Raw genomic sequence first — 115,343 nt, 5'->3', positions numbered from 1 at the left:
TGTGATTAAAGAAGCAATCCTCAAAGGGAAGGCAAAAGATAAAAATGGAAATATAACAGCTCAATCTCTACGAAGTTATGTATTAGATGAAGTAGAACGCCTAACAGACGGACAACAAACTCCTATGGTGACGCGGGACATCGCAGGGCGGGACTTCGTTATCTTCGGAAAGTAAACGAGCTCCCTTTATGAAAAACATTAGGAAATTTATTATTCTAATCATTTTTGGATCCTTCCCTTCCTATTGTGCTTTACAGGATCGGAATGAAACCACCGGACAGGAGTATTCGGTTTCGGGTGACTCAAATTTCATTCAAAGTTTTAGGGTAATGATCTTACCACCGACAAAACCAGAAAGGAGAGGAAAAAACGGCATTCTTACCGCCGAATCTAGATACGATGGTTTTGTAGCAGAGCTAAAATCCGCTTTAATTAGCTCGGGTAAAGTGACCGTTATTGATCGGGAAAAGACAGACCGAGCTTTAGAGGAAATTGCATTTGCAAAAACAGGTCTTGTTGACAGTAGCACTGCTCCAAAAATTGGAAGAATCACGGGAGCAGAAAAGATGGTATCCCCTATTTTTCACAATCAGATTTTCTCAATCAGTTTGACGGATATAGAAACAACAAAAGTAGAATTCAGCAAATCAATTCCTTTAGATCAATATAAATTTTTGATTCAGGATTTTACAAAGTTTCTTGAACATAAATTATTACTAACTAATATGAGTAAACTATCGAATCCAAATCCTGTGATTCGAGCCAGTCTAAAATCCTCAAAAAAGTCCTACAAAAACAACGATCCAATCCATTTCGAAATCTCAGTTTCCGAGGATACTTTCGTATATCTACTGCTAATTCAAAATGATGGTGAAATCTTCACCCTGTTCCCAAACGAAGATCAGCCGAATAATTATTTAAAGGGGGGGGAATCCATAGTGATTCCAAATCTGAAGGCCGGCTTCGTTCTAACTGCAGGAGAACCTTTCGGCGTCGATGTAGTGAAGTTGATTGCATCGAAAGAAAAAATGAATCTCTTTTTAGCAAAACGAGTCGAGGGATCTCCTTTTGGGCAGATCACTGAAAGTGGTGACCGTATAACACGGGGAATCAAAAAATTCACGACTGGGGTAAAAACCTCTGATTGGAGTAGTGCAGAAATTTCAATCGAAACTGGCCCATAATAACAAATAAGACCTGCTGTTAACGCTATGCCTTATTCATGGGCAATACGTACCAAGTGACATATCTGCCTTAAAATTTTCCGAATAAATATCAATAATTTATAGATATTTCTTTCCAACTCACAACTGTTTTAGCAAAATCGTCATTTAAAGAGATCTTTTCTGATGCGAAGATTTTATATTATCTGTTTCATTTATATATTTTATATATTTGGAGTTAGTGCTCAGACTATAGATTCACAAATATACAATAACCAGTTCAAAATCATGATCCGTCATGGTTTCTCTAGAACATGGCTCAAAAAACCATGGACTTTGCAAGATGCCAAGCCTTTTAACTCTGATACACTCAACGGTTTTCAAGTTGAAACCTTATCTAAGACTCTCATTTCAAAATTCTATATCGAAGAAGAAAAAACAGATGATTATACTATTCAAATTCAAATACAGCAGCAATTAATATCAAATTTCTATCAACCAGCTATTCAAATTAATCAAATTGGAGAAGGCTGGGAATTTTTTATATTCAATGAAAAAATTGCAGAGCAAAAGCGATATATACGGAAAAGGTCAACGAATATAATCTTACCTCTAAATAAAGCAATTACATTCGATGAAAAAATGATACTAGTAAACATTCATTTATACGGAGAAAAAACATCCCCCAATCTCGACATAAAATTAGGAGCTACCAATTTTGTCTTTGAGTATTCTAATCAGATTACACGCAACAATGACGCAATGATACCTTTTTCGTCAGGTATTTTTTTTGTTCTTGGGGTATATTTAATTATAATATTTTACCGTATTCGAAAATTCAAAACTGTGCTCTTTTTTGGGATTTTTCAAATTGCGTATTCAATCTTCTTTTTTACTCTAAGTGACTATGCACAAAATGAATTCATCTTCAAGGAAACTATTCCGAAGATCAGAATCATCATTTTGTATCTTTCATTCTTATCCATCATTTACTTTCACGACTATTATCTCATAAATAAACTATCTTGGATTACCAAATTCAATTCTGTTGTTGTATTTTTATCCTGTCTTCTCGTAATAATAGATTATGAAAAATTTCAAAACCTTGATCAAGTATTAGTGGTCTGGGAAACCCCACAATTATTTTTTTATTTTTATCTAATACTAAAAATAATTAAAAGTGATATAATAAAAAAAAAGAGAACCTATCAGAAATTCAACTTGCTGGATAAATTTCGCCTTGTAACACAGAATCGGGCCAGCACTTTATTTATACTTTTGTTAGCTCTAGCATTTTCAATTTATTTAGAAACTATTTTCGAATGGTATTTCAAAATACAAACCCCTATCGTACCGCTCACTTCCATTACTTACTCTATTTTCATGGCGAGTTTTATAATACGAAAATTAGAAAAAGCAAGCGTTCAAAATACTTTCCTCAAGGTAGCATTAATGCATGAAAAATTCAGCTACCAATTGGAAAAAGAAATATTTATTGAAAAAGAACGGCTGAAAACTTTTACAGATATTCATGATGAAACAAGTGCTGATTTGACTTTTTTAAGACTCAGAATAGAATCACTAACAGAAAAAGGAGATATGGATGACTCAAACGCTGAAACCTTAATCAAAGCAATAAAAAGAATTGCCGATGGAATCAGAGAGAAACTAAACTATTTTTACGATACAAAAGCACTTAAAGAAAATCTAATAGACGGATTACACTTACTACTTCTTCGAAAGTATGAGCCCAATGCAAAAACGACGCGAATCAACAAAATTTCATCGGCATATAACAGTCAGAATTTTGTCTTTCAGCACATAGAAACACTCAGCAAAATAATTAGGGAAATTGCAAACAATGATATTAAATATGGCATTGGAGTTTCTCATTGGAACTTGATTAGACAACCAGACAAAATCCAAATAGAAATTATTTCTCAAACCCGTTATCGAAATAATGAAATGCATATAGGCTTTGGGGAGGAAAATATCAGAACTGCCCTATTTGAAATTAATTTAAAGTTGGAAAACAAAAGTAGTGATGACCTTTTTCACTGGGTTTTGACAATCCCACACCAGAATTATCAGAGTTTAAATCCTCAATAAAAATTGTGTTGCCAAATGACTACATATCTTTTATTAGTCAAATGGCTACACAATGGATTTACGAAGAGATGTATTTCAGGCAATTGCAGATCCCACAAGGCGGGCCATCCTCCTCCTTGTGGCTACCCAGTCGATGACAGCAGGAGCCATTGCCTCGAAGTTTGACACCAAAAGGCCGACCGTTTCCAAACACTTACAGATCCTCACCGAATGTGAACTCTTAAAAAAAGAACCTAATGGTCGTGAAATTTATTACCACCTAAACCCAAACAAAATGAAAGAAATTGCAAACTTCATTGAACCCTTTCAAAAACTTTGGGATGATCGGTTTAATAAACTCGAAGCTGTAATGAAAACTTATAAGGCCAAAGGATAAAGACTTATGGAATTAAAAACAAAAATCCATGCCGAAGACGGGAAACAAGAGTTAACCATTGAGCGAGAATTTGACTTACCAGTTTCTTTAGTTTTCAAAGCACACACAGAACCAGAACTTATCGAACAGTGGATGGGAAATAAAGTTTTGAAATTGGAACCGAAAAATCATGGCAGTTGGATCTTTGAGACGAGAAATCCAGAAGGTATCGTTCTATTTCGTGCCAACGGAGTGTTTCTGAATATCATTGAAAATGAAAAATTCACAAGAACCTTTGAAATGGAGAACACCGGATTTGCGGTCCAACTTGAGTTCTTTGAATTTCAAAAGATATCAGAAAACCAATCAAAACTTAAAATGCATATCATTTATAAGTCGACAGAACAAAGAGATCAGATTTTAAAGATGCCTTTTCGTCAAGGGATCAATATGGCCCACAACAAACTCGAAGAAGTGTTACAGAACTAGGTTTGATTCAAATGTGACAATCTTATTATATTAACAAAGGCCAAAACTAATGTTAACAGTTTGCCTATCACAAATCAGGAAATAGGAATTATATTTTAATTTAGGAGAAATACAATGTCAGAAAAAACGAAGAAAATAGTTTATTGGTTTTTTACCCTTTGGTTGTCACTTGGGATGGTATCCACTGCAATTGTGCAACTGATGAAACTTCCTGAAGAAGTAGAAAAGATCAACCAATTGGGTTATCCTACTTATTTTCTTACCCTTCTTGGAATTTGGAAGTTACTCGGTGTAGTGGCGGTCCTCATACCTAAATTTGTATTATTAAAAGAATGGGCTTATGCTGGATTTTTCTTTGCAATGTCTGGAGCTGCCATTTCGCATATCGCTTGCGGTCATCCATTCGGCGAAATTTTTCCATCCGTTCTGCTATTGGCACTCACTGTAATTTCTTGGCACTTACGCCCGGCGAATAGAAGAGTTTAGACAAAAAAGTCGTTATCACCATTCATTTCCGAAAGGAAATCCTTTGTCCAATTTTGGTAAAAATGAAGTTGGACAAAGGAAAAATTAAATGGTCTTTGTATCTCTGAATCTAAAATCAAATTTCAATTATATATTTGAATGATTTTGTTTGTATTCCTTATACCAGTGATAACACCCGTAAAAGGCAATGAGGAGAAATACAATATATTCTAAAGTTACAAAAGGGATTTCTTTTAAGGAATAGATGGCAATACAAACTACATCGACAAACACCCACAAAAACCAGGATTCTAACTTTCTTTGAGCTAACAAAAAATTGGCGATGATACTTGCCACAGTGGTAAAGGCATCCCAGTATAAAAACACTGGTGGTTTCTCAAAAATTTTAGGTATCCAAAGAGGCAACCGACTGGTGATCTCACCAAGAACGTAGGTTCCCAAAATGATAGAAACTAGAAGTAAAATATTTTTAGTTTTTCCTAGTGACTGGATTTTTATATAAGCACCGGTTCTTTTTCTCCAAACCGACCAACCATAGATACTGGATCCAAAAAAATATATTTGTAACAACATATCCGAATACAATTGGATTTGAAAAAATAAAAAGAAAAAACAGATAGAGTTGAAAATCCCAAGAGGCCAAGTGAGGATATGATTTCTGGAAGCTAAATACACACAAACAAGCCCAGAACTGGTTCCAAGAAATTCGATTAGACTGAGAGGATAACCAAAGACAGAGAAAAGCGGAAACTCAATAGAAAAATAGAAAAAAATATCTGTCATCTGCAAAGGTTATTTTTAGTAACCATTTTCTTCAAATCCAAATAATCTAATTTGGCTTAACGTTCCTTCGGTTTTTGGAATATCGCTGCAATAAAATGGACCAATCGAGTTTGATTTTCGTAAGAGGCCGTGGCCTTGATAAGCACCAAGGTTTGGACTAAAAATGCAGTCTTCCAATGACTCACACAAACCATTTTCATTCCCTTTGGCATCTCCGATGATTTCCCTTGCATTCCTAAGATGGTATATCCCACAAACATTGGATCCAAGATAGTGGGAACCTCTAACTAAATTTTGGCAGTTTTCTTCCGAGTTAGCAGTTCCCCCCACTATATGTAAAAGTGGACGAGCCGGATCTGGACAAGCATGAGTATTTTTAAAATGAGTATCAGATGATTTTAATGACCAATCAAAAATACGACAATTGTTAGAACATAATCCCCTAGTGGAATCTGAAAAAACATTGGGTGGATCGTAATTTGTAAAAGAACGATAGACATTTTGAAACTTCAGATAACTTCCTAACTTTAAATAAGTAGGGACAAGGCCAAAATTATCATTGGGATTAACTTTATCATCTTCGAAGATAAACCCGACAAAACTATTATCATAAGGAGTAAAATCAAAAAAATTATAATCTGATTTTCCCGCCGGGTATCCAGTAGTTGTGAAACCAACATTTGTTCCACTGGAAATACTGCAGGTCTGTCCGCTAGAGAAATGCAAATTCCCTGTTAAGTAATGATTGTTAACTGAGGTAGTCTCCATTGCAAAATTCGAAACTCTAAAAATTCCGGTGTTCTCCATAACCAAACCAAAATCAGAACTAGACGAACTATTAAATCGAATCCCGGAATCCAAATTAAGAAAAATCTGATTAGAAGCCGTAAGGCCAGATAACTTTGCAGGTGAAGTTTCGTACGCAACGAAACCAGCAATAGTAGAGCTATTTGCCACTATCATATCTTTAAAAACAATGCCTCCGACATTAGAAGTGGTAGCATTGACAATTAACCCTTCATCTGTGGAAGAATATAGAACAGCGTCAACAAAACTATGATTCAAAACATGGCTATTGGTTCCCCCGGACTGAATCAGGATAACTCCACCATCTACATCACCAAACATCAAAGAAGAGAAAGTATTGTTCTGCAATGAAATCCCACCTGTCATTCCAGTAGAGTCTAAACTGACTGGATTCCCACTATTTTGGACTGAAACCTTGATGGATTGATACAATCCTTGTGAACCTTGAACTCCTAAAATGGTCCCACCAACCGCTGCAATCAAATTGGATACCCACATAAAGTGATTGGCCTCCGTGGTTGAAACAAGCGGGCTCAGCACTGAAGCAGATGCGAACTCACCTTCTAAAAACTGAAAATCCCCGCCAAACCTGAAGAAAGGTGCCGAATTTGCTAAGCTTAAACTTGTATTCGACTTATATAAGATGCCAGTGCGCGCTGAGGGAATATCTGCAGAACCTAAAGAAGCCGAAGATTGGTCTAACAAATAAAGAGTTCCTGGACTATTCAATGTTCCACCGGCAACAGGATAAGAGAGAATCGGATTTGTCCAAGTAGATGAAAAATTTGTTTTCCCTACAACTTGGTTGGTATGAAAGACAGAAACAGACAATGGACTAAATTTGTAACTTCCACTTTCTGAAACCACTAGATCACCAAGATATTTCCCAGATTTAATAGAGGTGGCGACAAAGACTAATCCTCCTCCAGTTTTTTCAAAACAAGTAAACTGCAAAGTACCAGTATTATCTTCTGCAAAATACCCATCACAAGAACTGGAGTTAAAAATTCCTCCAGATGCTTCTACCGACAACATAAGACCTGCGGGCAAACAAGCACTATATCCACCTAACTCAGATCCTGTGCAACTGGTGTTGGAAGCAGTAATAGCCGATGTCCCATCATTTTTTATATAATCTAATAACTGGGTGCGGCCTTCATAGAGAGGTTTCACAGGAGAAAGTTGCAAATCCACATTGATTCCGCAATGGGGAGATCTTAAGTTTGAAGCGATTTTAAAAAGTAATGTATCTAAAAAAACATTAGATTGTGTATCACAAACATTCCCAAATTTATTTGGAGCACACTGAATCACACCGAATAAAAAACAAAAGGCTGTTACTCGGATGAACCACCACATTCACCAAAAAAACAACGATTGGAAATAAATTGCAAAACCTTTTTGACTACTAAATTCTAAAGAAATCTTCCTTAAACCCCTTCTCCCCCAACCATTTACTTTGTAAAAGGTTGTACCCTACAATTTCAAAATCACGGGAGATCCACTTTTTGTATTTTTTTTTGGATCTGGAAAATGCATAAGGATCATGAAATGCCATTTCTTCTTTCATTACCGCATAGTCTTCGTTTGTTGGGACAGTGAAGTATAAATAATTACAATACTTTGCCATTTTCTCCAAAACACCAGGAATCATAGAATCTGGGAGGTATTGGATCACAGAGTTACAAATACCCAACTCTACAGGTTCTTTTTCTAATTTGGGTAACTTAAAAGTTTCTAAAGATTCATTATAAATATGGAATTTATCAGAACGTTTGACCCAATCTTTTTTCTTTAGGTCTTCATAGGCTTCTTTGGACGCATCGACGGCATAGACTTTTACAGGAGAAAAAGTTTTTACCATCTCACGAAGTAAAATGGCTTTTCCAAATCCGAAGTCAGCAATTTTATACACCGGGATCTCCATCAATTGAAAGAGTGCTTTTAAATATTCGGCATGTTGTTTTGCATTATAAGATCCATCTACGTCTAAGCCGTTGCCGTAAATATCGGTCCAATACACATCATCGAACTTCTTGCCGTTTTTACCAAAACCAAAGTTCTTTTTGTTTAGGAAACCTTTCACTAAAATTGAACCCCTAAACTTTGTAATTCTTTAATCATTTCTTTGATGTATTTTGGTTCTTTAGTTAGTTGTTCAACTTCTTTTTCATAAGCTAAAGTCACCATGACATTATCCTTTTTCACTCGAGTTAAATAAGCCGTCAGAGTTTCTTTGGTGATCTTTTTTTCTGGGAAATCTGCCATTAGAGGATGAGAAAAGAATCTTTGTCGGATCGAATCTTCTAATTCTCTAATTTTTGATTTGATGATTCCCACAAATCGTTTGATCGAAGTGTCATGAAAAGATACATCAGTTTGTTGGTTTGGCAACAATTCATCAACTTGCATTTTGATTTCTAAAATTTCCGCGATATTCATATTGTCTCTCGCACCAGAAAGTTTTGTCATCAGTTTTGATTTACGTTCTCGTAAAATTGAGTCCTGTTCTTTGTCTGGATGGATGAGTTTGGCTAAATTTTTAAATAAGGTATTGATATCCGTACTTAAAAGACGTTCCGATTCTAGGATCTTTTTTTCTTTTTCCATTTGTGCTTTGGATTTTTTGCTACTAGACTTGGACCGAGAACCTTTAAAGTAATCAGATCTATATTCTTCATATTTTTCTCGGAACTCTCTATACTTTTCTTCGTGCGAAGATCTTTCTTCCTCAGAATCAAACTGAGTGCGGTTCAAATCGTCTAAATCAATTTCGAATCCAAACTTTTGTTTGATTTTGGATTCCATTTGGATTTTAGACCTAAGTCGATCCATCCGTTCCAATTTGGTTTCCAACTGATCTCGAAACTGACTATAAAAACTTGGATCTTCCAAAATTGAATCCGTACATATATCTAAAAGGTAACGGCGAAGGAATTCTCTTTGCATTTTACCAAAGGAAAGTTTTTCTTCAAGAAGGATCGAACACATAACTTCAAAACGTTTGCGTTCCAATTTTTTTTGTTTTTCTATTTCAGGTAGAACCTCTTTCAAATAGGTTTCGTTTACCATTTGGAACAAAGGTTCGATTTCTTTGGAATGATCTAATACTTCTTTATGTTTACGAAGCGCATCATTAAACTCTTTTTGGGCTTTGGTCTGGTTAGAACTGACTCCTGTCCAAACTAAAGTTTCCTCTGCATTTACAGTAGTGAGTTTAGATTTTTGTTTAGGCATAGGGAGAAGATCCGCCAGAGGGAAGAATCCATCTGACGGACTTTGGTTATTTAAATTATGCTCTCATTAAGTTGAGGGCAGCACCAGCTTTAAACCATTCGATTTGTTGTGCATTATAAGTATGGTTTACTTGGATTTCATCCTTTTTGCCATCCTTATGGTTAAGTGCAAGTGTGAGAGGTTTCCCTTCTGCAAAACTAGTTAGACCAATGATATCAATCACATCATCTTCTTGGATTTTTTCATAGTCATCTTTGTTTGCAAAAGTAAGAGCTAACATCCCTTGTTTTTTCAAGTTGGTCTCATGAATACGAGCAAAAGACTTCACAAGGACTGCTCTGACACCCAAATGTCTTGGCTCCATAGCAGCATGTTCTCTGGAAGAACCTTCTCCGTAGTTCTCATCTCCCACCACAATGGATCCAATCCCTTGTGCTTTGTATGCTCTTTGGGTTTGTGGAACCGGTTCGTAGTTTCCAGTCAGTTGATTTTTTACTTCATTGATTTTTCCATTGAAGTTGTTTGTAGCACCAATGAGTAAGTTGTTGGAAATATTATCCAAGTGACCACGGAACTTAAGCCAAGGACCTGCCATAGAAATATGATCTGTTGTACATTTTCCTTTGGCTTTGAGAAGAAGTTTGAGACCTTTCAAATCTGTTCCTTCCCAGGCTTTAAACGGAGCTAAGAGTTGGAGTCTTGTGGATGCCGGATCGACAATCACTTGAACACCAGATCCATCTGCCGCAGGAGCGATAAAACCCGCATCCTCTACCGCAAAACCTTTGCTAGGTAATTCTTCGCCTGTAGGAGGATCCAATTTTACTTGTTCCCCTTTTTCATTGGTTAGGGTATCTGTCAGTGGATTGAATCCCAAATCTCCCGCGATGGCAAGAGCTGTTGTGATTTCTGGAGAAGCCACAAACGCATAGGTGTTTGGGTTTCCATCTTGTCTTGCTTGGAAGTTACGGTTAAATGAGTGAACAATTGTGTTCTTTTCTTTTTTGTCCGCACCCACACGAGACCACATTCCAATACAAGGACCACAAGCATTCGAAAATACTTTTGCACCAATGGTATGGAAGGAATCGATAAATCCATCTCTTTGGATGGTGTAACGAACCAGTTCTGAACCAGGAGTGATGGTAAACTCAGCCTTAGTCTTTAGTCCTTTGGCAGCCACTTGTTTGGCAAGAGAAGCTGCTCTGGAAATGTCTTCATAGGAAGAGTTAGTGCAAGATCCGATTAGACCCACTTCTACTTTGAGTGGCCAACCATTCTTTGCTGCTTCTTCTTTCATTTTAGAAATGGGAGTGGCAAGGTCTGGAGTGAAAGGACCATTCACATAAGGTTCTAAAGTGTTGAGGTCAATTTCGATCACTTGGTCGAAAAATTTTGATGGATCTGCATACACTTCTGGATCTGCTGTGAGATGAGCCTTGTATTTATTTGCAAGGTCGGCCACATCACTTCTGTTAGTGGACCTTAAATATCTTTCCATTGATTCATCATAACCGAAAGTAGAAGTGGTCGCACCAATCTCTGCTCCCATGTTACAAATTGTACCTTTTCCAGTACAAGAAAGAGCTTCCGCACCTGGACCGAAGTATTCTACGATGGCACCAGTTCCCCCTTTCACAGTTAAGATCCCTGCTACTTTTAAAATTACGTCTTTAGCGGAAGTCCAACCATTTAGTTTTCCTGTGAGTTTGACTCCAATAGCTTTGGGCCATTTGAGTTCCCAAGGAAGGCCAGCCATCACATCACAAGCATCAGCACCGCCCACACCAATCGCAACCATTCCCAAACCACCAGCGTTCACGGTATGAGAATCGGTTCCAATCATCATCCCACCAGGGAAGGCGTAGTTTTCTAAAACCACTTGGTGAATGATACCAGCACCTGGTTTCCAAAAACCAATTCCATATTTATTAGAAACGGAGGATAAAAAATCATAAACTTCTTTGTTTTCTTTAACAGCAATCCCAAGATCCACACCGGATTCGTCTTTTGCCGTGATTAAGTGGTCACAGTGAACGGTGGATGGAACCGCTACTTTTTTACGACCAGCTTGCATAAATTGGAGAAGCGCCATCTGCGCTGTTGCATCTTGCATTGCCACTCGGTCGGGAGCAAAGTCTACATAGTCTGCACCTCGACCAAAACTTTTGGAAGGATTTCCATCCCAAAGGTGATTGTATAAAATCTTCTCTGTGAGTGTGAGGGGTCGACCCACTACCTTCCTGGCTTGTGCGATGGCCGCTTCCATTTTGGAATAACGTGCCGCAATCATTTCTATATCAAATGCCATCTGAACCTCTTATACCTATCAGACCGCAGGAAAAAAGGGAATCAATCGAAAATTAAACTACTAGTATTAAAATCAGTAAAATTGGGTCCTTTGTAAGTCTTTAGTGAGAACGAGTATCTTTTAACCGTCAATTCGGACATAAACTTCATCTGCTTTGAGGATCAATCCAGACTTGATTTCGATGAGCCGAGTGTTGACAAAAACTCCATCTTGGTATGGTGTTACAATTCCTGTGATGATGACATCTAATTTCAGAACATCGCCTATTTTCCGCAAGGTGGCGGTGTCAGTCGTAGTGTCGAGTCCAAGACCTGCTTCTTTTAAAACTTTTTGGTTGGCCAGCCGGTCTAATATTTGAAACCGATCTTTTTTTACAAGTTCAGTGGTCAGTTTTTCCGCAAGGATTTCACCATAAGGACTTTTTTTGCCTTCATGGTCTAAAAACGTCAGAACCACAAGCCTTTGAGGTTTGAAATAAAAACCACTTTCAGAAAGAGAGATTGCCAATTGTTCTAAAGGTGGAACCGGAGTTTTTTTGGGCTGAACCACCACCTCCCTCTCTTCTCCCACGTAACAAGCGCTAACGCTAAATAAAAAAACAAATAAAATGAAGATTCTAAAAGGCAAGTTCCATTCCGAGTGAGGTAACTTGTTCATAAAACGATTTTCCATTAAAGCCATTCCCATACATAAATCCACCGGGAACCCCTATTAGCATACCGTCTTTATAAAATTGATTCTGGAAATTCAAAAAAAAAGTAGTTTTTAAGCGACCAGGTGGTTTGCCCCGAAAGGAGGCAGAAAATGTTTCTGGGGATCGGCCGTTTTGGTCTTTCACCTGCAACAAGGGATCGTTAAAAACATTAAAAATTTGGTTCCCCACATAAAGTGAATAGTTCTTTGAGGGACCAAGAAAGAGAACCAAACCAAGAGAAGCAATGTCCTGAGCAGGAACAAAACCGGTTTGTCCCCCATTGGCAGCGCTGGGCTTTGTATTTACGTAATTGTATTTTACGTTTACTTGAACCTTATCACTGCCAAAAAAAAAAGAAAACTTACCTCCATCGGCGCCATAAGCCACAGCAGGGTTTTCTGTTTTTACATTATAAACAGAAGTTTGCACTTTGAGAAATTTTGTTGGAGAAAAACTGTCTTGGTATTCGTAAAGCTGTTTAGGATCAACTAACAAACGTCTATTTGTGTCCATTTGGCGAAAAATCAAAGTTGCCGAAGGATGGACAGGAGCATTTAGAATTGGTTGCGATAAGGAGGGTTCTCCTGTAAGTTTAGCATCCCAAATAAAACTAGATTGAGGAGAACGATCAAAATCAAACCTAGATCCAAAACTATTGGAAGGATTCCATTTTGCAGAATTTGATTTTTCTGTTTTGGAACTACCAAATATTCCCAATGAAAGAGACTTTAGAGTATTTGTATATTCTGAAGTTTTAGAATCATTCTCTCTTAGCTTTAATTTAATTGGATTTGGATACACATACTCTTCACCTAACTCAAGCGCGTTAGACGGCTCCAATTCTCTCACGGCGGGTTCTTTCACAGGAGCAAAATAAACCACCCCAAGTAAACCTAAACCTGAGAATAAAGAAATAAAAACCGAAGATTTCGGGGAATACATAAAGAAACTGTAGAAACATATTTCCTAAATTCAAAAGAATGTAAATCTATTTTTAAAATAGGAACATTGAGTCTCCATAAGAATAAAAACGAAACCCGTTCTCCAATGCATACTGATAAGAACTCATCACCAGTCGAGTGTTGGCAAAGGCACTCACGAGAAGGAGAAGGCTAGACTTAGGAAGATGAAAGTTAGTGATTAAGCCTTGTGCTGATTCAATCCTGTCACCTGGCGACAAAAAGATGTCAGTTTGACCCACTCCCTCCTTATATGTCTTCAATTGAGAATCAAACACAGATTCTAAAACCCGAAGACTGGTAGTTCCAACAGCAATAATCCTTCTGCCTTCTGTTCTCGCTTCGTTTAACTTTGTTGCGGTGGAACCGGGAACTAAGTAGTTCTCCTTATGTAGCGTTTTTGTCTGCCATTGTTCGGCGGTGAGAGGACGAAATGTCCCATAACCAATTTGGAGCTCCACTGGAAAAAATTCAGCACCCTTCTTTCGTATTTCTTCCTTTAAGGTTTCCGTAAAATGAAGTCCTGCAGTAGGAGCTGCTACGGATCCCGAACGGTTGGCAAAAATCGTTTGGTATCTCGTTTTATCTTCCTCGGTAACATTTCGTTTTAAATAAGGTGGGATGGGGATGTTTCCAAAAATTTCAAAATCAGAATCAGAAATAGACCTATTAGAAGATAAAATAGAAAGTTCCTCACGAGCTCCTTGGTAAGAGAATTCAAATTCTGGATATCCTACTGGGAACAACTTACCATCTAACTTCAATTTGGCCCTATTTTTTAGGATACATAACCAAGTTTTGCCTAGTTTATCTTCTGGTTCTAAAAAAATGGATTCATGAATGCGGCCTGATTCTACCTGCAAGTACACACGCCTGTACGAAACTTTTGTTTCGTTATAAACAAATACATCACCAGGTTTGATTAGCGCGGTAATGTCCCGAAAAAGAGGAGCTTCCCAAAATTTTGACTGGATTCTATCCACCAAAAGGAGCCGCGACTGGTCCCGACTCTCTAAAGGAAACTTGGCAATCTGTTCCTCGGGTAGGTGAAAATCGTATTCCTGTAAAAAATCCATCTTTGTATAGCCTTGGGAAAACCTTGTCAATTAACCAGAAATATTGGGAATGGTAGGAGAACTATGTGGAAATTTTTAGAAAATTTAGAGAAATCAGGGAAATGGATCTTAACAGCACTCATTTTGATTCTTTTGGCCCTTTCGATCTCTAGATCCAAACAAAAATCAGATTTTTTGGATTATTATCACGCGGCAGAGCGCTGGGAAACAGGAGATAATCTTTACCGGTTCGATGTGGCCCTTGAACTCCAAACAAAAATCAAAACAGTAGAAGACCTTTTCCTACCAGAAAACCTTCACTTACTCACGGCCCTACAAAACGAAACCGCAACGTATATCTACCCTCCATTATTTTCTTTTTTACTCATTCCTTTCACTTACCTTTCTGAAAACAACGCAGCATTAATCTTTGAGTTATTTAGCCTTATCTCCTTAATTGTGATTCTTTATTTGATTTTCCAAAACAAAGAAATCACTAGTGTTAGATCTCGGTTTCCATACTTAATTCTAATAGGAAGTTTATTATTCAATTTCCGTTTTTTAGAAAGCCATATCCAAAACAACCAAGTGGGATTACTTCTGATCTTACTTGTATTGATTTCACTCACAGTCAGATCTCATTTTCTAGGTGGGCTTCTTCTGGCACTGGCAGTAAGCATCAAAATCACACCCTTGGTATTTTTATTTGTTTTTGTTTATGAGAAACAATACAAACGAATCTTTTGGTTTCTTATCTGGATGATACTGTGGAATTCCCTACCCCTTCTTTACAACGGGAACTATACCATTCAAATGACTAACGAATGGCTTACAGAAATTTTAGGAAAAGCATTTAGTAACCCACTTCTTAGGTCTTGGAAAAATAACCAATCATTGAGTTCTACCTTAGCAAAGTATTTTGTCTCTGGTGCTGATATGATCAACCAACCCAACTATGGAATGCCGTTCATCAATCTTTCTCTCACTAGTTTGAAGATCTTCCAACTTTTCTTTATGATTTTATTTGGAATTCCTTTGTTACTCCTTTGGAAAAAGGAAAATAAAAAATGGGAGATTATATCCTTACTTTTTTTAGTTTCCGCTCTCTTTAGTGGGATTAGTTGGATCCATAGTTTTATTATTTGTTTGATTCCTGTTTATTTTATCCTAAATCGTATCGTGGATTTGGAGAATCATAGCAAGGAACTATATATTTTATTTTTTCTATTAAGTTTACCACTTCTCGCCCATAGAACCTTTGTCGGATCAAAAGTCGAATCCGCACTTTCTATGTTTTCTATTCTATTTTATACAACGAGTCTGTTATATTTCTATATTGTAAGGTATGCATTACGTGAAACAGAAAATCGGAATTGATGCACGACCACTCGCCTATGGAATGACGGGGAATTCTCGTTACTTGGCAGAAGTCCTAAGGGTCATTCTACCAAAACATAAGGATAAAGAATTTTTTCTCTATTCCAATAAACAAATTCATCCTGTATTCCAAGATTTATTTGGACCCAATACAAAAGTGGTTCTGGAACCAAAAAATATTCCTGGGCCAATTTATTTAAATTTTATTCTGCCAAAACGATTAAAACAGGATGGGGTCGAAGTTTTTTGGGGCACCATACAGATGTTACCTTTCAAAAAACTCCCTATTCCTAGTTATGTGAATTATCACGACTTAAATTTTGTTTCAGCCCCAGAGACCATGGCAAAATGGAATTACCTACAACACAAACTTTTGTCTCCGATCACGATGAAGAATGCTGATAAAATCTTTTGTTTGTCTAAAAACACAAAGATTGAGATTATCAAATTTAATCCAAAATATGAAGACAAATGTCTTGTTGTTTACCCAGGGGTTTCCAAACAGAAAACGACCAAACAAAAAACAAACTTTCCAAAAGATTTTTTTCTTACCGTGGGAACTTTAGAACCCAGAAAAAATATAAACCGCCTAGTGGATGCTTTTTTAGAATTCAAAAAAAATCATCCCAAAGATAAACATTCTCTACTCATCATGGGCCGAAAAGGATGGGGAGAAGAAGGTGAGTTTTTGTATCAAAAACTAAAGGATTCTAAAATCCAAAATTTAGGAATTCAATTCATTGAAAAACCAGATGATTCCACTTTGGCAGAAGCATTTAAACAATGTAAGGCGTTCTTTTTCCCCTCCCTCCACGAGGGGTTTGGACTCCCACTACTAGAAGCAATGTTAGAAGACAAACGTTGTGTCGCCTCTGATATTCCTGTATTTAAAGAAATTTTATCTGACAAATGTGATTTATATGTTCCACCCAAAGATACAAAGGATTGGACTCGCAGTTTTGAATTGATGTCTGGACCCATAAAAAAAAGATCTCCCAAATTTCCAACCAAACAATGGACATGGGAAGAAACAGCTAGAAAAATAGAAGAGGTACTCTTTCAATGAAACATATTACTCAATGGATCTCTAAATGGAAAGAATTTCGAAGTAAAAGGGAAGCGACTTACTTCGGAACAACATTATACGACGAACTAACCATCAATCCGATTCCATCTTTACTACTGATACTCGGGACAGTTCTTTTTTTCGTCTATAGTTTACCTTATGCTTTTTATTTAGGTAAGTTCTTTTATTGGTTTGTTGGTGTACTCGAAATTACTAAAGTTTTAAAAATCCCTTTTTTAGACGAATTGAGATACTATCATTATCTTTCTGCATTTGTTTATTTCTACATTGCCGCATCTCTACTCATTGACATTAGCCGCCTTTTAAATAAATGGAATACGCGAACTGTCTTTGTTAAAAACGAAATTTGGCAAATTCAAAAGTTCGGACTTGGAAAAAAACTAAACAAGTTTGATTTAAACACGGAAGGTTTACAACTCGGATTTGAACATGGGGGACTCATTGATTATTTGGGATGGAATCGTCTTGTATGGGAGAAAGATGGGAAAACTACTTTTGCCACTCCTTACTTCTTTCCTTACAAAAAGAATAAAATAATAATCAATCGTATCTTAAAACGTTAGAGTGGAACCTGATTTTTGAAAAAGTTATTCATTCTACTCTTTTTACTTTTCCTATTTTTATTCCATCTAAGATACCTCTCACGAGCTTTCGACTGGGATTCCTGTGTTTACGCACTCAATATCCAAAAAGACAGAATTGAATCCGCTTTTTTTAATCCACACCACCTCGGTTTTGAATCCTCTGGATTACTCTATTGGAAGATGATTCGTTCTATATACCCAACAACGGACATTATGTTTTTCCTGAGATTAAGGATTTTAAGTTTTTCCTTATTTTTTTTAGGACTTTTTATTTGGGTCTACTATAAACTGTATAAAGATATCTTTCTTGCAGTAGTTCTTGCACTCGTCATTCAAGTGAGCCAAGCATTTTGGTTTTACAGTTTGCACAATGACACACCGCTCATTCATTCCTGTCTGATGGCAATTTTGTTTTTGTTAACGATTTATTATTTAAGGTTAGGACTTCTAGGGAAACATCTCGTTCTTTTGTGGATCATCCAACTTTTTAGTATTTATTTCCACCAATCCAATGTGATTCATTTTGGGATGGTTCCCATGGCAGTATTCCTATCCCCTAACAGAAGTATGGGGAAAAAACTTAGGATTATCTTTTTCTATTTAACCTGTCTCGGTGTCGCCACAATCCTCTCTTACTTATTTGTGGGGTTTTTCATTCTGAAAAGAGGACTCGGGCCTTTAGATGAAAAACATTTTTCCTTTTGGATGTTTTTGTATGCTGCCATCAATCGTTGGGGGACAAGCCTTGGGGAAGAAAAAAACTATGTATTGTACTTCTATCGAGGGATAGGAGATGCATTCTTAGTATTCCAGAACGTCATTCCTAAATTCCGAGTGAACCTTTTTGACTTCCAAAATCCAAAACACCTTCCCTACAATTTGAATCTTTTATTCTGGATTTTTAGTTTGAGTCTGGGAATTTTGAATTTCCGTACTATGTGGGCCCGATACAAACAAGAACTATTAGTGATGCTGTTTTGGCTCATCCCCTCGATTGGATTTTATACATGGTGGGAAGGTTATTTTTTTGAATTTTGGGTGGGGACCACCATTGGTTTATGGATTTTAAATTCTTATTCGTTACAGTCTTTATCCATTCCTATGTTACCAAAATTCTCTAGAGCCATACTCCATACAATTTACCTGGTTTTATTTCTTTTTTACTTCAGTACAAATTTTACATTTTCAACTCTTCCGAGATCCATTGGACCTAAGTTTGGATATACCGAAGGAATCCAGGGACCTGTTGAAAAGTTGGCCGAAGAATCAATTTACCGCTAGGAACAAAATAAATGTTATTTAACTCTTTTGAATTTTTAGTTTTTTTCTTTTTTACGATCATCGTAGGAAATGTCCTAAAGAATCGTTGGCAAAAACTTTTTTTCCTACTTACTAGTTATTATTTTTACATGGCCTGGCAACCATCATCGATTTCCTGTTCGGCGATGGCTACAGACGGATTCAAATTCTATACAGACAGACTCTATTGTGATTTCAAAATTAATCCTTATGTATTTATTCTCATATTTTCAACCATCATCGATTATTTTGCAGCAACGTTAATTGAAAAGAAAAAGGATGGTGACAGTGTCAGAGGATGGTTACTTGTTCTTTCACTCGTTGTGAATATTGGAACTTTAGGATTCTTTAAATACACAGACTTTCTACTTGGATTTATCAATGACATCCACCTATTAGGTTCTTACCAATTCGCAAAACAAAACATCATCCTTCCAGTCGGAATTTCTTTTTATACATTTCAATCGATGAGTTATACCATTGATGTATACAATCGCAAAATTGAAGCACGAAAATCTTTTTTGGATTTTGCATTGTATGTAGCTTTTTTTCCTCAACTGGTTGCGGGTCCGATTGTTCGTGCAGAAACATTCTTTCGAGATTTAGATTTTCGCCTCAGTGTTTACAAAGAACATATCGATGCAGCTTTTGCTTTGATTTTGATTGGTTTTACAAGAAAAATTGTTTTCGCTGACAATCTTGCACGAGTTGTCGATTCTACATTTGCCAATTACCAAAACTTAAATTCTATCGAAATTTGGACGGGAGCTCTAGCCTTCGGATGGCAAATCTATTTTGATTTTGCCGGATACACAGACATTGCCATTGGCGTTGCACGACTCTTCGGATTTCAATTCAATCCGAACTTCAATTTCCCAATGTCTTGCAGAAACATTGCGGATCATTGGTCTAGATGGCACATATCTTTTTCCACCTGGATTAGAGATTATATCTATATTCCACTCGGTGGATCACGAGTGAGCGTCATCATGTACATTCGTAACATTATGATCACTTGGCTTTTTGCAGGTTTATGGCATGGAGCCGCTTACCACTATGTAGGTTGGGGAGTTTGGCAAGGAACTATGTTACTTTCTCACAAGTTCTACGGAGATACCAAACTAGCCAAGTTTCTAAATAGCAAAGGTGGATTTACTTACGATCTTTTTGCTCGTATCTTCACCATGTTCTGTTTGGCTTTTGGGTTTATCATGTTCCGGGCAGAGACAATGGAAAAAGCAGTTCCGATGATGAAAGCATTAGTTTTCTTAAATGATTCAGGAGCACCGTTAGATCGTTGGTCAAACTACAGATTTGGGATTCTACTTGTGATTTGTTTCACGGCAAGTTACATTTTCTCAAAAAGACAAATCCCTACCCTTCTTACTGGGAGTTGGATCAAATATACTGTTTTTGTTATCGTGAATGTATTGTTATTATTACTTTTTGGAGTCACCGAAAGTCAGAACTTCCTCTACTTTCAATTTTAAATATGAATTTATTAAAAGAAACAATCTCGTTTTTCACGGATAAGAAGGTAGTTGTTGCGATTCTGTTTTTACTAACATTCGAGATCCTCCTACAACTTGGTTTCTATAAACCTTATTTGAAAAAGAATTCTTATGCTTCGAATATCAATCGGGTGACAGAGCATGTTGTATCAAAACGAGATGTATTAGATCCAGACATTCTGATTGTAGGGACCTCTGTAGCTTTTGAGGGGATTAGTGTTCGAATTCTGAATGAAAAATTAGAAAAATCGGGATGGAAAACACAATCCATAGCAGTTCGTGGTTCAGAACTCATCGTCCAACATCGGATTTTGGAAGAATACTTAAAAGAATTTCCTAATGTAAAAATCATCTTACATGTGATGGAACCTGGTATGCCTTGGGTTGATCGGAAAAATATTGTAGAACCTACCATGGCAATGTTGTCCGAACTTGGGAATTTTAAAGCCATTTCCTCAGCTCATGAGTTCGAATACGACTTAGATATTTCAAGTTACCTTTTTCTAACCTTCAAATCCGTTGCTTACAGAAAAGACCTTTCTGATTTTGTAATCAATTTTAACGAAAGGCTAAAATCGATCTTAAGAACCAACAAAAATCCAAACACGAACCCTTGGGATTATGAAAATGATCACCCAGAATCAATCGAAGAATATCAGCTAACAAGCGTCGATGATTGCCTAAAACGATTGGCTCTAGATTTACCTATAGAAATTCCTAAAGCATCCAATCCTGATCATAGGAGAATGTTATTTGAAACTTGTGGTGTTGCGAGCGTAGTTCCTCAAGAGTCTCATGCTACCGAAGAAACCAAACGTTATTTCCGAAGATTAGAAAAAATGTATAACTTTATTGGTAACAAAAACATCCATATCATTAATGTTTTTGCGCCTTATTCCGACGTGATCAGAAAGGTAAACAATGAAGGCCGAATGAAAGTTTGGTATGATGGTTTGACCGAATCCTTGGCTTCTCACCAAACTTTAGATTCAATGGATCTTCAAGATTCTTTAGGAGCAACCAACGGAAAATACTGTTTTGATTTAATTCATTTAAATGAAGCCGGTATGAAAGAGTTTACAAATGTTCTTGCAAAAGACTTGGAGAAAAAACTTGGGAAACGATGAAGTCACTCTAAACCAATTACAATCCGAAGTAGATGATTGGATTCAAACCATCGGTGTTAGATATTTTTCCGAGCTTACAAACTTAGCAATTCTAATGGAAGAAGTGGGTGAACTTTCTAGACTTATGGCAAGAAAATTTGGAGACCAATCCTTTAAGTCAGGTGAATCTGCAGATAAAATTCCAGGTGAGATTGGTGACATTTTGTTTGTCCTTACTTGTTTAGCCAATCAAATGGGAATCTCGCTGCAAGATGCCATCCAAACAACCATCAAAAAAAACACTAAACGCGATTTAACCAGACACAAAAACAATCCTAAACTTTGAAACCTGAGTCTACAGGTATACCGGCTTCCCTCCTGATGGCATTCCAATAGGCAGATAAATGTGCTGGGTGTGAGTTCATATCTGAAATACAATAATCAAATTTTGATCGAAAAACTGGATTTGTCTCCAATACCGATTCATATTTTGCATAATCTAAATGCATTTCTTTAAAAAATTGTTTTTGTCCTTCATAATCATAATCTTCACGAAAAAACATATAGGCATGTGCTAAATCATGAAGGAGATGTTCAAAGGCATCTCTCTTATTTTCCACAAGAGTTCCTTCGATGGCATGTTCCCAACTAATAGTGGAATACCGAAATCCAAGGCTTTGAGATTCTAACATCTCCAAAGAACTTGGGTTGTAGTCAATCAGTCGGATGTCCCACTCACCAATATGCCATTTCCATAGTGCATATCGTACTGTGTCAGGCATCCCGTAGAACCGAACCACTTCGAGAAATTCTTTAGATTGGTTACGATTTGGTAATGGTTTCCCCATTCTAAGAAAGGGATGTTTTCTTACTCTTCGTTCCAAGTACAACAATACAAGTTGAAACGTAAGTTGGCTATCTGAGATCAAACCTCTTTCCCAATCTGATTTTAAAGAAATTAAATTAGGAAGAATGAAGTTAACTTCCACTTTTAAATCTGACTCTGAGATACAAATTTTTTTAAAGGAACCGTAAATACGGCCATTGTCATGAGGCATATAAGTTAATGAGAGAGTCCATAGTATTCTGTTTCATAATGAAACAGCCCACCCACCACTCCACCAAGAAAAAACAAAGTACCATCCGAAAATTTAACACCGCTATGCCTTGCGACACTATACTTTGACAAACCCATATCAAAGAAGCTATTACTCTTTGCATAATCCAGTTTTTCTATGGTTCTACTTGGTTCGCTGGTATCGTAACGATAGGCTCCACCATGAAAAAGGATTCCACCATCAGGTAACTCCGAGGCAACGCTCCATTCGCGTTTATACTTCGAATTCGCAATGGTAAAAATTTGATTTCGGGAGACGTCAAATAACATAGTTGAATTATTCAAATTAGACAATTGTGCCCCATAAATTAAAACATTACCATCCACCAATGTTTTACATTTTAACGCACCAACAGGGACAGGTAAAGTAGGACCCCAGGAGAATGTTTGTGTATTTGGATTATAAAACTCTGTTGTATCTTTTGGTGCGAAGATCCCGTCAGTCCCGCCTATGACAAATACTCGTCCATCATTGAGTAATACCGAACATGAAAATGACCTTGGAGTCATCATCCGATTTGTAACTTCAGTAAAAATACCTGTAGCCGGATCATAAATCTCAGCAGTGTTCAAGGTAGTGAAAGCAACAGGAGTAACAGGGGCATAATCTCGAACCCCACCTAATACAATTACCTTCCCATCCTGAAGTTTGACTATATTATGTAAATGCCTTGGTCCGTTTAAATTTCCTGTAGGAGTAAGTGTCGCAGTTTCAGAATCAAAAATATAACTAGATGTTAAGGCGTATGCCGATGGGGGCAAAATTCCTCCAGTGATAAGGATATTTTTTCCATCCAACATCACTCCACGTTCCCCACGAGCAATGGTAGGCAAACTAGGATTTGTTAATTCAAAGTTAGATGCTCCTCTTCTTAAAATCTCTGCACTAGAACTAGATCCATAAATTGCAATCACATCTCCATGATCATTTTGAAAAGCTTCAAATTCTTGTCGGCCCTGGTTTAATTTTGGTCCAGGGACAAGCCCAATAAACTGAACCGTCACCGAATTAGAAACTACATTGGAAGCGTCATCTTTAGAGTTAAAAAAATGTAAAGTTAGAGATCCAGGCCCATTAGATGAAAAGTTTGTTTCAAAATACACTCGATATGCAGTATCACTTACCTTTTGTACTGATCGTAGGACTACCGAAGACGCTAACGTTCCACTTAAAATCGGGGGACCGAAGTTTGCCATCGGTTCAGAAGTTGTAAAATCCCAATACCTAGAAGAAAAGAAAGTATAATCAGTAATGGGGATATAACCATCAAGAGTTACTGTTGGGATTTGAGTATCGATGATGATTGGAATTTTATCCTCTAGTAAAGGTTCTCCCGCATAAGACACAACACCTGAGAGAGTTAGCTCATAACGTCCATCGCTTGTTAATGGATCAAACGAAACCAAAAGTTGGTTTGAGTCAATAATACTAAATTGAACATTTGAAAATATAGTTTGATTGGCTTCTCCCAAATACTCAGTATCTAAATTTGCTAATTCCTTATTACATTGTAACAAGATCTGGTTTACACTCCCGAATGCTTTTCCATTTGTATCTGCATTACAATGAAATAAACTAGCATTAAAAAAAGTATTTAGGAGCGACCCTTGTATTGATCTTTGATCAAATGGATTTCTATATTCAGAAGGGAACATACATCCAATAAAAACAAAAAACAAAAGAGAAAAACATCTATTCAAAGCTGTATTCCTCCGTGTTTCCAAGAATATCACCAATCCTGCCACCAAGAATCATTCCACCGCCAGAAGAAGAATAACGGATTTCGCATCCCTCCCAACGAGCATTTAAAGAACGGCTTGTCATATAGAAACGATTGTTTGATTCAGACCAGGATTCTGTGTCTTGTATGGAATCAAAGGTGGATCCATTTACGGTTCGGTATTCCAATCCACCCGCAATCATTAACTGATCTTTTCCATAAGGGAAAACAAAGGAAGAACCCCATTCCCTTCCAAAAAGCAAATTTTTGTGATCTCTGATTGTATCTGTCGATGGATTATAAATTTGCGATCTGAGAACTGGTTGGCTAGTATCAAACCGAGAATTCAAACCACCAAAAATTAAAATTTCTCCATTACTAAGCTCATGAACAAAATGATTGAATCTTTTGTGAAGTTTTGCTGTAGAACTTGTGAGAGTTTTCGTACTGATATCATAAACTTCTATAGAATCCAAGGCATAGGCATTAAAATCATTTGCAAGTGGTCCTATCGCATCGGAACGTTCTCCACCGAAAATAATCACCTTACCAGAAGAATGCGATAAAATCTGTGTTTGTTTGCCTCTGGAGTCACTCAAATTTCCTATTGTTTCTACAGTCATCGTGGCTGGATTGTTTGTAACGTGGATCAACTCCACCCTTGCCACTGATTGGAAAGGTTTAAAAGGACTTAATCCCCCCACAACCAGAACATCACCATTCGGAAGGACCGTCATTTTATGTAACTGACGAGGCATAGAAAGAGATGGACCCTCAGTCCAAATATTAGTTACAGGATCATACACTTCAGTAGAAGCCAAACCGTCATTTGATGGATTCCCTACTTTGCCGCCAAATCCACCAGAAACGAGAAGTCTGCCGTCATTTAACCTGACAATATCGAACTCTTGTCTGCGATACACCATATCAGGGCCTTGGACAAACTGTTTTGTAACTGAGTTATAAAATTCACTATGACTTAAAGTTCCATTCCCATTAATCAAAACATCTTTTTTGGCCCTTCCGCCCATGACGTACCTTCGTCCGTCATGTAACTCAATCCCAACACAAGACCTTCTTGCCACGTTGAGATTAGGCCCACTTTTAAAAGCAAAAACATTTAAGGGAACCATGGTAATCCCTTGGGAATTCGAGGCTTTATCTTTGATATTCGAAAACGAAATCGTTAGTATACCGCCATTCGCATTTGGATTCCCAGCGAATAACAGACGTATATTGCGCGAAGATAAGATGACATCCGAAACAACCAAACTGTTTTTGGCAGTACCAGACAGTGTAATTTGAGATAGTTTGCCATCCCATACAATGTCTTCATTAGAAACAATATCCAAAAATCCCGATTTTAATTCCGAGATATCGATTCCATTTCCTGTTCGAACTTCCAAAACAGGTGGTTGGGCATCAATTTCGAACTCAAAATTCTCTGGATTGACGAGTAATGATTCGTTTAGGTAATAGTCTTTAAGATTAATGCTAAACTTACCACTCATCACGGATGGTTTCATTCTAACTTCATATAAAAAACGACTTCTAGGAATGACCTGTGCAATCGGACTGATTCCCGCACCAGAAATCGGTAATCTAAGTCCTTCTGCCCTTACCGTAAAATCGTGGTTTGTTGATACATATATAGTCCCTCCTGGTTGGACACGATTGCTGGAAAATTCCATAGTAACCACAGGCTCTGTATTCAGAAGGAGTAATCCTAGACTAGTAGGTGAGTTTGGATCAAATAGATTACTACCAGGTGTTATCTTACACGATATAAAAAATAAAAACAGAGTGATGAATCTAATCTTTTCCATACAACTCTACTCTTTTATCATTTAATGCAGAATCGCCAAAAATAACGATTCCTCGATTCGTCTGGATAGCGGAATGTTCTGAACGAGCATCCATCATTGTATCTACAACAAAATTTTTCTTTTCGATATGATCGTATAATTCTAGAATTGCGGACTTATAATTAGTATCAACACCACCCGTATAAAGGATTTGAGAACTAGAATAAGGAATGATAGAACTACTGTTTTTGATCCGAGTCGTAAATCCATGTGTTTTGGTGGTCCAGGTAGTTTCGTTCCAAGATTCAATGCTCCTCGAACCGACAGGAACCGCTCCCCCCATCAAACCGCCGAGAACCAACCTGTCACCACCAGGAACAGAAATCACAGTGACATTAGACCTTGCAGTCGGCATTGGATCTCCAATTGAATCCATTGTCTGGGTATTCAAGTCCAATCGTTGAATCGCGTTTATATAAACTGCAAAAGGATCTGTTCGATCTTTTCCTCCAAAAAAAAATACTTTTTCTGTCTTACCATCGTACTCCGTAAAATGGAAAATCGTATTCATTGGAAAATTTGCTGAAGAATTCAAGATAGTTGTAGTTCCCGTTTGAACAGAAACTAATTCATGTTCGTCCGTTATGGCTGTATGATCATTCCCAACCTGAAACTGACCACCTGACACAAGTAAGTTTCCATTACTTAAACATACCATGGTATGCCCAAAACGTCTTTTTTGTAAGGAAACGGGAAGTTCAACTACTGTCTGGTCATTTGTTTGAATCTGATAAATTCGATTACTGATTTGAGAGTTTGCTGTGACAGAACCTGCAATCGTTTTGCCACCTGATAAGTATACAACCCCGTTTGCGGTAGAACAGATTGCAATTCCCATCAAACTTTGATTTAGCGGAGGTAATAAAGAGGAAATCCCAGTTTCAGGGTCGAAAATTTCTACTGTGGAAACCGTATTCCCTAAAATAGAAACTCCTCCTGCAAGCAGGATCCGCCCATCAGGTAAAGATTTGGTAGTAATTTGACCTTTTGGTTCGGATATTGATCCAATATAACGTGGATAAGGAAATTTAAACTCTAATTGTTTCCCTGAAAACGAATATTGACCAAAGAATTCGGGCCTTCGGATAGAGAGGGTAATCGGCTCCCTCCATTCAGAACGAGAGGAAACAGAAAATAAAACACGAATTTTTGATTCAGAAAGTGGAAACACATCTCTGAGTACCAAATCATCCTTATAATTATCAGAAATACGGAAATCTGACTTTGTAAAATGTGATGCAACAGGTTCACTAAAACTCAAATCTAAAATTTCAGTTTTTACAAAGGATGGATAGTCGTTCGTTTCGTATCTAGAAGTGATCTGGATCTCGTTTTGAAAGACGAGTGATGACAAAACAGCAACAGAACCACCAGCCAGAGTTGTAGGATCAAAAGGGTTTTTTGATTGGTCGGGGATCGTACACTGAACGAGTAATAAAGTTATGAATAAACTAAAATTGCATCGCATAACCTAATTTCCCAACTCTATCCATTCCCATATAACCTTGGTTTTCCCAATGAAAATCGAGCCAAACACCCGACTTTTCCTTAGGATTGGGTCCTAACAAATAAAAATCAAACACATTTGCTGACCAGAGGAATAGAAGTGCCGTTAAGGCTTGAGAGAGATTGGTACGAGATGTCTCCATTCGTTGTCTGTGAGGTTCAATCAAATAATAGTTGATCGCAACAGTTTCGAAAACACGAGAATTGGGAGGGATGCCTACTGCTGATTCGTACGCAGCCTTATCTTGCCTATAGGCATTGTACTGATAACCTGCGTAAAGGACACCCAAGGTAAAAATAGACATAAACACTTTCCCCTTTTCTTCCTGGCCGCGTGCATACTGTCCCCAACCAGGGAAAAGTAAGGAACGAAAGGCATAAGTGGGATTGTAAGGATTAAAGAGAGGCGCATCGGCAAGGGAAGTCTCAGGATTCACTGCATAGGTGAGAACTGTATCCTCGGATTTCTCCGCATATTCTTTGGTATATGGTTTTTGTAATTTCTGATTGGTTTTGGACCATTCCTTCAAGGAAGAAATTACATAATTGGACAACTCTGAATAGGAGACCTCTCCATTATAATTGGAATCAGCTCGGCCTTCTAATCCATAAATCAGGAACCTAGTAAAAACTCCGTATCCAGACTTTGGATCTTCATAACTAGAATACCCAACTTTAGTGGAATAGAATACAGAAACGATTTCAGAATCTCGAAAATTAGAACCATCCAAATACTTTCGACCCTCTTCCCCTTTCCCATCTTCTGGGTTTCGGCAAGCGTCAATAAAGAACACAACCCGTTTCAATTTATACTTTCTTGTCATTTCCAGAAGTTGTTCTACAGCAATCCCTGTTTCAAAAGGTTTTAGAGGGTTTGCATCTTCTGGGAGTAAATACACTCGATCGTTGTAATCGACCACCCCATGTCCGGAAAAATAAAATACCAATAAATCTTCAGGATGGGTTTCTTCTAATAAATTCTCAAAGTGCGATAGAATATTGTATTTTGTCGGAGTTGAATTGACAGACCCTTCTTGTATCAGCGTTTGGATCCGATTATAAGATCCATAACTGAATAAAATTTTTGTCATTCCCAGTGCGTCACTTTTTGCCGTTTTTAGGTCACCTAGGGACAACTCTTTGTATTCGCTTACCCCAACAACAAACCCAAATCGTTTGGGAGTGGGATCGGCATTTAAAACCGTCGGTATAGTCAAAAATAAGAATATTAGGATTTTTAAGTTCATTAATGATTTCTATTCAGAAGCAAGCTCTGCAGCCTGTTTTTCCAAACTTAAAGTATTCTCACCTACTTTTCTAGCATTAATCACTACTTCTCTATTGATTTCATCCATTTTTTGAACTACAGCGACCATCTGGTCTTTGTCTTGGTTTAACAATTTTGATTCTTGGTCCAGTTCCTTAGAAATCGATTCAATTAAATCTAGGGACTCAAGTACTTCATTATTAATATTCTTTTGAGAATTGATTTTGTTTGTTGCTGTTTTGATCACTGCACTCAAAAGCTCATACTTCGACTGGAGCGCTTCTGTCTGTTTGAGAGAAACAGAAGCGAGTTCTGTTCCTTCTTGAATGAATTTATTAGAAGTCGTAATGATTTTTTTAATTTTTGTGGCATTTTCATTCGAATTTTCTGCTAGTTTTGCGACTTCTTGAGCAACAACTGCAAATCCCCTTCCATGTTCACCAGCCCTTGCCGCTTCAATAGAAGCATTGAGTGCAAGTAAATTGGTTCTGTCGGCAATTTCTGCCATAATATCATTCACTTCACTGACTTCTTTTTGAGATTCATTGACCGATCTAAGTCTTTCTTCCAGATTTTGAACCGTCTCAGAAAGAACATTACTTCTATCCTGGAAATCACTCATATTTGTATTTAATTCCTCAACAACAGATCCAATTTCAGAAATACTCAGTTTCAACGTATCCGATTTATGATTTAATAAACTAATCTGATTGTGTTGTTTTCCTATATTATCCACAGAAGTTTGGATACTTTCTGAAAATGATGAAACAAACTCTGTTAGTTCATGAATGGATTTGTCTTGGGATTCAATTTGTAAGTTGAAGTCGGTTGTGATTTCACGAATTGATTTCAATGTTTTGACAAGTTCCGAACCGACTCTTACCAAATCACGATTTAAATTGTCCGAGTTAGTTCTTTCGGACTCCGCCAGTTTTTGCCTTTCTTCCGACTCGTTTTTGATTGTATTTAATAAATTAAGGACCGCAGAAGTTAGATACCCAAAACAAATTAAAAATAAAATTTTAAACACTTCATTTGAAATACCGACCGTACCTTTCTGGCTTTGTAACCCTTCGGCTTCTTTGAACTCAACTCCTTGCCCATAACCTATGGCCAAGATAAGGATCAAACAAAATGCGGAATAGTAAGTAATCATGAGCAAAGTTCGTTTTGAAAATAAAAACGCTGAGTAAACTACATAGAAATAATATAATACATAAAGTGTAGGTGACTTGATTAAATCAGCAGCAACACCACTACCTCCAAGAAGACCAGAAGCTGTCACAGCAAAGAGTACGGTAATGTCCATGATAATCAAAAACTTTGGAAAGAACGCACTTAACTTTTCCTTTTTGAATAAATAGGCCTGAAGCCCCCCATACAAAAACATACACGTAATCCCCACCAAATAACTCATGGTTTGCAAAGTGGTGGAGGTTTTGTAGGATCCGAGAGTCGCTATGATATAAAATCCCGCGAGAAGAAACCTGACTCGGTTCACATACACAGGGCCAAGTTCTACCCAATTTTTCTTTGTCTTTACTACTTCCAAACTAGTTCCAATCGACATAGAATGATCATCGGGAAAGGGAAAACCAATGGAAAGTGATTTTCTTTTTTCCCTCCTGAAAACAAAACTTGGTTGACTTATTATAGTTTGATATTAAACTATTCAATATGGAAACATTAAAACCCAACAGCAATTCCGTAGAAAAAAAACTCCACCCGGCTTCCGAACGTGGGCATGTCAATTTCGGATGGTTGGACAGTCACCACTCCTTTAGCTTTGGCCACTGGTACCATCCCGAAAAAACTAACTTCGGCGCTCTTCGTGTCCTAAACGATGATATCGTTGAACCAAGCATGGGATTTGGTACGCACCCTCACCAAAATATGGAGATTGTATCCATTCCCCTTTTTGGTGAATTGGCACATAAAGATAGTACAGGTACGAATGGAATCATTCGCACTGGAGATGTACAAATTATGTCCGCAGGTTCGGGAATCCTTCACTCGGAATTCAATCATAGCAAAGAGAAGAAAGTCAATTTTTTGCAAATTTGGATCCTCCCTAAAGTGGCAGGCATCGAACCAAGATATGCACAAAAAACATTTTCAGAAGCGGGTCGAGTGAACCGTTTTCAAACTGTTGTTTCTCCGATTGATGAAGAGGCCGTTTGGATCAACCAAGATGCATACTTTTCTCTCGCGACCTTGGATCCAGGAAAGGATCTTTCCTATTCCGTCCATGCACCGGGCCAAGGGATTTTTACTTTTCTGATCAGTGGAAAATTAAAAGTCGAAGATACCATCTTGGAACGAAGAGATGCCGTCGGGCATTGGGGAAAAGAGGAATATAAATTTCATGCAGAAGTGAAATCAGAACTCCTCGTGATTGAAGTTCCTATGAAATAGAAGTTTCGCGTTAGGGGAACCTATTTTGGTTTCCCTTTTCGGTTTGACATGGAATGAAAGTTGTTAGTAATACAGTGAACAAAGTCACATATAGCTGACTCTTGTACTGAAAAAAATGAAACCCTATCTAAACCAAATATTTTGCGTCTGCTCCATTTTAATATTTCAGGATTGTTCATATTTCCAACCTATTCTGGCAAAAATCGGCATTCGAGAAAATCCAACTGGAATTTATACTTCAGGCACTATTGCCAATTCGAATATCTATCTACGCTTTTACAAAGATGGTTTAGTTCTATCAAAAATAACTGACGAGACGATTGACAATACTTCAACCAATCTATCGTTACAAAATACATCAGATCCGCAACTAGCTTTTGGTGAGTATAAAGTCTCAGGAACAACTATTCAATTTTCCACAAAGGACGTTGATGGAGAGTATCATTTCAAAGGAAACATATTAAACAAAGATTTAATTGAACTCGATGTAGTGCATTGGCAATTTAATTTACCTCCACAAATTATGTTCTCAAAAGGAAATAAATTATTAGACCCAAATGAGTTAAGTTACCCAGAGAAAAGTATTCCAAATATGAATGAAAATTTAATGTTTTTCAAAGGGAAAAGACTGCTGAAAATGAGAGCTTGCACAGCTTGCCATGCAATTGAATCAAGTGAAAAAATTGTAGGGCCTTCATTACAGGGAATCTATAACAAGGTTCGGAATTTAACAAACGGGAAAAAAATACTTGCAGACGAAACCTATTTACGTAACTCCATTCTCAATCCAAATTTAGAGATAGTAGAAGGCTATCCGCCTGCAATGCCTTCCTTTGAAGGTTCATTTACTGATGATGAATTGTCTCAGATAATTCTTACTTTGAAGAAGTTATAAAGCCATTATATTAAACAGGAATATTCAATCCTTAAACTATTAGATTTTTTCCTTTTAAATTTACTAAATATCCCCTAAAACGTATGACCAATGTCCAAATAAAACAATTGGTCTTCTCTGGAGTAAGCATAGTCGAGTAGAATCACAGTTGCTTGGTCCCAAATCAGACGTAATCCAATCCCACGCGCATGTTTATAATTCAAAGTGTTCACATCTCGAAGTTTATCCCAAACACGACCTACATCATAAAAGGGAACAATACTCAATTGAAAGAACTGATCCCAAAAGGAAAAACTTCCTACCCGGTAACGTAATTCAATATTATAAAACCCAATGACTGGTCCAAAAAAACGTTCTTGCCTATATCCTCTCAGTGTATTCTGTCCTCCAAGAGCACCAAACGGACCATCGATGGAAAAAAGATATCGGTATTCAAAAAACGGAACCTCACCCTCAATTTTTGTGAGTGCGACCCGCTGTGCGATCACAAACTCTTCAAAAAGTTTTGGGAAGGGTTGATAAAAGTTTTTTGCTTGGGCGAAATGCCTTATATAATTAAAATCAGAACCGATAGTTCTTTCTGATTTGTTGATATTGTATTCAATGAGCCAACCACGATCTGGATCTGGTTCATAATCTCTTGTATCATAAGCAATCCCCGCACGAACATAATTTAGGTTCCCACCATGGATTCCGATGATCTTTCCTGCATTGGCATCTTCTGTAATTTTAGAACTGCCTTCGATTGCCGGGACTCGCACTCCTGTCAAAGGCTCTCTACCCTCTGTCGAAGTTCCGTCATACCGCCTCACTGCATTTTTCGAGAACTCGACTCCCGCCCAAACTCTGAAAACTTGGAAAATGGTTTTATCTGCAGCAAATTGCCCATAAGTAGTTTCAAATTGGTAGTCATGGTAATGTTGGTTCGAACTAAACTCTTTCCCTGGCCCACGATTCCGTGTATAAGAGTTGGCATTTTCAAAATCTGAATAGGTGGCATTTCTAGTGATACGACTGCCATCTACATTTCTATCTTTGAAATAAAGTGGCTCTAAACTCTCCGTTCCCACACCAAAATACTGATTATAAAAACTAGCATCGTGACCCACGTAAGCTCTAAGTCTATACGCGGTATCAGCAAAATAAGGAGCATCCCATGCTAAATAATTATTTTGAGTTCCGCGATTGGTTCGGTAAACTCCCACATTGAATAAATGTTCGTACGGAGTGTATTTAAAAGAAGAGTCTGCTTTCGTTCCATTATAAAAAATGTTGGTAAGCACTCCAAGACCAGATCCATTGACGGCATCGTTCCCAAACAAAGGAAGGCCGGTAGCATACCAACCTTCTTTTTTAGTGGCTAGTTCCTTTTCATCTAATTTTTTAAATTCACCGAGCCATTCTGGTACATCCGATTTTCTCTCTTGAGCAACCAGGGAAACTGATGGCCATGTTGATACAATTACCAACAAAGAAATCAGATTCCGAAAGAACATTAGAGTTACTTTACTTCACGAACTTGGATGGTTTCGACTCGTTCTTCACCAGCAATGATATCAGAAAGGATGACTACCTTTTCCCCCATCTGCAAATATCCATTATTTACTAGAGTTTGGATGGCGAGTTTGATTGTTTTTTCTGGATCCGAAGAAAAATCAACCCGGTAAGGGATCACTCCTCTTGTCAGCCAAAGTTTCCGCCTAACAGACGTCATATTTGTAAATGCATGAACAATTGGATATTTCGGATGGAACGATGCCAGATTATTGGCAGTGATTCCCCGCCGAGTGATGGCAATGATGGCATGTGCTTGCATAGAATCTGCTAAATTTGCAGCAGAACGAGCCATCTCTTCTTTTTGGTCTTTTGGTTTTCTTTGTGCCGCAAGACCTAAGTTAATCGATAACTCCATACGACGTGCAATTTTATCCAACATCTCCACACAACGCACAGGATATTTTCCCATCGCCGTTTCACCGGACAACATAATGGCATCTGCCTCTTCATACACAGCATTGGCTACGTCAGTTACTTCTGCTCTTGTAGGGGATGGGTTTTGGATCATAGATTCCAATAAGTGGGTAGCGACAATGACACGTTTCCCTTCTTCTTGGCAACGTTTGATGATTCGTCTTTGGACAATGGGAAGTTCTTCGATTTCGATTTCCACTCCCAAATCCCCACGAGCCACCATAATCCCATCAGATTCACGAATGATGGCATCTAAATTCTTTAAACCTTCTTGGTCTTCAATCTTGGCAATGATCTGTGCATGATGGTTCTTTTCATCAATGATGCCTCGAAGTTGTTTTACATCTTCTTGGGACCGAACAAAAGACAAAGCTACAAAATCAATATCCTCTTCTAATCCAAAAAGTATGTCTTTTAGGTCTTTCGGAGTGATCGAAGGTAAGTTGACCCGAATTCCAGGTAAATTGATATGTTTTCTAGATCCGAGTTTCCCGCCGTCTAATACGGTACAGACGAGCTCGTTTTCACGAATCTCTTGTACAGCTAAATTAATCAGCCCGTTGTCAACGGTAACTTTATCACCTACTTTTAAATCTTTTACGATATCACGATAGTTTACAAAAACACTCTGAGCTTCTGCTTCCATTCCTGGAATGATATGAAAAGTGAATGTTTCTCCCACTTTTAAGTGAAGATCATTTTGGACATCCCCAGTTCGAATTTCTGGTCCTTGTGTATCCAAAAGGATAGAAATAGGATGTTTATGTAATTCATCTTTATTGAGTGATTTGATGATACGAATGATCTTTCTATGAAACTCATGGTCCCCATGACTCATGTTGATCCTTGCGATGTTCATTCCAGCAAAAGCCAAACTTCGGATCATTTCTTTGGAAGCAGTCGCAGGACCGATGGTGCAAACGATTTTTGTTTTTCTAGCTCTTAATTGTTCTATAGCAGGCATAATTTAAGGTTTTAACCGAGGTAAGATTCTATTCAGAAAGTCTAATTGCGATTCAGCAATGTCGAATTTCTCTTGGTTTGGAAATTTTTCGCTTCTTTGGCGGTCACTCTCAGCTGACACTTTATCTAAAAGTTTTTTGCCATGTCGTTTTAGATAACCTGTAGAGACAAGAATCGGCCATGGAAATTTTTCCCTTTGGTTTCGGATCGGAAAACTATAGATTTCTTTTCCTCCGAATTTTTTTAGGAAAAAAATCAAATTCTCTTCAGTGAACTTTCCATTTAATTTGGAAAGAACATACTCACGGTCTGGATATACTCCAAACTCCCAAGCTTCATCTAAAATACGGATAATGGACTCAATGGATTCTTTCCATTTTTTCTCTTCTTCTGGGCTACCTTGTTTGACTGGTTCGGAGTCTTCTTCCCCACCATTAAATCCAGCAGTTGAGGATGTTGCCTGTTGTGATTGCTTGGATTTTTTATCAGCATCCTTTTCTGCTTCCTCTCGTTCTTTGAGACGTGCCTTAACCAAACGATCTCTCTCTTGAGAGATTTTTTTAGCTTTTTGACTCGCCAAATCCTTGTTTAACTGTTGCTGCAAACGAGCCTTAATCGGAGGGATTTCAAATTTATGGACAGTCATACTACCCATAATCATTCGCCAAATTCTAGTAAAAAACGGCAGGAACTGGAAAAGACTTTGTGCTTCGATTTCTTCCAACAACCGTTTAGGACTCTCATCATTCATATGAAGGGTCACGTTCATTTGATTCAAAACACGAATCTCTAAATCAGAATGTTTGATTTGAAAAGTTCGTTTTGCAGATTCAATCGCCTGCGGGATACAAGATTTATGAAGGATAAATTCATTATAAATTTTGTTATCCGCATACTCTGTATATAAAAGTTCAGGTTGCGATAAAAGGGAGGCACGAAACTCATCCGTTAAAGGTTCCCCACTGACACGAAGTAAATTGACTTCCACAATGCGGCCGGCCTCAGCAAGAAAGGCCATAAGATCATCGATTTGTTGTTTGCGTTTTTGTTTTTCTTCTCTTTCTTTATCTTTTTCGATAATCTCATTTAAAACCAAACACTCTTCGATGAGCGTCTTTTGATCCCCGTAAGAATCATTCATATATCCTTTAATTTCAGTTAGAAGATTACGAGGAGAACTCCAAGAATCCTCCGTGACCTCTCCCATAACTCCTAAATTTTTTAGAGCAGGATAAATCGTATTTTTTGTATAATCAATATAACCGTCATAACGATCTGCAATTTCGTTTGGTTTATTATACAGGAAAACACTTTTGTTGGCAGGTCTTGATGCAGAATCATTCCGAAAGAAAAACAAAATTTTATCATCCACCAATTGTTTCAAAATTGGTTTTAAGTGAATGATGATGGTTGCATCCTTTTGCACCTTGGTTTTGTCATAAGGACATTGGAATAAATTCCCAATTTCAGTGGACGCGTAAGTATCAAATAGCCTGTTGGAATCCACCGCGGCTTTGATGACTTTACGCATTTTTTCTTTACCAACATACTTTCTTTTTTCACCAAACCATCCCTTGATGGCCGCAGTAGAAAGTTCGTTTAAACCCAATGCATAACGGAATGCCGTTCCCCCATCAGAGGTAGTGGGTCTTGCAAAAACAGTATTGTGTTTGATAAATGTCTTTGGATTTTCTGGATCACCAGGTTCGTTCGGATGAAACTCTAAGACATTCATCTTTCTGATGATGGCTGGATTTTGTTTATAACTAAGATCGATCACATAATTTTCTGTACGATCACGATCAATGGAACTATCACGTTCAATTTGTTCTACATTGGGAAGGACTTTGTTCTGTAAAAACTTATCTGTCCATTCGAAAATCACAAGTAGTACTTTATAGATCCCTTTGTAGGAAAAGTCCCCCCGTGAATCCATAGCCTGTACCTTTTGAAGGCAGGCTGTGTAATCCATTACTTTTAATTCAGGGAGGTTGGGATCTAACATTTACCGAGTAAGTTCCTTAGTTAAAAAATCCTTTTTTGTACAATAACTCTGCATTCAAAATGGCAGCACCGGCCGCACCTCGAATCGTGTTATGCGAAAGTACTACCCATTTCCAATCCAAAATTGGATCTTCCCGTAGCCTTCCAACAACGGTAGTCATTCCTCTCCCTGTCTCTAAATCAAGACGTGGTTGAGGCCTATCATTTTCTTCGCGGTAGAGAATAGCCGGGTTTGGTGCACACGGCAATCCCAATTTCTGCGGTTCTCCTTGAAAATCGGCCCAAACCTTAAGAATGTCTTCTTTTTTTGGTTTTTTATCGAAAGAAACAGAAACACAAACCGTATGCCCGTCAAAAACGGGAACTCGATTGCAATGTGCAGAAATTTTGAAGTCTGCCGATTGGATGACTCCATCTTTCACAGTTCCCAAACATTTTTGTGGTTCGATTTCTGCTTTGTCTTCTTCCCCACCAATATAAGGAACCACATTCCCAAGAATGTCCATAGTGGGAACTCCAGGGTATCCTGCTCCCGAAATGGCCTGCATAGAAAATAACATCACAGACTTAAGTCCAAACGCATCCATGAGAGGTTTGAGTGAAATCGTCACACCCATAATTGTACAGTTGGAGTTGGTAATGATTTTTCCTTTCGTCTTTTGGAATTGCAAAACATCCAAATGATTTGCATTCACTTCCGCAGAGAGGATAGGAACATTCGGATCCATTCTATGGTTCTTCGAATTGGAAAGAACCATCACTCCCGCTTCTGCATAAGCAGTTTCTACTTCTCCAGCAATGGAGGCATCAAGACCACTAAACACGAGTTGCACGCCCTTCGTGACTTCTGGATTTGGTAACGTAATGATAATATCTTTCGCGTATGCAGGGATATCGGATGAAATCTTCCAACGAGATTTCATAACCTCACCATAAGTTTGGCCGGCACTTTTTTCTGAAGCTGCCAAATGAGTCACCGTGAAATAAGGGTGATTCTCCAAAAGTTGAATGAATCTTTGACCGACGGAACCTGTTGCTCCCAGGACTCCAACTTTGATTTTTTCCATAAAATTCCTTATCTAATGTAAGGATTGAAAAACATCCTATTTCGGAAAGAGATTTCCAATTCTTTTGGCATAAATCGGATTCATTTGTTCCATTCCCACATATGTGAAGTGGTGGAAGTCAGAAAAACCCTGCATGGGTAAAGTTCGGTGGATGTCCCAATAATGTACAGACCCGCCTGCCAAAGACTCCAGATAGGCCAAATGATCCTGATACCATTTCGAACCTTCATACCAATCTAGTGAGATGGGATTTTCAGGATTATTGATGAGTAAAAAACGAACATTTCTTTCACGGAAGTGATCTGCGATTTTTTTAAGATACCGAAAGTGAAAATAAGGCCGAAAGCTTTCCTCTCGGATCCTTTCTTTTGCCAATTTTAGGGCAACAAGATATCCGATGCCCGGCCTCTTTTCCAAGCCATCGAGCAATCGGTATTGAAAATACTTTCGGTATTCCTCGTCTTTCATTCCTATGTAGCGAAAGTCTTCAGTCCTAGGTTCCCTTTCGTATTGGATTTCAGACTTAGCTTCTTCTAGTCCAAAAGTTTGCTCCAAACGAACACCCATAGGGTCATAATGATAATCTAAATACGCACCTGTCGCCTGGTTGGCAAACCACACTCGCTCTAAGTTTACAGTGACTAACTTTTTAGAATCAAAGAAATTAGAATCTAAATACAGACGAACCCAACCTTCTTTTTCTAGTAAAATTTCTTGGTTGTGGGTTCCGTTCGAAATTTGCATCCGACAGGGTTTCCCTGCCAAAAGAAAGGAGGTAACCTCGACCCAAAAACCTTTGTTTTTGATTTTTTCTGTGGGATAAAAACTAAACTTTTGACCCGTCCAACCAAGGCCGTTGATTCCTTCTGGAATGAGAGCCCCGGCGTATGCATGATAGCTAGTATTTCGACCAAACCTATGTTGGATCAAATTCTGCAAATTTTGCTGATAGATATCTTTGTATCGATAAAAAGAAAACCCCGAAGAAAGAACATATTTAGACCAGGTTTCCCAGTCCATAGAAGACCCAACCTCGAGTAGGGTTTCCCAAGGGAATACCCATAAAGACTGCGGAGCTTCTCCAAAAGTAAGTGCATCTTTGACAACAACAGATTCATCGACAGAATCATTTCTACCCTCAGGAAAGATAACGTACGTTCGGTGAAGACGATAATCTATAAAATTAACCGGATAAACCACCAAATCCGGCTCCAACGGATCTAACCAACCCAGGAGTAGATACACATATAGCGGACTATTCCCTGCGTATGCTAAATAAAAAACATCTACATCCAAATCAAAATCTATGAGCAAAGATTCTTTTAATTTCCTTGCATCGATCGAATAGTAAGCAACAGAACTTCCTACGATGATGATTCTCTTTTTTGTTTTAGGAAGTTTTCGAATTCTCTCATATTCATATAAAAAATTAAAAAAATGGTTCGTGTTCCAAGGAGACTCGTTTGGTAACAAAAACTGAAGTTTTTTAAAAAAGAAAAAATCAATCGCAAATAAGGAAAAAAGGAAGAACGATACGAACAATAACCTTTGTTTCATACTACCCCCTAAAAAACAAAATACACAAAAGGTTTGCTATCGGCCGAAAACAAAACAATCAAAATAAGGAAAACCGAAGCAAAAATAGAAAAAACCAGCGTTTTCCCTAAGGAAATTTGCCATTTTTGAAAAGCACCTAACAATTGCTTATTGTCATCAAAATAATACTTACCCAAAATATGCCCGATAAAAATAAAAAAAACGCAGTAAAGAAAACTCATTTCTAGGGTGTACGGGAGAGAAAAACCCTCTTTTTTTGTGAAAAGACCCTGTAGGTAGCACAGAGAACTCCCGAAATCTGAACTTCGAAAGAAAATCCAAAGCAAACTTACCAAAAGAAAAGTTCCTAAAATTCGAATCGGTCGCATCCAACCAGAACTCCATAACTGCCAGCGACCAGAACCCCATCTTTCAAAAATCAATAACAACCCATGGCAACTCCCCCAAATGACAAAATTCCAAGAAGCGCCATGCCATAAGCCACCAATGGCCATCACGAGAAATAAATTCCGATATGTAAAAAGTTCTCCGATCCGATTTCCACCAAGAGAGATATAAAGATATTTTTTAAGCCACCCAGAAAGAGAAATATGCCAACGAGTCCAAAATTCGGAAAACCCAGCAGATAGATAAGGCATCTTAAAATTTTCCGGCAAGCGGAACCCGAAGAGAAGTGCCGCCCCCTGGGCAATATCTGTGTAACCCGAAAAATCACAATAAATCTGGAAGGAATAGGAAAACATTCCCACCCATAGGGCTTTGGAAGAAATCTCACTTATGTGAGAAAAAACAAAGTCAGAAGTCTCTGCCAAATGATCCGCGAGCACCATCTTTTTAAATAATCCGAGGAGGATGAGAAAAACCGCAAAAACAATTGGAATTCTGAGAAAGGGGAGAGGCCTACGAATCTGAGGTAAAAAGGATTTTGCCGTAACGATGGGACCGGCCACTAGTTGCGGGAAAAAAGAAAGAAAGAGAAGGTAGGAAAAAAAACTCTTTTCAGGAGCCAATTCTCTCCGGTAGACATCAACCAAATAAGAAATGGATTGGAAAGTGTAAAAAGAAATTCCTACAGGAAGGAGCCAATGGGTCCAGAATTCTGGATTGTTAGAGAGAGGAGTTCCTAAAATATATGCCCAATTTTCATCAATAAATTGCCCATATTTAAAAAAAATCAAAATTCCGAGACTATTAATGAGAGAAACCCCCAAAATAAGCCTGCGAAAAGGCAGGGATTTGGCAAAACCAAGAACCCGGGCCAAAGAAAAATCAACAAAACCCACCCAGAAGAGTAGGAGAAAGTAGAACGGGTGCCAAAAAGAGTAAAAAATAACACTAATAACAATCAAATAAATGACCAATATTAATCTATAATATGAATAATCAACATTATCTTTTAGCTTAAATTTATGTAAAAAGTATCGCAAGCAATACCATAGGGCTAAGGAAGCGAGAAGGAATACCGCAAAGACAGCAGAATTAAAAAGCATATTTCTGATTAATAATAATCAATTAGACATTATACTTGCACTTTACCCCACAATTAGGGCAGGTGCAAGTCACTTCAGCCTTTACCCTTCTTCCTTGGGCGCCTTCCACCTTCCCAACTGCTACAAAATCAAACACTATCCCTTCTGGGACGAAGTGCCCGGAGCCATATTTGGCCGTTCCTTCAATTAAATTAGAACATGCGTGGCATTTCACCCTGAGTCGTATCGTTTCAGCCATATAAAAAAGAACGGTCGGTTGAAAACAAAAGCCTGGCAACCACTATTCAAACTCCTGCCAATTTTACATACGCATGCATTTTCGATACACATGACATTTTGGCACGATTTTAATGTAGTTTGACCAGCTTTCCCCTTGGGACCCGATCCCCTCGAGGGTGAGGGTGGGCCTCGGATCTTGCAAAAAGTAAGATAAGTTCCACTAAATGCCCGGATCTGGGCTACTCCTTGCGGTACATCATTAATGAAAATCGCTGATTTCCTTGAAAATTCTTCCTGTGCTAACTACAGGCCGAAACATCGATTTTCCCCTTATTTTTAAACAAAAACCTTGGAGGACTGCAGATCAAGCAGATAGGTTCTCCTTGCTTGATCTGCCCAATTCCCGCCATCCAATGGCACACGAAAATTCCCAAGCTTCTATGCCCTTCCTGGAGCCCTGCGCAAAAATCAAATCCCTTTTCCTTTGGAGGAACTGCAGGTAGTGCCGAATCCCGGGCAAAGAGGACAATTGCCCATACCTAGACTGCCGAAAGAGGAACATGCCGGTAATTGGCTGCCCAAGCATGAACAGTGGGTGCCGTAACCCAAACAGCGAATCTTTCCCTAACAATGGTTTGGTGACCAGAATTGGCCATATAGAAGTCTCCCGAGCCATCTCCAATAAATGCCTAAATTTGATCAGTTTTTTTGACTTTTAGATGGTTCTAGCGGATTTAGCCTGCGATACGAATGAAAGACGCAGTAAATGCTTAAAAATGGGCAGTCTATGCTGATTTCTGCTTATGTCTCGCACAAGGAGAAAAGTATGATTTCCCCCTGTGCGCAGCACAGGAAGGTCTCAAAGCTAGGAAACTTTGTTGGTTTTAAGCCTTTTTCGTTGAAGATTTAGGGGAAGACTTCCCCTTCTTTACAGGAGTTGTGGATTTGGATGTTCCACTCTTTGATTTGGAGCTAGCTGACTTCTTTGCAGATGGTTTGGAGCCAGAAGCACGATCTGCGGAAGACCTGTCCTCTTCTCCAGCGAGAAGGTCGCTGGGAACACGGCCATTTCGTTTGACCATGTAGATGAAGTGTCGGACATACTGTGTGTATGGCTCAGGGATGGTTTTAGGATCGAAATTCTTTGGATCCTGGAGGAGCTGGTTGACAACGGCCAGAGGGAGGTCGTCCTTACTGGTCGCCATAAGAATTTCCAATCGTTTGCAGATCTCTGAGTCATTGACTTCAGTAGAGAGTTTTCGCATGGCGTTAAGAAATTTTTGGAAGGCAACTCGCTTCGGCTGAGACATATCCCCAGAAAACTAAAAAGTCCTGGGTTGGCAATCGATTTTACGCAGGAATACCCAAGGGCTCCCTCAAAAACAAAATCAATTTTGTTATCTCTCTCTTGGTCAGTCTCAGAGAAAAATTTAGATCTAGAGGAAGGAAATTTCTCAACTCCCGCCTTAACAAAAAGAATAGAGGACTGGGAATCCGAAAGATCAGAAGATTTGAGAAAACCTCCCGATTGAGTTTCCCCCACCGAGGATTCGTTCACGGCAAGTTCTGTTGCTTCCGAAACCACCACCTCAAAAACCAATCCGTCCTTAAGTTCAATGGGCGTGAGAAGTTCATCGTTTGGAATGATAACAGGGAGATCCGCTTCGTCTGCGAATAGGCCCGAAACAGGAAAAATAAAAAAAATCGAAACCAGGGCCAGAAGGGTCCCTTTTTGCAACTTTTGTGCCAGATTTTTTATTTTTCCAGAGAAAATCATAGGATTATCCTCAGTTTTCAACGAAATCAGGCAAAAATAAAGCTTTTTTTAGGCAATTTTGATTATTTTTTTAGGATCTGGGAGCGGACGCGAAGCTTCCATTCCCAGAGAACAATTTCATGTTCTAGGTCTTGTGCGGTCTCTTGTTCCTTTGCTAGGAGAGCATAGATCATATTTGAGATTTCTTTTGAAAATCCCGAGTCCAATTCTTTCTCAAAATCCTCTACACGGAATTCCAAAATTAAAACTGCTAATCGGAAAGCTTCGTTCATAGCAATGAGCTGATTTTTCACCACATCCAATTCTGGCTTTTTCAATTCGTTTTTGATCATCACATCCAAAAAGGTTCGGATGAACATTACATCATCGGAAGAGAGATGGAAATCGAGAAGAAGCTGTTTTACCTTATCAAGCTCCATGGCTCGGAGATGGATCCTTGCCAAGAAAACCGGGTTTTCGCTGTAGGTATTTAGGTTCTGGTTTTTGGCAACATCCGTGGCCCGAACCTTGTCATAATCGACGACTCCCTTATCCTTGGATTCGTCTGTTTTTGGAGACTGGGATTCAGCAGAAGTATTGATCCTTTTTTTGATCACAAGGATATTCATACTCGGGTATCTGATTTTGAAAGAAACCATATCGGACCGAGGGATTTCTTCATCCACGACCAAAAACTGAGCCTGCTCCCCTCTCTCCCAAGCTGCCATCAGCTCTTCTTTATTTTTATAATGATAGATGACTACAGGCAGAACGTCACTGAGACTCCCTGTTCCCAGATAGATGGTTTTGATTTCGTTAGAAAAACCATGTTGGTAAGGAATGACCAATTTCCCGGCTTTGACATTGACGAAAGATAACTCCCCCAAGTGGAAATGGGAAACGTCAAAATCATCCCCAAAAAACCCGACACGAGGGACATTGACAACGATGGAATTGTTCCTCGCACCCTTCGGCACCTCAGGTCCAGAATCAGTAAAAACAACGTAAGTCAGCTTGGAGAGTCGGACTTTGACAAGAAACCCTGCCGGGGTTTTCCGTTCCTCGTATACAGTATCATCCATTTTTACATTAAACCAAGCTGTTTCATTTTATATTGGAGAGATCCTCTCGAAATGCCCAAGGCCTTTGCCATCCGAATTTGGTTGCCCGAAAAGATCCGCATGGCCAGGAGAATCTTCTGCCTTTCTAAGGCCTCTGTTCCACGCCGCAAGTCTAAATCTTCGGCGTCGGGAATCTCTAAATCCATCTTGGATTTTCCTGGTTCTAAATCTGCTGGTTCGACCCGACTGGTTCGGCAGGTCAAAATCCCCGTAAGAATTGCATTCCGTAAATCGGCAAAATTTTCCGCATACGGCCGGGAAACCAATTCTTGCAAACTTTGATCCGCGAGCTGTAAGCCGGATCGGTTTTGTGAACCAGACAACTCTTCAAATATAACCTGAACTAAAGACTGCAATTTTACTTTCGAAAGAAACCTGAGCGATGGTAGTACCAACGAATTTTTTCGGAGAAATCTTTCAAACTCTGGTAATATTTCTTGGTTTGTTTCTTCGGATCCGAGTAAAAAAAGTGATCCAGAATATCCCGACTTGGACCACCAATCGGAGAGGATTTGCTGTTGCCCCAGATTCAAAGTTTGGATTCCCGCAAGAACCAAACTCCCCTGTTCTAACTCAGCCCCCCAAGCAGAGAGCGCTTTTTCCAATTTCCCAAAATGTTCAGGCAAAGACTCCACAACAAGGAAAGGAGCTCCAGGAAATTGGGACTGGTGGATCCACTTCGCCAGAGTTTTTTTGCCGGACCCTGGCGGGCCAAGAATCGTTAGAATTTTTTGCTTCACAAATTCTTGTTGGGCTAGATCTAAATTGGGAATTTCTTTACGATAAAGAGAATGAGAATTTTCATCCCTAGAGGCTTCCGGAACGTTCAAACCAGTTCTAGTTCTTCCCCATGCGTTTCCAATTTTTTCTGCAAAAAGTGAAAGAAAAATTCCTGCAGGAATGGTGAGACTTTCCTCCAATTCTACCAGAAGAAACCCAACCGCTCCCCGCCCGGAGGAGATCCGAATGGCGGCGGCATTTGTTTTTTTCCCAAATAATTCAAACTCTGCCCCCGTAAAAAACACAGGTTCTGGAGAGTGCATCAGCTCTTCCCAGTGCAAAGATCCGCGGTTTAAAAAAGAATAATAGAACCCATCTTCTCCATACCCGAAGCTAGCAGACTCATAAAAGGAATCTTCTCCCTCTGCTTTCAAAACTACCACGCCAGCAGAGAATCCTAACTCCGTACATAACCCTTCCCATAAAACAGGAAGGACAGAATCCATCCAATCCTTGCCATTTTTTTCAGAGGCAAGCAGGGAAATGGCTTGAGAAGGCATGCTATGAAACTGTTTAAATTTAATCACTTTGTCAAGTACGTACCTATTTGAATGTCGGATGTCCGACGCAAACAGAGGAGATAGTTTTTGCTAATTTTCTGTATGTCGGATGTCCGACAATGAGGAGAGAAATGGCAGAAAAATCCTTTTTTTGCTCCTTTCTAAAAATACAATTGATCCCAAATTTTCGGCGAGAAAGCATACCATTTGGGAAGGGAAAAAGAGAGAGATGATCACCATTGCAGTTGCAAACCAAAAAGGCGGAGAAGGAAAGACCACTACTTCTTTGAATCTTGCCATGGGGCTCGCCCGTCGAAATCACAAGACCCTGCTCATTGATATGGACCCTCAGGCAAATTCTACAGGAATTTTTCTGAACCCTGAAACTGTTGAAAAAGATTTAGCTCATCTCTTCCAAAACGCAACTAGTCTCAAAGAAATCATTGCACCGGCGTATAACGAACATTTGTGGGTAGCGCCATCTAGCATGCGTTTGGCGGAAATGGAAACAGTTTCCGTAAATTCCGTAGAGGCACCGTACATTTTAAGAGACTCGCTTTCTGGAATCAAAGATTTTGAGTTTGTCATCATTGACTGTCCCCCTTCTCTTTCTATCTTTACCGTAAACAGTCTTGTGGCCGCAAATTACGTACTCATCCCTCTCCAGGCTGAAAAATTTTCCATGGATGGAATCATGGGCCTCCAGCAGACCATCTCTTCGATTAAAAAAAGAATCAACCCTGACTTGGAAATCCTAGGAGCTCTCATCACCCAACTCAAACCGCAGACCTTACTCACCAAAACCATTCTGCCGGTTTTGACCAAATACTTCCGTATCTTCGAACATACGATTTCTGATGGGGTGGCCATTGGAGAAAGCCACTTAGCAAAAAAATCCGTATTTGATTACAATCGCTCTTCCAGACAGTCCCAAGAATACGAAGGGTTTATTGAGGAGGTTCTCCATGAGCTTAAAAAGTAAACGCCTCGGAACTCTCGCCGATATCTACCAAGCAGAAAATTTGGATGGGACGATCCGAACCATTCGGATGGAGAAAATCCAACCCTCGGAATACCAACCGAGACAAGAAAGGAAAAAAGGAATCGAGGAATTGGCCCAAACCCTTAAGGCAGATGGGTTATTGCAACCCATCATTGTTTCCAAAGGAGAAAGGGAAGGTAGTTATAAAATCATCGCGGGAGAGCGGAGATACCATGCCGCGAAGTCCCTCGGTTGGTCCGAAATAGAATGTAAAATTCTAAATCGCCCTGACAAAGAAATTTATAAATTAGCAGTCATCGAAAACCTACAAAGAGAAAACCTATCCCCTTATGAGGAAGTGGATGCCCTTCTCTTCCTAAAAAATTCCCACAACTATACAGACCAGGAACTGGGGGACCTTTTTGGAAAAAGCCGAAGTTATATGACAGAGGTTCTTTCCATCACATCGATGTCAAAAGCAGACCTCGAGAAATGCAAAAAAAATGAAATCTACAATAAGAACCTTCTCGTACAAGCAGCCCAAGCCGCAAAAAAAGGAAGTTTGGATGAATTTCTAACCCTCTTTCACAAAGGGGCATTAAAAACCGTTAGAGACGCCAAAGACTTTAACAAACAAACGAAATCAGGGGAATCGAATTCCCATAAAACCCAATCCCTCTCAGGATACAAAATCCGAAGAACGGGAACAGGAATCCAAATCCTTTCAGACGATGAAATCCTTCTGGGTGATATCTATAAATTCATCCGCAAAGAATTAGTGAAAAAATACGGGGATTCGGCATAACCCAATCAGGTACTAAGCAGTCAAGTACTAAGGAAAAAAATTTTCAGTACTTCTTAGGAAATTTGCTGTACGAACTTGACATCTGCCGGAATCCGACAATAATGTGACATAATAAAAGCAATTTGAGTTTGAGCAAACGTTTCTTAAAGAACTAAGAGACGTGGGGTCTGTAGTATCCCGAACCCGAAAGATAAAAAAATTCCCCTGGGATTCCAGGGGGTCGGGGTTTCCCGAAGGAATGTTGTTGGATGAGACATAATTAACATTATGTCAGATAATGTCAACTCCTTCGTAAAATTTGCTTAAATTTGGTTTAATTTTTGCAGAAAAGCGGAGGAGCTTTTGTGAGCGACCAGCGCCATCCCTATATCCGACTGATGACCGACATCATAGATTCTGGTGTTTGGGCAGAGCTTTCTCATGCCGCCAAAACCCTCTACCCGGTCCTACTCAAATTCAGCGATTACAATTTCAAACCAGTCTGGCCAAATACAGAGACATTGATGAGGCTTACGGGTTTCAAAACGAAAAAGTCCATTGTATCTGCAAAAAAAGAACTCACTCAAGCAGGACTACTCTACCAAGTTCCAGGGAGCGGTAGAACTTCGACAAGATACCATTTTTCCTTCCATTATGAGGGGTCCAGAATTACCCCTCTGGGGGATACAAACCTACCCCTCAGGGATTCCGAGATGGGTGCCTCTGGGGGATCAAAACCATCGGTTCAGGGGGGTGCGGATGGAACCCCTAACCATATTAATATAACTATATCCAATACAAACAATGTACCGGCACCGCCGGCCACTTTGGAAATGGGCAAGGAAAAGGAAGAGAAAAAAGCCTTCGAAAACTTAGTCGAAACTTTCGGGCCTGAAATTGCTTTGGAAGCTTACAAAAGAGCAGTATCTTTGCACATGGAATCAAACCCAACTTATTTGCAATCTCTATGTAGAGAGATCATTTCTTCACAAAGGCAGGAAGTGATTAAAAATGAGCAAAAATCCACTTCCGAGGATGTGTTTTCCCATCCGGCCTCTTGGTCTGGTTTTTTATCCTGGGCAAGTAAAGAACTGACACAGTCCTCTTGGAACCAATTGGAAAGAGTGCAAGTGCAAACCGACGGAAATGTGATCATCGTCAATTCCACTCTCCAAGGGCATTTGCGCCAAATTGTGCAGATGTATTTTACGGAAAAAGTAAAACCAAGCGTCCTTGTCGTTTTTTCAGAGAAAGAAGAAGGATCTCGCCTCAGTGAAATTCGATAGACTGGATAGAAAAACGGTATTTTTTGGAAGGAATTAGCATCAAAAAGCGCAATGAAAGATCATTTAATCCGCACAAGCCACCCCTACTCTCTGCCCATCAAATCCGTTTCCACTTCAGGAACTTACGAAGTCAAAAACGAAGAATTTTTATCCTTTTTTGAAGAAAAAGAACAATCTTCTCTTTCTTCCATCATCTTTAAGTTTGATGACGTTGTGTATTTTAATGGAATCGAACTTTTACCAGGCAAAGATGGTTTAGATTTTTTTCCTGATTCATTTCGATTTGAGTTATCTCACGATGGGAAGTATTGGGAGCCTATTTTACAGGAATCTTCTTTTCGAAAGTCTTTTAAAACGTCCGCAAAGTGGTTATTTTCTCTTACTAGCGCCCGTTATGTGAAGTTTGTCTCGAAGATTTCTAGAAAAGCAAGTAATGGAAAAAATAGGATCAGTTTTGGACAACTTAAGATACTCATCACTGGAATCCAATCCATTCAGGCAAGTTCCGAATTAGATCGATTGTTTGTAAAAGAAAACCTTTTTGATACAAGGCCAGACTATGGGTGGTCTTCTAAGAAAAAAGAAGAACCAGAAGAGGAATATGTAATTCTAGATATGGGTTCTGTGAACCGCATTGAAGAAATGCGTATGCTCACTAAAAATGATCCTATTACCAATTTCCCGGAGAGATTTGTTACTTATTATAGCGAAGATGATTTAACTTGGCACCAATTACATGAAGAAAATTTCTTTCTCTCCGAACCAGGGACCTGGTATAAGTGGAGATTTTCTCCTGTAAATTTAAGATTCTTAAAACTTGTTTTTTTCCAAGAGAAACAACCAAATAAAAAAGATTATATCACCGAAGTCATAGAACTCGAGTTATACTCAAGTCCAGACAAAAAAGATTACGGTGGGCCAGCAAGAGAGCCCCTCCCCTATGCTTCTGTCCTTCGTTCTGGGATCATCCGATTGGCTGTGGATGGAGAAGTAAAAGAAGGTGTTGTGGTCCAAGCAAATGACAGAAGACTTCGAGATGCCACGACCGAATACCGAGGGATTGTTGAACTAGCGTCGGATGGGGAAGAAAAACCTGGAGTTGCTGTCCAAGGAAATGATAAACGCCTAAAAATCGCCACCGAACTTACTCATGGTCTGGTTCGGCTGTCAAGAAGTGGGGAAGCACGTCCAGGTCTTGTCGTTCAATCTGATGATGAACGTTTGCGAAGTGCCTCTACGGATCATCCTGGGATCGTGGAGCTTGCGTTAGATGGCGAAACTCGCCCTGGAGTTGCCGTCCAAGGAAATGATTCTCGTTTGCGAGTTGCTACCAAAAAATCAATTGGTCTCGTACAACTTGCCGATTCTGGTGAGGTTGCCATTGATAAAGTTGTTACTGGCGATGACCCTAGACTTAGAGATGCTACAAACACTGCGAAAGGGATTGTGCAACTAGCTCCTAATGGGGGAGAAGAGTCAAATACCGTCGTGCAAGGAAATGATAAACGTCTAAAACATGCGAGTACTGAATTACATGGAATTGTACAACTCGCTCATTCTGGTGAAGCGAAACCAGGTGCTGTTGTCCAAGGAAATGACAAACGATTGGCGAAGGCTGGGTTTGAAGATGCTGGAATTGTTTTACTTGCAAATCATGGAGAAGCGATCCCCGGTAAGGTTGTGCTTTCTGATGACCCAAGGTTGTCGGACAAACGAGATCCAAAGCCGCATACTCATGCTTATGCGGAAAAAGAACATGATTTTAATTCCCACACAGGTCTTCTAAAGATCACTGGCGAAGCTGAAGGTTCCGCTAAAGGATTTGTCCCTCCACAGGCAAAAGATGCGATTATTTATGGAAAAAATACCAAACCGGGGACTGGTGTTTCCGGTGTTTCGAATGGAATTGGTGTTTCTGGGTTTGGAAATTCTATTGGGATCTATGGAATCTCTAAAGGAAAGGATTCAAAACAATCTGCTGGAATCTTAGGTGCCGGAACTACGGCACCAGGGGGACGGTTCCTCTCCCAATCTGATTTTGCCCTTGTAGTGGATGGAAAAGGAATCCCGGAATTGGAACTATCTGGTTCAGGCAAAGCCATCTATGCGAATGGAGAATCCTTGTTTGAAGGGAATCTTCGCATTACAAAAGAAGGTGGCGAAGAATGTATTGCACGTTATTTCCGATTGGATGGAAAAGACGTTGTGACTGCAGGGGATTTACTTGTGGCAACGGAAGAACCAGGAGTTCTTGGAAGATCGAAACACCCCTACTCTACGAATGTGATAGGAGTCTGTGTTTCTAATGCACATGTGGTTTTTGGAAAACAAGAAAAAGCAGTAGAATACGTACTTGTGGCTTTACTCGGAATTGCAAAGATCCATGTGGATGCAACCCAGGTCCCGATTTATCCTGGAGATCTTTTAGTGTCGGGACTTTCTTCTGGTCATGCAGTCAAAGCGGATCCTTCCAAATTGAAACCAGGAATGCTTGTTGCAAAAGCAGTGGAGGCTTGTAAACGGGACAAAGGAAATATCCTTTGTATGTTAACTTTCTCCTAAGAACAAGGGAAGTGAGGTGGGTTTTTGAATGAAACCTGCCTGTACCGCGCGTTTGAGTAGATATTCCACTGCTCCGTGTCCTTCTTCTCCCAGATTTTTCGTAAAATCATTCACATACAAATTGATATGAGATTTGATCACCGCATCATCTTTGTTTTGTGAATTGGTTCGGATGTAATCCATCATTTCTTTTGGTTCCAAATAGGCTGATCTTAAACTTTCTTTTAGATTGGCTTGGAACTTAAGTGCTTCCTCGCGAGGGATGTCCCGACGTATGGCAATCGCACCTAAGGGGATTGGGTATCCTGTGGAACTCTCCCACCATTCTCCAAGATCTATAACTTTTTCCATTCCCCTTGCTTCATAGGTAAATCTTTCTTCGTGGATGATCACTCCAAGACTCTCTTCTTCGCTAATTACTTTGGGAATGATTTCATCATAACGAAGTGGAGTTGGTTTGTGTTTTCCATCTGTGTATAAGGAAAGTAAGAGGTTTGCTGTAGTCAAAAGTCCAGGGATGTATAAGTTTTTGTAATTGGTGAGGTTTGTGTTTGAGTTCTTTTTTCTGACAACAATGGGTCCACAACCTCTTCCCAATGCAGAACCGGTCTCTAATAGAATGTATTTTTCGATAATGTGAAAATAAGCTGCAAACGAAAGTTTTGTAACAGGAAATTTCCCTTGGAAAGCAAATTCGTTTAGGTTTTCTACATCATAGAGTTCTTCTTTTACAGGGTAATTTGTGTTTCGAATTAGATGGTAAAAAAGAAAAGTATCGTTTGGGCATGGTGAATAAGCAAGAGATATCATTGGTTTAAGAAAAACTCCTTTGTTTGTGTGATCCAGAGAATACGAACAATTAAAAATACAAATAGGGTGATAGAAATTCCAAGGAACAAACGTAAAAAAAGTTTTTCCCGTGCTTTCTCTAACAATAAGGAGAAAGGTAAAATCAAAGTGAACATTCTACTTAAGTTGTCGAAGGACCGCCAATATCCTTGTTCTGCAATCAGAATCACAAACAAACTGCCAAAGATGGGAACGAGTAAGTAAATATCGGTAGAGAATGATTTTTTTAGTGATTGGATGCTTGTGATGGTAAGTGCCACAAAGGAAACAAAAAACAAAATTTTGGGTAGTTCTTTGAGTTTGAACTGAAAAGAGTCTCCTTCCTTAAAACTTTTAAAAAAACCAAATAATGGAAGGTCTGTCATATCTCGAAAGCCAAGAGGATTGGTTCCTAGATGGTTTGGTGGATAAAGTAGTCCATACCCTACGAGGCAAATGAATGCAAACGCAGGAAATGAATATAGGAATACATTTCTCCATTCTTTATCTTTTAGATTTTTGAGAAGGATCGGTGCAAGAAATAATACACCCAACTCGCGAGTGATTACCATCAGGAAAAAAAAGAAAACAGCAAGTAGGTCTTTTTTATTTTGATAAAAATAAAAAGCAATGATCCCAAAGCTAACAAAGAGTGAATCTGCAACTAAAAGTAAATTTGAGTTTAAAGAGAAGGGAGAGAATAAATAAAAAACAATCATCCATTTGTTTTTTTCGGGGAGAAGAGAATACAAACAAAATACAGATAGAAAAAATAGTATAAAAAGAAAACAAAGAGTGATCTCTGGATAATACGAAAAACCAATGAGTTTGGAAATAACACCAGCGAATAAAGAAAGGCCGATTCTGTGGAATCGAAAATGATAAGAGTCTACAATTAGACCCCAATCACCAGAGGCGAACAGATCTTTTGCGAGAAAATAAAAAAACTGCCCGTCGTAACCTCCCGATTTATAAATCACAAAATTGGGATCGACTAAATCTGGATTGATTTCGTAAAAACCTTCCCAGATTCCTATTAAAGCAGAAAGGGAATGGTCATAGGGCGTTATCTTGAAATAAGTGAGCCCCCCTACTCCTAAAGCGAAAAAAAACATCAGAACCCAAAGATGGCGTAGCTTCACTCTTCCATTTTGCAAAATTTAACAGATTCGGAAAGGAATTTCTCTGGAATTTTACGAAGATTCTGACAGTTTGTATCCAAAGTTGGGGCAAATGAAAGAAGTTCTCGTTACAATCCAAAGTGTTTATCAGTATTTAGAAAAACTTGGCCCCAAAAAATCCTTCCAGATTTTAAAAAACCTTGGGTATGAAAAGTTACTTTCTCTGACGGGAAAAGTTCCAAAAGAAAGGCTCATTGTTCTCACACATAAATTAAGTGAAGATACGGTTGTAGAACTCGTAAAACAAATTCCTGAGAAGATCCTTGTGGAGATGATTAAAGAAAACGAGGACGATGATCTAGTTTATTTTATCCATTCTCTTCCAATGACTGATCTTGCTCTTGTGTCTCGGAGCATCCCTCCTCACGATGTGGGCCTTTTGGCAAAAACTTTAGGAAAAGAAACGAGTGTAGAGATTCTGAAAACTTTGGGAATCGAGAAATCGATTGCGCTTCTCAAAGAAATTCCGATGAAAGATTTTCTTTGGTTGGTAGGGGAAATGAATGTTGGATCTGTGATCCAACTTGTCAGTGAACTTTCTGTCGCGGATTGCAAAAAATGGATCAAACAACGTGGATTGGAAGAGTTGCCGGTTCTCATTAAATTTTTTGGTGTGACAGGTGCACTATCTATTTTTCGAAAACTTGGGATGAACCAAGCGCTAGAAATGATGCGTCTACTCGGAACTCGTGAGATGTTGGAATTATCCCTTCTGTTATCTAAAATGCCGTTAGAGGAGAAAAATATACCTAGCCTAAATTTATTAAAACCAAATAGTTTGGCTTCCAAAACTAAACCAAAAGCGGTTCCTAAGAAAAAACAGATCCCAAAAAAGAAAAAAACTTCTAAACGTTAATATTCACTTTTGGAAAGTAAATGGTGAATTTACTCCCCAATCCCATTTTACTTTCTACGAAGATCTCGCCGGACATTTTGTCCACTAAAGACTTAACAATTGATAACCCAAGTCCCGTACCACCAATTTTTTTATTATCAGAGGAAGGGATTCGGAAGAATCGATCGAAAATTTGGTTTTTGTAATTTGGGTCGATCCCAAGACCTGTGTCTTCAACAGTGATTTCGATTTTGCCATTAGTTTCGCGGATAGAGATCCCGATTTTTCCTTTGGCAGTATATTTGAGGGCGTTTACATAAAGATTTGTGATGATCTGCGAGAATTCAAATTTGATTCCACGTAAGAAAAAACCTTTTTTGAGTGCTAAGTTCCATTCGATCGGTTTTCCTTTTGCTAGATGTGAATTCATGTGAATGACATCTTCAATGACAGGAACTGGATCAAAAATTTCAATCACCTCTGCCTCTTTGTCTTTTTCTCTAGAAGTTGTTAGTTTTAATAAGTTCTCGATTAAGAAACTCAGTCTTTTTGCGTTTTTATCAATGACTTCTAACATATTTTTATGTTCTGTGTTGAAGGGCAAAGAGGTATCTGATTTAAAAAATTCTAAGTAACCCCGAATATTTGTCATTGGGCTTCTGAGTTCATGACTTACGTTTGAGATAAACTCATGTTGTAAACGTTCTTGTTCCTTCTTTTCTGAGTTAGGACGGAATTGAACTTGGTATCTTTTTTTGGGTGAAAGTAAAATGGATGTAAAACTGATATCCACTTCTAATTTACTTCCATCTTTCAAAAGAATTTCGGAATCGGGAAGGGATAACATGGTGTCTGAGGATAAATCGGATCCGAATCGGAGTTGGTTTGATACTTGGTTGCCTAAAATGATATCTTCAATGTTCATTTTAGTGATATCTCCGCGCGTGTACCCGGTTAAAGATCGAAATTGATTGTTTGCCTCGAGAATACTTCCTGTGTCTGCATCAACGAGAGCGATTGCTTCTCGAGAAAATTCGAATAAATACCTATATTTTTCTTCTGAATATTGTAGATCGACTGCGGATCTATCTAATTTGATTTCTAAAATTGAAATTAAGTTTTCTAATTCAGTGATCTCTTCTCTTTGTAATTCTAGTTTTGCATTAAAAGAATCTAACATTGAGTTGACGAGAACTTTGACCCGGTTGTCTAACTGTAGGGTCTCGTCTGAGTTTAGGCGAGAGTTATAATTTCCTTGAAGGATATCCAAAACCACAGAATTGACATCGACGATTAGGTGCCTTACTGCATTAAGTTTTCTGTAGTTGATTTGTGATGGCGCGTGGAGTTTTGATTCGGCAGGTTCTTGGAAGCTGTTTAGTTTTCGCACATCGAATACTTTTTTAGGCGCCAGGGCTGACAGTATTTCCTCAAAATCAAGTGCGGATTTGACTGCTTCTGGTTGCATCACTCGTCTGATCAGTCGAAAGTATACGTCTTTTAAAAGAGGGAAAAGTGTGGTGGCATCTCCACTGTAAGAAAATACTCCCTTTTGGATGAGTGGATGTGCGTTTAAAAGGTTTTTTGTCTCCCCTACTCTTAGATGAGGATAAAAATGTGAGAGTTGTAAGTCTTCCCAAAGGTTACCGGTATTTTGGTTTGTATTTTGTAAAAAGTCGATAGCCTTTTTTACGGCCAAAAGAACAGCTGAAACTTCTCTTCCTGTTTTTAGGATTGCATCACCACTAAACGCAAGTAAGGTGGAAGGATAAAAAGACTTAGCTTCTAAAATTGGTAGTTCGAGTGTACCTGCAAAGTCTTGGAAGTTACGAAGAAAAGGGCTTGAAAACGGATCAGAGACTAATCCCAAACAAGACGGTTTTAAAAATTCTTTTTCCTCTAAAAATCCCGGGGTATCGGTATAACGAACCTTAACAGGATTTTTGGGAGCATATTCTTCGAGGAATTTTTCGGCAAATAGTCTTTCTACAGAATATTGGTGAGGGACAGGTAAGATGTAAGCTTTGTTCCTTGTGAGATCCTCTGGTTTGAATTGGAATCTCGAATAAAAAGAAAGAGGTGAGTGATAAAGATAAATCCCTTTATAAATTCGTTTTAATTTTGATTTTTTTAAGAAGCTATCTTGCAGGTAAGCTATTGTGGGGACTTCCCCTGCCTCTACTCGACCGGCGTCTAGTAATGACATAATTGCTTTATGGTGGGTGTTAACGTGAAGGGTGACTTTTACTCCGAACTCTTCAAAATAACCTTTTTTATAGGCGACTACAACTGGTAAGGAACTCAGTCGACTTGTTATACAAATCTGGATCACAGAGCAACAATCCCAGAAATAGGGATCGTTGCCAAATCTTTCTAGATGGTTTTACCTCTAAGGAGAAAAAATCTCTTGGAGAAATTCTGTTATTCTTTTGGTATACTCCGACACTTCTTTTTCGTCCATCACTTTGGCCGAGAGTAAAGAAAGATCATAAATTACCCTTGCTAATTTTTTCCCTTTTTCTGGGTTAACTCCTTCAAACGCTTGTAAGGCGGATTTAACCAAAGGTGACTTGGAATTTACCATAAGAGTGTGTGACTTTAAAATGTTTTTTGTGTCTTCGCGATTTAACATTGAGTTCATCTCGGACATTCTTCTCATAAATTCAGGTAGAAGGATCACTCCCGGAACTTCTAAAGATTTTAAGGCTTCGACCTTCACCTCTACTCCTTCGGTTGGCAATGAGACCTGAAATAGCTTTTGGATTCTGTCTGATTCTGTTTGGTTCTCCTCGTTAACCAAGTTATCCTTAGCTTCTTTATCAAGAACTTGATCGGCAATTTCTGAATCCACTCTTTGAAATTTCCAATCAGGATTTCTCATTTCTAGATGTTGGATGAGGTGAGAATCAATTTTGGAATCAACAAGAATTGCTTCCAGGCCTTGTGATTTGAGAAGTTCCATATAAACCGAACCCATCTCAGTTTCGTTTGCGTAAAAGATTTTGTTTTGATTTTTTTCCTTATTTTTTTCCCAATACTCGGAAGTGGTTGAATAACCTCCTTCGGAATTTTTAAAGATCAGGTGGTCTTTCATTGCATCATAGAATTTTTCATCAGTGAGCACACCATACTTTACGAATAAGGATATATCGTTCCAATTTTCTTCGTATTTGGCCCTATTCTTTTTAAAATCATCAATGAGGCGATCCGCAACTTTTTTGATGATATGGTTTGAAATCTTTTTTACTAGCGGGTCATTTTGAAGATAAGATCTCGAAACGTTGAGGGGAAGATCCGGGATGTCTATGGTACCTTTTAGGATCGTTAAGAATTGTGGAATGAGTTCGCTTGCGTTATCACTCACAAAAACATGATTACAAAATAGTTTGATCCCATTTTTTGAGGCTTCGAGTTCGTGAGTGAGTTTTGGGAAATACAAAATTCCTTGCAAACGGAATGGATAATCTACGTTTAGATGAATGTGAAAAAGTGATTCACCTGAAAATGGGAAAAGATAGGAATAGAAATCTTTATACTCTTCTTCTTTGATTTTAGAAGGTTCTTCTGACCATAAAGGTTTTTCTCTGTTCGCTTTTTCTGTTTGTACATAAATGCCAACAGGCAGAAAATCACAATATTTTTTGATTAACTCTTTTAGTTTCCACTTGTCTAGATATTCACCAGATTCGCCATCCAAGTGAAGAGATATTTTTGTACCTCTAGTTTCTTTTTCTATTGGCGAAATCGTAAAATCTGTTCCAGATTCGCTTGACCATAAAACAGCTGTTTCGCCTTTTTTATAAGACTTGGTTTCAATTGTTACTTTTTTAGAAACCATAAATGAGGAGTAAAATCCTAATCCAAAATGACCTATAATTTCAGCTTTGTTTTCTGCGTTTTGGTATTGTTTTGCAAAATCAGTGGCGCCTGAAAATGCAATTTGATTGATATATCTTTTCACCTCATCAGTGGTCATTCCAACCCCATTGTCTTCGATACTTAAAATTCTGGCATCCACATCGAAGTTTAAATCGATTCTATATTCGTTACCACCTTCAAATTCTTCCGATAATGAGATTTTTTTTAATTTGGTGATGGCATCGCTGGCATTGGATACCAACTCTCTTAGGAATATATCTTTTTCGGAATAGAGCCATTTTTTAATGATGGGAAAGATATTCTCTGTTTCGACACTGATTTTTCCTGATTCTTCAACTGACATATGTTAATCCTTTTGTTTTAATTGTTTTGTTAATTTAATGAGTTTAGACTTTTCTTTTCGGTTTAAACTTTGAAACTTATGTTTCAAGGTTTCGTGGTCCCGCTCTTCGGTAAGATTTACGAGAAATTCGGTATCATCTTTTGGAATTCCTAATCTCTCCAGATAGTCAGCGAGGAACGAATTTCTTTTTTTTCCAAAGCTTTGGACCAGTTCCGTAAATTCCTGAAGCTGTTTATGAAACTGATACCTTATGAGTCCTACATAGGACAGAATCCCAAAAATAGCAAGAAAAACTAAAACAAAAAAAGACGGAAGGACTGGTGAACCCTGGTTCGGTTGAGTTAATTTTTCGTTTCGACGTTCTTTTTCGGAAACTAGGACTTCGGGGAATGAAACCGAAATTGTTTTGTATTGGTTTTCTTTTAGGGAAAAGAAACTGAATGTATACGGTTCTAGTTGGATATTGTCTAATGAGGATACTTGATACCCATATTGAAACCTAACTACCGAATAAAAACCATATTCACCAGAATCTAACTTACGGAATGTTTTATTTCTATTTTGCGAAATGAGTTTGATTTTCGATGATGGCGGTAGAGGGCTAATTCCTTCATACCCTCCGTCCCCTTCGATGATGATTTCAAAATAGACTGTTTCCCCTTGGTGAATTTCTTTTGGGAAATTTGTAAGACTTAGTTTAAAATTTCCAATCGCTCCCGTAAACGCCTTTGGTTTGTTCGTAGGTAGATCAAGGACGGTTACTGTTGCCGGTGTTGTGGCTACAGTTTCTTGTAGGGAATTGAATTGTAAACTATCGCCTGAGATAAATTTTGTTTTCCCGATCTGAAATCTACCTGACTTGATGGGTGTTAGGCCATAAATCTCTTTGTCGTAAACTAAAGTTTTTTTAAGTTCACTTTTTCTTTGAACTTCAGGTTCAATTTGTACGGATACTTGCCGTAAAGTTTCAGATAAAAAATAGGGAAAAGATATGGATTGGTTGGGGTCTCTCTCTAAGAAAGGTTGTCGGTATTGGCTATAATAAAGTACAAAATAACCGACGATGGGTTCCCCTTTGTAGAACACGGATTTATTAGTATGAAAAACTACCTCTGGAGATTCTTCGGAGCCGGAGTCAAAGTTTTCAATTGTGAACGGGTTGAAGAATTGATTTTGAGAATGTCTACTTTTTTTACTAACTTTAAACTGAATGGGAGGAGCGGTATAAACTTTGTTGTCATATTCAACGGAAATTTCAGGAAGATGGAATGTCCCTTCTGATTCCGTATCAACGTAAAAATTTAGGATTTGTGCTTTGGAAACTTTGAAATTGATGATTTGAGTCTCTGTTCCACTTCCGGAAAATCGAACACGGACTCCGTTTTTTTTAAAATTGGTTTGTAATGTACGGAATGGTTTATCGCCATGCGCCTTGATTTCTAGTTTTGCATTTTCTCCTAATGAAAATTCAGTTGGGTATAATTGAAAGTCAACATCTGCAGAGAAAACGGCACTCGGTAGATAAAAAGAAATGATAAAAAAAAAGAATATGTTTCTACCAAAATTTTTCATTATCGGAAAAACCTCCTTTTTTGTTTTTTAAAATGGAATCCTGAGAGAATGGATCCAGAATTCTTTCTGCATCCGATTTTTCGTCTTTTTTATTTTGATTTTTTTCGGTTTGTGGATGGTTTTGGTTGGACCCATCACTCCTTGGTTTTTGGTTTTGATCTGAGCCTTTCTTCTTTGTTAGGTGTTCAATGTTTTTTTTTGCAGAGAGATGGTCTGGGTCAATCTCCAGGGTTTTTGAATAAGCTTTTAAAGCATTTTTTTTGTCACCTAATCTTGAGTAAATGTTCCCGAGGTTAAAGTTTGTTTTTGCCTTCAATTCATCGTTTGTTTTGGGGTGAGTAAGAATTTTTTCAGAAATCCCTATCGCTTCCTTGTATTCTCCTGATTGGTAAGCAGCTGCTGATTCATTGTAAAGAACTCTTGGGTCATCTTGAATGTATTCTTTTGCTTTTTCGAATTCTTTTTTGCTATTTGTGTAATTCTTCTGCTGATAAGATTTTGCGCCGCGTTCAATTGAGTTTCCGCCGGGATCAAGTTCCCAAGCTTCTAAGTTACTAACGCTTAGTATGAATAAAAGAAGAGTTATTTTATATATTTCTTTCGGAATTTTTTGTAAGAATAAACCAATTGTTCGTTCCAAAAATAGAAAAACAAAAGCTAATATAATGAATGGATGGGCACCATCTTCTTTTTTGAATCGTTCAATGGTTTGAATTTTCTTTTTTTTGACGGTTTCCACTATATCTAAGAATGCATAAACTCCATCAGCAGTGAAAGATACATTGTAGAAGTTTCCGCCATTTTGGGTTGCGATGGATCTCAGTCTTTCTGGGTTCATTTTAGAAACTACTAGGTTTGGGGATGTGGGAGAGTTTGAGATTCCTGCATCCATAGTGACAAATCCTCCTCTGCCAGTGCCGGGATCACGGTATTCGATAAATCCACCTTCTTCTGTACCGATCCCCCAGACAATCACCTCACCGTCGATTGGTGGTAGGGATTGATTTTCGTGATCTTCCCCATCGGAAACAACAATGGTAATTTGGGAGGAAATGGGATTGTTTTTCTTTCTGATTTTATTCACTCTCTCGAGTGCTAATTTCAGATCAGTTCCTTTGGAACCGACCATTTCCACCCCAAGTGCCTGTATGTAATCAGAAACTGCCGAGATATCCGTTGTCAATGGGCAAAAGGAAAATGATTGGCCAGCAAAAACAACAATTCCTATTCGATTTCCCTTGAGGCTCGGTAGGATTCGAAGGGCTAAATCTTTGAAACGTTTTAGTCGGCTTGGGTTTACGTCAATAGCATTCATTGATAAACTAACATCGACTACAAAAAGGATATCCGCAGATTCAAATTCTTTAATGGATTCAACTTCAGTAGATTTTATTCTAAAGAGGGAGTAGAATGCTAAAGTTAAAGAAATTAAAAAACAAAGAATTTTTATTAAGTAGAGTTTGGTATTGGCAGTGTAGATTCTAGCCTTTAATCCTTCGTGTTGATTTCGAAAGAGATTTGCTTTTGTGTTTATGTATAATTTGAAAGAAAATACAAGAATCCATAGGATCATTGTAACAATGGCGATGATTGCGACTGAGTTTAGATCTGTCATAATTTCTCTGTCAGCGGGAAAATATAAATGAGGCCCACAATTCCAATTATGATAAAGAAAACAAACAATGCCTTTGTGAAATGTGTTTCATGGATCTCCATCGGTTTCGAAGGTAATTCAACAGTTTCTAAACCATTGATTTCGTTCAGTACCTCTTGTAAAATCTCGGGAGATTCTGCGCGAAAAAATTTTCCGTTAGTACTTTCTGAAATTTTTTCAAGAGATTCATAATTAACCTCGTATTGACCTTGTTCTTTTCCAATCCCTATACAATAGACCTTGATTCCAAAGGCTTTAGCTGCGTATGAGGCTGTTTCTGGATCTAATTTTCCTGTATTGGAGACCCCATCCGTAAGTAAAATGATGATCCGGGATTTTGCTGTAGAGTCTTTCAATCGGTATGTAGAAAGTACAAGTGCATCACCAACAGCTGTCCCTTGTTCGCTGATATCTTCATCAGATGTTTCTGAGATGAGTTCATCTAAAGCGTATCTGTCATTAGACAATGGTGATTGCAAGTAAGCGGCTCCTGCAAATAAAACAATTCCAATCCGATCATACAAACGTTTTTGAATGAATTCTCTTAATAATTCTTTTGAAACAGTTAATCGATTTTTTGGTAAAAAATCATATGAATTAACCATAGAGCCAGAAATATCCAATGCAATCATGATATCGATTCCATTTGTGATGTCTGGTGTTAGTTTGAATTTTTCTCCAGGACCTGCTGCTGCTATGACCAAAAAGATTCCAGCAATATATAATAAAATTTCAGAGAGTTTTGAAATAGTTAGTTTAACTTTGAATAAGATTTTGTTTTTGCTATTTTGAAATCTATCGGATTGGATCAGTAAAAGAGAACCAAGTGGTTTCTTTCTCCATTGGTAGATTCCAAGAAGTAAAAGCGGGATGATTAAGAATAAAAGATATGGCCTTTGGAATTGGTCCATAGTTATAACTCTAAATCCTTTTTGATTTTTTCCCAAATAGAAATAGCAGAACCTTGGTCCAGTTCTGTTTTGTTATCATCATATTTGGTATTTCTAAAATAAATTCTTAAGTCTCTTAAAACGGAATCGTTGATGTGGGTTCGATCAAAGAGTTCAGCAATGAATTCGGAATCTGTTTTTCCAAGTAAATTTAGGTCTAATTTTTTAGAATAAACTTCTTTCAGATAATCACTAATTCTAAATGCCAATTCTTTTTCGAATATGGGATCAGCGGTTAAATAAGTTTCAATATGGCGTAATCTTTTTGTTGTTTCCTCTAGCGTTGGTTGTTTTTCCCAAAAAGCATCCATCACCTTTGGTTTAGACCGCCAATATAAATATAACGCATACAGAAGATACAAGTTGATTGCAGTGACGATAATGACAAGAAATAGACGAAAAAAATAAGGGCCAGAGAAGATAATAGGAGGTTCTATATCTTCGATATCAGTTTCGTTTCCTAGGAGCTGCGATTTCACTTTTATGGGGAACGAGGATTTTGTTTCGATACCATTTTCTGTCCAAGTCACTGGCAAAACAAATTCACCAGGTTTAAAGAATATGATTGATAATTCTAACTTTGATTCTTTTTTGATTACGTTGAAAATTTTATAGGAAGGCATTGTGTCGTCTTCGTAAATTTCCCCCTCTATGGTATTAATATCGTTTTCATTACCATAGAATTCTATTTGATAGTGGATTGTATCACCAACATATATATCGTTTTCTAAAACTGTTTCCCTAGGAGCTGCGAAAAGGGAAACAGGAAAAAATAAGAATATTGCGATATACTTAAACATTTCTTTTGATTTTGAATAGGGGTAGAATTTGATTTGAAAGTTTGTTATAGGGATCGATTTGGACAAATTGAACACCAAAAAAAGATTTTGCTGCCTTTAAATCTTTCGTATATGTATTTTGGCTACTGCGGAAACCAATCGTTTCTTCGGAGATTTTTTGGAAGAAACGAAACCAAAAAGGAAATTCGATTGTGTCTAGTTCGTCCTGGATCCAAATTCCAACGGAATCCCAGATTTTGGGGACTTTATTTGTGTTCGTGTGTTCTGAAAAACGATTAAAATCGGAAATCCAATAAGAAACTGCGTATTTTGGGTGTAACCGGAATGCAAATTGGTAGGCAGTAGAATAATCCGTCCCGTCACCATATTTGTGTTTGGTGCTATTTGCAAATGCAGAAAGAATATCGGCCTCTGTTCTCAGCCATTTCCCTATAGAGGAATGGCCATCTGAGAATGTAATGAGTAGAATCCGATTCCCCATTTTGATATGGAATAGGGAAAGAAACAGTGCAATTTGAAATGCTGCATTCCTTTGAGTGCCGGAAAGCGATGCACTTGTATCATAAAAGATGATAATTGAGGCGTCTCTCTCTTCGTGGTACTCTTTTGTATAAAGTTCTCCTGTTCTAGAAGTAACATTCCAATCAATGTATCTTGTATCGTCTCCATAATGATAGTTCCTTACTTCTTTGAAGTCAAGTCCCCTACCCCGCTCTGCTCGGATCAGTGCCCCTTGTTTAGTTGAATAAAACTTTTTTTTTGTTTCCCATTGTAAAACTTGTAGAAGGCGTTTTAGTTCTGGAGTTAACATCTATGGAACTTCCGTTACCGATAGGATTCGTTTGATGATCGAATCCGAGCTGATATCCTCGCTAATTGCATCGATGGTTAGGTGAATTCTATGTTTCACAATTTCTGAGAAAAAACGATGGATATCTTCCGGAATTACGAAATCTCTACCTTCTAAAAGTGCATTGATCCTACTTACTTTGAGCATTGCAAGACTTGCTCTCGGACTCACACCATGTAAAATGAAATTCTTTAATTCCGAATCGTTTGTGGTTTGTGGTCTCGTGTTTCTTGTGAGATTTACAATGTAGTTTTGTAATTTCGGGTCGACGAACACTTTGTTCGAAAGCTCCGAAATCTTTTGAATTTCCTTGGGTTTCATCACTTTTTTTGGTTTTTTCTTTGAAAAATCCAAATTGCCATGTTGGTTGAGTATTGCTACTTCATCGTCAAACGAAGGATAAGTGACAACCACCTTAAACAAAAATCTGTCTAACTGAGCTTCCGGAAGAGGATAAGTCCCTTCCTGGTCAATTGGATTTTGTGTGGCGATCACAAAGAAAGGTGGTTCTAAGTCGAAAGTTTCATCTGCAATTGAAACCTGTCTTTCTTCCATACATTGAAGTAATGCAGATTGTACCTTCGCTGGAGCTCTGTTGATCTCGTCAGCTAACAAAACATTTGTGAAAATTGGTCCTTTGCGAATTTCGAAGGATGAATTTTTGGGGTTAAAAATATTTGTGCCCGTTAAGTCTGCTGGTAATAAATCGGGAGTGAATTGGACACGTGAAAACTTAGCATCGATAATGGATGCTAAGTTTTTTGCCAGAAGAGTTTTTGCAAGTCCAGGCATTCCTTCTAGTAATACATGCCCATTGGAAACTAGGCCAACAAACAGGGATTGGATGACATTATCCATCCCTGAAATGGATTCTGATAGTTCTGACCGAAGTAATTTTACTAGGTCAGAGATTTCTGTAATTTGTTCTTTGTCTATTTGCATTGCGAAGGAGTCATTTTTGGCATTGGTTTATCTAACATATAGTATTCTGTTTTGCCTCCAATGGTCCAACATCCCATCTTTCTGCCTTGAGGTTCTACAGGCCCTTTCCCTAATTCTCTTCCATCTTCAGAATATTCGGTAGCATCATCGGTTGAGCGAATTACGATTCTCTTTTTTCCGGAAGGATAAAAGTAAGTATAAGGAATACTCGGTTTATAGTTTAATTTTAGATCTTGTGTTTCTTCATCAATTTTTACAAGTGAAAAGAATAGTTTCCCTTCTCCGAGAATTTTGCCAGTATTATCATATACTTTAGCAGATTCTAACATACTTTCGTTTGCCATGTTTCCGTGGTAACCGACTTGCCCATTTTTATAATAGAATTTCCATTCACCGGTTCTTGTATGTTTTCTTGGACCTGTGCCGAATACTTTTCCATCAGCATAGTATTCTTTCCATATTCCTGTTCTTTCATACTTAATGTCTAAATTTTCTGAATTTTCTTTTTTGGAATAGTTCCCTTCTGCGAGTAAATTTCCTTTGGATCCAAACATCTTCCATAATCCATTGCGAATATCAGAAGAATAGGAACCTTGAGACTCTACTACTCCATCTTTGTAATAATTAATTTCCTGACCGTTTTTTAATCCGTTAATGTAAGAAACTTTTGTTTTGATTCCGTTTCCGTCTGCACCTACGAAATAATAAGCCCATTCACCATCTTCTTCGTTTTCTTTAAAAGATCCTTTTTCTACCCATTCACCTTTGTTATTCTTTCGATAGTAAGGCCCATTTTTTTTATCATCGACATAAGTGGTTTCAGAAGTTACGACCCCTTGTTTATCAAAAGTTTTTGCGATCCCTTCTTTTTTTCCATCCACCCAAGGAGTTTCTGCGAGGAACCTTTGTGTGTTTTCGGGATCAGGTTTTTTCCAAATCCCAATTTTTTTCCCGTCGGTGTAGTCCCCTACTTGGTCGAGAGTAGATTTGTATTTTGGATTTTCAGCAGTGGAACCTGGTTGTTCGAACTGAATGTATTCTTCCCAGGACCCATGTTTTGGTAGCGATTTGATTTTAGGTGCGGCAAATTTTGCAACTTGATCTTCCGTGCATTTTGCTCCACCACATTCTGCCTTTACTTCTCCGACTGCCCGGATTCCTCCAGAGTTTTTGAAACGTTCTGTGCGGATCCATTTCCCTTTAGAAAATTTTAACTCGAATTCTTGGTCACCTGACCCGTCTTTTACGGAAGCACCGGAACAATGAAAAGTCAGTGCGATTAAGATTAAGTAGAGAAGTTTTTGTTTCATGTTTCTATCCTATCGAAGAGATGTGCGCGTTTCAATTTATTTACTGATAGCAATTCATTCGCAATCGCTATTTTTCCTCCCGTTAATTTATCGGAGAAAAAACGTGGAGGAAGGATGTGGAAGGCCCCCTCTCCTTTTACATATAAAATTTCACCATCCAGAGATGTGAGTTCACATTCTAATAGAACTTTACGTTTGGCTTTTTTAATTGGCCAGGCGCGAACGAGTAAATCTTTTTCGACAGGTGTTGCTTTGTGAAATTTAAAACTCATTGTATCTGTCATGACAATATAACCTAGATGAAAACATAATCCGCCCATAGCTTCATCCAAAACGGTGGAGAGTATTCCACCATGAACAAAACCAGGTGCTCCATTATACATTCTTTTAAAATTATATGTAAAATTGACTTCTCCGGTTTCATCATGGAATGTAAAATCCGCAACTAGTCCTAATGGATTTTCTTTCCCACATCCAAAACAAGTATCGTGGTGGATTTCGTAACCATGTTTGGAAGGATTCTCGATTGGTTGATTCATTCAATCTCCTTAATGTCATTTTCTAAAAATTCTAAAATAGCGGAAGAAACTTCTTTGGGAGAATCCATATGTAAGTGATGGCCTCCAGGTAAAATCACTTCTTTTAGGTTTTTTACCGCAGCCTTTCTATTTTTATATTTTTCGGCTATGGGAAACCCCGATTTATCACCTAATATAAGTAAGGTCGGACATTCGATATGGTTACAGAAGGATTCAATTTGTTCTTCGGTGTATCGGAAAAAAGAATTATAATGAAGTCTTAGATCTCGCCTTGGTTTTAAACCTTTGGGAGTTTTCTCAATTCCCCTTTCCATCAAAATTTCTGCCGATTCCACCTTCATGTCACCTGCTCGCATTCGAACTGCTACTGCTGAATCCATATTAGGAAAATATGTTTCTTTTTTTCCTCTTGGATGAAGGATTTGTTTGATTGCTTCTGTAAGGATCTCAGGTGCCGATTCGGAAAGATTAGTGAGGGGACCAAGTGATTCAATGAGCACAAGTTTTTTAATTTTTAACAATCCTGTACCGGCAACTAATGTTGATACTGCGGCACCCATGGAATGGGCCATCAAAATGAAATTTTCTAAACCTAAAGCTTGGGCAATGGAAACAACTTCTAGAGCATATTCTGCAAAATAATAAACAGTATTTTCTGGTTTATGACTCGATTTCCCATGACCAGGAAAATCGATAGAAATCAATCGATAATCGGACAAATACTTTGCAAGCGGTGCAAAACTATTCGCATTATCCAGCCAGCCATGGAAGGCAAGGATTGGTGTTCCTTGTGGATTCCCCCACTCGATTCCCTCGATTGAGTGGAATTTTGTGCGAATCGAAATCGGTGACATATACCTAAGCGTTTTCGATTCCTCTTCGTTGTAAACATTTATCTTTTGGATTTAGACTTGATTGTTTTTTGTATTTTTTATTCAATTTCTCCATGAAACATTTTCTTCCTATTGTTTTCTTCGTTCTTTATGGAAACACACTTTTATCAGAGTCAAAACCAAAGACTTTATGTAACAGTTTGGAAGATTGCGGAAAAAAAGCAGAATTGACAGAGATCCATAGAAAAAAAATCAGTTTATTAACCTTCGGGATTAACGAATATTCTCAAGGTGTTTTGATTCAGAACCTTCTTCCTATGTATTTAAAGCGAGCCAAGTCTATCATCCTTGAAGCAAATGGTGAAACTGGATACAAAGGTGAGATCACTCTCAAAGTAAGCCATAAACCTGAATACAAACAAACGCAGCTGAAAAAAGCGGAGGAAGATATACAGTTTCTGAATTCTAATCAGAATTTGCTTTCCAAAGAAGATCATTTAGAATTACTAAACTTAAAAACTCTCTTTGAACAATCTAAATGATACGTTTGATTCTTATTTTATTTTTATTTACCTTTCAATGTTCTCAACTATCTCGCGAGGATCAATTCCGAGAGGATTGTGACGATACAAGAAACAGAAGTTATCTTTATATGTTGCCGATTTTGGAAAGGCATACTACGAGTGGTGGTACTGAACTCAATACAACCGTTTGGATTGGTAATACTGAGCTTGCCTATAAAAAATGTATCTCGGAATCGAAGAAAAATCGTTACTACCTAAGATCGAATTGAGAGTTCATCCATTTCTTCTTGGATAAGTCGTGACCCGGCTCGGAAAGTTAAATAACTCCATACCCAACTGAGTAAGGTACTGACTTTATTTTTAAACCCTACTTGATAAACAAGGTGAACAAAAAGCCAACCGAGCCAACCTAAGATTCCTTTTAAACGAATTTTTCCAAACTCAGCAACTGCATCAGTTCTTCCAATGGTTGCCATATTCCCTTTATCAAAGTACTGAAATGGAGATAACGGCTTTTTTTTCTCGAGTGAATCTATGATTTTGGCAACATATCTTCCCTGTTGCATTGCCACTGGTGAGACTCCTGGCAATGGTCTTGTGAGGCCTTGGCTATAGTTTGCTGCATCTCCAATTACAAATACTTCAGGGAATTCTATTGTTCTGCAATTCTCATCCACAATGATTCTGTTCGCCTTGTCTTTGTTAAGTGGTAATTTTTTGGCCAAGTCTGATCCTTCAACTCCTGCTGCCCAAATCACTGTTTTAGATTCTATGGTTCTATCTTTTAATACAACACCAGTATCCGTAATATCTAAAACTGGTGAGTTTGTTAAAACTTCGACTCCCCTACTTTCTAGTTTTTCTTTGGTAAAGGAACTTGATTTTTCGCTAAAGGCAGTCAGTAACCTAGGTCCTGCTTCGATGAGAGTAACCTTCGTCATACCGGAATCAATATTGCGAAAATCTTTTCTAATGATATTGTGTGATAGTTCTGCAATGGAACCTGCGAGTTCTACTCCCGTAGGTCCACCTCCAATAATTACATAATGCATAAAACTTTTTGCTTTTTCGTAATTACCGATTAGTTCTGCCTGTTCGAAGGAAAGCAGGATCCTCCTTCTGATTGCTAAGGCATCTTTTAAGTTTTTTAGACCGAGAGTTTTTTCTTTCCAACTTTGGTTCCCAAAGTAACTCGTTTTGGCACCAGTAGCAATGATTAGGTAGTCATAAGTTTCTGTGTTATCTTGGAATTTGATTTGGCGGTTTTTGAAATCAATTTCGGTTACATCCCCAAGAAGGATTTTTACATTTTTGTATTTAGTAGTAATAGATCTTGAAGGAATTGCTATATCAGCAGGCGATAACACTGCAGTTGCCACTTGGTACAGGAGTGGCTGAAAGAGGTGATGGTTTTTTTTATCAACGACAGTAATGTCAAAGGCTTTGTGATTAGCTAGTGTTTTAACAACTTGTAAACCACCAAAACCTGCACCTATAATTAATACTTTTTTCTTTGTTTGCGACATTTGTCTTATACTCCTAAAAAATTTAGAAAACCAAGAGAACAATCCTCTACAAGATCCTGAACCTTTTCAAAAGCGGTTTCATTTTTGTAATAAGGATCTGGAACAATGGGGTCTCCTTGATCGCTCCTGAACTGGCCAAAAAGATATATTTTTTCTTTAACCTTGGCATCATTAGTTAGACTAATTACATCTCTGAAATTGTTTTCATCCATTACCAATAAATAATCAAAATACTTCAAATCTTTGATGGTTAGTTTTCTAGATCTATGAGTTAGATGGATCCCTCTTTTTTCTGCCGCTTTCCTAGTCCTTGGGTCTGGTAAATCTCCATCGTGATACCCGGAAGTCCCACAAGAATCAATTTCGAATGAATGATTTAAATTCTTTTGTTTCACCAGATTTTCCAATGCACCTTGGGCAGCTGGAGAACGACAAATATTTCCTAGGCAGATAAATAATACTTTGGTTTTTTCTTTCATTTAATTTAGGTAATAGATATATTTTTTCCCAACTTCTTTTAACCATTTTTCAGCTTCTTTGTAGTTTGGATTTTGTGACTCTACAATTTTCCAAAATTTATCTGAATGGTTGTGTTCTATGGTATGTGCTATCTCATGTAATACAATGTATTCAATGATTGTGTCTGGGCAATGAACTAAACTTAAGTTTAATGAGATTTGATTTTTTGAATTGCAACTTCCCCAGAGAGACCGCATGGTTTTGATCGATATCTTACTAACCTTTGTATTTAAACTAGTGGCAGTAGATTCCACTAAAGGGTTTATTTTTTCTAAAAGTATTTTTTTTAGAATCTCTTTTGCTTTCCGGGCTCTCGATTCATTATTTTTCCCATATGGAATTTGAAGTGTTTCACTGATTGGAGCTCGGTTTTTATTTTCACTAAGATGAATGGAGATTGGGTTCCCGAAGATATGGACTTTTTCTCCTTCTTGGAACCTTAGTTTTTCAGGAATATCCTTGGGTAGTTCTTTGAGTTTGGAAAGGATCCAGTCTTTTTTCTCTGATATAAATTCTTCTAATTGTTTTTTTGGAACTTTGGCAGGATGTTTTAAAACCACTTTACCATTTTGATAAACCACAAGAGAAATGTTTCGCCCTTTTGTAATTCGTCTTTCGATATTTAAATCTACCATTACATATTAGATAGTTTTATTCCTCGGTTTTAGGGGCAACTTTTTCTAAATTTTCCGACTCAGTTCCGGACCAATCTAGTTTGTTTAGTACCCCAATTTCGATGGAAAAATCTTTGATGTTGATATGAGATTTGAAGCCACTAACTAAATTAGAAGTTAAGTCATCGCGAGTTAACCCACCTTGGGATGTGAATCTTCCTTCGGAAAAAAAACGTCTGTGATTGATTCGTAAATAACTAAGCCAACTGGGCCCCATTTTATACCCAACTTCAGCTTTTGATGCCCAACCCAGTCCATAGTTTTCGGAAAAAAAATTAATCGATCTTTGTACATGGAAGTCTCTTGTTTTAATTCTTCCGAAAGATGGCATAAAACTCAAATCTAGATAGAAATCACCTGCTGAATAACGATACCCACCACCGGTAAAGAATTCCCATAAATCGTTTGAAAAAGTTAAACCCATTCCAATAGGACCATAAAACACAGGATTACCTTCGATGAACTGATTCACATCGTAAAAGACATATTTAAAATAGGAATAACGGGCACCCATAGAAAGAAAGAAACCTGAGCCATCAACCCAATAATTAGGATTACCTGTTTGGAAATAATACCTACCAAAAAGTTCTGCTCGATTTTCAAAGACTGTTGATTTCCCTTTGCCATCAGCAAAGTTACGACTACCCGAATAGATAGTTGCTGAGTCTCTGTAACTCCATTCGCGTGTTGCTATATTTGTAGTATTTTCAGTAGAGACGGGGCCTAGAAAAAAATCTTCGTCACGAGCTTCTCCTGATTTTTGATACCACCCAGTAGTTTTTAGTGCTCCACTAATTTCCAGTCGATCCTTCGTTAAAATTCCTTGGATTCCGAATAATGAGAAAGTTCTCGGAAACGAAATCCTGGAACCACCTCTGATGCCGGATAGGTTCGGATATTTGTTGCCGGTTTCAAAAATATATTCACCTCCTGAACGTTCTATCGTTGGACCCCAGATTACTTCCGCGGAGATTGTGTTAAGACTCAGAACTAAAAATAAAAGAGGAATCTTTGTTATTTTGGGCACCAGCGTAGGTTTTACTTTACCTGTATGTTGTAAATTCCTAAATTTAAATAAGGGATAGTTAACTCAACGTCTCTTTGGATACTTTTATTGGGTTTAAATTACCTAGGGGTGAAATGATTTCACCTCTAGGAGACATAATTAAATTGACAGTCAGGGTGGATTCACGCACTCTTTGGGAAGGTTATGGGCAAAACGGAAACTACGCTAACGGAAGAAGAAGCAGCTAAATTCGTTGGTTTGAAGACAACGGACTTTTCGACTAAAGCGGCTAGTCTGAAGATACCGGGATGGAAAACAGGTGAATTTAAACAGTCGGTTTTGGTGAAATATTTTGAGCCCACTGAAACAGATGGATTAGATAGTCACGTGATTGCAGTATCAAATCAAAAAGGAGGGGAGGGGAAAACCACGATTAGCCTTTATCTCGCAGAAGCTCTTTCTGAAAGTCATAAGGTGTTATTGATCGATTGGGATCCTCAAGCAAACGCAACTCAACTTTTTTTAAAGGAGAATGTTCCTTCCATTATGGACTATTTAGGTTATCGAGGCAAGAAACCCAAAGACATTTCTCCCGCGATTAGAAACATCGGCGAAAATTTTGATTTACTTCCTTCTACATTGGAACTTGCAAATTTAACAACACCATACGAGAGAGATGATTTTGAGTTATTGAATGAAGCCATTCTTCCTCTTAGATCCAGATATGATTTTATAATTATAGATTGTCCACCTTCTCTTGGTCTAATACTAGAGAATGCACTCATCTGTGCTGACTATATCTTGGTTCCTATCCAAACACGCGCTTTTAGTTTACAAGGGATTAGAGATTTGTATGAGACCTTTCAAAAGATTCAGAAAAAAGCGAATCAAAGGTTAAAATTATTAGGGGCCGTACTCAACCAATATGAAGGTCAGAAGGCTCTCGCTGGGTTGGCGGAAGGTGTAAAAAAATATTTCCCGGTTTTTGAAACAGTCATCCAAAGACGAGAAGCCATTCCGCAGGCACAGGCCAAGATGTCGTTTTTGGCAAAAATTGATTTAGCTACTATGAAAAATTTTAGAGATCTTGCTACAGAGGTTAAAAACAAAATCGATGTCCAAAAAAACTGAATTTCAAGCTTTAGATTTAATCTCTGCATACTCTGAAAAAAAGAAGAACCCTTCCCATTTGGAGCTTAACCAGATTTATCCAAATCCAACTCAACCTCGTTTAATTGGTCGTGAAGATACAACAGACCTTTTGCCTTCTATGGAGAGGCTGGGGTTGATTGAGCCAATTCTTGTTAGAAAAGATAAAGGTAAGTATTTAATTGTTGCTGGGGAACGTCGTTACCGAGCGGCAATCAAGTTGGGATGGAAAGAAATTCCTGCAATCATAACGGATGCAAACGAAGATGTTTGTTATGAGATGTCACTCGCGGAAAATGAAAAAAGGAAAAACTTAAATCCCTGGGAAGTTGGTAAGGCAATACAGTTTCTCCGTAAAGAAAAGAGAAAAACAGCAGAAGAAGTTTCGGAATTGTTAGGTTACAGCGGAAGGTATGTAAAACAACTTAGCAGTATTGCTAGGTTGGACCAAAAGTCAGTGATGGAGCTGATGATCAGCGGGAAACCTCTCTCAGTGAAGAACCTTGAAGAATTATTGAAACGGAAAGAAAATAGGGGGGGTGAAATCGTTTCACCCCGAGTTGGATCTGGAGTCAGCCGTATTAGTATAAATGTAGGTAAACTGAGCGGAAAGGTCAGAGATAACTTTTTGAAAGAATTGGGTTTACTCAAAAAGAAATACGGAATCAACGAATAGAGGAAAAATGAAGTTAACTTTAAAACTTAAAACGATAGACGATATCGAGAGAGAGTTATCGATTATTGTCGCTTGCGAAAAGAAACAGAAAGCAGATGTTACTTTAACTCAAGTTTATGATTTTTTAGCGGAATCTATCGAATTATCAATACAGCGAATCGGAGTAGCGAATAAAATAAGTACAGTCAATAAATTATTGGGCAAGTATAAGTTTGCAAAACTTATTTCTAAAGGGGCTTATACAAAAGCTAGTCAAATCCCTGGATTCCCTTCTAAAGATTTAGGAGATACTGAGTCCGCTCTTCTTAGATTAAAAACTTCTTTAACTGCATTCAAATTGCACTCAGGGCCATTTGCGGAACACTCAGTGTTTGGGGAGTTGGACAAAAAACAATGGGAGCGGATTCACGGAATCCTGGCGATGTTTTTGTTTGGATACATTCAATTGTATGGTGATGAAAAACTAAGGTTTGCCAAAGAACGAGAACTGAAAAAAGAAAAAGCCTTCGCAGATAAAAAACACCACCATCATCACCAACAGCAGAAGAAAAAAGATGACCATGATACTAAGCCGAGTGGTCACAATAATCGAAAATGGAAAAATAAAAAGAAAACACACCATAAAGGTAATAAGAACCAAGGTGGAGGATCTAGATGAAAATTTGTTTAGTTGCAGGCAGTCACAGAAAAAATTCTCAGTCGCTTAAGGTAGCAAAATTTCTAGCAAAAATATTGGAAACAAAAGGTATTGAAGTTTTACTTTATGATTTAGGGGGGAATCCTCTGCCTCTTTGGGAACCTGCTATGTGGGAAAAGGATTCCGAAATTAAAAAATTCTGGTTGGAATACAGTGCAGGATTTGCAAGTGCTGATGCTTATATTTTTCTATCACCTGAATATGCAGGAATGGCAAGTCCTGCTTTAAAGAATTTTTTTCTTTATTTAACGGGCGGTGATATCTCTCACAAACCAGGACTCATCATTACGGTATCAAGTGGGATGGGCGGAAGTTATCCAAATGCAGAACTTCGTATGTCTAGTTACAAAAATACTAGGATTGTATATATCCCAGATCACGTAATTGTCAGACATGTGGAATCTGTTTTAAATGCGGAAACACCAGAGAGTAAAGATGATGAATACATTCGTGCTAGACTCAGTTACGTGCTTGGTGTATTAGCGGAATACGCAAAAGCTCTTACCGGGGTTCGACAAAGTGGCGTGATTGATATAAAGACTTACCCTTTTGGACTATAACTGCAATCCCAGTTGGAATTCCTACATTCAAAATTAAGGTTACTATATAACCTAAAAAGGGACCACCAAATGAATACGGGTCGAAACTGTGCATTGTATGGATTACGAAAGGGTGGAGAAGGAATATGAATAAACTATTGTTTCCGATAAAGGAAACAATAGTCGCTAACTTTTGATTGAATTTTGGTAATATTTCCCAAATAGCTAAAAACACAAAACTGGGATAAATGAGGTGGTGATTTTTAAAGTCTATTCCATAAACACCGCTGAAACAAATTAAAAAAAAGAGAAATACAAAAAAGAAAGTTCCGAAAAGGAAAGATACGTTCTCAGTTGGTCGGTGTTTCTCATCTTTGGAAAGACCAATTTGAATTCCTAATTGAAAGAAAAAGATATAATTAAAGATAGAAATAGAATGATAATCCTTAGGGAGTATCGAATCAAAGATTCCTAAGTTCGATGCCAGATTGACTAAGAAGGTAACTAAAAGTAAAACTTTTGTATATTGATGATTTAAAAGAAATTTTTCAAAAATATAGAAAAAAATATAAAACTGCATGAGTAGTGGAACAAAGTAAAAGGGGGCAAATACTTTGCCTAGAATGTAGAATTGTAAGAACTCTAATACAGTGTAGTCATTGTACTTGATAAAATATCCAATAATCGAGGCTAATGTGTAAGGGATCAGTAGGTTTTTAATTTTTGAAACCCAATAACCTTCTTTTTTTCTAAGGAAAATAGCAGAAGTTAGAATAAACAAAGGAACAGAAAATCTCGATAAGTTAGAGAAAAACAAGGTGGTTCGAATCACAGAAGTATCTGCGGGATGGAAAAACTGAAAGTAGGAGTGGATGTGGATCATAACGATCCCGATCATTGCAAAACCACGAAGTACATCAAATCGAGTTTCCCTTCCATGGCTACTTGTTTGTGGGTGCGGGATAGAATAGGGGAGTTTGAATGCCCAAAGATACAAAGACCCAAGTCCTGCTAGTATGATCCCTAGTAATTCCCATTCCATATTTCTTTTCTCCTATAAGGCATTTTCTTTTCAGATTTCCTGGGGGAAAGGAAAATGAATTCAGATTTTAGGCAAAATAGCCAAAAATAGATACAGGAGCTATGAATCAATGAGCAAACTCAACATTCCGCCGAATCAGAGGATCTTCAAAGAAGGAGAACTGAATAACGCGATGTACATTATTCTCCAAGGAAACGTTGAGATTTTTTTTACAGTGAATAATAGCCAAACTAGATTAGCTCTGATGAAACCTGGTGACTTTTTTGGAGAAATGGCGCTGTTTAGTTCCAATCCTCGAAGTGCAACAGCTAGAACGATTACAAATTGTGAAGTAGCAGTGATTGAAAGCAAACAACAGTTGGAGAATTTTTTAGTAAAGAATCCAAAGTTTGCTGCAAAGATGGTTTCTATTATGGCAGATAGACTTGCTCGCACCAACGAACTACTCATCAGTAGTATGGAAAAATCAGTGGCTAAGAAAATTGAATTTAGTAATGACGTTGGAAAAGAACATCAAATAGGCATTAGTGATGTTCAAGATGTGGAGTGAATCGACTATCCGTAGATAGTCGGTAAGTTTTTTTTAATGAGTGTAATTTCTAGAATCGGAGCATAACTTAGAAGATTTTTAATATTTACCGTTTGGTTTTCAGCCATTAAAAATTCTTTTAGAATTTCTAGAGTTTCTTCTGGCGGTAATGAGGAGATACTTGGGAATTCAGGATGACCTACTAAATTGAATTCATCCGCAAGTTTTGGATCTTCTAATTGTCCATCTTCTAAGTTGAGTAAGTCTTTCCAGTTCATATCTAAGCTAAGAGATTTTGGTATTCTTCTCTATGTTCCTCAAATTGGAGTTTAAACCTATCTTGCATATCGCGAAATTCTTTTTCTGATTTAATTTCAAAATATTCTAAGACTTCAGGTTCGACAGTGAAATAATTTCCCTTCCCACGGCCGATATTGGCCAAAATGTCTGCTAAATATATGATTTGGCATAAAATATTGTTTCTTGTTTTACATTGCCAAGGTTTGTGATGGTAACGAATTACATCCAAAATTTCTTCAGGGAACTTCCATTTTTCTGACATCAAATACCCAATCTCAGAATGTGTTGTTCCCAAAGTGTATTCTTCTACCCATTCAGAAATTTCGTTACTGTCATCGCTTCTCAGAACTCGGATTTGGTTGATTTGGCTTAAGTCCAAGGATAAAAGAACCATTCGACCTAAATCATGAAGTAATCCACAAATGATTGCAGGCTCTAATAGTTTTAAATGTTTTTTACTATCTTCTATTAAAAATCTTGCATACATCGAAGTTTTAAACGAATGAGTCCAAACTAAAACTTGCTTCGCATAACGAGAGTTAAGTATCTTTTTCGCGCCTAAGGTTAAAAAAATCGATTCTAGGTTTTTCAGTCCGATCCTTTTTACACCTTCTAAAACGGAAATGATTGGTGTATGAGCACCAAATAGCGGTGAATTTACAATTTTTAGAATTTCAGCAGTAATGGCAGGATCTTTTTCCACTTGGGCCGAGATTTCATGCCAATCCACATCCTTCTTATTTGCAGTAATGATTAGTTTTTGAATTTGCGGGGGCAGAGGAGGAAGACTATTCACTTCACGAACCAAAAGATTTTTGATACTAACTTGATTCTCTTTGGGGATAAGTTGTTTTGGAATCCGAATGATAACTTCCGTATTTTCTTCTGTTGTTATCAGTTGAAAGAACTGGTTAGAAATTCCAGAATTTCTAAGTAAGATATGAATGAGTACGATTCCAAGTCCTGAGCTTTCTTCATTATCAATAGACTCGCGATAGGCATCGTTAATGTTTTTGTATTTTGCGGATGCCTGTACTCGTTTTAGGATTCTGTTCTTTTCTTCGGGAAGTATTTTTGCATTATTGGTAACTCTGAATTCTATATAATCTTCTTTAAAAATAGTACTTAAAATTATTTTGTAAGGGGATTCATCGAGTTCCAAAAACACACGTTTGCGGTTGTGCCCAAATTCGTCTTTATAGAGCGGAATACCTCTGGAATAATCTTTTTCGTCCCAAAGATTAAGCCCTTGTTTCTGAAAAAATACACGTTTCCCGTTAGCCTTACATCCGTTTACTAGTAGTTCACTCAGGATTGTGAAGAGAATTTCATGTAGAAATTCTAAGGAGATACTCCGAACGATCCTTCCTATCCAGACGTCCAATTCCGGGCAGTCGATTTCCGAAAAGTGGACATATTCTTTGGAAATCAATTTTCCGGAAAGAAAGTCCTCCTGGAAAGTAATGAGTGGGGGAATCGACATGATAAACCTGTTTTGAACCTTGTTTCTCTTTTTGAAAACAGAAAATTTTATTTTGAAATTTCTGTCAGGATTCCGATAATGAAGACTATGGAACTCTTAAAAAAATCCCTACCAATTACTTTTGTGTTATTTGTAGCAGTAGCCTCTATTTCTGCACAGGACACCAAACCACAAGTCACTTCCGCTGATTCAAGCCAAGAGAATCATGATGCAAAAGAGGGACAAGACAAAGAGTTATTCGAATACTATTATAAAACCCGCCCTGAAAATTTACCACCTAATAAAGCGAAATTGGAATATAACTTGATTAAGACGCTCAAAAAAGAGATTATGAGCCGCGATTATTCAAAAGAATCAGCAGAAGCAATTAAGAAAATCGATGCTACTAATATTCAATATGAGAGAGTATATAGAGAAAGTAAATGGCTCCGTGGGTTTATGACACAAAACACCCATTTAAACTATTTAGAATATATGTACATCGTAAAACATGATAAATATATGTGTTTTGTGAGTTTTGATGTTAATCCTGAACTTTATTTGCAACAATCTCGTCAGTCACAACTGGTTTTTGCTGCGAAGGATAAGTTCGAGATAGTAATCCCAAAACCCTAAAAATTGAAGTAATACCGACTAATGCGAGTAAATAGATAAATCCGTATAAAAAGTATCTTTCTAAGTTTTCCAAAAGGGGGAGAGGTTCTTCATTCCCCCTAATTTGCGAAATCGCTGTTTGCCTTCCAAAAATCCTAATCTCTTTTTTATATACCTCGATAGTATCACCTAACCGCAGTCTTTTGTATATAGAGTAGGGAATCCGTTCTGTGATCTCATAAAGGGAACCATTGCTGAGTCCAAAACTATAGTGGCATTGGTAAGCAATAGGAAATTGGTTTTTTACCCGTGAAAGTTCCTGTACGATCGCAAAACTCCTGTTTTTCTCCGTTGATAGAGTCAGGGTTTCTGATTTTAAGTAACTATTTTCAAAATGAACAAGAGAATAGAGTAGAGAAATAACAATAAATGAAATAAAAACCGAATTGGAAATCCAAACCGAGATTTTTGGAGACATCTAGGACTTAGATGGCTCCTCAAAAGACTTTAAAGCTTCTTCACGATCGTTATAAAATTGGAAGGCGTTGGAAAGACCGAGTAGATGGAAAACTTGAAGGATGGAACTTGTCACTCCAACTAAAGCCATTTCTTTATTTCTTTTCTGTAAGTTCATTTTTACATCCAGGATCATTCGAATTCCTAAACTAGAAATATATCTAAGTTCTGAAAAATCCAAAATAAGATGTTTTCTATCAGCTCCCACCATTTCATCCAAAATCGTTTGAGTGATTCGGTCGAGTGGACCTGATTCCATACGACCTTTGATTTGGACGATGACAGTTCCATTAATGCGTTTTTGTTCTATTTCGTATGGTAAGTCTTGCATGGATTCCCCTCTCTTTAGCGGAACAATTACAAATAATTTCTCGGGCGATAACCGAATTGTCGCCTTTGCGTAAGGTGGAAATGGATAATGCCTCTCTGTGAGGGAATCAACCGCTAACCCACCGTTCATCTCAGAAATAACTTCCACTTGATCTAAAGCCCTAAAATCTGCCAAGGAAAACTCTGTTTCTCGGGACTTCACTCGAATTTCTCGAGAATAAACATGGAAAAATGGCTCATGTTTGGAAAAAGATGGGAATTTTTTGGGGAAACAGGATGTGATCCAACCGGTAGATCCAGCTCCCGTATAAACAAGAAGGCCAGAACATTTTTGTTCTTCTTTTTTATCTTGGTAAGAAATCCAAAACCGAGAGGTGAGATCAGGGCTATTGTTTCGGACAGAGAGTTCACAAATTGCCGGAACTGTTTTGAGTTTGGTTCCATTTGGATATTGAATTTCGGTATCAAGAAGCGACCATGCTTCTAGGCGGGTGTGTTTGAAGTTGTTTGCTACTGCAGTTTTCAATTCTTCAGCAGTAAAACCGAGGAGAGCTCCTACTGAGGAATCAGGATCAGAATTGCATCCGATTAAGTGAGTATTTCCTGCCAAATGAGCCACATAAGTGAAATGGTTATCTCCGCCATGGGCAATGATCAAATCGTATTTGTTCCCATCCTCTGGATCAAAGTTCTCACGGAATACAAAGTCGGCCTTGGGAAATACTTGGGATTTTAGAAATTCTCGAGATTGTAATTGCCTTTGGTGTGATTCAAAAGTTCTTTCGAAGACTTCTGGATTCTGGCGCGCGACTTCTTTGTATGCTTGAATGGAGCCATAAGTTTCCAAATCCAATTCATATTTGGTACGTTTGAATACCACTACGACCTTTTTATACTTGGTTGAAGTCATGAGTTTTGGAAGAAATTCCCATTTTCCTTAGGGAAATAAAGGTTTTTTTGAAAAAACTTCGTTTTTCTTAGGAAATTTGCAGAAAAATTGTATCCAAAATCAATTTAGTCTTGTACCAAATCATGTAGTTTTATAAATAATGTGTAACCGTTAAATGGTTTAGAGGAAAATCAAAGTATGGCAACAACTCCTACCCCAATGAAGAAGTCCGAAATGCTCAGCGAACTCGCTGAAACAACTGGTATGACCAAAAAGAACGTAGCAGCGTTCTTGGACTCCTTTGTGGAACTCGCTTACAAAGAAACTAAGAAAAACGGAGCATTCGTAATTCCAGGTTTAGGAAAACTAGTTAAACGCAATCGTCCAAAACGTAAAGGAAGAAACCCAGCAACTGGTGAAGCGATTGTAATCCCTGCTAAAACTGTTGTTAAATTCACACTTTCTAAAACTTGTAAAGACGCTGTTGTGCCTCCTAAAAAATAATAAAGTTTGTGAACCCAGGAGGAAGTCCCCCTGGGCATTTTATGGATAAAAAACCTCATCCTTTTTTACCATTTGAAGACTCTCTTGTCGGTGAGAAGATTCTTCTTGTTTGGCAAGAAAGCCATCATTCTGAAAAAAATTTAAAAGACCATCTATTAAAGGCACTTGATTTATCTGAGGATCAGATTGTCTTCACTCCTAATGCCATAAAACAAAAGTTAATGGTGTCTTTCCCTACAGAAATTCGTTCCTTGATTGCCAAAGGAGATTTGGCAGGTATCACCAATCTCTTGTTAGCAATTGCAAAAGGTAAATCGGATTTAAACCAAAACCCTGCCGTTGACATTACTTTTGAACTTATCGAATGGATTTTAACAGGGTTTGATTTGGATGATGTACTTGTAGAAACCTTATCTACATTATTCGAGACTAGACTAACAAATGAATTTATAGACCAAGTCAGAGCAGAGTACATTAAAGAGTTCCGTGGTTGAAGAAAATTTGTAACTTCTAGTTATTTTGGTTGTCAAATATTGAACTTGGTTCAAATTTTGGAACAAATAAGGACTTTTGGTTACCACTATGCAAACTCGTACAATTTATAAATGGGGATCCCCCGATGTAGAAGAAAAACTACCGGAACATACTTTAAAATTTTTAGAAGAACAGTTCCCGGTGGACCAAGAGTTTAAAACATCTTTTCCGAAAGGCGAGTTACCTCTTAATCCTTTAAAAAAATCAAAAATTTCTACTGCCACTATTACCAAACTAAAACAAATTGTTGGAAAAGATAATGTCTCGTTAGACGATGCTTCGCGTGCCAAACATTCCATTGGTAAATTTTATACAGAGATATACAAAGCAAGATTTGGCGAAGTCACAGACGTGGTGGATGTTGTTGTATCACCAAAGTCAGAACAAGAAGTGGTTGCGGTCATAGCACTTGCCAATACATCAAAAATTCCCGTGATTCCTTACGGTGCTGGTTCCACTGTTACCAAAGCCTTACAAGCTCCTAAAGGTGGAATCTCTTTAGATTTATCTCGGCTCAATCGAATTTTAGAGTTTAATGCTATTGATTCGACTGTCACTGTGGAAGCTGGGGTTTATGGCCCTGTTTTAGAAAAACATTTAAATGAACGTGGTTATACTTGTGGCCATTTTCCACAATCCTTTGAATTTTCAACTGTTGGTGGTTGGATTGCTGCTAAAGGTGCAGGCCAAGCTTCGACTGGATATGGGAAAATAGAAGACATTCTCCTTGGTTTAACAGCAATTACTCCATCAGGTAAATTTGAATCAAAGGCTTATCCTGCCGCTTCCATAGGTCCTGACCTTTTCCGATTGTTTTTAGGAACAGAGGGAAGTTTTGGTGTTATTACCAAAGCCACCTTGAAGATTCGTAAGTATCATCCTGAAAATTCTGCCAAAGGTTCCTATGTGTTTAAAAGTTTTGAAAAGGCAGTAGAGACAATGAGAGAAGTGATGCAATCCGGTTTTGGTAAACCACATTTCTTTCGAATCCAAGATCCAGAAGAAACAGATATCGCATTTCATATGAGTGGACTTCATGGTGGGAAAGAAGATTTATTTTTAAGGTTCATTGGTTATAAACCAATGGAAAGATCTCTAATGCACATCATTGTAGATGGTGATCCAACTTATGCAAAAGAAGTTCTAAAAAAGATTAAAAAAATTGCAAAACGGAATGGTGGATTTTCTACAGGAGAGTCTCCTGTCAACAAGTGGTTGCACCAAAGATATTCTAGTGCGTATCTTCGTGATTATCTAATGGATGAAGGAATCAGAATTGATACCTTGGAGACGGCTGTTAGCTGGTCAAATTTACATGAGTTGTGGGAAAAAACTAGAGCATATATCAAAAGCCATGACAATACTTCTTGTATGGTTCATATCTCCCATGCTTATGAAAACGGCGCCAATTTGTATTTTATTTTTTTAAGCCCAATCAATGGGAAAAATGAAATTACAGACTTTGTAAAGTTTCACAAAGGAATTATTGATAGCATTCACAAACATGGCGGTTCTTTGTCTCATCATCATGGAATTGGAAGGATGTTGTCTCCATGGATGGAAGGTGAGGTTGGAAAAGAAGGCCTTCGTATTTTGTCTTCTCTCAAAAAAACTTTTGATCCGAAAGGAATTATGAATCCAGGTGGATTGTTAGGACTTAAGTAATGGGTGTTTCTGAAAGGAAAAAACGTGAATTTGCACAAAGAGAAGCTGATATTCTCAATTGTGCCATTGAACTTTTTAGAACCAAACATCCGTCACTGGTAAAGATGGATGACATTGCCAAACAATTGGAGATTGGTCGAGGAACGATTTATTTACACTTCAAAAGTAAAGACGATTTGATGGCTCGTATTCAATACGAAGATTATCTTCGTCTTCGAGGACGTTTAGAAAAATCGTTAGATGAACAAACTGCCATTGAAATGTCTAGAAAAGCAATTAGAGCTTATATTGATCATTGTTTGGGTGACCGCCATATGTATGTTGTTGCAAGGCAGTGTGGGGTTAACCTAAACATCAATAATGTTTCTGAAGATATGCGAAAACTATTAACTGATGAAAGAACAAATAGGTTAACACTTTTAGAAAAGATTTATAAACAAGCAAAACAGGAAAACCTAATCAACGCTAGAGGAACTTATCCTAATGTTGCAGTCGCTTGGGGTATGATTCGTGGTGCTGTGGAAGTGATTCTGGAAGGGCACTTCCAAAATGAAATCAAAAGTGAAAAGGCTTATTTAGAAACGATCGAACATGTCCTATTCTATGGTTTATTTTCTGGTGGAAACAAAGGAGAGACTTAATGAGAAAGATAAAAGTAATTTTAAATCCAGTATCAGGTGGAGGTCTCTCCGCAAAAGTCTGGCGACGAGTTGAGCCAGAGTTGCAAAAGAAAGGGATTCCTTATGAATTTGAAGCCACAACTAAGGAACGGGCCGCTCGTGATATTGCAAGAGATGCCGTAAAACAAGGGTTCCATTGGATTTTAGGAATTGGTGGAGATGGAACCTTCTCCAATGTTATCAATGGTCTTTTTGAAAATGGAAAGTTAATTAACAAAAATGTTGTATTCAGTCCGATTCCTGCGGGGAGAGGAAATGATTTTATTAAAACCGTAAAAGTCCCCAAGAACCCGATCAAAGCATTAGAACAAGTTCTTAGCGGAACAGAAAGATCCATTGATCTAATCGCCATCACTTATACAAAAGCGGATCAAACCAAAGGTAATTATCTCTGTTTGAACTTAGCGGATTTTGGAATGGGAGGAGAGGTCGTTTATAATGTCAATCGATCAAAACTTGCCTCGATCATTGGTGGGAAGGGAGTTTTTTTGTTATATACTGTGCTTGGGTTATTCACTTACACCAACAAAAAGATCACTCTTACCCTATCTAAATTCGAAAAAATCACTAATAAATGTAGATTAATCGTCTGTGCCAATGGCGAATATGCGGGTGGAGGAATGTGGTTTGCTCCCAAAGCAAAGTTAGATGATGGAAAAATGGATTTCCTTGCCATTCAAGATGTTACAGTAATGGAAACTTTACGAAAGTTCGGATATTTATACCGAGGTAAATTGTCTGATGATTCAAAAGTAATTTCCAAACAAATTACGGAACTCACCGCAGAGTCAGAAGAGAATGTGTTTATTGATGTAGACGGTGAAAATATGGGCCAACTTCCTGCTCATTTCAAAGTTTTACCGAAAGCATTACCAATTAAATGTTAATATAATGAAACAGATTACAAAAAATGAAAGTTCGAGATTAAATCATTTAAAAGCCGAGTATGATATCGTCATCATTGGTGGTGGGATCACCGGTGCCAATGTGCTTTGGGATGCAACTCTTCGTGGTTACAATTGTTTACTTGTAGAAAAAAATGATTATGCCTCTGGTACAAGCCAAGCCACTTCAAAACTAATTCATGGTGGTCTTCGGTATTTAAAGAATTTTGAATTTGCTTTGGTTCGTGAATCACTTTCAGAAAGGAGGTATTTGGCAAAAATCTCTCCTCATGCAGTCAGGCCAATGGGATTTATCATTCCTATCCGTTCCTGGTTTCAACGCATTCAACTTTTTTTTGGGATGGAATTGTACAATGCACTTTCCTTCGATCGAAATAAAGAGATAGATCCTGATGTACAATTACCTAGATATCGTTGGAATTCAATGGGAGAAACCATTTACAAGGTTCTTGGACTTAATCGAAAATCGCTAAAGGGGAGTTTTCAATATTATGATTATGCAAATCCCAATCCTGAAAAACATACTACAGAATTTATTTTATCTGCAAAAGAAAAAGGAGCTCATGCCTTTAATTACCTTGGAGTCACAACTCTAAAAAAACAAAATAGCGGTGGTTATACGGTCGGTCTTACAGATACGCTTACTGGAAAAAAAGTATTGGTTTCTGCAAAGGTAATTGTGAACTCAGCCGGCCCTTGGGCCGATGTTATTGAGTCTATGACTGGAGTTACGGCTGAGAAAAAACTCGTGCGTTCCAAAGGGATTCACGCGGTAGTTCGCAATATCTGTGGAAACGAATGTGTTTTACTTTCGAAAAAGGATGGTTCTCATCTCTTCGTTATCCCTTGGCGTGGGAAAACCATTGTTGGGACGACTGACACTGCCTATGAAGATGACCCGGATGCTTTTAAAGTCAAACAATCTGAGATTGTGGATCTATTAGATGAAGTGAATTATAGTTTCGGTTTCGCTAAATTAACTTTAAAAGATGTGGATTATTATTACGGGGGGCTTCGGCCATTAGTTGAGGATATCGGTAGTAAGGAAGGCACTTATACTGCCTCTAGAAAGTCTGAAATTTTCCATTATGAAAAAGAAGGGTTTCCTGGTTTCTTTTCTGCGTTAGGTGGGAAATACACCACTAGTCGGGCCGTTGCGGAAAATCTAGTGAATGCGATCGATTTGTATTCTAAAGGTCAAGAAACTCCACCTGCGACGAAATTTACGCCACTACTTGGTGGAAGATACCAAAGTCTAAAGGAACTTGTGAATGAACTTCAACTTAGATTCCCGAAGGTTTCCGGTGGAAAACTAGAAACACTAGCAAAACGTTATGGAAGTGTCGTTTGGAAAATTCTTCCTTTAGAAGGAAAAGATTTTTACCGGATTCCTAATGGAGAAATCTATTATGAAGAAGAAGTTGAATATATGGTAACTCATGAAGATATCATTCGTTTGGCAGATTTTTATTTTAGAAGATCAGGTGTTGGTACGGTGGGGATTCTTGATCCATTGGAACGAACTCGTTTGGATAAAAAAATTGCGAAATTACTTGGTTGGAATGCGGAACGTCTTAAAGAAGAAATAAAATCAGTTGATGAAAGATATAAATGGTTGGTGGACTGATGGCCAGGATCTCCATCGACATTCCTGAAAAACAAATTTATTCTATGGAACTTAGTGTTCGTATCTCAGATATTAATTTTGCAGGGCATTTAGCACATGATGCCATTCTCACTTTAACTCATGAATGTCGGGCCAGATTCTTTCATTCGCACGGGTGGACAGAAATCAATGTAGAAGGGAAGGGGATTGTAGTTTCCGATGTGGCCATCGTATATAAGTCGGAGGCTTTTTTCCCTGATGATTTGATGATGCAGCTTTATGTGGACAATGTGTCCAAAAAATCTTTAGAAATGGTTTATGTCATCACTCATAAAAATGGCGGAAAAGAAATCGCGAGGGCTAAAACTGCGATTGTGTTTTTTGATTACGCGGAAAGAAAACCATGTCCTATCCCTGACGTTTTTTTAAGAGTATTGGAATAAGTTCGCATCTTTGGTTGGGAAAAAGGGATTTTAGATGGTAACTAGAAAAACCGTCTTATCATTTTTCGGTTCATCAGACTTTATTTTAGAGTCTTTATTTAATTTTTGTTTGGATTAACGAAACAACTTTTCGTTCTTCTTCTTCGTATTTTAGTTTTTGAATGCCACCAAGTGGATTTTGTTTCACTGCTCTGTTCCACTTTGATGATTCCAGTTCTTCCCAAATGGCAATTCCCCATCTCCCATATTCATTACGAATCCACTGGGAGAGTTGGGTGAGAGTTTCAGTGTTTTTATCTTTTCGTCTTTGGTATTGTAAGATGTATTGTAATAGTTCTTCGATTCCTTTTCTTTTCGTTACCGATGTTTTAAAGATAGGTGGAAGAGACTGATCGGGAAGAATGTCTTTAATGAATTCTAAGGTGGATTCCAACATATAATAACTGGAATTTGCCAATGACTCCTCATCACATTTATTAATGATGAATGCTTCTGGAACTTCCATAATCCCAGACTTCATAAATTGTACTTGGTCACCACCCAAAGGTTGCATTACTAGAAAGGATAAATCGGAAATGAGAGAAACAGAAATTTCGTTTTGACCGATTCCTACAGTTTCTATAAACACATAGTCAAACACTTGTCTCAAGAAACGGATCACATGATAGGTATAAGGATTGAGACCTCCCAGTTCTAATTGAGAGGGTTGGGAGCGAAAATAAAGTCTTATATCTCGTCTTGGAAGTTGGACTCGAGTCCTATCACCTAAAATAGAACCTCCACTCACATTGGAAGATGGGTCGATCGCCACGATGGCCATTTTTTTATCTGGTGCAAACTCTAAAAAAAGACGACAAAGTTCTCCAAGTAACGAGGATTTGCCGGCACCAGGAGTTCCTGTAATGCCGATAGTTAGTCCCTCTTTTGTATTTGGTTTTTGAAGTGAAAGTTCTTGAAATAAAGCCTCTCGGAATTCTAAGTTTTTTTCGGTTTCAATCCTAGAAATAATTTTTGCAATCGGGTATTTTTCACCGAGTAGGGCTTCAGAAACTAATTGGGATAAGGATTCTTTCGTATCAATCAAAGGTGGATGCCATTAGAGAGAAAATTGTTGTATGAGAATAGTAACCATTGTGAACCAAAGATGATCCACAATGGTAGAAGTAACTTCGTTATGAAACGAGAGCCGGTTCTTTAGAGACGATATCGATGATTTTTTCCATAATCGACATCAAATCATAATCTTTGGGTGTGAAGATTTCTCGAATTCCCATTGCTTTTAGTTCCTCAAAATCGGATTCAGGAATGATCCCGCCAATCACAACTGGAATTTTAGCCTTGTAGTGAGTAAGCTCATCAAACAACTGTTTTACGATTTCCTTATGGGAACCAGATAGTATTGAGAGTCCAATCACATTGGCATTTTCTTCAACGGCAGACTGTACGATTTCTTCTGGAGAAAGCCGGATCCCAGAATAAATCACATCAAAACCACTGTGTTTTGCAGAAACCGCAATCATCTCAGCCCCATTCGAATGGCCATCGAGTCCCGGTTTCCCCACAACGATTTTTGGTCTATGACCGTTTGTCTTTGTAAAGGCTTCGACTTTCGATCGAACAGTAGAAACTTTATCGTCTGATAAAAAGAGTTTTTGTCCGTCAACACCGGTTGGTGGATTGTATTCTCCATACACCTCGCGAAGAGCATCGGCCCATTCTCCTGTGGTTACAAGAGCTTTCGCACAAGCAACGGAGAATGGCATTAAGTTTTTGCCGTCTTTGGCAGCTTGTTTTAATTCATCTAATGATTTTTTGGCAAGTTCTGCATTACGACGAGCTTTTGCTTCTCCGAGAACATTTAATGTTTGTTCTGCGGATTTTGGATCTACTTTAAAAATTCCGCCATCCGAGTCAGTCATAAGCGGCGACTTGATCCCGTCAGTCCATTTGTTTTTACCAACAATCACAAGTTCATTGGAATTGATTTTAGAAAGTCTCTCTGTTTGTGATTTCACAAGTTGAGATTTCATATAACCATTTTCAATGGCAACGAGAGCTCCACCCATATCGATGATCTTTTGAATTTCAAGTTTAGCTTCTTCTTTGAGAGCTTTTACTTTTGATTCAATGACTTTAGATCCTTCGAAGATGTCTGGGTATTCGAGTAAATCTGTTTCATAAGCAAGGACTTGTTGTAATCGGAGTGACCATTGTTGGTCCCAAGGTCTTGGGAGAGAAAGTGCTTCGTTCCAAGCAGGGAGTTGGAGGGCACGACATCTTGCATTACGTGAAAGAGTCACACCAAGAGATTCAATAAGAATCCTCCAAGCGTTGTTCTCTGGTTGTTCTTCTGTAAGTCCAAGTGAGTTTACTTGAACTCCGTAACGGAACACTCGATACTTTGCAGTTTTAACTTTGTAACGTTCTGTAGTGATTTCTTGCCACATTTCTGTGAAGGCTCGCATCTTGCACATCTCTTCCACGAAACGAATCCCTGCGTTGACAAAGAAAGAAATCCTGCCCACACACTGTTCAAATTCTTCTTCCGTAAAACAGTTTCTTTCTTTAATGGCATCTAATACGGCGATTGCTGTTGCGAGTGCGAAAGAAAGTTCTTGTACAGGAGTAGCACCTGCTTCTTGTAAGTGGTAAGAACAAATGTTAGATGGGTTCCATTTCGGAATTTTATGCAAACAATATTCATACATATCCACGATGATTTTCATGGAATCCTTTGGTGGATAAATGTAAGTCCCCCGTGCCAAATATTCTTTGATCAGGTCATTTTGAGTGGTCCCATTGAGTTTTTCTAGTGGAACACCACGTTCCTCTGCCAGTGCCACATATAGTGAAAGTAACCACATGGAAGTACCATTGATGGTCATGGAAGTGTTCATCTCTTCTATCGGGATTTGGTCGAATAAAATGCGGAAGTCTTCAAGCGAGTTGATGGGAACACCCACTTTCCCGATTTCTGGACGTGAGACTTCGTGGTCAGAACTATAACCACACTGAGTGGGGAGATCAAATGCAATGGAAAGCCCTGTTTGGCCTTTGGAAAGGTTCTTTCTGTACAACTCATTGGAGGCTTTTGCATTGGTATGCCCTGCATAGGTCCTAAAAATCCATGGTTTGTCAGGTTTTCCCTGTCCATTCTCGTCTACGAGAAGGTATTCTTTTTTTTCGGCGGACATTCTTTGCCTCGTTTTATAATTTCTATGTATAATTGAAAATCTTCTGGAATATTTTCACCTAAAAATTTATACAGGACTAGGCAATTTGAGCCTTTTCCAAGATGCGAGACCCAAAACCTTTTTCACCACTTCCTTTCGTTTTTAGCATCTTACTCTTAAGTTTGGGTTTTGCTTTGTTCTCTTATTTCCGACCTTTTCCCACAACAGAAACAGAATGGGAGTTTTTAGCAAATATTAAGTCAGTTACGGAAGAGGGGGGGCTTGTTTCGTCTCGAGAGCCTCTTGCTATTTGGTTTGTTGTGGCCTGGAAAAAACTCTTTGGGATGAATTATATTCCTTCCTTCCTAGTGTTAGCCGGACTTTTTTATAGTCTTTTTCTACATTTGTTTATGTTACTTCTCAGATCGGAAGAGTGGAAAAGGAATCATTATCTTTTGGTTTACCTGGCTGCGTTTTTACCTTTTTCTTATGGATTTCCCACTTCGTATTTTACGGAAACACTTTGTCTTGTGTTTTTACTTTTAGTGTTTCTGACCTTCCGTTTGGAAAAAATGACGGATCTTCTCATTTTTCCGACCTTTACCATTCTGGCATTTTTATCTAGCTTCATTATGTTCTATTTGGGTTTTACATTCTTTGTGATTTTCACGGGGATTCGTGGGTCACGTAAGGCCGCACAAAAAACATCAGTGTTTTATAAAAAGAAAAATGTACCTTTTTTGTTTTTACTCGGATACCTTAGTTTTTTTATCCTTTCACTCATTTACTTTTCTTATGCCGATTTTTTTGGTCCAAACTCGATTGGATTTTTATTTAAAACTTGGTACACTTCTGCACTCCTCATCTTACTTCCATTAGTTGTGCTTGGGATTGGACATGTTTTATTAAAAACAGAAAAAGAACTAAATACCATCACTGCCTCTGTGGTGGTTGTTTTATCCATCACTGTTTCCATTTATTTTATTTTCAAAAACCTAAGTGCCTCAGAGAAAGAACCTTGGGAATTACAATCCAAAAATTTGACCAAAGCTTTTGGACAAGCTCTGATTCTAAAATCAGATCCTATTTACTTGCCGAAAGAATTTTCTTTTGCATTTTATTTCCAGACTGGAACAAAAACAAAATACATGCGAGAAGAAACAACTTCAGATAAGTCTTTTTTATATGTAGATGGGATTTGGAACCAAGATATCCAATTGGTTCAGAAATCAGGGCTTTTTAGAAGAAATTCGCGAGCTTTGGCCATCGTATCCATCAGCGAGGATGATGTTCTCATTCAAAGAGCTACAGCAGAAAGAATGAGAAATGAAAAGAATTTAAGTTTTATTGTTAAAAAAGTAGATGAAGCTTGGTCTGATACTGCCGTCAAACGTCCGTTTGATGTATATACTGCAGGTTTACAAAAGAAATTCGGATACTTAAGTTTTTATTAGATTCTCAAACTTTTACGAACTAAAGTCTTTATAAAACCTTTTGACTTTGTTTACGTATTTTTGTGTTTCTTCGTAAGGAGGAATGCCTTTGTAACGTTTTACAGCTCCAGGCCCTGCATTGTACGCAGCAATGGCTTTTTCCGGGTCTTTGAATTCTTTCATCAGGCCTTTTAAAAACTTCACCCCACCTTCAATGTTCTCTTCGGGATTAAAAGGGTCGGCCACACCTAAGGATTCTGCGGTTTCTGGCATTAGTTGCATAAGGCCCATAGCACCTTTGGGAGAGACTGCCTTAGTTTTAAAACCTGATTCTGCTTTGACCATCGCCTTAACTAAGTTAGGATCCATCCCTTGTGATTTGGCAATGGATTCAATTGTATCCAAAATATCTGCCGGTTTCTGCGTTTGGTTTGGTTGTAAGTTCTGTTTTTGCACAAATTCGGGGAAGGGTAGGCTGATTTCGTCTGTTTTTAGATTTGAAGTATTTGCGGGAAGGTTCTCTTGGGACCTAGACCGGTTCCATTCTCTTTCCAAAACATCAGGAAAAGATACAAGAGACTTGGGATTTTCTGAAAGTTTGGATAAGGATTCCATTCGATTCAAAACCGAGGATACAGAGGGGATATCAGAAAGTCTCACACTATCATCATCGACGGAGATAGGAAAAACTAAAGAAAAAAATATGTCTCATTAGCCCAAACTTGGGTTGATGGATTGTAAATCTCTTAAGGATAGAGGTTTGACTAGGTAACCTTTTACATTTTTAAATTCTGCGGAACGGGCCTTGTCTGTTGGATCGATCGAAGAGGTAAGGATATAAATGGGAAGTTTGGAATATTTTGGATGTTTGCTAATCATACCTAAAAATTCCCAACCGTTCATAATGGGCATATTGAGATCTAGAAACAACATCTCTGGATCGGCTGTTCCATCCATAAGCGCATTCCAAGCATCTGCCCCGTTTTGGAAACCTTGGATTTCATCCGCAAAAGAAAATTTCTCCATCAAAGTTTTGATGAGAAATGTTGTGATCATGTCATCTTCAACTAGGTAGACCATACTTAATTGTTTCATAATTTGCGAATAGATCCGAGCGTATTTTCTCTAAAAATTAAAAGAAATCAAGAAATAATCTAAATTTAAAGTGTATGAGGCGAAGTGAGAATTTCTGGACTCAGAATCTCCTTTAGCTTTTTTTCTTCTAACAAACCTAATTCCAATACGATGGATTCAACGGACCTATTCTCATGGAGAGCCTTTTTGGCAACAAGGGTCGCATTTTCATACCCGATATAAGGATTTAGAGCCGTAGCAAGACCCGCCGATGTTTTGACCCGAGATTCCAAGAGTTCTCTATTGGCTGTAATTCCTTCAATACAATTGGTTTGTAGAGTTTTGCATCCGGCCGTTAGGTGTTCAATACTTTTAAAAAGACTATGGGCAATGATGGGTTCAAAGGCATTTAATTGGAGTTGCCCTGCTTCAGAGGCCATCGTGATGGTCATATCATTTCCGATTACTTCGTACGCGATTTGGTTGACTACTTCCGGAATGATGGGATTCACTTTCCCTGGCATAATGGACGAACCAGCTGCTTTGGCAGGAAGATTGATTTCATTGAATCCACCTTGGGGTCCGCTTGAAAGAAGGCGTAAGTCATTACAAACCTTTGAGAGTTTGGTCGCAATTCTTTTGAGAACTCCCGATAACTGAACAAAGGCACCTGTGTCTTGTGTTGCCTCGATTAAGTTTGGTGCAGCGATAAGACTAAGACCTGTATCGTTTGCTAAAATATCCGTTACAATTTGTGAATACCGAATGTCGGTATTGATTCCTGTTCCAATGGCAGTGGCACCTAAATTGATTTCTCCAATGAGTGAAGTGGCTTCTTTGAGTCGGCTGATGTCTTCACCTAACATAACATCATAGGTCGAAAATTCTTGGCCTAAGGTCATTGGGACTGCATCTTGTAATTGGGTTCTTCCAATTTTCAATATGTCTTTAAACTCTTCTGATTTTTTACGAAAGGAGATCTGTAAGTCTTCCATCGCAGAAAGTAACCCTTTGATGGCAAATACAGCAGCTACTTTGAGAGAAGAGGGATACACATCATTTGTACTTTGAGACATATTTACATCATTTAACGGATGTAGGTGGATATAGTCGCCTTTCAAATGCCCGGACAACTCTAAAGCGATATTTGTGATTACCTCATTGGCATTCATATTAGTAGAGGTTCCGGCCCCGCCTTGAATCACATCTACAACGAACTCGGAATGGAATTCTCCGGCAAGGATCCGATCGCAAGCATCGGTGATCATTTTTGTTTTTTCTTTGGACAATAACTGCAGTTGTAAATTGGCTTTGGCGGAAGCTCTTTTGATATAGGCAAGTGCCCGCACTAGGTCAGGATAAGTTCCAATGGTTTTTCCTGTAATGGGGTAGTTTTCCAAAGCTCGGAGAGTATGGATCCCCCAATAGACATCTGCGGGTAGGTCTCTTTCTCCTAAAAGGTCGTGTTCTTTGCGAGTTGTTTGGTTCATAAGTTTATAATTTCTCTTGGATAGGATGAAAGATACTCGACCAAATTCAAAAGGAAAGAAGATTTATGTTGCTGATGGCCAAATTCCGAATTCTCTCCCTTACCCTAATTTTAGTCCTCTTTTCTTTCTCCATCCAAGGGAAAGAAAAACAACCGAGTGGAGCTTCTTGTAAACAAAAAGAAGAAACGGTAAAAACCATTTTCCAATTATTACCGGAATCAGAAAGGTCTTGTGTTGACATTGCCAAACTCGTTTTGACTGAAGAAGACGAGGAAGGCGAAAAATTGGACAAAGAATATACCGAACTCTTTTTAAAAGTCTGTGAACTCAAACGGAAAAAACTTTCCTTAGAAGAAATTCGAGAGAATTTGGGGATCACAAAACAATGCACAATAGCAGTTAATGTTTCGAAAAAGAATTGATTCTTAAAGCATTCCAAGTAGTATTTTGGCAAGTTTTATGCTAAAATACAAGATAGTTCTTATTTTTTTCCTCCTCCCATCTGTTCTATTGCCTTGTGATCCGTTTGCTCCCAAAACACTAACACCTATCGATCATTCGACGAAAGACAAAAGTTTTCATGAATTCAAAACCAAGTTTCAAAAAATTCTAAAAACAAAAGATCGAAAAGCCTTAGAAGAAATCATCGATAAAGACATTTACTTTTCGATTGGTGGAGGTGAAGGTAAAAAAGATTTTTTAAAATCATTCCAACTAACAGATAAGCCATCTTCATCTAACTTTTGGGAACTTATGGATGAGGTTGTCAAATTAGGATTTCGTCAGAACAAAGAAGGGCAGATGGTAGCCCCTTATTTTTTCGAAACCTTCCCTAACGATTACGATCCTTTCACTCATTATCTGATCATTGGTAAAAATGTAAATGTAAGAGAGGACGCATCCAAAGACTCAAAGTCCATCACACAACTAAGTTACCAAATCGTTAGAGCTGAAGCGGATGATTTGGATGGGCGGCGCCTTGAAAAAGAAAGTAACTGTAACTGGAAAAAGATTTGTACTCCGCAAGGGAAACCTGGATATGTTTGCGACCGATTCTTACGTAGTCCTCTCGACTACAGGGCTTTTTTTGAAAAAAAGAAAAACAACTGGTATCTAACGACTTTCATTGTGGGCGATTGACCTTTGTTAAATTAAGATATAAAACTAGTTTTTTCTTGAAACACAAATAAGGATGGTTTAGATTTGGTGAAACCATTATCCAAGGAAACATTTATGTTAAAAAAATTACTTTTTGTTGCTTTAGCGTTTTCGCTAACCAACTGTCTGGTTTTAAATCCAGTAGGTGCAACACTCGATCGTGAAAAAGGTTCGGAGGCTGCTTCTAGAATTACCGACGCTGCTATTAAAACTGATTTAGTGAATTCGGTTGTTTTAGTGGGGAGACCGATAGTATCCCTCTATAGTTTGGTTGCTGCAGATATTGCTAAAATCGAATCTGATAAATACTACATCAAATCTGATGTAGACCAGTGTGTGACAGATATCCAAGGGTTTAAAGGATTTCTCCTTGGATCTTTGGTGACCAATATCATATCTTGCCAAGACTTAAAAACAGATGGTTATATCACGGGAGATCCGTTCCCTACTTTCTAATTTTTTTCTAATCCCTACCTCTTTTTTTAAGGGTAGGGAACTCTCTCCACTTCTTTTAGGTCATATTCACCAAACAAACAAGGAAGGTTTTATGATCTCTCTCAAACAAGTTTTAAAAATTACAACAACCGTCGGTCTCGTATCGGTGATGGCATTTGCTTTTGGAAATTGCCGAGGACATAAAGATTTCGAAAAACGCATTGAATGGGTGGCTTCAAAACTCACATCCAAACTTGATCTAGATGATGCCCAAAAAGCTAAATTGGAAACCATCAAAGCAGAACTCATTGCCAAACACAAGGAATCCAAACCGAAACACGAATCCTGGGCCAAAGAAATGGCGACTCAAATTCGTGCAGAAAAAATCGATACTAAGTTATTGGATAAAATGAGTGTGGAAAGAGAAACACGTCACCAAGAGATGCGTAAGTTTTTCCAATCCAAACTTGTAGAATTCCATGCGGTGTTAAAACCAGAACAAAGGGAAAAATTTGCTGATCTAGTGGAACGTTTCGCAAGTCGCCACCAACCACCGGAAGAGTAAACAATGCCTGAGTTTGACTTCGAATCAGTAGTCAAAGAAACCAAGTATTTGGTTTTGAAAACGGTCGGTGATACCCTCATCGACCGTTTCGATGATGCAACGGAAGATGTGGTTCAGGAAGTTTACTTTCGAGCCTTTAAGTCTTTGGAAAAGGGTGGATTTGATGGAAGGTCAAAGATATCCACTTGGATTTATACCATTGCTCGAAACGAATCGCTTCGAATGAATGAAAAACGATTACGAGAAGAAGAGAAAGCAAAACGGTATTTAGTAAAAAACAAAGTGCAACTTTCGGGTGTTAGGGAAGAGTCTTCCTGGGAAAAGGAAGAATGGGTTGAGTCCATGCTTGGAAGAATCCCAGAGGTCTACCGTGAGACTCTTCGTTTGTATTTGGCTGGAAAAACGATGGATGAAATTGCAAAAGAGTTAGAGATTAGGCAAGGAACAGTGAAATCTCGTTTGTTCCGGACAAAAGAGTGGATCCGTAAACATATACCAGGAGGAAGAAATGAATTCCAAGAATCCTAAAAAATGGGAGCAACTTTTGAATGACTCTGATTTTGAATCACGATTGGTTCGTTCTACCAAAACAAGAGTTCGCATAGAAAAGACAAAACGAAGAGTTTATGTTAGTGTTGTAGCAACGGCTTTCGTTTTTTCTCTACTTTTTTTAAACCAATTTGTTGTTGAACCAAGCGAATTGACAACTAACATTAATTACTTGGTTGAAGAGCTTAGTTCAGAATCCATTGTGAGTTTGAGTATGGATTGACATTTATCAATGATAAATGTCAAGAACAAGTAAACGAGAATTTCTCTAAAAAGGGAGTGATTTACGTTTCAATTTCCGTCATAGTAAATGTATGGAAAGTGAAAGTATGAACGCCTGCATCCTTTATCTTAACAATAAACGAATTGAAATGATTAAGTTTGAATCAGATCAGATGAGATCAAGGATTTGGGAAAAACCAGAAGAAACAGCTGTTTGGGATTTTGAAGACATCTCGAAAAGTTTACAATCTCCAAACGAAGTCATTCTTGTTGGAGAATCTGATCTAAATGCAGAGTTCAGAAGATGGTTGATCAATCATGATCGAAACTTAGCTAAAAGACTCATTGCTGTCATTGGAAATCAAGGTGAAAGCAAAATCAACCAGGACTTAGTCAGTCATTTCAAAGAGAAATACTTTCGAGGAAGATAGTTTTAACATTACTTTGATTTTGTAAAGATTTCGAGATTAACTTTTTAGTTTATAACAAATGGTCGCAGGACTCTCCATGCGAATGAAAGAATAACCGGTAGAGTAAAAATCCAAGAGAAGTCAAAATCACTATGGTTCCAAAGGCAGGGATCCATTTCGGTTGGATATGGTGCCTCCACTTCCCAATGATCATCCCAAGCCCAGTCAGAGCTGGAACAGTTCCCAAATAAAAGAAAAACATCACAAGACCTCCATTGAGAAGTGTACCTGTGGCAAAGGATGCTGCGTAGGCCGGATACAAAACGCCGCAAGGGAGTAGGGCACTCACCATTCCAATTCCAAACCCAAGACCGTTTTTACTAAACCGAGAACGTATCTTCTCTAAGAATTTTCGAATCCCTTGTGGTAAGGAGCCAAATGAGGATGTTGATTTGGTAGAATAAGTTCGAATGGCAAATACGATTAAGAATAAAAAAGTGAATACCCCAGCCACTCCTTGCACAGCATTTAATTCTCCCAGGGCGTTGGCTCCTTTGCCAAGAAAACCAAGTATCATACCGAGAAAGGTATAAGAGATCAACCTTCCTAAGTGGTAAAGATAAATGGGGATGTGTTTTCCTGCCTCTGTCTGTAAAAGAGAAACAAAAGGACCACACATAACAAGGCAATGAAAACTACTGATAAAACCATAAAAAAGAATAGACCCAAAAAAACTAAGATTTGCTAGTTGGTCCATCTGTTGAATTTGATTTGGTTTGGTTGTTTTCAGGATATTCTTCTTCGAAGAACATTCTATATTTTGGAGATTCAATGTCTTCAAACTGACCTTTTTTAAAGGCAGTGATAAAGACATATAAAAAGAAGGCGGCGATACACATCGCCATTGGTATTGTTAAGTAGAGGGCTTCCATTTGGGGATCCTAAATCTAATGGAAAGAGAATTGAGAAGGACTGTCAAGCTGGAACATGCCATAAACACGGCACAAATCACAGGTAACATCAGTCCAAACATGGCAAGTGGCAACATGATGGAATTGTAACAGAAGGAAATGATGATGTTTTGTAATATCACCTCTCTGGTTTTTTTTGCAGAGAGTAAAGAATGGACGAGTCCATTCAAATTTCCGGAGGTTAAAACTACATCTGATTTCTCTAAAGAAAGGTCTTCTGCTTCTGTATGAGAAATCGAAACATTTGCCTGCGCGAGTGACAAACTATCGTTGATTCCATCTCCTACCATAATGACAACGTTGCCTTTACTTTGCGCTGAACTTATTAGGCTTCGTTTGTCTTCTGGTGAAAGATCGGAAGAGTATTTTTCGATTCCAAGAGAATCTGCAATGTACTTCACTGCGGGATAACGATCTCCAGAAAGAATGGAAATATTAGGAACAAAGTGTTTGAGTAGGGAAACAAACGATCTGGCACCGGGTCGTATTTCATCTGCGAGTAAAAAACTTCCTAAATAAGTTCCACCGACAGCTAGTAGTATTAAAGAGCCTTCCCCTTCAGGAAAACTTCCCAAAGAAACATTCTCGGCTTCTAATAATGATTTGTTTCCTATCAGAACTGAAAGTTGATTCGAATCAATTTCTAATTCTGCCTTAACGCCACGCCCAGGTACATTCTCCAAGTTTAACAATTGGATCTGATTTGCTCTTTCTTTGACGGAACTAAACGGTTCTAAATATTTAACGAGAGACTTCGCCAAGGGGTGGTTGACTTCTTTTTCAATTCGGTAAACAAGTGGTAGGTGGTCATCCGCCACCGAAACTTGTCGTACCAGAAATTTTCCCTCTGTAAGTGTTCCTGTTTTGTCTAAAAAGATTGTGTTTGCTTTTGATAAAGATTCCACAACAGAAGGATTTTTTAGGAGAACACCCTTATCTGCATTGAGAATATGGTTGGTAACTAGAGCTGTGGGAACAGAAATCCCGAGCGCACAAGGGCAAGCCACGATGAGTACTGATATGGTAGTTACAAGACTTTGTTCCAGGTTCCCACCGGAAACATAATACCAGACAAAAAAACAAAGAAAGGCAAGTCCAAAGACAACAGAGATAAAATAAGAAGCAATCCGTTCCGTTAAGATCTGTAATTTTGGTTTGAGGTGTAAGGCTTCTTCTAATCTAAGTTTCAGAGAAGATAATGTCGATGCATGGTAATCAGACCCTGCAAGGATGAGTGCTGGATTGTCCATAGCCAAAGAACCAGCAAGGATGGAGTCTCCTTTTTTCTTGCGGATGGGTAAGGATTCCCCCGTAAGGAAGGATTCATCCACATAGGTTTGTTCGGAAATGAGAACTGCATCGACTGGGATTCGTTTTCCTGGTGCCACACGGATGGTGTCACCAATTTTGATATCAGAACTTGGGATTGTATCTTCACCTGAATCTTTCACACGAACAGAAGTCTCTGGAAGTTTACAAAGGATCGACTCTAGTTTATCAGAAGCAAAAACTCTGGCTTTTTCTTCGAAGTACTTCCCAATCAAAATAAAGAAGTAAATCATCGCTACAGAATCAAAATACACTTCACCTATGTCTGTGAGTGTTACATAGACAGAGTAAAAATAAGCCATTGAAATTCCTAAAAATAATAGAAAATCCATGGATAGTGTCTTTCGCCTAATGCTCGTTAAGAACCCAGACATAAAAGGATACCCTGAGTATAAATAAGCGGGAGTAGCGAATACCCAAGAAGCATAGTGAAAAAGGCGTTTGATATCCAAATCAATTCCAGAAAAATATCCAGAATACAAAGCCACACTTAAGATCATAATATTTCCAAAACAAAAACCTGCTACACCGATACGAAGGAGTAGGGTCTTCAGTTGTTTTGTTTTTTCAAGAGTGCCTTCTGTGGGAGAAAAAAGTACCGGTTTATAACCAATGGTACGAATGAGAGATAATATCTTTGAGATTTTGATTTTGGAACGATCGAATTTTATTCGAGCACGGCCCGATGCAAAATTGATTTGTGCGGAGATGATTCCGTCTTCTTCGTTTAAAACTTTTTCATTGATCCAAACACAAGCGGAACAATGGATATTTGTAATTTGTACAGAAACTTCTTCGTGGTCTCCCGATTTACGGACAAATTTTTCATAAACTAGTTCGTTTTCAATGTCCGCGTCTGAGTCTTCGATGCGAACCGGGTCAAGTTTTGTATTTCCTTTTAAGTTATAATAATAACTTCCGCCGAGTGAATTGATGATGGAATAAACAGTTTCACAACCCTCACAACAGAATGTTTTTGTGTCGTTGCCGACCTTTGCTTCAATCCGAACCAATCGGATCGGATTTCCACAATGGTCACATTCAGTTTTTGTGATTTCTGAAATGGTTTTGTTCATTGAACAGAGATCTTTCCTTCTCTTTCAAAAGATTTTCCGTTAATCTCTGAGATAAGTCGTAAGTTCCAAGTTCCTTTTTCTAAAAGAGTGATGTCTCCACTAAACCCATTTCCTGTCGGCTTTAATTCATAACGAGCTGTATTCTTTGTTGTCGCATTTCTTTCTAAAAACACAATCATTGAGTTGGCTTTGGCTATCGTTCCTTCTTTTTCCAGTTGGACTGTGATTTCCGACTTTCCTAAGGGAAGAATGTTCATACTGTCCCAATTCGATTTGATGTGGTAACCTTGTTTCAAAAGTTCTTTTTGATTTTCAATGGCTTTCTCATAATTCAAACCAATTTCGTAGTAGTTCTTGTCCATCACTGGTTCAAAACTTTTGTAAGTGAGACGGATTGTGTAAAAGGTCGCAGCTACAAGAGCAGTAAAACTGAACACTACCACATACATGGCAGAGCGTAAACTTGGGTGTAATTCTTTAAACATCATTACCTCCTTGGTAATGTTAAGGAGAGTTTTTTCTCCAACCGTTCATCTGGATCACTTGCATTGTTTAATACAATTGATCCAGGTAGATATCCTTCATTCAATTCTTGTTCTGAGAGAGTTTGTGTTTCTAAAACTACTGAAATACTTTTAATTTCGCCTGATCCTAATTTAAATTGGTTATTTTCTTCACCAGAACGAACTAGAATTTCTTTTCCATGTCTTGTATCAAAAGCAGAAAGTTGGAATTCTTTTTCAATCGGTGCAATGTTTTGAATGCGTAAAGCTACGAAAGCCCTAATTTTATTATCTGGAATCAAGATTGGTGGCATAGATTTATTGGAGGCCGCAATCATAGACATCGGACTTCTTGTGATAAGTTGGATTGTGGCTCCAGTGATCACTACTGTTAAAAGAATTGCATAGATGACAGTTCTTGGACGAATCCATTTGATTTTGGCGCCAGTTTCAATTTGTTTGAGTGAGAAGTATCCGATTAATGTTTTTTTGTTTTCTCTTGCCATGATGGATGTGCAAGCATCCACACATTTCCCGCAAGCCACACAACCGACTTGCAAACCATCTCGGATATCAATTCCGGTAGGGCAGACCACCACACACATATTGCAGGCGATACAATCTCCGATCTTTGTTTTTCCATCCCTGCGAGGTTCTCCTCGTTTGAAATCATAAGTCACATTCCAAGAATGTTCGTCCATAAGGAGGGTTTGGAATCTTGCATAAGGGCAAGCATAACGACAGAATTGTTCTCTGATGAATCCGATATCAAGGAACATCGCCCCTGTAAAAAATAATGTAAAATAAAAATAACTTTGAGAAAATGCAGCCAGACTTAGATAATCAGCTACCATTTCGTAAGGACTTACGAAATAAGCAATCCAATGAAAAGAAGCGATAAATGATACAACGATCCAGAGAAAATAAACGGTATATTTACCTACAATAGAGGCATCTTTTTTTCCGTATTTTGAATCCAAAACAAACCGACCAATTCTATCGAAAAGATCGGTGTAGATTGTTTGAGGACACCCCCATCCGCACCAAACACGGCCAATGACGGAGGTGAAAAAGAAAAGTGAGAGTCCCATTGTTAGAAGGAAAAACCATAAGATCAGTCCTTCTTGTGGGATAAAAAGACCACCAAACAAGTGAAATACCCTGCGTGGGATATCTAATCGAATGAGAGGGCTACCTTCTGGTAACACCACCCATGGGGCGATTAAAAATAAACCTACGAGAAAACTCATAACAAAGTTTCTTCGTGTTCTTACCTTCCCTGTTTGTGGTCTTGAAATGATCATCTTTACTTAGCCTTTACCAAACTATCGTTTTTAGTTGCAATCCATGCCATTACAGCATAAACTTTTTCAGCACCTAACCCTTCCCAAGCAGGCATTCCCCCTCGGTTGAGTTTTTGTCTTTCAGGTCCAATACCTTTCATGATATTGTTAAACACTTCTTTATCAGTGTTTCCATGGAGCCAATCTTTGTCTACTAAGCTTGGTCCCACAGCACCTTCGGCAGTAGGTCCATGGCAAGCAGAACAAATTTGTTTGTAAGTGCTTTCACCTTCTTTGATAGCAACTGCATCATCGCGGTATGGGTTTGATCCATCTTCTGAATTCACAACAACTGCTTGTTTGGCTGGGAATTGTGCTTCGTGTTCAGCAACTTCCTTTTCAAATGCAACCTCTTGTGGCCATTCAGAATACCAGTGAAAATATGCAACGTAACCGATAGAAACGATGATACTGATCAGCCAAACGAGTTTCCACCATGTCGGCATGGGGTTGTCGGCTTGGAAGATTCCGTCTACTTCTTTTGGTTCTTTCATTCGTATTAATCCTCCTCAAGCATTCTATACTTGGGTTTCTCCATTTCGTCTTTCGTACGTTTTTTATAAACGTAGTAGGTGATGTAAGAGATTGCGATTACAAGGAACGGCAATCTCAGACTTTTATAAACGAGTAGAATGTCTGCTTCGTTCATAATCTTACTTCATACCTTTTTGCAATTCTGCAGAATCTCTTCCCAGTTTTTGCAAATATGCAACGAGTGCTTCTCCTTCGGTTTTGTCTTTAAGAAGAGAAGGTGCATTTGCAAAGTCTTCTTCTGTATAAGGAACACCGATGGATTTTAATGCCTTCATGTTCGCCACAACTTGTTCCACATCCACTTTGTTTGAGGCTTCAAACAACCATGGGTAAGCTGGCATAACAGAGTTTGGTACACCACCCACAGTTCTTGGATTGATCAAATGGTTTTTATGCCATTCATCAGAACGTAACATTTGAGATTCATGAGCTAAATCTGGACCAGTACGTTTAGATCCCCAAAGGAAAGGGTGGTCATAAACATATTCTCCACCTTTAGAGTATCCTGTTCGTCCGTAAGCTTTTGTTGGGTCGAAACGATCCACTTCCCATTTGAAAGGTCGAACCATTTGTGTATGGCATCCGATACATCCTTCTTTTTGGTAAGTATCACGACCTGCAAGTTCCAATGCGGAATATGGTTTTACGGTTGAAATCGGAGTTACCGTCTTTGTTAAGAAAAACGGTGGAACAAGTTCGAAAAGTCCACCAATCACAACTGCAATCGTTGTATAGAGAGTAAACTTAACACCTTTAGTGTCCCAATGATCTGCGATTTCGGAAAACCAATCTAAGAATTTATTAAATCCAAACATTATGATTTCGCTCCCATACGTAAGTCTTGTTCAACAAACCCACTATTTTTGTTTTGAATGGTTTTGATAAAGTTAAATACCATTAGTATAATCCCTGTTAGATAGAGTGTTCCTCCGATCGCACGGAAAAGTCTGAATGGTTTTAAGAACTCAACGATTTCTACCCAGTCTTTGTAAACGAGTTCCCCGTTTTCTCCAACTGCTCTCCACATTGAACCTTCAGTGATTCCAGATACCCACATCGAAATGATATAGAGTAGGATCCCAAGTGTTCCGAGCCAAAAGTGTGCATTGGCAAGTTTTTCACTGTAGAGGTTAGCATTCCAAATTCTTGGCACTAGGTAATACAAAGCTGCGGCGGACATAAATCCCACCCAACCTAAAGTTCCTGAGTGAACGTGACCAATGATCCAGTCTGTGTTGTGTCCAAGAGCGGAAACTGCACGAATGGAAAGGAGTGGACCTTCAAATGTTGACATACCGTAAAAAGTAACGGCAGCTAACATCATTTTGAGGGTTGCATCTACTTTGATTTTATCCTTAGCCTGAGTTAGTGTTAAAAATCCATTTAACATACCACCCCAAGAAGGCATCCATAACATGATGGAGAATACCATCCCTGTTGTTTGTAACCATTCAGGAATTGGAGAATATAATAAATGGTGAGGACCTGCCCAAATATAGATAAAGATCAATGACCAGAAGTGGATGATCGATAGTCTGTGAGAGTAGATCGGTTGTTTGATATGTTTTGGGAGGTAATAGTACATAAGTCCCAAAAATGGAGTCGTAAGAACAAAGGCTACCGCGTTGTGTCCATACCACCATTGGATGTTGGCATCAAACACACCTGAATATACCGAGTAGGATTTTAAGAAACCTGCTGGGATTACAATGTTGTTTACGATAAAAAGAAGTGGAACCGTTACAAAGGAAGCAATGTAGAACCAAATAGCCACATACATTTGTTCTTCTTTTCGTTTGAGCACCGTTACCAAATAGTTAACAAGGAAAATTACATACCATACAACAATCAATAAGTCGATAGGCCATTCTAATTCGGCATATTCTTTTGATTGGCTGTATCCAAGTGGAAGTGTAATAGCTGCAAGAACAATTGATAGGTTGTACAGTGCCAAGTGTAGTTTGGAAAATGTATCACTCCACATTCTTGTTCGACACAATCTTTGTACCGTATGGTAGGCTGTGGCGAAGATAACACTCAACGCAAATCCAAAAATGGCAGCATTGGTGTGTAGAGGTCTTAACCTTCCGAAGCTCGTCCAAGGTAATTCAAAATTCAGCTGTGGATACACAAGTTGGAAGGCAATAATGACACCAAATGTCATTGATGCAACGCCCCAGACTAACGCTGAAATGATAAACCCTTTTACGATAAAATCATCATATTGAGTTTTTTCCGTAGCCAATGTTTCTCTCCTTAATCTTTATCAGTTCCGTATGTATATATAGAGAACTAATTCCTTTGTATAGAAAAGGACGAAGAAAAGAAAGAAAAACAGAATGGGGTTTCTAAGAACGCCCCTTGATATTTGTCAAGGGGTAATTGAGATTTAGAGCCAATCTAAAAAGAGGGCTCAGTATAGATGTTTTGCTAATGGCTGTTAGAAGATAAACTCATATCCTAGTTGTGTACGGTGTTCGATTCCACGATCCCCTGCAACAGCTGTTGGGTGGTAACCTACACGTTCCACGGAAGAGTTCATAAAGAACTTTTCTTTGCGAGTGTCTTCGTGACTCAGTCCAGAGCCAGTCGGGTGGAAGTAATAAGCATCAAAAATATTCCAGAAATATACGAGTAGGGTAGCCACTCCAATGTATTGCATGTCCCTGTAATGACGTTCCACAGATTCTCTTTGGCCTTTGAAAGGGCCTAGTTGGCTTGCAACAACAGCTTCTGCAGGAGAAACAGTTGCAGAAGACTGCGGAGTAAAGGCTGCTCGAACCAACCCATTCTCTGTATAAGGGTTTTCTAAATTATTATAATCACGTTTTGCATTTAAATACATACGATGTTTGTCATATGTGAAAAAGAGACCTACTGCAATGATGGAAGGGTATACAATCGCTTGGACTTTTCTACCTTGTTTCCATTGACCCCAACCGGGAAGAACCGCAGATCTCCAAGTGGCCCCACCCCGTGTTAGGTTTTTTCTGTCAGCTTCAGCAAGTTTGGCTTCTTCTTCTTTTTTGCGTTTTGCTTCTGCTTCCGCAGATGCATTTTTGGCAGCCATTTCTTTTTCTAACTTGGCAGCATCTTCTTGGTCTTTTTTAAGTTTTGCCGCTTCTTCTTTTTCTCTTTTGACTCTCTCTTTTTCTTCTTCTGCTTTTCTGAGTTTGTCTTCCTCAGCAGCTGTTAGGTGGTCTTTGTAAACCACTTTGAGGATGTCTGTTTTGTTAAGAACGACGGTAGTCCCGTCTTCTTTTCTAATTTTTAGCTTATACTGGTCTTGTTCTACTACCTTACCTTGGAGTGTTCCTCCTTTTTTGAGAAGGATGTTCTCTGCAGATAGATTAGTGGTGAGCACTACCAAAAGTGTTGCGATTTTAATGAATTGTGTAATAGTCAGTTTCAAGGGTATCTCAAGTGTTGGAATATTATATAACAATCTCTATAGTGTTACTTGCTACGTTTCAATTGATCTCTCCAATCATTTTTGCAATTTGGAAGTTAGGCAAGAATTTTTTTGCCAAAGAGGGTTCGAAAGTAAATCCACATTTGGAAAGAAATTATCCCTGTTATGATAAGGTATGTTCCAAATGTGGATCTTAAAATGAGAGGGTTTTAACCCTCTACATCTTGCATCAGGAAGTGGTGGACTTGGTCAGCACATTTCCTTCCTTCGGAAATGGCCCAAACGATGAGGGATTGCCCTCGTCTAACGTCCCCGCAAGCGTACACTTTTGGTACAGATGTTGCAAAAGAGCCTGGTTTTGTTCCAAAATCAGCTTTTACATTTCCCCGACCGTCCAGTTCCAATCCTTCTTTTTGCAAATCAGCGATGAGTCCTTCTTTGATGGGGTTCACAAATCCCATGGCAAGGAAAACTAAATCCGCAGGCCATTCGAATTCGGTTCCTGGGATTGGATTGAATTTTCCATTTTCCTCTTTCACTTCTGATCCGTAAATCGCAGTGACTTCCCCTTGGTCGTTAGATTTAAAACCCATAGTAGAGATGGCCCATTTACGAACCACACCTTCCTCGTGTGAAGAAGAAGTGCGAAGCATTTTCGGATAAAGAGGCCATGGAGTCGATGCGTCTCTTTCTTTAGGAGGTTCAGGGAAAAGTTCAATTTGAGTGACTGATTTGGCACCATGTCTGTTGGAAGTTCCAACACAGTCGGAACCGGTATCACCACCACCAATCACAATCACATGTTTGTCTTTTGCACTGATGATTTCTATGTCGTCACCTGCAACTTGTTTGTTGTTCTTAGAAAGGAAATCCATAGCAAAGTGAATCCCTTTGCTTTTTCTGCCTTCCAAAGGTAGATCTCTGGGAACTTCTGATCCACAAGCAAGAATTACAGAATCAAAATCAGCTAAAAGTTGTTTTGCGGTAATGTCTACACCCACGTTCACATTGGTTTTGAAGGTAACACCTTCTGCTTCCATTTGTTTCATGCGGCGGTCGATATGTCTTTTTTCCATTTTAAAATCTGGAATTCCGTAACGGAGTAGACCACCAATCCGATCATTTTTTTCAAAAATTGTGACAGTATGTCCAGCCCGAGCTAACTGCTGTCCTGCGGCAAGACCAGCAGGTCCAGAACCGACAACGGCTACTTTTTTTCCGGATTTAGAGGTTGGAGGTTGTGGAATGACCCAACCTTCTTCCCAAGCACGATCGATTATGGTTCTTTCAATTGATTTGATGGAAACTGGCGGTTCGATGATTCCTAAAGTGCAAGCAGATTCACAAGGAGCAGGGCAGAGCCTTCCTGTAAATTCAGGAAAGTTATTTGTTTTGGAAAGATTTTCCCAAGCTTCCTTCCATCGGCCTCGGTAGACAAAGTCATTGAATTCAGGGATGAGGTTATCTACAGGACAACCTGTATCACCGTGGCAAAAAGGAATCCCACAATCCATACATCGAGCGCCTTGGTCTTTGGCAACAGTTTCAGGGAAAGGTTTTTCGAACTCTTTATAGTTCTTAACTCGTTCCTTCGGTTCAATTTTTTGAAGGTATTCTTTTTTAAATTCTAAAAATCCTGTTGGTTTACCCACGAGCTGCTACCCCTTCTTTGTTAGGTTTTTCTGATGTTTTTTCATCAGCCATTTTTTCTAGAGCTTTTTTATAATCTCTTGGAATCACTTTGATTATTTGTTTGACCACAGTTTCCCAATTGTTTAGAACTTCTTCGGCTCGTTTTGAACCTGTATAAGTTTTATGGTCTTCAACCATTTTCTTTACTTCTGCAATTTCGGATGCATCAGCTAATGGATCTAAGTCGACCATCTCTTTGTTGATGAGCGCTTCTTTGTTTTTCTTTGGATCCCAAAGATAAGCAATTCCACCAGACATACCAGCAGCAAAGTTTCTTCCTATGTCCCCGAGGATGATCACTCGTCCACCAGTCATATACTCGCAACCATGGTCACCAGTTCCTTCTACGATCACATGGGCTCCCGAGTTACGAACACAGAACCTTTCCCCAGCAATCCCGTTCACATAGGCATTCCCACTGGTTGCTCCAATGAAACAAGTGTTTCCAATCACAATATTTTCTTCTGCTTTGTAAGGAGCATTCTTCGGAGTTTGGAAGATGAGTTTACCACCACAAAGTCCTTTTCCTACGTAATCGTTTCCTTCTCCAATGAGTCGAAGTGTCATCCCTTTTGTTACAAAGGCACCAAACGACTGTCCTGCGGTTCCTGTAAATTCGATATCGATCGTATCTTCAGAAAGACCATCTACTCCATATTTTTTAGTCACTTCGTGACTGAGCATTGTTCCCACAGAACGGTTTAAGTTCACAATGGAAGTTTTGATTTTAACCGGTTGTTTGTGGTCAATGGCAGCCAGTGACTTACGAATGAGTTCGTTATCGATTTGTTCATCCAAATGGTGATTTTGTTCTTTCGCACGGTAAAGTCCTGTAGGGAATACAGGAGTTGGTCTGTGGAGGACTTTTGTAAAATCAAGTCCACGAGCCTTCCAGTGGTGGTGAGGTCGTTTGAATTTGATTTTTTCCACTTGTCCAATCATCTCTTCGAAAGTTCTAAAACCAAGTTGTGCCATGATCTCGCGAACTTCTTCCGCTACAAAGGTCATGAAGTTTACAACATACTCTGGTTTGCCGGTGAACTTACTTCTTAAAAATTCATCTTGTGTCGCAACACCTACTGGGCAAGTGTTCAAGTGACACTTACGCATCATGATACAACCCACTGATACCAGTGCGGAAGTAGAGAATCCGAATTCTTCCGCACCGAGGAGTGCTCCTACGACAACATCTTTTCCCGTGAGGAGTTTCCCATCGACAGCGAGGTAAACCCGGTCACGAAGTCCGTTGGCAACAAGAGTTTGGTGAGTTTCCGATAGTCCGAGTTCCCAAGGTGTTCCAGCGTGGTGGATGGAAGAGATAGGGCTTGCACCTGTTCCCCCTTCATGTCCTGCAATGAGGATATGGTCCGCATGAGCTTTCGCCACACCTGCCGCCACAGTTCCTACCCCAGATTCAGAAACTAGTTTTACGGATACACGAGCTCTTGGGTTCGAATTTTTTAAATCGAAGATAAGCTGTTTTAAATCTTCAATCGAATAAATATCATGGTGAGGAGGAGGGGAGATAAGTGTCACACCTGGTGTGGAGTAACGCAACCAACCAATGTATTTGTCTACCTTGTGTCCTGGGAGCTGTCCACCTTCACCTGGTTTGGCGCCCTGTGCCATTTTGATTTGGATATCATCGGCATTGGTGAGGTATTCCATCGTCACACCAAATCTTGCAGAGGCAACCTGTTTGATCGCCGAACGCATGCTATCTCCATTAGGAAGTGTTTTGAACCTTACTGGATCTTCTCCACCTTCTCCTGTATTGGATTTTGCGCCAATGCGATTCATTGCAATGGCAAGAGTGGTATGAGCTTCCCAGGAAATGGACCCATGGCTCATCGCTCCTGTTTGGAAACGTTTGAGGATGGATTTAGTCGATTCTACTTCTTCAATTGGGATTGCTTTAGATCCTTCAAAGTCGAGTTGGAATAAACTTCGAAGAGTGACCGCTTTTTCGTTTTGGTTATCGATTAAACTAGAAAACTCTTTGAATACTTTGTAATCATTTTCTTGTGTTGCTTTTTGGAGTTTGTGTACAGTGACCGGTGTATAGAGATGACTATCTCCATTTTTTCGGTAATAGTGTACTCCACCTGGTTCCAAGTTGTTAGGGAAAAAAGTTGGATCATAAGCCGCTTTGTGACGGCGAACGGTTTCCTCTTCTAACATCTCAAGAGAAAGTCCTTCAATTCTAGACTGAGTCCCTGCAAAGTAAGTATTCACTAATTCAGAATCAAGTCCGACTGCTTCAAAAATCTGAGCACCACAATACGATTGTAATGTGGAAATTCCCATTTTGGAGAAAACTTTGAAAAGCCCTTTCCCAATAGATTTGATATATTTCTTTTTTGCTTCTTTGTATTCAGGAACTTCTGGAAGTAAACCTTGTTGTGAAAGGTCGGAAATAGTTTCAAAAGCAAGGTATGGGTTGATGGCGTTTGCTCCATAACCACATAACAATGCGAAGTGAGCCACTTCTCTTGGTTCCCCGGATTCCAAAACAATCCCTGCACGGGTACGAAGCCCTTCACGGATCAAATAATGATGAAGTCCCGCCACTGCAAGGAGCGATGGAATGGCTGCCTTTTTTTCACCCACACCATGGTCAGTTAAGATGATGAGTGTCACACCTTGGTCTCGAATGGCTTTTGCTGCATCAGAACAAACACGATCGAGTGAGTTTCTCATATCATGTTTTTTGGATGGATCAAAAAGGATTTCAAAAGTTTTCGCTTTGAAATGGCCTTCGCTGATTTGTTTGATTTTTTCAAAATCTTCGTTCGTGAGAATCGGATGTTCCAATTCCAATCGATGAGCGTGTTCTGGTTCTTCTGAAAGAAGATTTCCTTCAGGACCAATATAAGTTGTGAGTTCCATCACAAGCTCTTCCCGAATCGGATCAATTGGTGGGTTGGTTACTTGTGCAAAGTTTTGTTTGAAGTAACGGAATAGGGGTTGTGGTTTTTCGCTTAATACTGCAAGCGAAGAGTCCACACCCATAGAGCCAATTGGTTCTTCACCGGCAATTCCCATCGGTTTGATGACGGTAAACACATCTTCGTGAGTATAACCGAAAGCCCTTTGGCGTTCTAAAATAGTTTCGTGTTGAGGTTGTTTTACGTTCTCTGGGTCCGGTAAAGATCCAAGACGGATCATATTATCTTCTACCCATTTACGATAAGGTTTTTGAGTAGCGATTTGTTTTTTGATCTCTTCATCATCTAAGATTTGGCCTTTCTCCATATCGATGAGAAGCATACGACCTGGACGAAGACGATCTTGGATTAAAATTTCTTCTGGTGGAAGGTTAAGAACTCCAGCTTCAGAAGACATGATCACTTCATCTTCTTTGGTAACCACAAATCGTGCAGGACGAAGTCCATTTCTATCAAGAGTGGCACCAATGATGCGACCATCAGTAAAAGCAATGGCTGCAGGCCCATCCCAAGGTTCCATAAACGTTGCATGGTATTCGTAGAACGCGCGTCTGTCGGCATCCATTCCTTTGTTTTTGGACCAAGCTTCTGGAATCATCATCATCACTGAGTGTGGTAAGGATCTTCCACCCATTACAAGAAGTTCGAGTACTGTATCAAATGTTGCTGTATCAGACTGGCCTTCCATTACGATGGGAAGCATACGGCGAAGTTCATCACCGTAGAGTGGAGACTGCATCACCATTTGACGAGCTGCCATCCAATTCATATTCCCACGAAGTGTGTTGATCTCTCCGTTGTGAGCAATTTGGCGGTAAGGGTGAGCCAAATCCCAAGTAGGGAAGGTATTAGTTGAAAACCTTGTATGAGTTAAACAAAATGCAGAAGTTAAGTCTGGAGATTTTAAATCTTCATAGAATTTTTTAACTTGGTCACCAAGTAACATCCCTTTGTATACGATGGTTCTGGATGAAAAACTGGGAACGTAGTACTGGGAACGATCGAGTTTGAGTTCCGCACGAATCCTTCTGTCAATGAGGCGGCGAATGAGGAACAGTTTTCTTTCGAAGTCATCAGAAGTTTTTAATTTTTTTGATTTTTTCCCAATGAATACTTGTTTGAAGACGGGCATGGTTTTAGAAGCCACAACACCCGCGTAATCTTTGTTAATTGGTACATCGCGAAATCCAAGAAATTCTTCACCTTCATCCACAATGATTTTTTCAATGACGTTTTCTACTGCGGTCCTGACTTCAGTGTTTTGTGGGAGGAAAAGAAAACCCACAGCATAATCACCTTCTTTTGGGAGAGTGAAGGGAAGATTCTTTCTAAAAAATGCATCAGGGATATTGATCATGATCCCAGCACCGTCGCCAGTTTTTGGATCGGCTCCTTCGGCCCCTCGGTGTTCGAGGTTGCACATCAGGCGAATCCCCTTGTCAACGATGTCACGGGAACGTTTGCCCTTAAAATTTGCGATAAAACCAACACCACAGGAATCTTTGTCCATAGAAGGATCATACATACCTTGGGCCTGTGGGCCGAGTGGCGGAAGGATGGGTGGTTGGTTAGATTTTGACATACGTACCCTACACTAAAGCAATTACTGTACCTTGTTTTTGAATTTGGGTGTACTGTCCAATTATTTTGTTTTCAGCAAAATGATTTATTTTTAGGCAAAGCGAATCAGTCTCAAATGCTTATACGTGGTACATTATGGTGTATTATTGGCCATTCGGCTTTTTCTGTACGCTAATTTGAATTTTGTCTAAAAAAACTCACAGTACAAGAAACAAGCGAACTGCAACTTCCATAGGAAGATCGCTTAAATCCCAGCGCTCTCCATCTGAGGCTTGGTAGACTTCTTTTGTTAGTTTGAAGGCATCTTCTAGGTTGGAATCAGGATTTTCGAGAGAATTTGCGAGTGCCTTCGCTTTTTCATAGGCAAGTTTGGTTTGGATGTGTAGGGTCTTTCCCGGTAATTCCAAAAAAGCGATTTTTTCAGAGTTTTGGGTCCATACTTTTTCTTCCGTTACTTTTCCGTCCTTTAGAGAGGAGAACAAATAACGATCTTTGGAGGATTCAATTCGATATTGGGTTTCCTGTTTCCTGCCAATCCAAAAATAATATTGGGCTCCAAAACATAAGTATCCCAAAAGAAGTAATACCAATCCCCAAATCCAGTTGGGATTATCCTTTGCTCGAATCGTTACCACGAATAGAAATAAACCTAAGTTCCCGATCGCAATCAGGCTGAGTGAAAAATACCAATTAGCGTTTGTGATGTGATGATTCCATTCTATCGGAAACTGCGGAGGTCGAATGGATTCTTTTTCGGATTTTTCGTCCGGTGCTGTCTGGTTGGTATTTGATTTTTCCTTCTGAATGTGGTTAGGTTCTGGTTTCTCATTCGATAACTTCGGTTTGACGAGAAGTTCTTGGAATGGTTTCCCCGTTTCTGTTTCCACTGGAAGAGGAAAGATCCTGAAGAGTTTCCTAAATTCTTTCGATAATTTTGTATAACGGCTAAAACTCTCCGAACTATCGTTGTACTTCCTTGCAGAGACAGTGGCTATCGGAAGTAATAATCCAGATTTATGGTTTAAGTAAACGGTATCAGTATACAATCTCCCATCTTTTTTTGACTCGGATTCTGATTTGATTTGATAAGAAATAAATTCTGCAAAAGGAAATACGATATCAGGTTCGAGTCTTGAATCTCCAAACCGAATTTCTTCTTTGTTTTTATCTATAACCAACTGATATAAATATAATTCTTTATCTTTATATGATTTAAAACACATGAAGCTGAAAGGTAAAAACATGAGTAAGGTGAAGAAAGGTCCTATTTTTCCAATATGGTTTTGTTTCCACATCCAAAATCCGGAAAGTGCCAGTCCGGTCCAAAAAACAATTCCAAAGAGCATCAGATAATCATTGAAAGTCCCGGCTTTTACGAATACAGATTCTGATAAAAAAGTTGTTTCCACGCGGGAAAAATCTCTTTGATTTTTTTCTATTTGTCAACTACGCTAATCGCGATGCATTTTATATTTTCTAGTCTCCGCCTGGGATTTCTTTTTCTGTTTTTTTCTGGAATGGTTCCTTTCGAAGTTTTTTCGAAAGAGATCCCGACCTTAGAGAGGAGAGTCACTTGGGAAGAGGGAACCATCTCAGAAGCAGAAGCAAATATTTGGGAATCTGTTTTAGAAGAACATGAAGAAAAAACTTCAAACCAAGTTGCCATTCTCGTTGTACGTTCGTTAGAAGGTGAAATTTTAGAAGAATACAGCTTAAAAGTTGCCGAAGAGTGGAAACTCGGTCAAAAAAATCAGGACAATGGAGTTCTTATTTTACTCTCCATTGAGGACAGAAAGGTAAGAATTGAAGTGGGTTATGGACTGGAAGGAATTTTGACTGATGTTTATTGCAATCGTATCATTCGAAATATAATGATTCCGCATTTTAAATCTGGAAATTACGAAGAAGGAATTACTGCTGGTTTAAACCAAATCCTAACCACTCTAGATACAGGAGTGACGCCAAAAGAACCTACAATGTGGGAAGAATTCCAAGCCTTTCGTGGAATTGGAGCCGAACAAGGTTGGCATTTGTATTTGATTGGACTTATCTTTGTTGGGATTATTTTTCTTTTCGCAACCATTTTAGCCTTCCACAAAGAAGATTCTAGTACCTGGGTATTTTTCTTTTTACTGATTTTTTTCCAGTGGGTTCCTTCTATTTTCTACGGATTTTATGGTTGGGTGGTTTGTAATTTTATCTATATCATTGGGTTTCCCTTTGTTCGCCTAACAAGAAATAAAATTTCTTGGGTTAAGTCCATCTCAGAAAAAATTTCGGATTCCGTTACTTATTCCTCAGGCAGTTCTTCTGGCGGATGGAGTTCTGGAGGAGGGTCTTCTAGTGGTGGGTGGAGTGG

At 38.5% G+C, this 115,343-nt stretch carries 107 protein-coding genes (1 of these 107 running past the window's edge); 44 read left to right on the top strand and 63 right to left on the bottom strand.

Annotated elements, in window-relative coordinates; genetic code table 11:
• The 6 genes from CH361_RS16480 to CH361_RS16455 all read left to right on the top strand — a co-directional run.
• On the top strand, window positions 1-175 hold the 3' end of the coding sequence (locus tag CH361_RS16480; protein ID WP_165782278.1) for a caspase family protein. Its footprint begins 1,085 nt before the window's first position; 175 of the gene's 1,260 nt are visible here — the last part of the coding sequence; its start codon lies off the left edge, out of view; the stop codon is at window positions 173-175.
• Between the two features lie 13 nt (window positions 176-188).
• Window positions 189-1,184, top strand: a complete 996-nt coding sequence (locus CH361_RS16475) for a DUF4384 domain-containing protein (protein WP_100791915.1) — start codon at window positions 189-191, stop codon at window positions 1,182-1,184.
• A 267-nt stretch (window positions 1,185-1,451) separates the two neighbouring features.
• On the top strand, window positions 1,452-3,272 hold the full coding sequence (locus CH361_RS16470; protein ID WP_125232076.1) for a hypothetical protein: 1,821 nt from the start codon (window positions 1,452-1,454) through the stop codon (window positions 3,270-3,272).
• A gap of 52 nt (window positions 3,273-3,324) precedes the next feature.
• Window positions 3,325-3,648, top strand: coding sequence for an ArsR/SmtB family transcription factor (locus tag CH361_RS16465; RefSeq protein ID WP_100791913.1), 324 nt, complete (start codon window positions 3,325-3,327; stop codon window positions 3,646-3,648).
• A 6-nt stretch (window positions 3,649-3,654) separates the two neighbouring features.
• A complete protein-coding gene (locus CH361_RS16460; RefSeq protein ID WP_100791912.1) occupies window positions 3,655-4,116 on the top strand; it encodes an SRPBCC family protein in 462 nt (153 codons plus the stop codon).
• A gap of 114 nt (window positions 4,117-4,230) precedes the next feature.
• Window positions 4,231-4,602: a DoxX family protein gene (locus tag CH361_RS16455; protein ID WP_100791911.1), complete on the top strand. Its 372-nt coding sequence runs from the start codon at window positions 4,231-4,233 to the stop codon at window positions 4,600-4,602.
• A 126-nt stretch (window positions 4,603-4,728) separates the two neighbouring features.
• Here CH361_RS16455 and pnuC read toward each other — a convergent pair whose 3' ends face one another.
• The 8 genes from pnuC to queA form a co-directional block, all read right to left on the bottom strand.
• Entirely contained in the window at window positions 4,729-5,385 is a 657-nt protein-coding gene (gene pnuC / locus CH361_RS16450; RefSeq protein ID WP_100791910.1) for a nicotinamide riboside transporter PnuC, read from the bottom strand.
• A gap of 15 nt (window positions 5,386-5,400) precedes the next feature.
• Window positions 5,401-7,551, bottom strand: a complete 2,151-nt coding sequence (locus tag CH361_RS16445) for a hypothetical protein (RefSeq protein WP_100791909.1) — start codon at window positions 7,549-7,551, stop codon at window positions 5,401-5,403.
• Between the two features lie 49 nt (window positions 7,552-7,600).
• Window positions 7,601-8,278, bottom strand: coding sequence for a class I SAM-dependent methyltransferase (locus tag CH361_RS16440; RefSeq protein ID WP_100791908.1), 678 nt, complete (start codon window positions 8,276-8,278; stop codon window positions 7,601-7,603).
• Entirely contained in the window at window positions 8,278-9,429 is a 1,152-nt protein-coding gene (locus CH361_RS16435) for a hypothetical protein (protein WP_100791907.1), read from the bottom strand. The genes CH361_RS16440 and CH361_RS16435 overlap by 1 nt, the downstream gene beginning before the upstream one ends.
• A gap of 55 nt (window positions 9,430-9,484) precedes the next feature.
• Complete coding sequence (locus tag CH361_RS16430; protein ID WP_100791906.1) at window positions 9,485-11,740, bottom strand: aconitate hydratase; 2,256 nt, start codon at window positions 11,738-11,740, stop codon at window positions 9,485-9,487.
• A gap of 120 nt (window positions 11,741-11,860) precedes the next feature.
• The gene (locus tag CH361_RS16425; protein ID WP_100791997.1) at window positions 11,861-12,397 is read right to left on the bottom strand and encodes a FlgO family outer membrane protein; all 537 of its coding nucleotides are present in this window, start codon (window positions 12,395-12,397) and stop codon (window positions 11,861-11,863) included.
• The gene (locus CH361_RS16420; protein WP_100791905.1) at window positions 12,357-13,376 is read right to left on the bottom strand and encodes a hypothetical protein; all 1,020 of its coding nucleotides are present in this window, start codon (window positions 13,374-13,376) and stop codon (window positions 12,357-12,359) included. Before CH361_RS16420 ends, CH361_RS16425 begins: the two co-directional genes overlap by 41 nt.
• A gap of 52 nt (window positions 13,377-13,428) precedes the next feature.
• Window positions 13,429-14,469, bottom strand: a complete 1,041-nt coding sequence (gene queA / locus CH361_RS16415; RefSeq protein WP_100791904.1) for a tRNA preQ1(34) S-adenosylmethionine ribosyltransferase-isomerase QueA — start codon at window positions 14,467-14,469, stop codon at window positions 13,429-13,431.
• Between the two features lie 63 nt (window positions 14,470-14,532).
• Here queA and CH361_RS16410 point away from each other — a divergent pair, with 63 nt between their 5' ends.
• The 7 genes from CH361_RS16410 to CH361_RS16380 are packed head-to-tail and all read left to right on the top strand — an operon-like array spanning window position 14,533 to window position 21,758.
• A complete protein-coding gene (locus CH361_RS16410; protein WP_100791903.1) occupies window positions 14,533-15,825 on the top strand; it encodes a glycosyltransferase family 87 protein in 1,293 nt (430 codons plus the stop codon).
• Window positions 15,826-15,847: 22 nt separating this feature from the next.
• Window positions 15,848-16,891, top strand: coding sequence for a glycosyltransferase family 4 protein (locus CH361_RS16405; protein WP_100791996.1), 1,044 nt, complete (start codon window positions 15,848-15,850; stop codon window positions 16,889-16,891).
• Window positions 16,888-17,475 (top strand): LIMLP_18675 family protein, encoded by a 588-nt coding sequence (locus CH361_RS16400; RefSeq protein ID WP_100791902.1) that lies wholly within the window; start codon window positions 16,888-16,890, stop codon window positions 17,473-17,475. Before CH361_RS16405 ends, CH361_RS16400 begins: the two co-directional genes overlap by 4 nt.
• A 15-nt stretch (window positions 17,476-17,490) precedes the next feature.
• Window positions 17,491-18,777, top strand: a complete 1,287-nt coding sequence (locus CH361_RS16395; protein WP_100791901.1) for a hypothetical protein — start codon at window positions 17,491-17,493, stop codon at window positions 18,775-18,777.
• A gap of 11 nt (window positions 18,778-18,788) precedes the next feature.
• Window positions 18,789-20,285 (top strand): MBOAT family O-acyltransferase, encoded by a 1,497-nt coding sequence (locus CH361_RS16390; protein WP_100791900.1) that lies wholly within the window; start codon window positions 18,789-18,791, stop codon window positions 20,283-20,285.
• A 2-nt stretch (window positions 20,286-20,287) separates the two neighbouring features.
• Window positions 20,288-21,433, top strand: a complete 1,146-nt coding sequence (locus CH361_RS16385) for a hypothetical protein (protein ID WP_100791899.1) — start codon at window positions 20,288-20,290, stop codon at window positions 21,431-21,433.
• Entirely contained in the window at window positions 21,420-21,758 is a 339-nt protein-coding gene (locus CH361_RS16380) for a nucleotide pyrophosphohydrolase (protein WP_100791898.1), read from the top strand. The genes CH361_RS16385 and CH361_RS16380 overlap by 14 nt, the downstream gene beginning before the upstream one ends.
• Here the strand turns inward: CH361_RS16380 and CH361_RS16375 are convergent.
• The 6 genes from CH361_RS16375 to CH361_RS16350 are packed head-to-tail and all read right to left on the bottom strand — an operon-like array spanning window position 21,748 to window position 30,458.
• Window positions 21,748-22,470: a hypothetical protein gene (locus CH361_RS16375; RefSeq protein ID WP_100791897.1), complete on the bottom strand. Its 723-nt coding sequence runs from the start codon at window positions 22,468-22,470 to the stop codon at window positions 21,748-21,750. The two genes, CH361_RS16380 and CH361_RS16375, sit on opposite strands and share 11 nt — an antisense overlap.
• Before the next feature lie 5 nt (window positions 22,471-22,475).
• Window positions 22,476-24,185, bottom strand: a complete 1,710-nt coding sequence (locus tag CH361_RS16370; RefSeq protein ID WP_100791995.1) for a Kelch repeat-containing protein — start codon at window positions 24,183-24,185, stop codon at window positions 22,476-22,478.
• Between the two features lie 37 nt (window positions 24,186-24,222).
• A complete protein-coding gene (locus tag CH361_RS16365) occupies window positions 24,223-26,076 on the bottom strand; it encodes a Kelch repeat-containing protein (RefSeq protein ID WP_100791896.1) in 1,854 nt (617 codons plus the stop codon).
• Complete coding sequence (locus CH361_RS16360; protein ID WP_100791895.1) at window positions 26,063-27,583, bottom strand: Kelch repeat-containing protein; 1,521 nt, start codon at window positions 27,581-27,583, stop codon at window positions 26,063-26,065. The genes CH361_RS16365 and CH361_RS16360 overlap by 14 nt, the downstream gene beginning before the upstream one ends.
• A complete protein-coding gene (locus tag CH361_RS16355; protein WP_100791894.1) occupies window positions 27,567-28,868 on the bottom strand; it encodes a caspase family protein in 1,302 nt (433 codons plus the stop codon). Before CH361_RS16355 ends, CH361_RS16360 begins: the two co-directional genes overlap by 17 nt.
• 9 nt (window positions 28,869-28,877) lie before the next feature.
• The gene (locus CH361_RS16350) at window positions 28,878-30,458 is read right to left on the bottom strand and encodes a methyl-accepting chemotaxis protein (protein WP_100791893.1); all 1,581 of its coding nucleotides are present in this window, start codon (window positions 30,456-30,458) and stop codon (window positions 28,878-28,880) included.
• A gap of 107 nt (window positions 30,459-30,565) precedes the next feature.
• Between CH361_RS16350 and CH361_RS16345 the strand changes: the two genes are divergently transcribed.
• Together CH361_RS16345 and CH361_RS16340 are read left to right on the top strand one after the other, a co-directional pair.
• Window positions 30,566-31,303, top strand: coding sequence for a pirin family protein (locus CH361_RS16345; RefSeq protein ID WP_100791892.1), 738 nt, complete (start codon window positions 30,566-30,568; stop codon window positions 31,301-31,303).
• A 115-nt stretch (window positions 31,304-31,418) separates the two neighbouring features.
• On the top strand, window positions 31,419-32,198 hold the full coding sequence (locus CH361_RS16340) for a c-type cytochrome (RefSeq protein WP_100791891.1): 780 nt from the start codon (window positions 31,419-31,421) through the stop codon (window positions 32,196-32,198).
• Window positions 32,199-32,272: 74 nt separating this feature from the next.
• On the opposite strand, the gene omp85 is transcribed toward CH361_RS16340, so the two are convergent.
• From omp85 to CH361_RS16285, 10 genes are all read right to left on the bottom strand, one after another.
• On the bottom strand, window positions 32,273-33,694 hold the full coding sequence (gene omp85 / locus CH361_RS16335) for an Omp85 family outer membrane protein (RefSeq protein WP_100791890.1): 1,422 nt from the start codon (window positions 33,692-33,694) through the stop codon (window positions 32,273-32,275).
• A gap of 5 nt (window positions 33,695-33,699) precedes the next feature.
• Window positions 33,700-35,133, bottom strand: coding sequence for a pyruvate kinase (gene pyk, locus CH361_RS16330; protein ID WP_100791889.1), 1,434 nt, complete (start codon window positions 35,131-35,133; stop codon window positions 33,700-33,702).
• A gap of 3 nt (window positions 35,134-35,136) precedes the next feature.
• The gene (locus tag CH361_RS16325; RefSeq protein ID WP_100791888.1) at window positions 35,137-37,137 is read right to left on the bottom strand and encodes a hypothetical protein; all 2,001 of its coding nucleotides are present in this window, start codon (window positions 37,135-37,137) and stop codon (window positions 35,137-35,139) included.
• Between the two features lie 16 nt (window positions 37,138-37,153).
• A complete protein-coding gene (gene asd / locus CH361_RS16320; RefSeq protein ID WP_100791887.1) occupies window positions 37,154-38,203 on the bottom strand; it encodes an aspartate-semialdehyde dehydrogenase in 1,050 nt (349 codons plus the stop codon).
• Between the two features lie 36 nt (window positions 38,204-38,239).
• Complete coding sequence (locus tag CH361_RS16315; protein WP_100791886.1) at window positions 38,240-39,760, bottom strand: hypothetical protein; 1,521 nt, start codon at window positions 39,758-39,760, stop codon at window positions 38,240-38,242.
• Window positions 39,761-39,768: 8 nt separating this feature from the next.
• A complete protein-coding gene (locus CH361_RS16310) occupies window positions 39,769-40,938 on the bottom strand; it encodes an MBOAT family O-acyltransferase (protein ID WP_279627942.1) in 1,170 nt (389 codons plus the stop codon).
• Between the two features lie 334 nt (window positions 40,939-41,272).
• A complete protein-coding gene (locus CH361_RS16305) occupies window positions 41,273-41,488 on the bottom strand; it encodes a hypothetical protein (RefSeq protein WP_083901925.1) in 216 nt (71 codons plus the stop codon).
• Between the two features lie 865 nt (window positions 41,489-42,353).
• A complete protein-coding gene (locus tag CH361_RS16300; RefSeq protein WP_100791884.1) occupies window positions 42,354-42,779 on the bottom strand; it encodes a phosphatidylinositol phospholipase in 426 nt (141 codons plus the stop codon).
• Between the two features lie 529 nt (window positions 42,780-43,308).
• Window positions 43,309-44,307, bottom strand: coding sequence for a hypothetical protein (locus CH361_RS16290; protein ID WP_100791882.1), 999 nt, complete (start codon window positions 44,305-44,307; stop codon window positions 43,309-43,311).
• A 2-nt stretch (window positions 44,308-44,309) separates the two neighbouring features.
• The gene (locus CH361_RS16285) at window positions 44,310-45,626 is read right to left on the bottom strand and encodes a helix-turn-helix domain-containing protein (RefSeq protein WP_100791881.1); all 1,317 of its coding nucleotides are present in this window, start codon (window positions 45,624-45,626) and stop codon (window positions 44,310-44,312) included.
• A gap of 229 nt (window positions 45,627-45,855) precedes the next feature.
• On the opposite strand from CH361_RS16285, the gene CH361_RS16280 reads away from it, so the two are divergent.
• The 4 genes from CH361_RS16280 (at window position 45,856) to CH361_RS16265 (ending at window position 51,240) form a co-directional block, all read left to right on the top strand.
• Window positions 45,856-46,608: a ParA family protein gene (locus CH361_RS16280; RefSeq protein ID WP_100791994.1), complete on the top strand. Its 753-nt coding sequence runs from the start codon at window positions 45,856-45,858 to the stop codon at window positions 46,606-46,608.
• Complete coding sequence (locus CH361_RS16275; RefSeq protein WP_100791880.1) at window positions 46,592-47,413, top strand: ParB/RepB/Spo0J family partition protein; 822 nt, start codon at window positions 46,592-46,594, stop codon at window positions 47,411-47,413. The genes CH361_RS16280 and CH361_RS16275 overlap by 17 nt, the downstream gene beginning before the upstream one ends.
• Before the next feature lie 377 nt (window positions 47,414-47,790).
• Window positions 47,791-48,678 carry a helix-turn-helix domain-containing protein gene (locus CH361_RS16270; protein WP_100791879.1) on the top strand — a complete coding sequence of 296 codons (888 nt, stop codon included), beginning with the start codon at window positions 47,791-47,793 and terminating at the stop codon, window positions 48,676-48,678.
• Window positions 48,679-48,729: 51 nt separating this feature from the next.
• Window positions 48,730-51,240, top strand: a complete 2,511-nt coding sequence (locus CH361_RS16265) for a discoidin domain-containing protein (RefSeq protein WP_100791878.1) — start codon at window positions 48,730-48,732, stop codon at window positions 51,238-51,240.
• Here the strand turns inward: CH361_RS16265 and CH361_RS16260 are convergent.
• A complete protein-coding gene (locus tag CH361_RS16260; RefSeq protein ID WP_100791877.1) occupies window positions 51,226-52,050 on the bottom strand; it encodes a 1,4-dihydroxy-6-naphtoate synthase in 825 nt (274 codons plus the stop codon). The two genes, CH361_RS16265 and CH361_RS16260, sit on opposite strands and share 15 nt — an antisense overlap.
• Window positions 52,047-53,225 carry an AZOBR_p60025 family cell surface glycopolymer formation protein gene (locus CH361_RS16255; protein ID WP_100791876.1) on the bottom strand — a complete coding sequence of 393 codons (1,179 nt, stop codon included), beginning with the start codon at window positions 53,223-53,225 and terminating at the stop codon, window positions 52,047-52,049. Before CH361_RS16255 ends, CH361_RS16260 begins: the two co-directional genes overlap by 4 nt.
• A 76-nt stretch (window positions 53,226-53,301) precedes the next feature.
• On the opposite strand from CH361_RS16255, the gene CH361_RS16250 reads away from it, so the two are divergent.
• Window positions 53,302-54,105 carry a magnesium transporter gene (locus CH361_RS16250; RefSeq protein WP_244279929.1) on the top strand — a complete coding sequence of 268 codons (804 nt, stop codon included), beginning with the start codon at window positions 53,302-53,304 and terminating at the stop codon, window positions 54,103-54,105.
• On the opposite strand, the gene CH361_RS16245 is transcribed toward CH361_RS16250, so the two are convergent.
• From CH361_RS16245 to CH361_RS16195, 11 genes are read right to left on the bottom strand one after another with little or no spacing between them, the layout of a single operon-like run.
• Window positions 54,095-56,416 carry a sensor histidine kinase gene (locus CH361_RS16245; protein WP_100791874.1) on the bottom strand — a complete coding sequence of 774 codons (2,322 nt, stop codon included), beginning with the start codon at window positions 56,414-56,416 and terminating at the stop codon, window positions 54,095-54,097. The genes CH361_RS16250 and CH361_RS16245 overlap by 11 nt on opposite strands.
• Before the next feature lie 57 nt (window positions 56,417-56,473).
• On the bottom strand, window positions 56,474-58,306 hold the full coding sequence (gene htpG / locus CH361_RS16240; protein WP_100791873.1) for a molecular chaperone HtpG: 1,833 nt from the start codon (window positions 58,304-58,306) through the stop codon (window positions 56,474-56,476).
• Between the two features lie 3 nt (window positions 58,307-58,309).
• A complete protein-coding gene (locus CH361_RS16235; protein WP_100791872.1) occupies window positions 58,310-59,878 on the bottom strand; it encodes a BatD family protein in 1,569 nt (522 codons plus the stop codon).
• On the bottom strand, window positions 59,862-61,493 hold the full coding sequence (gene batB, locus CH361_RS16230) for a VWA domain-containing protein BatB (protein ID WP_100791871.1): 1,632 nt from the start codon (window positions 61,491-61,493) through the stop codon (window positions 59,862-59,864). Before batB ends, CH361_RS16235 begins: the two co-directional genes overlap by 17 nt.
• Window positions 61,490-62,443: a VWA domain-containing protein BatA gene (gene batA / locus CH361_RS16225; RefSeq protein WP_100791870.1), complete on the bottom strand. Its 954-nt coding sequence runs from the start codon at window positions 62,441-62,443 to the stop codon at window positions 61,490-61,492. The genes batB and batA overlap by 4 nt, the downstream gene beginning before the upstream one ends.
• A 2-nt stretch (window positions 62,444-62,445) precedes the next feature.
• Window positions 62,446-63,282 (bottom strand): LB_053 family protein, encoded by an 837-nt coding sequence (locus CH361_RS16220; RefSeq protein WP_100791869.1) that lies wholly within the window; start codon window positions 63,280-63,282, stop codon window positions 62,446-62,448.
• Window positions 63,275-64,093 (bottom strand): DUF58 domain-containing protein, encoded by an 819-nt coding sequence (locus CH361_RS16215; RefSeq protein WP_100791868.1) that lies wholly within the window; start codon window positions 64,091-64,093, stop codon window positions 63,275-63,277. The genes CH361_RS16220 and CH361_RS16215 overlap by 8 nt, the downstream gene beginning before the upstream one ends.
• Window positions 64,094-65,074 carry an AAA family ATPase gene (locus CH361_RS16210; protein ID WP_100791867.1) on the bottom strand — a complete coding sequence of 327 codons (981 nt, stop codon included), beginning with the start codon at window positions 65,072-65,074 and terminating at the stop codon, window positions 64,094-64,096.
• Entirely contained in the window at window positions 65,065-66,384 is a 1,320-nt protein-coding gene (locus CH361_RS16205) for an LIC20035 family adhesin (RefSeq protein WP_100791866.1), read from the bottom strand. Before CH361_RS16205 ends, CH361_RS16210 begins: the two co-directional genes overlap by 10 nt.
• The gene (locus CH361_RS16200; protein WP_100791865.1) at window positions 66,381-66,923 is read right to left on the bottom strand and encodes a PaaI family thioesterase; all 543 of its coding nucleotides are present in this window, start codon (window positions 66,921-66,923) and stop codon (window positions 66,381-66,383) included. Before CH361_RS16200 ends, CH361_RS16205 begins: the two co-directional genes overlap by 4 nt.
• Window positions 66,920-67,777, bottom strand: a complete 858-nt coding sequence (locus CH361_RS16195) for an alpha/beta fold hydrolase (RefSeq protein WP_100791864.1) — start codon at window positions 67,775-67,777, stop codon at window positions 66,920-66,922. Before CH361_RS16195 ends, CH361_RS16200 begins: the two co-directional genes overlap by 4 nt.
• 92 nt (window positions 67,778-67,869) lie before the next feature.
• On the opposite strand from CH361_RS16195, the gene CH361_RS16190 reads away from it, so the two are divergent.
• Together CH361_RS16190 and CH361_RS16185 are read left to right on the top strand one after the other, a co-directional pair.
• A complete protein-coding gene (locus CH361_RS16190; protein ID WP_100791863.1) occupies window positions 67,870-68,298 on the top strand; it encodes a hypothetical protein in 429 nt (142 codons plus the stop codon).
• The gene (locus tag CH361_RS16185) at window positions 68,295-68,549 is read left to right on the top strand and encodes a hypothetical protein (RefSeq protein ID WP_100791862.1); all 255 of its coding nucleotides are present in this window, start codon (window positions 68,295-68,297) and stop codon (window positions 68,547-68,549) included. The genes CH361_RS16190 and CH361_RS16185 overlap by 4 nt, the downstream gene beginning before the upstream one ends.
• Here CH361_RS16185 and CH361_RS16180 read toward each other — a convergent pair.
• Genes CH361_RS16180 through CH361_RS16165 form a run of 4 tightly spaced genes read right to left on the bottom strand, consistent with a single transcriptional unit; the run spans window position 68,535 to window position 72,029 of the window.
• Window positions 68,535-69,806, bottom strand: coding sequence for an NAD(P)/FAD-dependent oxidoreductase (locus CH361_RS16180; RefSeq protein ID WP_100791861.1), 1,272 nt, complete (start codon window positions 69,804-69,806; stop codon window positions 68,535-68,537). The genes CH361_RS16185 and CH361_RS16180 overlap by 15 nt on opposite strands.
• Window positions 69,807-69,811: 5 nt before the next feature.
• The gene (locus CH361_RS16175) at window positions 69,812-70,285 is read right to left on the bottom strand and encodes a low molecular weight protein-tyrosine-phosphatase (protein ID WP_100791860.1); all 474 of its coding nucleotides are present in this window, start codon (window positions 70,283-70,285) and stop codon (window positions 69,812-69,814) included.
• On the bottom strand, window positions 70,286-70,960 hold the full coding sequence (locus CH361_RS16170) for a M48 family metallopeptidase (protein WP_100791859.1): 675 nt from the start codon (window positions 70,958-70,960) through the stop codon (window positions 70,286-70,288).
• 16 nt (window positions 70,961-70,976) lie between these two features.
• Entirely contained in the window at window positions 70,977-72,029 is a 1,053-nt protein-coding gene (locus CH361_RS16165; RefSeq protein WP_208861461.1) for a putative porin, read from the bottom strand.
• Window positions 72,030-72,209: 180 nt separating this feature from the next.
• On the opposite strand from CH361_RS16165, the gene CH361_RS16160 reads away from it, so the two are divergent.
• From CH361_RS16160 to CH361_RS16145, 4 genes are read left to right on the top strand one after another with little or no spacing between them, the layout of a single operon-like run.
• Window positions 72,210-73,136: a ParA family protein gene (locus CH361_RS16160; RefSeq protein WP_100791857.1), complete on the top strand. Its 927-nt coding sequence runs from the start codon at window positions 72,210-72,212 to the stop codon at window positions 73,134-73,136.
• A complete protein-coding gene (locus CH361_RS16155) occupies window positions 73,120-73,830 on the top strand; it encodes a ParB/RepB/Spo0J family partition protein (RefSeq protein ID WP_100791856.1) in 711 nt (236 codons plus the stop codon). The genes CH361_RS16160 and CH361_RS16155 overlap by 17 nt, the downstream gene beginning before the upstream one ends.
• A 7-nt stretch (window positions 73,831-73,837) precedes the next feature.
• On the top strand, window positions 73,838-74,488 hold the full coding sequence (locus CH361_RS16150) for a DUF1569 domain-containing protein (RefSeq protein ID WP_100791855.1): 651 nt from the start codon (window positions 73,838-73,840) through the stop codon (window positions 74,486-74,488).
• Window positions 74,485-75,087 carry an NADPH-dependent FMN reductase gene (locus CH361_RS16145; protein WP_100791854.1) on the top strand — a complete coding sequence of 201 codons (603 nt, stop codon included), beginning with the start codon at window positions 74,485-74,487 and terminating at the stop codon, window positions 75,085-75,087. Before CH361_RS16150 ends, CH361_RS16145 begins: the two co-directional genes overlap by 4 nt.
• Here CH361_RS16145 and CH361_RS16140 read toward each other — a convergent pair.
• Entirely contained in the window at window positions 75,029-76,108 is a 1,080-nt protein-coding gene (locus CH361_RS16140; RefSeq protein ID WP_100791853.1) for an acyltransferase family protein, read from the bottom strand. The two genes, CH361_RS16145 and CH361_RS16140, sit on opposite strands and share 59 nt — an antisense overlap.
• A 109-nt stretch (window positions 76,109-76,217) precedes the next feature.
• On the opposite strand from CH361_RS16140, the gene CH361_RS16135 reads away from it, so the two are divergent.
• Complete coding sequence (locus CH361_RS16135; protein ID WP_004787909.1) at window positions 76,218-76,658, top strand: Crp/Fnr family transcriptional regulator; 441 nt, start codon at window positions 76,218-76,220, stop codon at window positions 76,656-76,658.
• Window positions 76,659-76,663: 5 nt separating this feature from the next.
• On the opposite strand, the gene CH361_RS16130 is transcribed toward CH361_RS16135, so the two are convergent.
• Window positions 76,664-76,915 carry a hypothetical protein gene (locus CH361_RS16130; RefSeq protein WP_100791852.1) on the bottom strand — a complete coding sequence of 84 codons (252 nt, stop codon included), beginning with the start codon at window positions 76,913-76,915 and terminating at the stop codon, window positions 76,664-76,666.
• 2 nt (window positions 76,916-76,917) lie between these two features.
• Window positions 76,918-78,420, bottom strand: coding sequence for an HDOD domain-containing protein (locus tag CH361_RS16125; protein WP_100791851.1), 1,503 nt, complete (start codon window positions 78,418-78,420; stop codon window positions 76,918-76,920).
• 87 nt (window positions 78,421-78,507) lie between these two features.
• Between CH361_RS16125 and CH361_RS16120 the strand changes: the two genes are divergently transcribed.
• Window positions 78,508-79,035 carry a hypothetical protein gene (locus CH361_RS16120; protein ID WP_244279928.1) on the top strand — a complete coding sequence of 176 codons (528 nt, stop codon included), beginning with the start codon at window positions 78,508-78,510 and terminating at the stop codon, window positions 79,033-79,035.
• A 457-nt stretch (window positions 79,036-79,492) separates the two neighbouring features.
• Here CH361_RS16120 and CH361_RS16110 read toward each other — a convergent pair whose 3' ends face one another.
• On the bottom strand, window positions 79,493-80,770 hold the full coding sequence (locus tag CH361_RS16110) for an STAS domain-containing protein (RefSeq protein ID WP_100791849.1): 1,278 nt from the start codon (window positions 80,768-80,770) through the stop codon (window positions 79,493-79,495).
• Window positions 80,771-80,947: 177 nt separating this feature from the next.
• Between CH361_RS16110 and CH361_RS16105 the strand changes: the two genes are divergently transcribed.
• From CH361_RS16105 to CH361_RS16075, 7 genes are all read left to right on the top strand, one after another.
• On the top strand, window positions 80,948-81,253 hold the full coding sequence (locus CH361_RS16105) for an HU family DNA-binding protein (RefSeq protein WP_004788037.1): 306 nt from the start codon (window positions 80,948-80,950) through the stop codon (window positions 81,251-81,253).
• A gap of 41 nt (window positions 81,254-81,294) precedes the next feature.
• Window positions 81,295-81,747 (top strand): VanZ family protein, encoded by a 453-nt coding sequence (locus tag CH361_RS16100; RefSeq protein WP_100791848.1) that lies wholly within the window; start codon window positions 81,295-81,297, stop codon window positions 81,745-81,747.
• A gap of 88 nt (window positions 81,748-81,835) precedes the next feature.
• Window positions 81,836-83,452, top strand: a complete 1,617-nt coding sequence (locus CH361_RS16095; protein ID WP_100791847.1) for an FAD-binding oxidoreductase — start codon at window positions 81,836-81,838, stop codon at window positions 83,450-83,452.
• A complete protein-coding gene (locus tag CH361_RS16090; protein ID WP_100791846.1) occupies window positions 83,452-84,093 on the top strand; it encodes a TetR/AcrR family transcriptional regulator in 642 nt (213 codons plus the stop codon). Before CH361_RS16095 ends, CH361_RS16090 begins: the two co-directional genes overlap by 1 nt.
• Window positions 84,093-85,019 (top strand): diacylglycerol/lipid kinase family protein, encoded by a 927-nt coding sequence (locus tag CH361_RS16085; RefSeq protein ID WP_100791845.1) that lies wholly within the window; start codon window positions 84,093-84,095, stop codon window positions 85,017-85,019. The genes CH361_RS16090 and CH361_RS16085 overlap by 1 nt, the downstream gene beginning before the upstream one ends.
• A 4-nt stretch (window positions 85,020-85,023) precedes the next feature.
• A complete protein-coding gene (locus CH361_RS16080) occupies window positions 85,024-86,664 on the top strand; it encodes a glycerol-3-phosphate dehydrogenase/oxidase (RefSeq protein WP_100791844.1) in 1,641 nt (546 codons plus the stop codon).
• The gene (locus CH361_RS16075) at window positions 86,664-87,086 is read left to right on the top strand and encodes an acyl-CoA thioesterase (RefSeq protein WP_100791992.1); all 423 of its coding nucleotides are present in this window, start codon (window positions 86,664-86,666) and stop codon (window positions 87,084-87,086) included. Before CH361_RS16080 ends, CH361_RS16075 begins: the two co-directional genes overlap by 1 nt.
• 94 nt (window positions 87,087-87,180) lie before the next feature.
• On the opposite strand, the gene CH361_RS16070 is transcribed toward CH361_RS16075, so the two are convergent.
• Together CH361_RS16070 and CH361_RS16065 are read right to left on the bottom strand one after the other, a co-directional pair.
• Window positions 87,181-88,170: a P-loop NTPase family protein gene (locus tag CH361_RS16070; RefSeq protein WP_100791843.1), complete on the bottom strand. Its 990-nt coding sequence runs from the start codon at window positions 88,168-88,170 to the stop codon at window positions 87,181-87,183.
• Between the two features lie 88 nt (window positions 88,171-88,258).
• Window positions 88,259-90,280 carry a protein meaA gene (locus CH361_RS16065; protein WP_100791842.1) on the bottom strand — a complete coding sequence of 674 codons (2,022 nt, stop codon included), beginning with the start codon at window positions 90,278-90,280 and terminating at the stop codon, window positions 88,259-88,261.
• 101 nt (window positions 90,281-90,381) lie between these two features.
• Here CH361_RS16065 and CH361_RS16060 point away from each other — a divergent pair, with 101 nt between their 5' ends.
• Window positions 90,382-91,713, top strand: a complete 1,332-nt coding sequence (locus CH361_RS16060; RefSeq protein WP_100791841.1) for a hypothetical protein — start codon at window positions 90,382-90,384, stop codon at window positions 91,711-91,713.
• A 12-nt stretch (window positions 91,714-91,725) separates the two neighbouring features.
• Here the strand turns inward: CH361_RS16060 and CH361_RS16055 are convergent, their stop codons facing one another.
• The 3 genes from CH361_RS16055 to CH361_RS16045 all read right to left on the bottom strand — a co-directional run bounded on the left by CH361_RS16055 (window position 91,726) and on the right by CH361_RS16045 (window position 94,256).
• Entirely contained in the window at window positions 91,726-92,352 is a 627-nt protein-coding gene (locus tag CH361_RS16055; protein ID WP_100791840.1) for a lytic transglycosylase domain-containing protein, read from the bottom strand.
• Window positions 92,353-92,403: 51 nt separating this feature from the next.
• Entirely contained in the window at window positions 92,404-92,787 is a 384-nt protein-coding gene (locus CH361_RS16050; protein ID WP_100791839.1) for a response regulator, read from the bottom strand.
• Between the two features lie 65 nt (window positions 92,788-92,852).
• The gene (locus CH361_RS16045) at window positions 92,853-94,256 is read right to left on the bottom strand and encodes an aspartate ammonia-lyase (RefSeq protein WP_100791838.1); all 1,404 of its coding nucleotides are present in this window, start codon (window positions 94,254-94,256) and stop codon (window positions 92,853-92,855) included.
• A gap of 74 nt (window positions 94,257-94,330) precedes the next feature.
• Between CH361_RS16045 and CH361_RS16040 the strand changes: the two genes are divergently transcribed.
• From CH361_RS16040 to CH361_RS16010, 7 genes are all read left to right on the top strand, one after another.
• Window positions 94,331-94,678, top strand: coding sequence for a hypothetical protein (locus CH361_RS16040; protein WP_244279927.1), 348 nt, complete (start codon window positions 94,331-94,333; stop codon window positions 94,676-94,678).
• Window positions 94,679-94,715: 37 nt separating this feature from the next.
• On the top strand, window positions 94,716-95,396 hold the full coding sequence (locus tag CH361_RS16035; RefSeq protein WP_100791836.1) for an SH3 domain-containing protein: 681 nt from the start codon (window positions 94,716-94,718) through the stop codon (window positions 95,394-95,396).
• A 93-nt stretch (window positions 95,397-95,489) separates the two neighbouring features.
• Window positions 95,490-95,870 carry a TIGR04452 family lipoprotein gene (locus tag CH361_RS16030; protein WP_100791835.1) on the top strand — a complete coding sequence of 127 codons (381 nt, stop codon included), beginning with the start codon at window positions 95,490-95,492 and terminating at the stop codon, window positions 95,868-95,870.
• A 91-nt stretch (window positions 95,871-95,961) separates the two neighbouring features.
• Entirely contained in the window at window positions 95,962-96,414 is a 453-nt protein-coding gene (locus tag CH361_RS16025) for a Spy/CpxP family protein refolding chaperone (protein ID WP_100791834.1), read from the top strand.
• 3 nt (window positions 96,415-96,417) lie between these two features.
• Window positions 96,418-96,942 (top strand): RNA polymerase sigma factor, encoded by a 525-nt coding sequence (locus CH361_RS16020; protein WP_100791833.1) that lies wholly within the window; start codon window positions 96,418-96,420, stop codon window positions 96,940-96,942.
• Window positions 96,923-97,186, top strand: coding sequence for a hypothetical protein (locus CH361_RS16015; RefSeq protein ID WP_100791832.1), 264 nt, complete (start codon window positions 96,923-96,925; stop codon window positions 97,184-97,186). The genes CH361_RS16020 and CH361_RS16015 overlap by 20 nt, the downstream gene beginning before the upstream one ends.
• A gap of 148 nt (window positions 97,187-97,334) precedes the next feature.
• Window positions 97,335-97,616, top strand: coding sequence for a hypothetical protein (locus CH361_RS16010; RefSeq protein WP_100791991.1), 282 nt, complete (start codon window positions 97,335-97,337; stop codon window positions 97,614-97,616).
• 49 nt (window positions 97,617-97,665) lie between these two features.
• On the opposite strand, the gene CH361_RS16005 is transcribed toward CH361_RS16010, so the two are convergent.
• From CH361_RS16005 to CH361_RS15945, 13 genes are all read right to left on the bottom strand, one after another.
• Window positions 97,666-98,352 (bottom strand): sulfite exporter TauE/SafE family protein, encoded by a 687-nt coding sequence (locus tag CH361_RS16005; protein ID WP_100791831.1) that lies wholly within the window; start codon window positions 98,350-98,352, stop codon window positions 97,666-97,668.
• Window positions 98,330-98,527, bottom strand: coding sequence for a cbb3-type cytochrome oxidase assembly protein (locus tag CH361_RS16000; protein WP_100791830.1), 198 nt, complete (start codon window positions 98,525-98,527; stop codon window positions 98,330-98,332). The genes CH361_RS16005 and CH361_RS16000 overlap by 23 nt, the downstream gene beginning before the upstream one ends.
• Window positions 98,509-100,971, bottom strand: a complete 2,463-nt coding sequence (locus CH361_RS15995) for a heavy metal translocating P-type ATPase (protein WP_100791829.1) — start codon at window positions 100,969-100,971, stop codon at window positions 98,509-98,511. The genes CH361_RS16000 and CH361_RS15995 overlap by 19 nt, the downstream gene beginning before the upstream one ends.
• Window positions 100,968-101,459, bottom strand: a complete 492-nt coding sequence (locus tag CH361_RS15990) for a FixH family protein (RefSeq protein ID WP_244279926.1) — start codon at window positions 101,457-101,459, stop codon at window positions 100,968-100,970. Before CH361_RS15990 ends, CH361_RS15995 begins: the two co-directional genes overlap by 4 nt.
• Window positions 101,459-102,778, bottom strand: coding sequence for a cytochrome c oxidase accessory protein CcoG (ccoG, locus tag CH361_RS15985; RefSeq protein ID WP_100791828.1), 1,320 nt, complete (start codon window positions 102,776-102,778; stop codon window positions 101,459-101,461). Before ccoG ends, CH361_RS15990 begins: the two co-directional genes overlap by 1 nt.
• A 2-nt stretch (window positions 102,779-102,780) precedes the next feature.
• A complete protein-coding gene (locus CH361_RS15980; protein WP_100791827.1) occupies window positions 102,781-103,311 on the bottom strand; it encodes a c-type cytochrome in 531 nt (176 codons plus the stop codon).
• A gap of 5 nt (window positions 103,312-103,316) precedes the next feature.
• Entirely contained in the window at window positions 103,317-103,466 is a 150-nt protein-coding gene (locus tag CH361_RS15975) for a CcoQ/FixQ family Cbb3-type cytochrome c oxidase assembly chaperone (protein ID WP_100791826.1), read from the bottom strand.
• A 4-nt stretch (window positions 103,467-103,470) separates the two neighbouring features.
• Window positions 103,471-104,166 (bottom strand): cytochrome-c oxidase, cbb3-type subunit II, encoded by a 696-nt coding sequence (ccoO, locus tag CH361_RS15970; RefSeq protein ID WP_100791825.1) that lies wholly within the window; start codon window positions 104,164-104,166, stop codon window positions 103,471-103,473.
• Window positions 104,166-105,596, bottom strand: a complete 1,431-nt coding sequence (ccoN, locus tag CH361_RS15965) for a cytochrome-c oxidase, cbb3-type subunit I (protein WP_100791824.1) — start codon at window positions 105,594-105,596, stop codon at window positions 104,166-104,168. The genes ccoO and ccoN overlap by 1 nt, the downstream gene beginning before the upstream one ends.
• Window positions 105,597-105,791: 195 nt before the next feature.
• Window positions 105,792-106,763 carry an LA_0442/LA_0875 N-terminal domain-containing protein gene (locus CH361_RS15960; protein WP_100791823.1) on the bottom strand — a complete coding sequence of 324 codons (972 nt, stop codon included), beginning with the start codon at window positions 106,761-106,763 and terminating at the stop codon, window positions 105,792-105,794.
• A gap of 209 nt (window positions 106,764-106,972) precedes the next feature.
• Window positions 106,973-108,415, bottom strand: coding sequence for a glutamate synthase subunit beta (locus CH361_RS15955; protein ID WP_100791822.1), 1,443 nt, complete (start codon window positions 108,413-108,415; stop codon window positions 106,973-106,975).
• Window positions 108,408-112,985 (bottom strand): glutamate synthase large subunit, encoded by a 4,578-nt coding sequence (gene gltB / locus CH361_RS15950; protein WP_100791821.1) that lies wholly within the window; start codon window positions 112,983-112,985, stop codon window positions 108,408-108,410. The genes CH361_RS15955 and gltB overlap by 8 nt, the downstream gene beginning before the upstream one ends.
• A gap of 196 nt (window positions 112,986-113,181) precedes the next feature.
• The gene (locus CH361_RS15945; protein WP_100791820.1) at window positions 113,182-114,393 is read right to left on the bottom strand and encodes a hypothetical protein; all 1,212 of its coding nucleotides are present in this window, start codon (window positions 114,391-114,393) and stop codon (window positions 113,182-113,184) included.
• Window positions 114,394-114,408: 15 nt separating this feature from the next.
• Here CH361_RS15945 and CH361_RS15940 point away from each other — a divergent pair.
• Window positions 114,409-115,343: TPM domain-containing protein (locus CH361_RS15940; RefSeq protein WP_244279925.1), on the top strand; the 935-nt coding region annotated here is incomplete at its 3' end.

Source organism: Leptospira brenneri (genome assembly GCF_002812125.1).
Taxonomy (GTDB): domain Bacteria; phylum Spirochaetota; class Leptospiria; order Leptospirales; family Leptospiraceae; genus Leptospira_A; species Leptospira_A brenneri.
Note: the sequence above shows the minus strand (reverse complement) of the source record. Positions and strands in the feature narration are given on the sequence as shown.

Coding starts and splice junctions, on each gene's coding strand:
- CH361_RS16300 (WP_100791884.1), bottom strand. CDS start 42,779: ATGTCTCAGCCGAAGCGAGTTGCCTTCCAAAAATTTCTTAACGCCATG.
- CH361_RS16130 (WP_100791852.1), bottom strand. CDS start 76,915: ATGAACTGGAAAGACTTACTCAACTTAGAAGATGGACAATTAGAAGAT.
- CH361_RS16120 (WP_244279928.1), top strand. CDS start 78,508: ATGGAACTCTTAAAAAAATCCCTACCAATTACTTTTGTGTTATTTGTA.
- CH361_RS16435 (WP_100791907.1), bottom strand. CDS start 9,429: ATGCCTAAACAAAAATCTAAACTCACTACTGTAAATGCAGAGGAAACT.
- CH361_RS16170 (WP_100791859.1), bottom strand. CDS start 70,960: ATGGTAGATTTAAATATCGAAAGACGAATTACAAAAGGGCGAAACATT.
- gltB (WP_100791821.1), bottom strand. CDS start 112,985: ATGTCAAAATCTAACCAACCACCCATCCTTCCGCCACTCGGCCCACAG.
- CH361_RS16275 (WP_100791880.1), top strand. CDS start 46,592: ATGAGCTTAAAAAGTAAACGCCTCGGAACTCTCGCCGATATCTACCAA.
- CH361_RS16475 (WP_100791915.1), top strand. CDS start 189: ATGAAAAACATTAGGAAATTTATTATTCTAATCATTTTTGGATCCTTC.
- CH361_RS16180 (WP_100791861.1), bottom strand. CDS start 69,806: ATGTCGCAAACAAAGAAAAAAGTATTAATTATAGGTGCAGGTTTTGGT.
- CH361_RS16085 (WP_100791845.1), top strand. CDS start 84,093: ATGAGAAAGATAAAAGTAATTTTAAATCCAGTATCAGGTGGAGGTCTC.
- CH361_RS16005 (WP_100791831.1), bottom strand. CDS start 98,352: ATGGACCAACTAGCAAATCTTAGTTTTTTTGGGTCTATTCTTTTTTAT.
- CH361_RS16210 (WP_100791867.1), bottom strand. CDS start 65,074: ATGCAAATAGACAAAGAACAAATTACAGAAATCTCTGACCTAGTAAAA.
- CH361_RS16110 (WP_100791849.1), bottom strand. CDS start 80,770: ATGACTTCAACCAAGTATAAAAAGGTCGTAGTGGTATTCAAACGTACC.
- CH361_RS15975 (WP_100791826.1), bottom strand. CDS start 103,466: ATGAACGAAGCAGACATTCTACTCGTTTATAAAAGTCTGAGATTGCCG.
- ccoO (WP_100791825.1), bottom strand. CDS start 104,166: ATGTTTGGATTTAATAAATTCTTAGATTGGTTTTCCGAAATCGCAGAT.
- CH361_RS16200 (WP_100791865.1), bottom strand. CDS start 66,923: ATGAATCAACCAATCGAGAATCCTTCCAAACATGGTTACGAAATCCAC.
- CH361_RS15990 (WP_244279926.1), bottom strand. CDS start 101,459: ATGATGTTTAAAGAATTACACCCAAGTTTACGCTCTGCCATGTATGTG.
- CH361_RS16375 (WP_100791897.1), bottom strand. CDS start 22,470: ATGCCTCATGACAATGGCCGTATTTACGGTTCCTTTAAAAAAATTTGT.
- CH361_RS16260 (WP_100791877.1), bottom strand. CDS start 52,050: ATGATATCTCTTGCTTATTCACCATGCCCAAACGATACTTTTCTTTTT.
- CH361_RS16385 (WP_100791899.1), top strand. CDS start 20,288: ATGAATTTATTAAAAGAAACAATCTCGTTTTTCACGGATAAGAAGGTA.
- pnuC (WP_100791910.1), bottom strand. CDS start 5,385: ATGACAGATATTTTTTTCTATTTTTCTATTGAGTTTCCGCTTTTCTCT.
- CH361_RS16140 (WP_100791853.1), bottom strand. CDS start 76,108: ATGGAATGGGAATTACTAGGGATCATACTAGCAGGACTTGGGTCTTTG.
- CH361_RS16045 (WP_100791838.1), bottom strand. CDS start 94,256: ATGAACCAAACAACTCGCAAAGAACACGACCTTTTAGGAGAAAGAGAC.
- htpG (WP_100791873.1), bottom strand. CDS start 58,306: ATGTCAGTTGAAGAATCAGGAAAAATCAGTGTCGAAACAGAGAATATC.
- CH361_RS16235 (WP_100791872.1), bottom strand. CDS start 59,878: ATGAAAAATTTTGGTAGAAACATATTCTTTTTTTTTATCATTTCTTTT.
- CH361_RS16155 (WP_100791856.1), top strand. CDS start 73,120: ATGTCCAAAAAAACTGAATTTCAAGCTTTAGATTTAATCTCTGCATAC.
- CH361_RS16030 (WP_100791835.1), top strand. CDS start 95,490: ATGTTAAAAAAATTACTTTTTGTTGCTTTAGCGTTTTCGCTAACCAAC.
- CH361_RS16340 (WP_100791891.1), top strand. CDS start 31,419: ATGAAACCCTATCTAAACCAAATATTTTGCGTCTGCTCCATTTTAATA.
- CH361_RS16425 (WP_100791997.1), bottom strand. CDS start 12,397: ATGAACAAGTTACCTCACTCGGAATGGAACTTGCCTTTTAGAATCTTC.
- CH361_RS16160 (WP_100791857.1), top strand. CDS start 72,210: ATGGGCAAAACGGAAACTACGCTAACGGAAGAAGAAGCAGCTAAATTC.
- CH361_RS16220 (WP_100791869.1), bottom strand. CDS start 63,282: ATGTTTAAGTATATCGCAATATTCTTATTTTTTCCTGTTTCCCTTTTC.
- CH361_RS16035 (WP_100791836.1), top strand. CDS start 94,716: ATGCTAAAATACAAGATAGTTCTTATTTTTTTCCTCCTCCCATCTGTT.
- ccoG (WP_100791828.1), bottom strand. CDS start 102,778: ATGATCATTTCAAGACCACAAACAGGGAAGGTAAGAACACGAAGAAAC.
- CH361_RS16390 (WP_100791900.1), top strand. CDS start 18,789: ATGTTATTTAACTCTTTTGAATTTTTAGTTTTTTTCTTTTTTACGATC.
- CH361_RS16280 (WP_100791994.1), top strand. CDS start 45,856: ATGATCACCATTGCAGTTGCAAACCAAAAAGGCGGAGAAGGAAAGACC.
- CH361_RS16050 (WP_100791839.1), bottom strand. CDS start 92,787: ATGAAACAATTAAGTATGGTCTACCTAGTTGAAGATGACATGATCACA.
- CH361_RS16470 (WP_125232076.1), top strand. CDS start 1,452: ATGATCCGTCATGGTTTCTCTAGAACATGGCTCAAAAAACCATGGACT.
- CH361_RS16190 (WP_100791863.1), top strand. CDS start 67,870: ATGAAACATTTTCTTCCTATTGTTTTCTTCGTTCTTTATGGAAACACA.
- queA (WP_100791904.1), bottom strand. CDS start 14,469: ATGGATTTTTTACAGGAATACGATTTTCACCTACCCGAGGAACAGATT.
- CH361_RS16125 (WP_100791851.1), bottom strand. CDS start 78,420: ATGTCGATTCCCCCACTCATTACTTTCCAGGAGGACTTTCTTTCCGGA.
- CH361_RS16430 (WP_100791906.1), bottom strand. CDS start 11,740: ATGGCATTTGATATAGAAATGATTGCGGCACGTTATTCCAAAATGGAA.
- CH361_RS16355 (WP_100791894.1), bottom strand. CDS start 28,868: ATGAACTTAAAAATCCTAATATTCTTATTTTTGACTATACCGACGGTT.
- CH361_RS16445 (WP_100791909.1), bottom strand. CDS start 7,551: ATGTGGTGGTTCATCCGAGTAACAGCCTTTTGTTTTTTATTCGGTGTG.
- CH361_RS16455 (WP_100791911.1), top strand. CDS start 4,231: ATGTCAGAAAAAACGAAGAAAATAGTTTATTGGTTTTTTACCCTTTGG.
- CH361_RS16145 (WP_100791854.1), top strand. CDS start 74,485: ATGAAAATTTGTTTAGTTGCAGGCAGTCACAGAAAAAATTCTCAGTCG.
- pyk (WP_100791889.1), bottom strand. CDS start 35,133: ATGCCTGCTATAGAACAATTAAGAGCTAGAAAAACAAAAATCGTTTGC.
- CH361_RS16075 (WP_100791992.1), top strand. CDS start 86,664: ATGGCCAGGATCTCCATCGACATTCCTGAAAAACAAATTTATTCTATG.
- CH361_RS16135 (WP_004787909.1), top strand. CDS start 76,218: ATGAGCAAACTCAACATTCCGCCGAATCAGAGGATCTTCAAAGAAGGA.
- CH361_RS16410 (WP_100791903.1), top strand. CDS start 14,533: ATGTGGAAATTTTTAGAAAATTTAGAGAAATCAGGGAAATGGATCTTA.
- CH361_RS16420 (WP_100791905.1), bottom strand. CDS start 13,376: ATGTATTCCCCGAAATCTTCGGTTTTTATTTCTTTATTCTCAGGTTTA.
- CH361_RS16405 (WP_100791996.1), top strand. CDS start 15,848: ATGACGGGGAATTCTCGTTACTTGGCAGAAGTCCTAAGGGTCATTCTA.
- CH361_RS16000 (WP_100791830.1), bottom strand. CDS start 98,527: ATGGAAGCCCTCTACTTAACAATACCAATGGCGATGTGTATCGCCGCC.
- CH361_RS16250 (WP_244279929.1), top strand. CDS start 53,302: ATGAAAGAAGTTCTCGTTACAATCCAAAGTGTTTATCAGTATTTAGAA.
- CH361_RS16370 (WP_100791995.1), bottom strand. CDS start 24,185: ATGTTCCCTTCTGAATATAGAAATCCATTTGATCAAAGATCAATACAA.
- CH361_RS16095 (WP_100791847.1), top strand. CDS start 81,836: ATGCAAACTCGTACAATTTATAAATGGGGATCCCCCGATGTAGAAGAA.
- CH361_RS16175 (WP_100791860.1), bottom strand. CDS start 70,285: ATGAAAGAAAAAACCAAAGTATTATTTATCTGCCTAGGAAATATTTGT.
- CH361_RS16325 (WP_100791888.1), bottom strand. CDS start 37,137: ATGTTAGATCCCAACCTCCCTGAATTAAAAGTAATGGATTACACAGCC.
- CH361_RS16360 (WP_100791895.1), bottom strand. CDS start 27,583: ATGCGATGCAATTTTAGTTTATTCATAACTTTATTACTCGTTCAGTGT.
- CH361_RS16400 (WP_100791902.1), top strand. CDS start 16,888: ATGAAACATATTACTCAATGGATCTCTAAATGGAAAGAATTTCGAAGT.
- CH361_RS15980 (WP_100791827.1), bottom strand. CDS start 103,311: ATGAAAGAACCAAAAGAAGTAGACGGAATCTTCCAAGCCGACAACCCC.
- CH361_RS15995 (WP_100791829.1), bottom strand. CDS start 100,971: ATGAACAAAACCATTTCAGAAATCACAAAAACTGAATGTGACCATTGT.
- CH361_RS16285 (WP_100791881.1), bottom strand. CDS start 45,626: ATGCCTTCTCAAGCCATTTCCCTGCTTGCCTCTGAAAAAAATGGCAAG.
- CH361_RS16365 (WP_100791896.1), bottom strand. CDS start 26,076: ATGGAAAAGATTAGATTCATCACTCTGTTTTTATTTTTTATATCGTGT.
- batB (WP_100791871.1), bottom strand. CDS start 61,493: ATGACAGATCTAAACTCAGTCGCAATCATCGCCATTGTTACAATGATC.
- CH361_RS16265 (WP_100791878.1), top strand. CDS start 48,730: ATGAAAGATCATTTAATCCGCACAAGCCACCCCTACTCTCTGCCCATC.
- batA (WP_100791870.1), bottom strand. CDS start 62,443: ATGGACCAATTCCAAAGGCCATATCTTTTATTCTTAATCATCCCGCTT.
- CH361_RS16010 (WP_100791991.1), top strand. CDS start 97,335: ATGATTAAGTTTGAATCAGATCAGATGAGATCAAGGATTTGGGAAAAA.
- CH361_RS16270 (WP_100791879.1), top strand. CDS start 47,791: ATGACCGACATCATAGATTCTGGTGTTTGGGCAGAGCTTTCTCATGCC.
- CH361_RS16185 (WP_100791862.1), top strand. CDS start 68,295: ATGATACGTTTGATTCTTATTTTATTTTTATTTACCTTTCAATGTTCT.
- CH361_RS16040 (WP_244279927.1), top strand. CDS start 94,331: ATGGCCAAATTCCGAATTCTCTCCCTTACCCTAATTTTAGTCCTCTTT.
- CH361_RS16065 (WP_100791842.1), bottom strand. CDS start 90,280: ATGTCCGCCGAAAAAAAAGAATACCTTCTCGTAGACGAGAATGGACAG.
- CH361_RS16315 (WP_100791886.1), bottom strand. CDS start 39,760: ATGAAACAAAGGTTATTGTTCGTATCGTTCTTCCTTTTTTCCTTATTT.
- CH361_RS16465 (WP_100791913.1), top strand. CDS start 3,325: ATGGATTTACGAAGAGATGTATTTCAGGCAATTGCAGATCCCACAAGG.
- CH361_RS16100 (WP_100791848.1), top strand. CDS start 81,295: ATGGATAAAAAACCTCATCCTTTTTTACCATTTGAAGACTCTCTTGTC.
- CH361_RS16215 (WP_100791868.1), bottom strand. CDS start 64,093: ATGTTAACTCCAGAACTAAAACGCCTTCTACAAGTTTTACAATGGGAA.
- CH361_RS16150 (WP_100791855.1), top strand. CDS start 73,838: ATGAAGTTAACTTTAAAACTTAAAACGATAGACGATATCGAGAGAGAG.
- CH361_RS16345 (WP_100791892.1), top strand. CDS start 30,566: ATGGAAACATTAAAACCCAACAGCAATTCCGTAGAAAAAAAACTCCAC.
- CH361_RS16015 (WP_100791832.1), top strand. CDS start 96,923: ATGAATTCCAAGAATCCTAAAAAATGGGAGCAACTTTTGAATGACTCT.
- CH361_RS16205 (WP_100791866.1), bottom strand. CDS start 66,384: ATGAAACAAAAACTTCTCTACTTAATCTTAATCGCACTGACTTTTCAT.
- CH361_RS16350 (WP_100791893.1), bottom strand. CDS start 30,458: ATGTCGATTGGAACTAGTTTGGAAGTAGTAAAGACAAAGAAAAATTGG.
- CH361_RS16305 (WP_083901925.1), bottom strand. CDS start 41,488: ATGGCTGAAACGATACGACTCAGGGTGAAATGCCACGCATGTTCTAAT.
- CH361_RS16020 (WP_100791833.1), top strand. CDS start 96,418: ATGCCTGAGTTTGACTTCGAATCAGTAGTCAAAGAAACCAAGTATTTG.
- CH361_RS16195 (WP_100791864.1), bottom strand. CDS start 67,777: ATGTCACCGATTTCGATTCGCACAAAATTCCACTCAATCGAGGGAATC.
- CH361_RS16025 (WP_100791834.1), top strand. CDS start 95,962: ATGATCTCTCTCAAACAAGTTTTAAAAATTACAACAACCGTCGGTCTC.
- CH361_RS16090 (WP_100791846.1), top strand. CDS start 83,452: ATGGGTGTTTCTGAAAGGAAAAAACGTGAATTTGCACAAAGAGAAGCT.
- omp85 (WP_100791890.1), bottom strand. CDS start 33,694: ATGTTCTTTCGGAATCTGATTTCTTTGTTGGTAATTGTATCAACATGG.
- CH361_RS16080 (WP_100791844.1), top strand. CDS start 85,024: ATGAAACAGATTACAAAAAATGAAAGTTCGAGATTAAATCATTTAAAA.
- CH361_RS16060 (WP_100791841.1), top strand. CDS start 90,382: ATGCGAGACCCAAAACCTTTTTCACCACTTCCTTTCGTTTTTAGCATC.
- CH361_RS16460 (WP_100791912.1), top strand. CDS start 3,655: ATGGAATTAAAAACAAAAATCCATGCCGAAGACGGGAAACAAGAGTTA.
- CH361_RS16290 (WP_100791882.1), bottom strand. CDS start 44,307: ATGGATGATACTGTATACGAGGAACGGAAAACCCCGGCAGGGTTTCTT.
- asd (WP_100791887.1), bottom strand. CDS start 38,203: ATGGAAAAAATCAAAGTTGGAGTCCTGGGAGCAACAGGTTCCGTCGGT.
- CH361_RS16105 (WP_004788037.1), top strand. CDS start 80,948: ATGGCAACAACTCCTACCCCAATGAAGAAGTCCGAAATGCTCAGCGAA.